Annotated in this window: 92 protein-coding genes, 1 pseudogene and 1 riboswitch (2 of these 94 only partly in view); of the genes and pseudogenes, 55 read left to right on the forward strand and 38 right to left on the reverse strand. The window is 74.1% G+C overall.

Translation table 11 applies throughout. The features are described from left to right. The 5 genes from LIX60_RS28895 to LIX60_RS28915 all read left to right on the forward strand — a co-directional run. A protein-coding gene (locus tag LIX60_RS28895; protein WP_227962080.1) for a cytochrome P450 crosses the window boundary here: on the forward strand, positions 1–943 show its 3' portion. It extends 419 nt beyond the left edge of the window; 943 of the gene's 1,362 nt are visible here — the last part of the coding sequence; its start codon lies off the left edge, out of view; it ends in the stop codon at positions 941–943. A gap of 258 nt (positions 944–1,201) precedes the next feature. Further along, entirely contained in the window at positions 1,202–2,095 is an 894-nt protein-coding gene (locus LIX60_RS31850; protein WP_227962081.1) for a PaaX family transcriptional regulator C-terminal domain-containing protein, read from the forward strand. 463 nt (positions 2,096–2,558) lie between these two features. After that, the gene (locus LIX60_RS28905) at positions 2,559–3,494 is read left to right on the forward strand and encodes a PHB depolymerase family esterase (RefSeq protein ID WP_227962082.1); all 936 of its coding nucleotides are present in this window, start codon (positions 2,559–2,561) and stop codon (positions 3,492–3,494) included. 217 nt (positions 3,495–3,711) lie between these two features. Beyond that, positions 3,712–4,377 carry a cellulose binding domain-containing protein gene (locus tag LIX60_RS28910; RefSeq protein WP_227962083.1) on the forward strand — a complete coding sequence of 222 codons (666 nt, stop codon included), beginning with the start codon at positions 3,712–3,714 and terminating at the stop codon, positions 4,375–4,377. Between the two features lie 891 nt (positions 4,378–5,268). Next, complete coding sequence (locus LIX60_RS28915) at positions 5,269–6,621, forward strand: HNH endonuclease signature motif containing protein (protein WP_227962084.1); 1,353 nt, start codon at positions 5,269–5,271, stop codon at positions 6,619–6,621. A 1,030-nt stretch (positions 6,622–7,651) separates the two neighbouring features. Here LIX60_RS28915 and bla read toward each other — a convergent pair. Next, positions 7,652–8,593: a class A beta-lactamase gene (gene bla / locus LIX60_RS28920; protein WP_374117997.1), complete on the reverse strand. Its 942-nt coding sequence runs from the start codon at positions 8,591–8,593 to the stop codon at positions 7,652–7,654. Positions 8,594–9,053: 460 nt separating this feature from the next. Here bla and LIX60_RS28925 point away from each other — a divergent pair, with 460 nt between their 5' ends. Beyond that, positions 9,054–10,424, forward strand: a complete 1,371-nt coding sequence (locus LIX60_RS28925; protein WP_227962095.1) for an NnrS family protein — start codon at positions 9,054–9,056, stop codon at positions 10,422–10,424. Positions 10,425–10,616: 192 nt separating this feature from the next. On the opposite strand, the gene LIX60_RS28930 is transcribed toward LIX60_RS28925, so the two are convergent. From LIX60_RS28930 to LIX60_RS28965, 8 genes are all read right to left on the reverse strand, one after another. Beyond that, on the reverse strand, positions 10,617–10,832 hold the full coding sequence (locus LIX60_RS28930; RefSeq protein ID WP_227962097.1) for a hypothetical protein: 216 nt from the start codon (positions 10,830–10,832) through the stop codon (positions 10,617–10,619). 217 nt (positions 10,833–11,049) lie between these two features. Further along, a complete protein-coding gene (locus LIX60_RS28935; RefSeq protein ID WP_227962099.1) occupies positions 11,050–13,620 on the reverse strand; it encodes a glycoside hydrolase family 3 protein in 2,571 nt (856 codons plus the stop codon). Positions 13,621–13,722: 102 nt separating this feature from the next. Beyond that, positions 13,723–15,363: a PIG-L family deacetylase gene (locus LIX60_RS28940; RefSeq protein ID WP_227962102.1), complete on the reverse strand. Its 1,641-nt coding sequence runs from the start codon at positions 15,361–15,363 to the stop codon at positions 13,723–13,725. After that, positions 15,356–16,663 (reverse strand): MFS transporter, encoded by a 1,308-nt coding sequence (locus LIX60_RS28945; protein ID WP_227962104.1) that lies wholly within the window; start codon positions 16,661–16,663, stop codon positions 15,356–15,358. The genes LIX60_RS28940 and LIX60_RS28945 overlap by 8 nt, the downstream gene beginning before the upstream one ends. 55 nt (positions 16,664–16,718) lie before the next feature. Next, complete coding sequence (locus tag LIX60_RS28950) at positions 16,719–18,350, reverse strand: NAD(P)/FAD-dependent oxidoreductase (protein ID WP_227962107.1); 1,632 nt, start codon at positions 18,348–18,350, stop codon at positions 16,719–16,721. A gap of 24 nt (positions 18,351–18,374) precedes the next feature. Then, a complete protein-coding gene (locus LIX60_RS28955; RefSeq protein WP_227962109.1) occupies positions 18,375–19,538 on the reverse strand; it encodes a radical SAM protein in 1,164 nt (387 codons plus the stop codon). 42 nt (positions 19,539–19,580) lie between these two features. Further along, complete coding sequence (locus LIX60_RS28960; protein ID WP_227962111.1) at positions 19,581–21,008, reverse strand: GH1 family beta-glucosidase; 1,428 nt, start codon at positions 21,006–21,008, stop codon at positions 19,581–19,583. A gap of 728 nt (positions 21,009–21,736) precedes the next feature. Then, positions 21,737–22,765, reverse strand: coding sequence for a LacI family DNA-binding transcriptional regulator (locus LIX60_RS28965; protein ID WP_227962113.1), 1,029 nt, complete (start codon positions 22,763–22,765; stop codon positions 21,737–21,739). A 932-nt stretch (positions 22,766–23,697) separates the two neighbouring features. Between LIX60_RS28965 and LIX60_RS28970 the strand changes: the two genes are divergently transcribed. The 5 genes from LIX60_RS28970 to LIX60_RS28990 all read left to right on the forward strand — a co-directional run bounded on the left by LIX60_RS28970 (position 23,698) and on the right by LIX60_RS28990 (position 30,531). Continuing rightward, a complete protein-coding gene (locus LIX60_RS28970) occupies positions 23,698–25,038 on the forward strand; it encodes an ABC transporter substrate-binding protein (protein WP_227962115.1) in 1,341 nt (446 codons plus the stop codon). Positions 25,039–25,132: 94 nt separating this feature from the next. Further along, the gene (locus LIX60_RS28975; protein WP_227962117.1) at positions 25,133–26,137 is read left to right on the forward strand and encodes a carbohydrate ABC transporter permease; all 1,005 of its coding nucleotides are present in this window, start codon (positions 25,133–25,135) and stop codon (positions 26,135–26,137) included. Next, a complete protein-coding gene (locus LIX60_RS28980) occupies positions 26,134–27,051 on the forward strand; it encodes a carbohydrate ABC transporter permease (RefSeq protein ID WP_227962119.1) in 918 nt (305 codons plus the stop codon). Before LIX60_RS28975 ends, LIX60_RS28980 begins: the two co-directional genes overlap by 4 nt. Positions 27,052–27,484: 433 nt before the next feature. Further along, entirely contained in the window at positions 27,485–29,062 is a 1,578-nt protein-coding gene (locus tag LIX60_RS28985) for a GH1 family beta-glucosidase (RefSeq protein ID WP_227962121.1), read from the forward strand. Between the two features lie 47 nt (positions 29,063–29,109). Next, positions 29,110–30,531 (forward strand): GH1 family beta-glucosidase, encoded by a 1,422-nt coding sequence (locus tag LIX60_RS28990; protein ID WP_227962123.1) that lies wholly within the window; start codon positions 29,110–29,112, stop codon positions 30,529–30,531. A 64-nt stretch (positions 30,532–30,595) separates the two neighbouring features. Here LIX60_RS28990 and LIX60_RS28995 read toward each other — a convergent pair whose 3' ends face one another. Beyond that, entirely contained in the window at positions 30,596–31,057 is a 462-nt protein-coding gene (locus tag LIX60_RS28995; protein ID WP_227962125.1) for a Crp/Fnr family transcriptional regulator, read from the reverse strand. Between the two features lie 186 nt (positions 31,058–31,243). Between LIX60_RS28995 and LIX60_RS29000 the strand changes: the two genes are divergently transcribed. From LIX60_RS29000 to LIX60_RS29015, 4 genes are all read left to right on the forward strand, one after another. Then, positions 31,244–32,116 (forward strand): universal stress protein, encoded by an 873-nt coding sequence (locus LIX60_RS29000; RefSeq protein WP_227962127.1) that lies wholly within the window; start codon positions 31,244–31,246, stop codon positions 32,114–32,116. Positions 32,117–32,285: 169 nt separating this feature from the next. Next, a complete protein-coding gene (locus tag LIX60_RS29005; RefSeq protein WP_227962961.1) occupies positions 32,286–33,107 on the forward strand; it encodes an HAD family phosphatase in 822 nt (273 codons plus the stop codon). Further along, positions 33,104–35,512: a glycoside hydrolase family 65 protein gene (locus LIX60_RS29010; RefSeq protein WP_227962129.1), complete on the forward strand. Its 2,409-nt coding sequence runs from the start codon at positions 33,104–33,106 to the stop codon at positions 35,510–35,512. Before LIX60_RS29005 ends, LIX60_RS29010 begins: the two co-directional genes overlap by 4 nt. 147 nt (positions 35,513–35,659) lie before the next feature. Further along, positions 35,660–36,535, forward strand: coding sequence for a universal stress protein (locus LIX60_RS29015; protein WP_227962131.1), 876 nt, complete (start codon positions 35,660–35,662; stop codon positions 36,533–36,535). A gap of 113 nt (positions 36,536–36,648) precedes the next feature. On the opposite strand, the gene LIX60_RS29020 is transcribed toward LIX60_RS29015, so the two are convergent. Beyond that, complete coding sequence (locus LIX60_RS29020; protein WP_227962132.1) at positions 36,649–37,530, reverse strand: SDR family oxidoreductase; 882 nt, start codon at positions 37,528–37,530, stop codon at positions 36,649–36,651. Between the two features lie 209 nt (positions 37,531–37,739). Here LIX60_RS29020 and LIX60_RS29025 point away from each other — a divergent pair, with 209 nt between their 5' ends. From LIX60_RS29025 to LIX60_RS29035, 3 genes are all read left to right on the forward strand, one after another. Then, positions 37,740–38,756 carry a lytic polysaccharide monooxygenase gene (locus LIX60_RS29025; protein WP_227962134.1) on the forward strand — a complete coding sequence of 339 codons (1,017 nt, stop codon included), beginning with the start codon at positions 37,740–37,742 and terminating at the stop codon, positions 38,754–38,756. 121 nt (positions 38,757–38,877) lie between these two features. Further along, positions 38,878–40,254 (forward strand): histidinol-phosphate transaminase, encoded by a 1,377-nt coding sequence (locus LIX60_RS29030; RefSeq protein WP_374117937.1) that lies wholly within the window; start codon positions 38,878–38,880, stop codon positions 40,252–40,254. Between the two features lie 273 nt (positions 40,255–40,527). Further along, positions 40,528–41,223 (forward strand): transcriptional regulator, encoded by a 696-nt coding sequence (locus LIX60_RS29035; protein WP_308101919.1) that lies wholly within the window; start codon positions 40,528–40,530, stop codon positions 41,221–41,223. 57 nt (positions 41,224–41,280) lie between these two features. Here the strand turns inward: LIX60_RS29035 and LIX60_RS29040 are convergent, their stop codons facing one another. Further along, positions 41,281–41,685, reverse strand: coding sequence for a ChaB family protein (locus LIX60_RS29040; RefSeq protein WP_227962139.1), 405 nt, complete (start codon positions 41,683–41,685; stop codon positions 41,281–41,283). Between the two features lie 278 nt (positions 41,686–41,963). Between LIX60_RS29040 and LIX60_RS29045 the strand changes: the two genes are divergently transcribed. From LIX60_RS29045 to LIX60_RS29055, 3 genes are all read left to right on the forward strand, one after another. Next, a complete protein-coding gene (locus tag LIX60_RS29045; protein WP_227962140.1) occupies positions 41,964–43,103 on the forward strand; it encodes an FAD-dependent monooxygenase in 1,140 nt (379 codons plus the stop codon). 146 nt (positions 43,104–43,249) lie between these two features. Continuing rightward, positions 43,250–43,663, forward strand: a complete 414-nt coding sequence (locus tag LIX60_RS29050; protein WP_039821079.1) for a four-helix bundle copper-binding protein — start codon at positions 43,250–43,252, stop codon at positions 43,661–43,663. Positions 43,664–43,841: 178 nt separating this feature from the next. Continuing rightward, positions 43,842–44,450 carry a hypothetical protein gene (locus tag LIX60_RS29055; RefSeq protein ID WP_227962141.1) on the forward strand — a complete coding sequence of 203 codons (609 nt, stop codon included), beginning with the start codon at positions 43,842–43,844 and terminating at the stop codon, positions 44,448–44,450. Between the two features lie 31 nt (positions 44,451–44,481). On the opposite strand, the gene LIX60_RS29060 is transcribed toward LIX60_RS29055, so the two are convergent. The 5 genes from LIX60_RS29060 to LIX60_RS29080 all read right to left on the reverse strand — a co-directional run bounded on the left by LIX60_RS29060 (position 44,482) and on the right by LIX60_RS29080 (position 50,051). After that, positions 44,482–45,099 (reverse strand): dihydrofolate reductase family protein, encoded by a 618-nt coding sequence (locus tag LIX60_RS29060; RefSeq protein WP_227962150.1) that lies wholly within the window; start codon positions 45,097–45,099, stop codon positions 44,482–44,484. Between the two features lie 124 nt (positions 45,100–45,223). After that, positions 45,224–45,835, reverse strand: a complete 612-nt coding sequence (locus tag LIX60_RS29065; protein WP_227962152.1) for a TetR/AcrR family transcriptional regulator — start codon at positions 45,833–45,835, stop codon at positions 45,224–45,226. A gap of 243 nt (positions 45,836–46,078) precedes the next feature. Further along, positions 46,079–48,361, reverse strand: a complete 2,283-nt coding sequence (locus tag LIX60_RS29070; RefSeq protein WP_227962153.1) for a xanthine dehydrogenase family protein molybdopterin-binding subunit — start codon at positions 48,359–48,361, stop codon at positions 46,079–46,081. Next, positions 48,358–49,386 carry a xanthine dehydrogenase family protein subunit M gene (locus LIX60_RS29075; protein ID WP_227962154.1) on the reverse strand — a complete coding sequence of 343 codons (1,029 nt, stop codon included), beginning with the start codon at positions 49,384–49,386 and terminating at the stop codon, positions 48,358–48,360. Before LIX60_RS29075 ends, LIX60_RS29070 begins: the two co-directional genes overlap by 4 nt. After that, a complete protein-coding gene (locus LIX60_RS29080) occupies positions 49,383–50,051 on the reverse strand; it encodes a 2Fe-2S iron-sulfur cluster-binding protein (RefSeq protein WP_227962155.1) in 669 nt (222 codons plus the stop codon). Before LIX60_RS29080 ends, LIX60_RS29075 begins: the two co-directional genes overlap by 4 nt. A 67-nt stretch (positions 50,052–50,118) precedes the next feature. On the opposite strand from LIX60_RS29080, the gene LIX60_RS29085 reads away from it, so the two are divergent. From LIX60_RS29085 to LIX60_RS29115, 7 genes are all read left to right on the forward strand, one after another. After that, positions 50,119–51,417 (forward strand): XdhC/CoxI family protein, encoded by a 1,299-nt coding sequence (locus LIX60_RS29085; protein ID WP_227962156.1) that lies wholly within the window; start codon positions 50,119–50,121, stop codon positions 51,415–51,417. A gap of 396 nt (positions 51,418–51,813) precedes the next feature. Beyond that, positions 51,814–53,262 carry an ATP-binding protein gene (locus tag LIX60_RS29090; RefSeq protein ID WP_227962157.1) on the forward strand — a complete coding sequence of 483 codons (1,449 nt, stop codon included), beginning with the start codon at positions 51,814–51,816 and terminating at the stop codon, positions 53,260–53,262. Then, positions 53,255–53,701 (forward strand): roadblock/LC7 domain-containing protein, encoded by a 447-nt coding sequence (locus LIX60_RS29095; RefSeq protein WP_227962159.1) that lies wholly within the window; start codon positions 53,255–53,257, stop codon positions 53,699–53,701. The genes LIX60_RS29090 and LIX60_RS29095 overlap by 8 nt, the downstream gene beginning before the upstream one ends. Before the next feature lie 26 nt (positions 53,702–53,727). Beyond that, entirely contained in the window at positions 53,728–54,054 is a 327-nt protein-coding gene (locus LIX60_RS29100) for a DUF742 domain-containing protein (RefSeq protein ID WP_095758239.1), read from the forward strand. Further along, positions 54,035–54,628, forward strand: a complete 594-nt coding sequence (locus LIX60_RS29105; protein WP_125623820.1) for an ATP/GTP-binding protein — start codon at positions 54,035–54,037, stop codon at positions 54,626–54,628. The genes LIX60_RS29100 and LIX60_RS29105 overlap by 20 nt, the downstream gene beginning before the upstream one ends. Next, a complete protein-coding gene (locus LIX60_RS29110) occupies positions 54,625–55,860 on the forward strand; it encodes a cytochrome P450 (protein WP_227962160.1) in 1,236 nt (411 codons plus the stop codon). Before LIX60_RS29105 ends, LIX60_RS29110 begins: the two co-directional genes overlap by 4 nt. Continuing rightward, the gene (locus LIX60_RS29115) at positions 55,857–57,161 is read left to right on the forward strand and encodes a cytochrome P450 (RefSeq protein ID WP_227962162.1); all 1,305 of its coding nucleotides are present in this window, start codon (positions 55,857–55,859) and stop codon (positions 57,159–57,161) included. Before LIX60_RS29110 ends, LIX60_RS29115 begins: the two co-directional genes overlap by 4 nt. Before the next feature lie 78 nt (positions 57,162–57,239). Here LIX60_RS29115 and LIX60_RS29120 read toward each other — a convergent pair whose 3' ends face one another. Next, the gene (locus LIX60_RS29120) at positions 57,240–58,238 is read right to left on the reverse strand and encodes a multicopper oxidase domain-containing protein (RefSeq protein ID WP_227962164.1); all 999 of its coding nucleotides are present in this window, start codon (positions 58,236–58,238) and stop codon (positions 57,240–57,242) included. A gap of 274 nt (positions 58,239–58,512) precedes the next feature. Between LIX60_RS29120 and LIX60_RS29125 the strand changes: the two genes are divergently transcribed. Together LIX60_RS29125 and LIX60_RS29130 are read left to right on the forward strand one after the other, a co-directional pair. Next, positions 58,513–61,086 carry a ThuA domain-containing protein gene (locus LIX60_RS29125; protein ID WP_374117938.1) on the forward strand — a complete coding sequence of 858 codons (2,574 nt, stop codon included), beginning with the start codon at positions 58,513–58,515 and terminating at the stop codon, positions 61,084–61,086. After that, a complete protein-coding gene (locus LIX60_RS29130) occupies positions 61,083–63,338 on the forward strand; it encodes an OmpL47-type beta-barrel domain-containing protein (RefSeq protein ID WP_227962172.1) in 2,256 nt (751 codons plus the stop codon). Before LIX60_RS29125 ends, LIX60_RS29130 begins: the two co-directional genes overlap by 4 nt. Before the next feature lie 116 nt (positions 63,339–63,454). On the opposite strand, the gene LIX60_RS29135 is transcribed toward LIX60_RS29130, so the two are convergent. Next, a complete protein-coding gene (locus LIX60_RS29135) occupies positions 63,455–64,414 on the reverse strand; it encodes an alpha/beta hydrolase (RefSeq protein WP_227962173.1) in 960 nt (319 codons plus the stop codon). A 254-nt stretch (positions 64,415–64,668) separates the two neighbouring features. On the opposite strand from LIX60_RS29135, the gene LIX60_RS29140 reads away from it, so the two are divergent. Continuing rightward, entirely contained in the window at positions 64,669–66,537 is a 1,869-nt protein-coding gene (locus LIX60_RS29140; protein WP_227962962.1) for an NAD(P)-binding protein, read from the forward strand. A 121-nt stretch (positions 66,538–66,658) separates the two neighbouring features. On the opposite strand, the gene LIX60_RS29145 is transcribed toward LIX60_RS29140, so the two are convergent. Both LIX60_RS29145 and LIX60_RS29150 read right to left on the reverse strand, forming a co-directional pair. Further along, entirely contained in the window at positions 66,659–68,206 is a 1,548-nt protein-coding gene (locus tag LIX60_RS29145) for a sodium:alanine symporter family protein (RefSeq protein ID WP_227962178.1), read from the reverse strand. Between the two features lie 367 nt (positions 68,207–68,573). Beyond that, a complete protein-coding gene (locus tag LIX60_RS29150; RefSeq protein WP_043467962.1) occupies positions 68,574–70,232 on the reverse strand; it encodes a catalase in 1,659 nt (552 codons plus the stop codon). A gap of 234 nt (positions 70,233–70,466) precedes the next feature. On the opposite strand from LIX60_RS29150, the gene LIX60_RS29155 reads away from it, so the two are divergent. The 3 genes from LIX60_RS29155 (at position 70,467) to LIX60_RS29165 (ending at position 73,472) form a co-directional block, all read left to right on the forward strand. Continuing rightward, positions 70,467–70,733 carry a hypothetical protein gene (locus LIX60_RS29155; RefSeq protein ID WP_227962179.1) on the forward strand — a complete coding sequence of 89 codons (267 nt, stop codon included), beginning with the start codon at positions 70,467–70,469 and terminating at the stop codon, positions 70,731–70,733. A 197-nt stretch (positions 70,734–70,930) separates the two neighbouring features. After that, positions 70,931–72,355 carry an NADP-dependent succinic semialdehyde dehydrogenase gene (locus LIX60_RS29160; RefSeq protein ID WP_227962181.1) on the forward strand — a complete coding sequence of 475 codons (1,425 nt, stop codon included), beginning with the start codon at positions 70,931–70,933 and terminating at the stop codon, positions 72,353–72,355. A 553-nt stretch (positions 72,356–72,908) separates the two neighbouring features. Continuing rightward, positions 72,909–73,472, forward strand: coding sequence for a TIGR03086 family metal-binding protein (locus LIX60_RS29165; RefSeq protein WP_227962183.1), 564 nt, complete (start codon positions 72,909–72,911; stop codon positions 73,470–73,472). Between the two features lie 95 nt (positions 73,473–73,567). On the opposite strand, the gene LIX60_RS29170 is transcribed toward LIX60_RS29165, so the two are convergent. Further along, the gene (locus LIX60_RS29170; RefSeq protein WP_227962185.1) at positions 73,568–74,842 is read right to left on the reverse strand and encodes a D-alanyl-D-alanine carboxypeptidase family protein; all 1,275 of its coding nucleotides are present in this window, start codon (positions 74,840–74,842) and stop codon (positions 73,568–73,570) included. 264 nt (positions 74,843–75,106) lie between these two features. Further along, entirely contained in the window at positions 75,107–75,511 is a 405-nt protein-coding gene (locus LIX60_RS29175; RefSeq protein ID WP_227962187.1) for a hypothetical protein, read from the reverse strand. Positions 75,512–75,778: 267 nt separating this feature from the next. Between LIX60_RS29175 and LIX60_RS29180 the strand changes: the two genes are divergently transcribed. After that, entirely contained in the window at positions 75,779–76,753 is a 975-nt protein-coding gene (locus tag LIX60_RS29180) for an SCO0930 family lipoprotein (protein WP_227962189.1), read from the forward strand. Positions 76,754–76,969: 216 nt separating this feature from the next. After that, entirely contained in the window at positions 76,970–79,051 is a 2,082-nt protein-coding gene (locus tag LIX60_RS29185) for a SpoIIE family protein phosphatase (protein ID WP_227962191.1), read from the forward strand. Between the two features lie 36 nt (positions 79,052–79,087). On the opposite strand, the gene LIX60_RS31855 is transcribed toward LIX60_RS29185, so the two are convergent. The 3 genes and pseudogenes from LIX60_RS31855 to LIX60_RS29200 form a co-directional block, all read right to left on the reverse strand. After that, positions 79,088–79,480, reverse strand: coding sequence for a PTS-dependent dihydroxyacetone kinase phosphotransferase subunit DhaM (locus LIX60_RS31855; protein WP_227962963.1), 393 nt, complete (start codon positions 79,478–79,480; stop codon positions 79,088–79,090). Between the two features lie 201 nt (positions 79,481–79,681). Then, positions 79,682–80,308, reverse strand: a pseudogene (gene dhaL, locus LIX60_RS29195) (dihydroxyacetone kinase subunit DhaL); the annotation flags it as partial. Between the two features lie 389 nt (positions 80,309–80,697). After that, positions 80,698–81,141, reverse strand: coding sequence for a hypothetical protein (locus LIX60_RS29200; protein ID WP_227962193.1), 444 nt, complete (start codon positions 81,139–81,141; stop codon positions 80,698–80,700). Between the two features lie 400 nt (positions 81,142–81,541). Here LIX60_RS29200 and LIX60_RS29205 point away from each other — a divergent pair, with 400 nt between their 5' ends. From LIX60_RS29205 to LIX60_RS29225, 5 genes are all read left to right on the forward strand, one after another. Further along, positions 81,542–81,982 (forward strand): Lrp/AsnC family transcriptional regulator, encoded by a 441-nt coding sequence (locus LIX60_RS29205; RefSeq protein WP_227962195.1) that lies wholly within the window; start codon positions 81,542–81,544, stop codon positions 81,980–81,982. Positions 81,983–82,160: 178 nt separating this feature from the next. After that, positions 82,161–83,708 carry an amidohydrolase gene (locus tag LIX60_RS29210; protein ID WP_227962964.1) on the forward strand — a complete coding sequence of 516 codons (1,548 nt, stop codon included), beginning with the start codon at positions 82,161–82,163 and terminating at the stop codon, positions 83,706–83,708. A 773-nt stretch (positions 83,709–84,481) separates the two neighbouring features. Beyond that, the gene (gene lnt / locus LIX60_RS29215; protein WP_374117940.1) at positions 84,482–86,323 is read left to right on the forward strand and encodes an apolipoprotein N-acyltransferase; all 1,842 of its coding nucleotides are present in this window, start codon (positions 84,482–84,484) and stop codon (positions 86,321–86,323) included. A 2-nt stretch (positions 86,324–86,325) separates the two neighbouring features. Beyond that, a complete protein-coding gene (locus LIX60_RS29220; protein WP_227962198.1) occupies positions 86,326–87,114 on the forward strand; it encodes a polyprenol monophosphomannose synthase in 789 nt (262 codons plus the stop codon). Positions 87,115–87,260: 146 nt separating this feature from the next. Then, positions 87,261–88,229, forward strand: a complete 969-nt coding sequence (locus tag LIX60_RS29225; protein WP_227962200.1) for an LLM class F420-dependent oxidoreductase — start codon at positions 87,261–87,263, stop codon at positions 88,227–88,229. Positions 88,230–88,423: 194 nt separating this feature from the next. Here the strand turns inward: LIX60_RS29225 and LIX60_RS29230 are convergent, their stop codons facing one another. Both LIX60_RS29230 and LIX60_RS29235 read right to left on the reverse strand, forming a co-directional pair. After that, complete coding sequence (locus LIX60_RS29230) at positions 88,424–88,663, reverse strand: hypothetical protein (protein WP_227962202.1); 240 nt, start codon at positions 88,661–88,663, stop codon at positions 88,424–88,426. Between the two features lie 124 nt (positions 88,664–88,787). Next, a complete protein-coding gene (locus LIX60_RS29235; protein ID WP_043468850.1) occupies positions 88,788–89,048 on the reverse strand; it encodes a WhiB family transcriptional regulator in 261 nt (86 codons plus the stop codon). A gap of 139 nt (positions 89,049–89,187) precedes the next feature. On the opposite strand from LIX60_RS29235, the gene fxsA reads away from it, so the two are divergent. Then, positions 89,188–89,820, forward strand: coding sequence for an FxsA family membrane protein (gene fxsA, locus LIX60_RS29240; RefSeq protein WP_227962204.1), 633 nt, complete (start codon positions 89,188–89,190; stop codon positions 89,818–89,820). 176 nt (positions 89,821–89,996) lie between these two features. On the opposite strand, the gene LIX60_RS29245 is transcribed toward fxsA, so the two are convergent. From LIX60_RS29245 to LIX60_RS29260, 4 genes are all read right to left on the reverse strand, one after another. Beyond that, complete coding sequence (locus LIX60_RS29245) at positions 89,997–90,371, reverse strand: RNA polymerase-binding protein RbpA (RefSeq protein ID WP_030548181.1); 375 nt, start codon at positions 90,369–90,371, stop codon at positions 89,997–89,999. Positions 90,372–90,625: 254 nt separating this feature from the next. Further along, positions 90,626–92,122 carry an MFS transporter gene (locus LIX60_RS29250; RefSeq protein WP_227962206.1) on the reverse strand — a complete coding sequence of 499 codons (1,497 nt, stop codon included), beginning with the start codon at positions 92,120–92,122 and terminating at the stop codon, positions 90,626–90,628. Between the two features lie 56 nt (positions 92,123–92,178). Next, positions 92,179–92,952: a glycerophosphodiester phosphodiesterase family protein gene (locus LIX60_RS29255; protein WP_227962208.1), complete on the reverse strand. Its 774-nt coding sequence runs from the start codon at positions 92,950–92,952 to the stop codon at positions 92,179–92,181. A 159-nt stretch (positions 92,953–93,111) separates the two neighbouring features. Then, positions 93,112–93,831: a YitT family protein gene (locus tag LIX60_RS29260; protein ID WP_227962210.1), complete on the reverse strand. Its 720-nt coding sequence runs from the start codon at positions 93,829–93,831 to the stop codon at positions 93,112–93,114. Positions 93,832–93,943: 112 nt separating this feature from the next. Here LIX60_RS29260 and LIX60_RS29265 point away from each other — a divergent pair, with 112 nt between their 5' ends. Further along, positions 93,944–95,458 carry a PLP-dependent aminotransferase family protein gene (locus LIX60_RS29265; protein WP_227962211.1) on the forward strand — a complete coding sequence of 505 codons (1,515 nt, stop codon included), beginning with the start codon at positions 93,944–93,946 and terminating at the stop codon, positions 95,456–95,458. 90 nt (positions 95,459–95,548) lie between these two features. Here LIX60_RS29265 and LIX60_RS29270 read toward each other — a convergent pair whose 3' ends face one another. After that, a complete protein-coding gene (locus tag LIX60_RS29270) occupies positions 95,549–97,009 on the reverse strand; it encodes a hypothetical protein (RefSeq protein WP_374117941.1) in 1,461 nt (486 codons plus the stop codon). Positions 97,010–97,186: 177 nt separating this feature from the next. After that, positions 97,187–97,381, reverse strand: coding sequence for a hypothetical protein (locus LIX60_RS29275; protein ID WP_019708524.1), 195 nt, complete (start codon positions 97,379–97,381; stop codon positions 97,187–97,189). A gap of 242 nt (positions 97,382–97,623) precedes the next feature. Here LIX60_RS29275 and LIX60_RS29280 point away from each other — a divergent pair, with 242 nt between their 5' ends. The 4 genes from LIX60_RS29280 (at position 97,624) to LIX60_RS29295 (ending at position 100,741) form a co-directional block, all read left to right on the forward strand. Beyond that, complete coding sequence (locus tag LIX60_RS29280; protein WP_227962213.1) at positions 97,624–98,055, forward strand: ankyrin repeat domain-containing protein; 432 nt, start codon at positions 97,624–97,626, stop codon at positions 98,053–98,055. A gap of 226 nt (positions 98,056–98,281) precedes the next feature. Then, a complete protein-coding gene (locus LIX60_RS29285) occupies positions 98,282–99,127 on the forward strand; it encodes a HipA family kinase (protein WP_227962214.1) in 846 nt (281 codons plus the stop codon). Between the two features lie 142 nt (positions 99,128–99,269). After that, positions 99,270–100,247 carry an acetylxylan esterase gene (locus LIX60_RS29290; protein ID WP_227962216.1) on the forward strand — a complete coding sequence of 326 codons (978 nt, stop codon included), beginning with the start codon at positions 99,270–99,272 and terminating at the stop codon, positions 100,245–100,247. Positions 100,248–100,345: 98 nt separating this feature from the next. After that, positions 100,346–100,741, forward strand: coding sequence for a VOC family protein (locus LIX60_RS29295; RefSeq protein ID WP_227962218.1), 396 nt, complete (start codon positions 100,346–100,348; stop codon positions 100,739–100,741). 33 nt (positions 100,742–100,774) lie between these two features. On the opposite strand, the gene LIX60_RS29300 is transcribed toward LIX60_RS29295, so the two are convergent. Next, entirely contained in the window at positions 100,775–101,443 is a 669-nt protein-coding gene (locus LIX60_RS29300; RefSeq protein ID WP_308101931.1) for a helix-turn-helix domain-containing protein, read from the reverse strand. A 292-nt stretch (positions 101,444–101,735) separates the two neighbouring features. Here LIX60_RS29300 and LIX60_RS29305 point away from each other — a divergent pair, with 292 nt between their 5' ends. Both LIX60_RS29305 and LIX60_RS29310 read left to right on the forward strand, forming a co-directional pair. Then, complete coding sequence (locus LIX60_RS29305) at positions 101,736–102,239, forward strand: hypothetical protein (protein ID WP_095757750.1); 504 nt, start codon at positions 101,736–101,738, stop codon at positions 102,237–102,239. A gap of 174 nt (positions 102,240–102,413) precedes the next feature. Beyond that, positions 102,414–103,172, forward strand: coding sequence for a M23 family metallopeptidase (locus LIX60_RS29310; protein ID WP_227962222.1), 759 nt, complete (start codon positions 102,414–102,416; stop codon positions 103,170–103,172). A gap of 66 nt (positions 103,173–103,238) precedes the next feature. Here the strand turns inward: LIX60_RS29310 and LIX60_RS29315 are convergent, their stop codons facing one another. Both LIX60_RS29315 and LIX60_RS29320 read right to left on the reverse strand, forming a co-directional pair. Beyond that, on the reverse strand, positions 103,239–103,664 hold the full coding sequence (locus LIX60_RS29315; RefSeq protein WP_227962223.1) for an OsmC family protein: 426 nt from the start codon (positions 103,662–103,664) through the stop codon (positions 103,239–103,241). A 346-nt stretch (positions 103,665–104,010) separates the two neighbouring features. Further along, positions 104,011–104,388 (reverse strand): ATP-binding protein, encoded by a 378-nt coding sequence (locus LIX60_RS29320; RefSeq protein ID WP_227962225.1) that lies wholly within the window; start codon positions 104,386–104,388, stop codon positions 104,011–104,013. A 271-nt stretch (positions 104,389–104,659) separates the two neighbouring features. Between LIX60_RS29320 and LIX60_RS29325 the strand changes: the two genes are divergently transcribed. The 5 genes from LIX60_RS29325 to LIX60_RS29345 all read left to right on the forward strand — a co-directional run bounded on the left by LIX60_RS29325 (position 104,660) and on the right by LIX60_RS29345 (position 112,737). After that, positions 104,660–106,237, forward strand: coding sequence for an LCP family protein (locus LIX60_RS29325; protein ID WP_227962227.1), 1,578 nt, complete (start codon positions 104,660–104,662; stop codon positions 106,235–106,237). A 153-nt stretch (positions 106,238–106,390) separates the two neighbouring features. After that, the gene (locus LIX60_RS29330) at positions 106,391–107,437 is read left to right on the forward strand and encodes a cation diffusion facilitator family transporter (protein ID WP_227962229.1); all 1,047 of its coding nucleotides are present in this window, start codon (positions 106,391–106,393) and stop codon (positions 107,435–107,437) included. A 172-nt stretch (positions 107,438–107,609) separates the two neighbouring features. Next, on the forward strand, positions 107,610–109,979 hold the full coding sequence (locus tag LIX60_RS29335) for a phosphoketolase (RefSeq protein WP_227962231.1): 2,370 nt from the start codon (positions 107,610–107,612) through the stop codon (positions 109,977–109,979). Between the two features lie 114 nt (positions 109,980–110,093). Beyond that, entirely contained in the window at positions 110,094–111,542 is a 1,449-nt protein-coding gene (gene gndA / locus LIX60_RS29340; RefSeq protein WP_227962232.1) for an NADP-dependent phosphogluconate dehydrogenase, read from the forward strand. 163 nt (positions 111,543–111,705) lie between these two features. Beyond that, on the forward strand, positions 111,706–112,737 hold the full coding sequence (locus LIX60_RS29345; RefSeq protein ID WP_227962233.1) for a rod shape-determining protein: 1,032 nt from the start codon (positions 111,706–111,708) through the stop codon (positions 112,735–112,737). A 41-nt stretch (positions 112,738–112,778) separates the two neighbouring features. Here the strand turns inward: LIX60_RS29345 and LIX60_RS29350 are convergent, their stop codons facing one another. Next, positions 112,779–113,543, reverse strand: coding sequence for an adenosylcobinamide amidohydrolase (locus LIX60_RS29350; protein WP_374117942.1), 765 nt, complete (start codon positions 113,541–113,543; stop codon positions 112,779–112,781). Between the two features lie 437 nt (positions 113,544–113,980). Then, positions 113,981–114,199, forward strand: a riboswitch (cyclic di-AMP (ydaO/yuaA leader). A 4-nt stretch (positions 114,200–114,203) separates the two neighbouring features. Between LIX60_RS29350 and LIX60_RS29355 the strand changes: the two genes are divergently transcribed. Then, positions 114,204–115,343, forward strand: the 5' portion of a protein-coding gene (locus LIX60_RS29355) for a transglycosylase family protein (RefSeq protein WP_227962236.1). It continues 75 nt past the right edge of the window; only the first 1,140 of its 1,215 coding nucleotides appear in the window; its start codon is at positions 114,204–114,206; its stop codon lies off the right edge, out of view.

The following is a 115,343-nucleotide window of genomic DNA, read 5'->3' on the forward strand; positions in this document are numbered from 1 at the left end:
GGCGCTGGAGACCGACCGGCCGCTGCACCACCTCGCCCCGGCCGTCGCCGGCACGGTGCGCGAGGAGGCCCGCCTGCTCGCCGACCGGGGTGCCGTCACCGGGCAACTGGCCTGGGACGATTTCGCCGCGAGCTGGTGGAGGACCGTCCGGCGCACCGTCCTCGGTGACGCCGCGCGCGACGACCACCGGCTCACCGGAGAGCTGGGACGGCTCCGCGAGGCGGCCAACTGGTCCGTCCTGCTGCCGCGGCGGCGTGCCCTGCGCGCCCGCTTCCTGCAGCATCTGCGCCGGCGGGCGGAGGAGGCCGGCCCGGACACCCTCGCGGCCGCGGCCATGTCCCGCGCGGAGGAGACCGGCGCCGACCCCGTCAGCCAGATCGCGCACTGGCTGTTCGCCTTCGACGCGGCGGGCATGACGGTCTTCCGCACCCTCGCGCTGCTCACCACCCATCCCGAGGACGGCAGACGCGCCCGGGACGAGATCGCCGGTGCCGGCACCGGCCCCGGCACCCCGCGGACGCTGCCGTTCCTGCGGGCCTGCGTACTGGACACCGTACGGCTCTGGCCGACGACCCCCGCCCTGCTGCGGCAGACCACCGAGGACGTCGAGTGGGACGGCCGGACCGTGCCGGCCCGCACCACCGTCCTCGCCTACGCCCCGTACTTCCACCGCGGTGACCCGCACGCCCCGTACGCCGACCGGTTCACCCCCGGCATGTGGCTCGACGGCCGTGCCCGGTCCGACCCGGCGCTCGTCCCGTTCAGCGGCGGTCCGGGCGTCTGCCCGGGGGAGAACATCGTGCTGCTGCACACCAGCACCTGGCTGGCGGCGATGCTGGAGGAGAGGTTGACGTACCGCCTCGCCTCCCGCGTCCGTCCGAGGCCGGGCCGCCCGCTTCCGGCGACGTTCGACCCGTTCGGCGTGCGGTTCACCGTCCACTGAGCGGCGGAGGGCGCTCGGTGCGCCGCCCCCCGCCTCGGCCCCGCCCCCGCCCCGCCGTCCTGTCCCGCGAGTCCGGCACCGGGGTGGGCAACGGCAGGCGGGGCAACGGCAGGCGGGCTGCCGGGCCGGGCCGCGCCGCAGCACGGTATGGACCGCCCGCCCGACGGCGGTACCCCGGGTGCCGGCATCGGTGGCGCCCGGGCCGGGTAGCTTGGACGCGTCCCGGGCCGGACCGGGCGGAAGGCGGGGACGGGGAACGTGCCGGGAGGAGAAGCCGCGGGGGACGACGCCGGGGACGACGCGGCCGGGGCCCGGACCGCGGCGGAAGCCGGCGCCCCAGCCGCAGCCGGGGCAGGGCGGTCACCCCGTCCCGAGAGCTTCCTGCTCGCCCTTTTCGGCGACCATGTGCTCGACCGCGGGGTCGCCGTGTCGACGGGCAGCGTCATCGCCGTACTGCGGCAGCTCGGCGTCGGCGAGCACGCCACCCGGGCCGCCGCCGCCCGCATGGCCCGCCGCGGCCTGCTGCGCTCGGTGCGGCGGGGCCGCCGGGCGTATCTCGGCCTGACGCCGCACGGAACGGCGGTGCTGCGGGACGGCCGGGACAAACTGGAGGCGGAGGTCGTCGACCGGCACTGGGACGGCCGGTGGACGCTGCTGGCGTTCTCGGTACCGGAAAGCCGGCGCGCGGACCGGCACGCACTGCGCACCCGCCTCGGCTGGGCCGGATTCGGGCCGCTGCGCAGCGGCCTGTGGGTCTCGACGCGGGAGGCGGACCTCTCGGACACGCTCGCCCGGCTGGACCTGCTGGACCACGCCGAGGTGTTCCGGGCCGAGGCGGCCCTGTGGACCGACCCGGCGAGGATCGTCCGGGAGGCCTGGGACCTGTCCGCGCTGGCCGCGGGATACCGCCGCTTCACCGACCGCTGGTCGGGCACCGAGCTCGGCGAGGGCGACGGCCTGGCGCTCCGGACCCGGCTGACGGCCGAGTGGCTGCTGCTGATCCGTCACGATCCCCGGCTGCCGCGGGATCTGCTCACCGAGGAATGGCCGGGCGTGCGGGCGCAGGAACTCTTCCGGACCTCGCAGCGCCAACTCCTGCCCGCGGCAGACACCTTGGCGGCGGAACTGCTTGACACCACGGCGGCCGGATAGCGCGAGCCGCTGCCGTCCGGTGCGGACGGTGCGGACGGCGCAGACGGACCGGGGCCCGTCCGGATCCGTGCGGGTGCCTGCCGGCGCACGGGGACGGATACGCCCCCCGCCGGGGGTCCGAGCGCGCCACCCCGGGCAGCGCGCCCCGGGCCGTGGGCGTCCGGAACCGGCGGCACGGGAACCGGCACAGGAACCGGTACAGAACCGGAACAGCAAAACCGGCACGGGAACCGGCCGGAGCGGCTCCGGGGCGGGCGGCCGGGCGATCTCCGGAATCCCGCAGACCGGCCTCGGGACCGTATCCGTCTCCCGGGTCAGGTACCCGGCCGGGGCCGGCCCGCCCCGATCATGACGAGAATCCGGCGGCCGCGGAACACCCTTCGGCCAACCTTCGGCGAATCCTTGTTGATCGCCATGGAAATGTCTAACGTCGGGTCACCAACTCCCCCCACAGGAGGCCCACATGACGCGTCTCAGATCTCTCTTGGCGGCTGTGGCCGGCAGCCTGCTGCTCTTCCTCACGGGCATTTCCGCCCCCTCACCGGCGTTCGCCGCGTCGCTGGTGGAGGTGACCGACTTCGGCAGCAACCCCGGCAATCTGCGGATGCACCTGTATGTGCCGGACTCCCGTCCCGAACGGCCGGCGATCGTGGTGGCCATGCACGGCTGCGGCGGTTCCGGGCCGGGCTTCCACCAGTCCGGCGGCTTCGGGCAACTGGCCGACCGGCACGGCTTCATCGTCGTCTACCCGACCGCGACCAAGCAGACGGCTATGTCCAACTGCTTCGACGTGTGGTCCGACGCGTCCAAGCGCCGCGGCGGCGGCAGTGATCCCGCCTCGATCGTCTCGATGGTCGACTACGCGAAGGAGCGCTACAACGGCGACCCGGAGCGGATCTTCGCCACCGGCAGTTCCTCCGGCGGCATGGAGACCAACGCCCTCCTCGCCCTCTACCCGGACGTGTTCGAGGCCGGAACGGTGTTCATGGGCGTCCCCTTCACCTGTTTCGCCAACGAGGCCGATTTCCCGCCCTGGACCAGCAAGTGTGTCAACGGCTCCATGGACCGGACCCCGGAGGACTGGGGCAACGCCGTCCGGCAGGCGTACCCCGAGCACACTGGTACCCGTCCCCGCGTCCAGCTGTGGCACGGCACCAACGACACCCTCATCCCGTTCCAGCTTCTGCGGGAGGAGACGGAGCAGTGGACGAACGTCTTCGGCCTGAGCCAGACGCCGACTTCCACGGACCAGCCGCAGCCCACCTGGTCGCGGCAGCGCTACGCCGACCAGGCCGGTGAGGTGAAGGTGGAATCCATCAGCGTCCAGGGCGCCGGGCACAGCCTGCCGATGAGCGGCATGGCCGCCTCGGCCGTCGAATTCTTCGGCCTGTCCGGTTGAGGGACCGGGTGGTGGGAACGGCTGCCCGCCCCGCTCGGCGGGAGCGGAGGCGGGCAGCCGGCCGGGGTGGTCGCACCGCAGCGTCTTCCGCCCCGGGCATTTCCCTGAGCGGGCTGGGCGGTTACCTTTCTGGGAGCGCTCCCACAGCTCTGGTCCGGCGGCATTCCTTCCCCCACGCGCGCCGGATCTCCACCCCCCGAAGGGAGAGGCACCACCCATGAAGCGATCCCTGAGACCCTCGCGCGCGCAAGACGACGGCGGCTCCGGAACCGGAATCCGGAGCGGCCTGTGGCGCAGGCTCTCACTGTTCGGCCTGCTGGTCGCCCTTCCCGTCCTCCTCCTGGCGGTGTTCACGGGCGGCTCCGGCGACTCCGGCGGCTCCCGCGATGCCGGGGAGCGAACCGCGGCAGAGGGCACGCAGTCCGGGGCCGGGACGCGGACCGAAACCCGCGAGCAGACCGGCGACGGCGAACACGGCGACAGCCACGGTGGGCACCCCGAAGCCGCAGCCGCGGACAAGGAGGGTAAGGAGGGCAGCGGAGACCAGGACGCCGCCCACCAGGGCCATTCCGCGAGCGCGGGCGGCAAATGCGGCGCGGAGGTGAAGATCACGACCAAGGGCGACGACTACCGCGCCAAGGTGACGGTGACGAACTCCGGCGAGACCGAGATCGGCAACTGGATGGTGCACTCGTCCATCTCGCCCGACGCGAACATCGAGAAGCACTGGCGCACGGTGCTCAGCGGCTACGGCCTCGCCGTCGCCTTCGGCAACACCGACAAGAACGGGACGCTGGAGCCCGGCGAGTCGACCACGTTCGGCTTCTTCGTCAAGAACGGCACCCCACCGCCGTCAGAGGCCAACGTCTGCTACGTGCACTGAAGTTGCGCCCGAACGTGGCGGGGCGGTACCGGCAGCACGGTACCGCCCCGCCGTCGGTTCGGTTCTCCCGGCGACTCACCCGTCGGCGGCGAACCGTATCGCCGCCGCCGAGTGCAGCACTGCGGACGTGCGGACACTGGTACGACTACGGCCGTCGTGGCGGCTGCCTGTTGGGCGTGGCGCTGCTGCGTTGAGAGGGCTGTCGGCCGTTGTGCCTGGTTGGGGTTGGGGTTACGGCGCCGGGTGGGCGGCGCGATGGTGGTGACCGGTGCGTCGCGGGCTGCCCGTTGTTGTTTTGGTGGGGGTTACGGCATCCGTGCCGGGGGTGGGCCGGTGGTCGGTCGTCTATCCGGTGCCGTGCGCACCCGGGGTCGTCTTTGAAAAGCGATGGCGTGGCTGGTGCCGGTGGGTGGTTGCGGGGGCACACGCGCGCCTGGGCTTGTCGGCTTTCCCGTTCGTCGTGGCGGGCTGTCGGTGGTGGCGGTGGTGTCCGGCTGTCGTGGCTGCTGCTGGGGTGTCGGCTGCCGCTGGGGTTGGGGCCAGCGGGGTTCTTCCGGCGGGGTGGTCCGGTGGTGGGGGACGGTTCGGAGTGGATCATCAGCGATGGCCGGGTGCCTGAACGGGGGTTCGCGGAAGCCGGAGGCAGGCGCGCTCCGGTTCTCGGGCTGCTCCGCCGCCGCGGCGGGCTGTGGCAGTCCCGTGGCCATGGCCGCGCTATCGGTGCTTGGTGTGGGCCATGGGTGGAGTTCCCGGGTCCGTTTTCGCTCACTCGTTCGGGTGGTTCCAGGCTCTGGACCTGGATTCATCACCGTATGTGACGGAAAATAGGGGGTAGGAACTCGCTGCGTGAGGGTGGGAGTTCACGCGCGGGATCAGGACGGGGGGAATGTCATGCAGGCCACGTTGCTCGACCTCGACGACACGGTCACGACCGGGGACACGGCCGGGGTGCCGGGGGAGCCGGTGACGGCGGATGAGTGGGCGGCGCATCTGGCGTCGGCTGTGCCGGGTCCGCAGACGGCGGCGATGCTCGCTCTGCTGGAACGCGAGCAACTCTCCACCACGGGGCGGATCGACGCGCTGAAGGCCTGGGAGCGGCACACCTCCTGGATCCAGGCTCAGCAGGTTGGTCTGCTGGCCGATATCGAGGCCGATGCACTGGACGCGACGCCGAATGAGATCGGCTGGGCGGACTACGACTGGAACTTCGCCTGTGAGGATGTCGCCTGCGCGTTGAAGCTGTCGGGAAACACAGCCGCGGACCGCCTGGCCGTCGCCACCGCCCTGGAGGGACGCTTCCCCACCACGGTCAGCCTGTTGGAGCGCGGGGAGATCTGCTATCTGCAGGCGAAGGCGGTGGCGGAGGTCACCGGCACCCTCGACCCCGAAGCCGCCGGGCGGGTGGAGGCGATGGTGCTGCCCAAGATGCCGGGCCAGTCCGTCGGTCAGACCCGGCGGGCGTTGAACCGTGCGGTGCTCAAGGCGGATCCGCTGGGGGCGGAGGTGCGGCATCGTCGGCGGCGGGAGGACCGCACGATCTGGCACCGGGCCACCGAGGACGGCATGGCCACCTGGACCGCCTTCCTGCCCGTCCCGCAGGCCGCGCAGCTCGACGCGGCCGTCGACGCCCACGCCGCCACCTTCGCCGATGACGGGCGCACGCTGAACCAGAAGCGGGTGGATGCCCTGTTTGACCTGGTCGTCAACCACCCTGCCGGAGAGGCGACTGCGGGTGGCCGGTCGGCGGCGGTGGTGCAGGTGACGGTGTCCCTCGACACCCTGATGGGGGTGGATGAGGAGCCCGGACAGCTCAAGGGCTATGGGCCGGTCAGTGCGACCGCGGCGCGGGAGGTGGCTTTCGCTCCGGGCACGATCTGGCGGCGTCTGATCACCCACCCGAAGACCGGCCTGCTGATCAAGACCGACCCCACCACCTACAAGCCCACCGCCGAAACCCAACGCCACGTCACCGCCCGCGACATGACGTGCACCTTCCCTTCCTGCCAGATGCCCGCCCACCGCTGCGACCTGGACCACATCCAGCCCTTCGACCACCAGGACCCGACAGCGGGCGGGGCGACGGAGCCGGACAATTTGATGCCGCTGTGCCGACGCCACCACCTGTTGAAACACCGCACCGACTGGCAGGCCGAACGCAACCCCGACACCGGCGAAGTCACCTGGACCGCACCGACGGGCCACACCTACACCAACCCACCCCACACCCACACCCACATCACGTAGCCCCCGCCGCCGGCAGCTACCGGCACCAGCCCCTCCGCCACCGCGCGGAGGGGCCCACACCCCTGCCTGAAACCCGGAACCTTGCTCCGGACAACTACCGGGCGGGCAGCAGCTGGCAGGGGGCACGCCCCTCGGCGTTGATGCGTACCAGCGACGGCAGGCACCTCGGCCTCCACGGGCACGAGCTGCCCCAGCCACCACCGACCGGCAACCGGCGACCGGCGACCGGCAACCGTCAAGAGGAGAGAACCGAGCCCGCCACGCCGTCGCCCGCCACGACCGTTACCACCGACAGCCCGCCACGACGGCGGGAAAGCCGACAAGCCCAGGCGCGCGTGTGCCCCCGCAACCACCCACCGGCACCAGCCACGCCATCGCTTTTCAAAGACGACCCCGGGTGCGCACGGCACCGGATAGACGACCGACCACCGGCCCACCCCCAGCACGGATGCCGTAACCCCCACCGAAACAACAACGGGCAGCCCGCGACGCACCGGTCACCACCATCGCGCCGCCCACCCGGCGCCGTAAGCCCAAGCACCACGCCACCGGACAGCCCGCGACGCATCCGCCACCACCATCGCGCCGCCCACCCGGCGCCGTAACCCCCACCAGAACGACACGGACAGTCTGCGACGCCCCCGGGGGCCACTACCACCGCCCCGCCCACCAGGCGCTGTAGCCTCGACCGCCGACCGCCGACCGCCGACCGCCGACCGCCGACCGCCGACCGCCGACCGCCGACCGCCGACCGCCGATGCCGCAGTTGGCGCCCCAGAGGCTGAATTGGGCTGGGGCTTGCTGACCGTCTCGCTCCGCCCCTCTCGCCGTGATCGGCTCCGCCCTCGCGGACCGCTGGAGCGTCGACCCGACCCGTTCGCGGCTCAAGACGGTGTGGGTAAAGAGCTCTCTCCCGCCCGGAGTTCGCCGACCGGGCTCCGGGTGAGGCCGACCGGAGGTAGTCCGCCACGGTCCCGGCCCGGGCGTGGCCGGCGCGGGCCGGGATCGCGGGATGCCCGGGGCGCCCGGGTCAGCCCAGGGCGGACGCGAGGAGTTCGGCGGTCTCGGCGATCAGCTCGTTGTCCGGTGCGGCGTCGGGGGCGGGCTTGGTGGTGAGGACGGCCAGCACGATCGGGGTGCGGTCCGGGGTCCAGGCGACGCCGGCGTTGTTGTTGGTGCCGTAATGGCCTCCGCCGGTCTTGTCCGCGAGGTTCCAGCCGGCGGGCAGGCCGGCGCGGAAGCGCTCGTCGCTGGTGGTGTTGGCCAGCATCCACCCGGTGAGCCGCTCGCGGTCGGCGGGCGAGAGCGCGTCGCCGACGACGAGCCGGGTGTAGGTGCGGGCGATGGCGCGAGGGCTGGTGGTGTCCTCCACCCGCCACGGTTCCGCCGAGTTGAGCTCCGTCTCCCACCGGTCCAGGCGGGTGGTGCGGTCGCCGACCGAGCGGCAGAACCGGGTGACGGCGCGCGGGCCGCCGAGTTCGCGGAGGAGGAGGTTGGCGGCGGTGTTGTCGCTGTAGCGGATGGCGGCGTCGCAGAGTTCCCCGACGGTCATGCCCTGCGTCACGTGGTCTTCCGTGACGGGGGAGTGGTCGACGAGGTCGGTGTCGCTGTAGCGGATGCGCCGGGCCAGGAACTCGCCCCGCCGGTCGTGGTCGCGGAGGATCGCGGCGGCGGCGACGGGCTTGAACAGCGAGCACATCGGGAACCGCTCGTCGGCGCGGCGGACGACGGTCTCACCGGTGTCGAGATTCCGGGCGAACACCCCCAGCCGGGCGCCGTGTTCGGATTCGAGGGCCCGGAGCCGCCGGGAGACCTCCCGCGCGCGCCCGGAGGGCGGCGGCGACGCCGTGGGCGAAGCCGGTGACTCCGGGCCTGCCGTCGAGGCCGCCGAGGCGGCTCCGCCCGAGGGGACGCAGGCGGCCAGCGCCGCTCCGGCGCCCAGGACGAACAGCGCGCGGCGGGCCGGATGGATTCCGTGTGCCGTGTTCAAGACCGTGACTCCTGACGGATGAGGGGGTGGTCACTGACCGGGCCCGGTCCGGGTGGACCAGACCAATTCCCAAGACGCACCCGGGCCGCGTCCGGTTCTGGGATGCGCGGAACCCGTAATGTCCGCGGACCCCGTGGAGCCCGTGGAGCCCGTACTGCCCGTAGGACCCGCGTAACGCGTCGGCGTCCGCCGCGGATGGGGCCGAAAGACCTGGCCCGGCCCCCGGAGGACCCATACGCCCCGCCGCCGCACCGCCCTACGGTCGCGCAGCGGACCCGGCGGTGGCTCGCTCCGCCGCCGGCGCCGATGGACCCCCCCGCGCCACGCCTGCCCGTGGCCGGCCCGCGTTCGCACCGTGAGGACAACCGTGCACCGTCCCCGTCCCCGTTTCCGCCCGCACCTCCGCCCCTGTCCCGAGCCGGCGTCCGGCCGGGCGGCCGCCGTGCCCGTCGAGCTGTCCACCGTCCGGCCGGAGGCCCCGCCCGGGGGCCGGGGCACCGTTCACGTCCCGTTCTTCACCGCCGCCGTGGTGTCCGTCCTCACCGTCGGGGCGTCGTGGGGCGTCCTCATCCTGTGGCGGATCGGCTTCGGGGAACGCTTCACCGGGGTGTCCGTCCACGAGATCAACGCGCACGGCTACGCGCAGATCACCGGATGGGTCGGGCTGTTCATCATGGGCTTCGGCTACCAGGCGTTCCCGCGGCTGTGGCGCACCGCCCTCGCCGCACCGCGCCTGGTACCGGCCGTCCTGGCGGCGACCCTCTCCGGGCTGGTGATGGCCGTCACCGGCATGGGCGCCACCGGCTACCGGGCCGAGGGCGCGTGGGCCGTGACGGCGGCCCTGGCCGGCAACGCCCTCGTGCTCACCGCGTCCCTCGTCTTCGCCGCGCAGCTCCTCGTGACGTACCTGCGGAGCGGGGACCCGATGCGCCCGGTGACGGGGTTCATCGGCTCTGCGCTGTTCTGGCTCGTCGCGCAGGCCGCCTTCGGGCTCTGGCACACCTGGATGACCATGACGGCCGCCGACCGCGCCGACCTGCTGTGGTACATCGCCACCTACCAGGCCCCGCTGCGGGACATGCAGATTCACGGGATGGCGCTGCTGATGGTCCTCGGGTTGTCGAGCCATCTCCTGCCGCAGATGTTCGGGGTGCCGAGGACGCCGGAGCGCCGCGCCTGGACCGCCCTGCTGCTGATCAACGCGGGCGTCGTCATCGAGGTCGTCGTCTTCATCGCCTACCGCTGGGCGGACGACCACCGGCTCGCCGCCCTCCTGATGCCGCCCTGGCTGATGATCGCCGGCGGGGTGGCGGCCATGGTGCTGCCGTGGCGCCTGTGGCGGCGGCTGCCCCGGACCGACCACCGGTCCGGCAAGTTCGTCCGGGCCGCCTACGGATGGCTGGCGCTCTCGCTCGTCATGCTGCTGCTGATGCCCGTGTACCAGCTGGTCAGCGGCCTCGCGTTCAGCCACGCCTACTACGGGGCGATCCGGCACGCGATCACCGTCGGATTCGTCTCAATGATGATCATGGGGATCGCGGCCCGCGTGGCGCCCGCCCTGCGCGGCGTCCACCCCGGCACCCTCGGCTCGCTCACGGGCCCGTTCGTCCTGATCAACGTGGGCTGCGCGCTGCGGGTGTCGCTGCAGACCCTCACCGACTGGCATCCGTTCTTCTTCGCCGTCGTCGGGGTCAGCGGACTGCTGGAACTCGCCGCCCTCGTCTGGTGGGGCACCGGTCTGCTGCGCATCCTCCACGGATCTCCCGCGTCGGGACCCGGTGCGTCCCGGCCGGTCGTGCTGCGCCCGGTCTGATCCGGTGCGGGTCCGGGCTCTCTCTCCGCGGGGAGGGCGCGGGACTCCCGGCCCGGGCCCGCGCGCCAGCGGGCACGGCCGGTCAGTGTGCCCGGAGGTGCGGGCCGGTGCGCCGGGATTGGTCCCCGCGCACCGGCCCGCGGACCCGGGCCGCCCGGCGGGGGCGGAAGAGCGGCCCGGGCTGTCGCGGGGCTAACCGGTGTAGTGGCCGGTCAGCGGGCCGAGGGCGGTGGTGAGGTCCCGCCCGCGGACGGGCGGTCGGTGCGGCGGGGCCGGGCGGTCCGCCGCCGTTCCGTACCGGGGTGCCGTGTCGCAGACGGCCGGATCCGTGCCGTCGGCCGGCGGGGAGGCCGGGCGGACCTCGCCCGCCAGGGTCAGCACCGCCACCGCCGCCGCGGCGGTCGTCACCGAGCTGAACACGCGCTCGTAGCGGTCCGGGACACGTGTGCCCCGGCGCCGCCGCCGGTGGGACGCGCGAGCCCGGTGTCCGGGGGACGACGGTGGCGGCGCGGGCGGCTCGCCGCTAACGGCCCAGGACGGGACCGGCGGCGGCCCCGGCGGCCCGGAATACGGCGACGGGGAGGGCGACGGGGGCGGGGCGGGGGAGCGGAAGGGCATCGGCGGCTCACCCCTCCCCGCCGGGCAGCCAGCGCACCTCGGCGACGGAGACGACCGCCGTTCCCTCGGTGTAGAGCATGAACGGGACGTCGACATGGCGCAGATCCATGCCCAGCTCCGCCAACGCGGCCAGGGGGACGGCCAGTTCGTGCCACCGGCCCGGTGCGAGGCCCGCCAGCCGCTCCGTCAGGTCCAGGCCCGGCTGGGCCGGGTAGTCGTCGTGGCAGGCCAGCAGGAGCGGCCGGGAGGGCGGTTCGCCGATCCGGACGCGGAAGGCCAGCCGCCCGCCGGCCTCCGCATAGCCGCGCAGGTCCAGCGGCTGCGCGTCCGGCTCCGGCCGCTCGGCGTAGACGAAGGCGACCGGATAGCCCTTGAAGGCGAAGGTGAGGGTGCCCGGGGGATCGTCCGGGCCGCCCGGTTCGGAGCGGACGATCAGGCAGTCCACCGGCTCCTCCGGTGAGACGTCCACCCGCGACCAGGTGTTGTGGCCGCCGATCCGGAAGCGGTAGCCGGAGCCCGCGCCCAGCACCGGCAGCGGCCCGGCCGCCGGGGGCGGGGGAGTGGTGTCCTCGAAGGTGTCGAGCGGCAGCGGGTGGCGGTGCGGGTCCGTGTCGTCCAGCGACAGGCCGTAGCCGTACGGGAAGAGCGGGGCGTGCTCGCCCGCCGGCTCCTGCTCCTCCGGCGGGACCCGGTAGCCGGGGATGTGCGGCGGGATCCGGTTGGCGGCCGACGCGCGGCGGCTGCCCGGCCAGGTGAAGCCGAGCCGGCCGCGGAAGTCGTGGGCCCGCTCCCCGTCCGGGCCGGCGAAGAGGACGTCCGTGATGCCCCCGGCCTCGGTGCCGGGCAGCCAGGCGACCGCGAAGGCGTCGGAGAGGTTGATCTCCTCGGTGGTGTAGAGGGGGCGGCCGGTGAGCATCACCGTCACCACCCGCAGCCCCGCCGCCCGCAGCCGCCGCAGGGTCTCCAGATCGCGGGCGTAGGACGCCTTGAGCTCGGAGTAGGCCAGCGAGCGCCACGGCTTGACGGTGCCGCGCATCTCCGCGTACGAGTCCTCGCCAATGACGACCAGCGCCACGTCGTACGCCGTCGGGTCCACCGTGCCCGGGAACGGGTCCACGGTGCAGCGCTCCTCGCCGGTGATCCGCCGCACGGCCCCCGCGACCGTCATGGCGCCCGGCAGGTCCGGCAGTTCGACGTCATTGCCCTGCCAGGTGAGGGTCCAGCCGCCGGTCTGCTTCTGGATGGCGTCCGCGCCGCTTCCCGCCACCAGCACCCGGGAGGAGCGCGGCAGCGGCAGCACCCCTCCGGTGTGCTTGAGGAGGACGACCGACTTGCGCACCGCCTCCCGCGCCAGCGCCCGGTGCTCCGCGCAGCCCAGGACGGCGGTGTCGTGCGTCAGGGCCCGCTCGCGGGGGCGCGGGCGGTCCCACAGGCCGGCGCGCATCTTCACCCGCAGCACCCGCGTCACCGCGTCGTCGATCCGGGAGGCCGGGATCTCCCCGTCGCGGAGCCCGGCGAGGGCGTTGCGGTACACCGACTGCCACGCCTCCCGCCCGGCGACCATCAGGACGTCCAGCCCGGCGTTGAGCGCGTAGTTGGCGTTGCCGACGGAGCAGCCGGAGACCTCCGCGTGGGCGTCCCAGTCGCTGATGACGATGCCGTCGAAGCCCATCGCGCGCTTGAGCACATCGGTGAGCAGATAGCGGCTGCCGTGCACCTTGGCGTTGTACGGCGGGCCGTGGTGCGGGGAGTGGTCGTAGTTGGCCGGGTTCTCCCAGCTGCTGAAGGAGGCCATCACCGACTGGGCGCCCGCGGCCAGCCCGGCGACGAAACCGGCGGCGTGCAGGTTGCGCACCAGGTCCTCGGAGGTGAAGCAGGTGCCGCGGTCGCCGCCCTCGGCGGTGCCGCCGTCGGCCACCCAGTGCTTGACGCAGGAGATCACCCGCGCCGCGGCGGTCAGGCCGTCCGGGCCGCCGCCGCCCTGGAGGCCGGCCACCATCTCGCCCGCGTAGGCGTGCACCAGCTCCGGGTCCTCGGACCAGCCCTCGTAGTAGCGGCCCCAGCGGCGGTCGCGCGGGACGGTGACGGTGGGCGCGAACGTCCAGTCCATCCCCGTCGCGGCGATCTCGCGGGCCGTGGCTGCGCCGATCCGGCGCAGCAGCTCCGGGTCGCGGGCGGCGCCCAGGCCGATGTTGTGCGGGAAAATCGTCGCGCCGTACACGTTGTTGTGGCCGTGCACCGCGTCGGTGGCCCACATGAACGGGACCCGGAACGGCCGGTCCGCGTAGGCCGCCTCGGCGGCCTCCCAGTAGAGGTCGACCGTCTTCACCCAGTCCGCCGGATCGGCGTGCCGGTTGCCGCCCGGCCAGATCCCCGCACCGTTGAGCGCCGAGCCGATCCGGTACGCGCGGACGTCCTCGGGCGTCAGCTCGGCCAGCTCGGGCTGGATCAGCTGCCCGATCTTCTCCTCGGGCGTCATCCGCGCCAGGATCGAGCGGACGCGCTCCTCGACGGCCGGGTCGGCCGGCACGGCGGACTCGACGCGCGGCCACGCGGGCCAGTGGGCGAAGGGTGGCACCGATCCTCCTCGGGTGTGGACGGCGACTGCGGGGGCGGCTGCGGGCGGGGACGGGGCGGGAACGGGACGGGGCGGGGACCGGCCGTCGGGCCGGCACCGCCGTCAGGCCGGCACCCAGAACTGCTCGACCTCCCGGGCGCGGACGCGGGCGGCGAAGACGTCCGGCACGACCGGCCGGTCCTGGGCGGGGCAGTAGAGCGTCACCTGGGTGCGGTGCTCGGCCAGCGCGGCCCGCTTGGTGTCCAGGTGTTCGCGGATGTCGAGGGAGAGCAGCCGCTCGCCGCCCTCGGGGACGGTGCGGTCCGGTTCGCTGCGGTTGGTGAAGCCGAACTCGGCCTCCGTCTGCTCGTCCCAGACCACGAACTTCCGCAGCCGGGGCGTGAGTCCGAGCTCACGGAGGCAGTCGAGGACCACCTCGCCCGTCAGCCGGTGGTCGGCGTTCAGTTCCCGGATCTCGTGCGGCAGGAAGACCTCCTCGACCTCCGGGTGGGCCTCCAGCACCGCGCGGACGCGGGCCCGGAACTCCGGCAGCGCCTCGGCGAGCGCGGTGTCGGTGAAGCCGAGGAACTGCACCCCGTCCGGTCCCAGGCCCAGCGCCCGGGCCGCCGCCTCCGCCTCCTTCTGCCGGATGCCGGCCAGCTCCTCCGGGGTGGGGTCGCTGTCGATGCCCAGCACGGCCTGGTGGGAGCGGGAGCCGTCGGTGGAGAAGACGATCTGCACTCGGGCGCCCTCGGCGGCACGGCGGGCGAGGGTGCCGCCGCAGGCGATCACCTCGTCGTCCTGGTGCGGGGAGAAGACCAGCACCTGGCGGGGCGGCCCGTCCGGGCCGTCGGCGAGCGCGCGTTCGGCGGCGAGGTGCTCCGCGCATCCGGGCAGCCCTCGCTCGCGGATGATGTCGTTGATGGCGAAGAAGTGGTGGCCGTCGACGAGCGAGGTGACGGGTGTGCCGTACTTGGAGGCGAAGTAGCGGTAGTTGGCCGCGACCGATCGCATGTTCTCGGTGTAGCTCTTGCTGTGCGGCACGTGCACGGCACAGGCGTCGCGGTTCATGACAAAGACGGCGCCGTCGCGGTGCAGCCGGTAGGAGAGGTCGACGTCCTCGGCGCCCCAGGCGCGGTACGCGTCGTCGAAGAGGCCGACGGAGCGCAGCTGTTCGGTACGGGCGGAGACGTTGCAGGTCCACCAGACCAGCCAGGGCGCGGGGAGGGAGGCGAAGTCCTCGCCGTACTTCTCGTAGAACTCCTCGCGGATGTCCAGCCAGCGTTCCTCGCGCCGCAGCCCCGCCATGAAGGAGTCCGGGTCCGCGTAGTCGATGGCGCGTTCGATCTCGGCGCCGTCCTCGTTGTCCTCGTTGAAGCAGAAGACGTAGCCGCAGACGGCGACGGGCCGCTCGGAGGCGGCGTGGCAGTCCAGATGGGCGCGGAGCGCGCCGCTGTGCAGCAGCACGCCGGAGTCGACGAGGACGCAGATGCCGCCCCGGGCGTTCGTGATCCCGGTGTTGCGGGCGCGGGCGACGCGGTAGCCCTCGTCGGGGTGGGCGAAGTAGCGCAGGGCCAGGCGGTCCTCGTACTCCGTCACCAGCCGCGCGGTGTCGTCCGTGGAGCCGTCGTCGACGACCAGCACCTCGAACCGCCCGGCCGGCAGGGTCTGCCGGGTGAGCGAGTCCAGGGTGTGCCGCAGCAGGCCCGCGCGGTTGTAGGTGGGGACGACGACGCTGACGTCCGGTCCGGGAGTGCTACTCATCGGTTCCTCCGGTGACGAGCAGAAGGGCGGCCACCGCGCTCAGCACGGCGCAGGCCCAGAACACATGGGTGAAGCCGAGCCACTGGGCGACGGCGCCGGCGGTCATCCCGCCGAGGAAACTGCCCGCCTTGAAGGAGGCCCCGTAGAGGGCCGAGGCGGCGCCGATCCGGTCGGACATGGCGTTCTGCAGGATGATCACGGGGATGCTGAGCACGATCGCCGTCCACAGCGCGTTGGGCACCTGGAGCAGCAGCAGTGCCACCGGCGACTCGGTGAACGGCAGCGCGGCGAAGAATAGCGTGGCGCAGACGGCCGCGACGGTCACCAGACGCCATTTGCCGATACGTTCGGCCTTCGCCCCGGTGTAGATCATCAGGGGGATCTCCAGGGCGGCGGCCAGCCCGAGCAGCAACCCGGCGAAGCCCTTGCCCAGCCCCAGGTCCTTGGTGACGAACAGGGCGATGTTGATCTGGTAGATGCTGTTGACGGTCAGCATCAGCACGATGACGGCCATCAGGGACCGCACGCGCGGGGTGAGACCGGAGAAGGCGTTCCGGGGCGGGGCGGGTGCCGCGGGTGCCGCGGTCTTCTCGGGCGCCGACTTCTCCGGGCCGGCCGCGGCCTCCCCGGGCGCCTCCTCCGGCAGGCCCTCCGCCGCACCGTCCGCCGCATCCGCCCGGGCGGGCCGGGTCCTCCCCGTGTCCGGCAGGGCCAGCGCGCACAGCGCCGCCGACAGCAGATAGAACACGGCCGCCGCGAAGAACAGGCTGGAGAAGCCGCGGGAGGAGATCAGATAGAAACCGAACGGCGGGCCGACGATCCAGGCCACCGAGGTCACCGAGCGCAGCGCCGAGTTGAAGAACGCGGCGTCCGTGCCCCGGCTGTCCGCGAACTCGCGTGTATAGGCGAAGAGTTGCGAGAAGACGGCGCCGCCGATGCCGAAGAAGAGGGCGCCCGTCACCAGCAGCGCGTAGTAGTCGCGCAGCAGCAGATAGCCGACCGCGCCGGCGGCCGAGCAGGCCGCGCACAGCGCGAGCAGGGAGCGCCGGCTCGACATCCGGTCGGACAGCGCCCCGACGACCAGGTCGGAGAGGATCTCGGAGGCCGCCCTCGCGGCGAAGAACAGCCCGATCATCAGCGGCGAGACCCGCACCGCGTCGGACAGGAAGAGGCTGGTGGAGGTGACGACCATGGCCCCGGCGACACCGACCATGCCGGTGACGCCGATCAGGCTGTTGAGCGCGCCGTCCTTGAGGACGCCGGCGACGCGCGTCTTGGCGGTGGCGGTGGTGGTGTTCACACTTCTCCCTGGCGCGGAGCGGGTACGGGGCCGGGCTGCGGGACGCCTCGGGGCATCACCCGGGCACGGCCGTCGGCAGCCGCGAGCCGCGCCGCTGCCGGTAGGGCAGCCAGGGCGGGAGTTCCCGGCCGTCGGGGACGAGCAGCGCGGCCTCGTAGTCCGCCCGGCCGATCTCCCCGGCGGCCAGCAGGCCGTCCCGGTCGGCGAGGGGCAGGGAGGCGAGGACGCGGTGCCGGAGATGGTCCAGGTCGAACAGTCCGTCGTAGGTGGCGGGGCGCGGCAGGGCCGGGCCCTCCGGGCGGAGCCGCGACGGCGCCACGGTGCCGGACACCAGCCGCCAGTAGGCGGCGAAGGAGGTGCGCGGATCGGGGAGGGTGCCGGCGGCGAGCCCGATGCGGATGGTCTCCAGCCAGCAGTCGAGGTAACGGCGGCCGGCCGGCCGGCCCAGGTGCCGCTCGCACCAGGCGGCCGTCGCCCCCTCTTCCGGCAGCGTCGCCCGCCCCGCGAACACGGCCAGGGCCCAGGCGGCGATGGTCTCGAAGTAGGGGCAGGCGGTGCCGAACCCCTCGGTGTCCACCGGGGTGTTGATGACGGCGAGGGTCGGATCGTGCCGGAAGAAGTGGTGCTCGTAGAGGTCCTCGCGGCGGAAGCCCTCGATGAAGCCGTAGTCCGGCATCCCATAGCCCAGGCACAGAACCACGTCGTCGTACGAGCGTTCGCTGCCGTCGGCCAGCACCGCGGTGCCGTCGGGCGCGAACCGCTCGAACGCCGGGCGGACCGTGATCCGGCCCCGGTAGACCCGGGGGATCGCCTTCTCGTTCACGTGGACGGCGCCGTGGAAGCCGTCCGCCGGCAGCAGGCCCGTCCGCCGGTACATCGCCATGTACTCGGGCAGCAGTTCGCCCAGCCAGGCGAGATAGTCCCGGTAGGGCATCTCCTCCAGCGCCACCCGGCCGGCGTACGAGAAGAGCGCGTCGTTGTAGACGCCCGCGCAGTCGCGCGGCAGGAACAGGGCGCGCCCGCGCACCGACCAGTCCACCCGGGCGCTGGTGTCCGACAGCTCGGCGGCGATGTCCGCGCCGCTCACCCCGCCGCCGGCCACCAGCACCCGGCGGCCGGCGAAGTCCGCCGGGCCCCGGTAGGACTTGGCCGTCCACACCCGGACCGGGGCGGCGGGGCCCGGCAGGTGCTCCGGCAGCCGGGGCTCCCACAGCTCACCGCTCGCGACCATCACCGCGTCGAAGACCCCGGTGCTCTCGCCCCCCTCGTGCCGGGCGGTGACCCGCCATCCGTCCGCCTCCCGCGCCACCCGGACCACCCGGTGGCCGAAGCGGCAGACCGGCAGCACCCCGAACGCCTCGGCGTATGAGCGCAGATAGGCGTGCACCTGCGGCAGCGTGGGGAAGTCGTCCACGCCCCGGGGCGGGAAGTCGGAGAACGGGAAGCTCATCCGCGAGCTCTGCATCCGCACCCCGGGGTAGGCGCCGCCGGAGGCCGGGTCCCAGATCCCGCCGAGATCGGCGTTCTTCTCGTAGAGCACCACGTCATGGCCCTCGGCCAGCGCCTGCTTGGCGCTGGTGAGACCGGCCGGCCCCGCTCCGATGACTGCGATCCGCGAGCGACTCCTGGCGCGGGGGAGCGACGCGGAACGGGGCGGGGCCGGCCGGGGTTCGGGTAAGGGCGACATGGCGTGGGGGTCTCCGGTGTGCCGTCAGATGAAGGGGTCGAAGTCGTCGGCGGGCTCGGGCGGTTCGCGGTGCCGCAACCCGCCGATCTCGACGTTCACGGGGTGCCGCGCGCAGTGGAACCGGCAGTCCTCGCGGGGGTCGATGGCCGTGGTGTCGGCCCGGGCCCACATCTCCTCGAAGGACATCTCCGCGATGTCGCCCAGCTTCCCCTTCTCGTGGCCCCGGTGGTACGGGCAGATGTAGACGCCGGTGGGGGTGACCGTGGTGCGCAGCTCGGCGACCGGGCAGGCCGCGTACTCCTTCGTCTGCACCGGATCCGAACCGGACCGGACGGCCAGCCAGTTGGAGGACCGGAGCAGCCGGAACGACTCGTCCTCCAGCTTGCGCAGCCGGCTCCACTGCTCCTCGACCAGCTCCGTGTGCTCGGCGGCCTGGTTGACGGTGAAGTGGTCGGCGTCGAGCATCGCCTTCAGCTCGAAGTAGTCGCAGCCGATGTCCTTGGCGAGTTCCCCCGCCTGCTGCACCTCGGGGTAGTTGGTGGCCGTGAGCCGGCCCTCGCCGTCGAACCGCTGCATCAGCAGGAACGAGTAGCCGAGCCGCCCGGCCTTGCGCTCGGCCAGCCGCCGCATGTCCGCGATGATCTGCGGAAACACGCTGGACTTGCGGCGGCTGGGCCGGAAGACGTCGTACGTCCCGGGGGTGGCCGCGTCCAGGGAGACGCGGACCCAGGAGAGCATGGACGCCAGCTCGTCGAGATAGCGGCCGATCAGGGTGCCGTTGGTGACCAGCCCGATGCGGATGCCCGCGCCGTGCAGCACCTCGATGACGGTCCCGATGGAGCGGTGCATCAGCGGCTCGCCGCCGCCGATCAGGATCACCGCCCGCACTCCCGAACCGGCCAGCTCGTGCGCCAGGTCGGTGATCCGGTCCCGGGAGAACTGCCCCTGGTTGAGCACCCCCGAGCTGATGCACTCGGGGCAGGCGAGATCGCACAGGGTCGTCGGGTCCAGATCGACGACCAGCGGCCACTTCAGCCGCCGTCCCTGCGCGACCTCGCGCACCGCCGGCAGTACCGAGCGCTGGTACAGCTTGCCGACGAGGTCGAGCTTCCGCCCCACGTCGGCCGCGCCCAGCTCTCCCGGTAACTCCGGTTGTTCGTCCGCTCCGTACACGAGTCCCCCGTTCACTTGCCGTTCGCTGTGCCGTGCCGGCGATGTGCTGCCGGTGTGTCAGCCGTTCCCGCCGTCGGAGAGGCCGTTGCGCAGGGCCACCCCGCCGTACCACAAGGCGCTGTCCTTGGGGGTGCGCAGCTGGCTGTCGAAGTCGACGTGGACGATGCCGAAGCGCTTGGCGTAGCCCTCGGCCCACTCGAAGTTGTCGAGCAGCGACCAGAGGAAGTAGCCGCGCACGTCCACACCGTTCGCGATGGCCTCGTGCGTGGCCCGCAGATGCGCGTCCACATAGGCGATCCGGTCCCCGTCGTGGACCTTGCCGTCGGGTGTGATCGGATCGTCGTAGGCGGCACCGTTCTCGGTGATCATGATCTTGATGCCGGGGTAGTCGCTGTTGATCCGCTCCAGCATGGTGCGGAGCCCCTGGGCGTCGATCTCCCAGCCGATGTCCGTCAGCGGCCGGCCGCAGGAAAGGAACCGTACGTCCTCCGCGCCGGGCCAGCAGGAGCCGGGGCCCTCGGCGGGCTCGCCGCCCCCCGCCACGTGGTACGAGGTGTAGTAGTTGACGCCGAGGAAGTCGATCGGCGCCCCGATCAGGGCCTCGTCGCCGTCCAGGATGTGCTCCGTGCCGCAGACCCGCTCCAGGTGCGCGCGGATGTCGGCCGGGTAGCCGCCCTGCATGACCGGGTCGAGGAAGAGGCGGTTCTGCAGGATGTCGATGCGGTGGGCCGCGTCCAGGTCAGCCGGGGCGTCCGAGGCGGACGACACCGGATAGAAGTTGAGCGTGGTGCCGATCTCCACCGGTCCGGGCGCCGCGGCGCGCAGCGCCGGCACGGCCAGCCCGTGGGCGAGCAGCAGGTGGTGGGCGGCGCGCAGGGAGGCCGGCGGGTCCTGGACGCCCGGGGCGTGCTTGCCCTCCCCGTACCCGAGGAAGGCAGCGCACCAGGGCTCGTTGAGCGTGGTCCACAGCTTGACGCGGTCGCCGAGCGCCTCGCGCATGATCCCGGCGTACTCGGCGAACCGGTAGGCCGTGTCCCGGTTCAGCCAGCCGCCCTTGTCCTCCAGGGCCTGCGGGAGGTCCCAGTGGTAGAGGGTGACCGCCGGCTCGATGCCGCGCTCCAGGAGCGAGTCCACCAGGCGCTGGTAGAAGTCGAGCCCCCGGGCGTTCGCCGGGCCGGAGCCGTCCGCCTGGATGCGGGGCCACGAAACCGAGAACCGGTAGGCACCCAGCCCGAGTTCGGACATGAGGGCGACGTCCTCGGGGTAGCGATGATAGTGGTCCGCGGCCACGTCGCCGGTGTCACCGGCGACGACCCGTCCGGGAGTATGCGCGAAGGTGTCCCAGATGGACTGTCCGCGGCCGTCCGCGTCCGCGGCGCCCTCGATCTGGTAGGCGGAAGTGGCCACACCCCAGAGGAAGCCGGTCGGGAAGGCGGCGACCCGAGGCTCTGCCTCCGGTGCCACAGCGGTCTGTTCATCCTGCATTGTCACGTCCGGACCTCGTCATCAACAACTGTCGAATACGGCTCGCAGCGCACCTGCGAAGCGAGTGGGAGCGCTCCCAAATCGGGGTGGAATGCGACCACCAGGTCAACCGGGGTCACAGCGGGCGGGTGGTGACGGAAAAACCACTGGGAGCGCTCCCATAAATGTGGCGGAGCCGACAGCCGGTGTCAAGATTTCAACGCGCTCCGCTCTACCGCGCCGGGGGCGTGCGGACGCAACCCGCACCGCCGGTCGCACGCCGGTGACCTGGCCTTTTCCCCGCCCGCCGGTGTGTGCGGGCCATAATCCACCGGAAAGAAAACCCCAGCCGCCGCTGCCCGCCACACCCGGCGCCGCCGTATCTCCGGCCCCGCCCGGCCCAGAAGTGCCCGGTGCTCCGGCGGCGGGCGCGGTGCTTCTCCGGCCATGGGCGTCCCGGTCATTGCATTCAACAAATGAATCACCGCTTCCGGCCCCCAACCACTGGCTTTGCCAACGGTTTTCCCCGCGCCGGGGGTGGCGCCGGGCCGGGGGTGGCGCCGGGCCGCGGGGCGCGCCGGGCCGGGGGCTCCGGCGCTCCGTGCGGCGCCGGGACCGGCTGGGCCGCCCCCGGCGCGCGGCGCGCCCGCGCGCACGCGCCCCTGCGCCCGCGCCCCGCGCGCCCGGAGGCCATGAGGCGGCGAGGCGACGAGGCGGTGAGGCGGTGAGGCGGTGAGGCAGTGAGGCGGTTACGCCGAGGCCCGGTGCACCAGCCGCGTCCCCAGCACCACATGGCGCTTCGCCGTCGTCCGCGAGCCGATCTCCTCCACCAGCACCCGTGCCATCGCCCGCCCCATCTCCTCGATCGGCTGCCGCACCGTCGTCAGCGGCGGATCCGTGTGGCGGGCGATCGCCGAGTCGTCGAACCCCACCAGGGCGACGTCCTCCGGCACCCGGCGCCCGGCCGCCCGCAGGGCGCCCAGCGCGCCGGCGGCCATCACGTCGGAGGCCGCGAACACGGCGTCCAGCCGCGGTTCCCGCTCCAGCAGTTCGGCCATCGCCCGGCGCCCCCCGCTCTCGGTGAAGTCGGACTCCGCCACCAGGTGCCGGCCGTCCCCCACCCCCGCGGCCTCCAGCGCCTGGCGGTACCCGTCCAGCCGGCACTGGGCCACGTACATGTCGAGCGCGCCCGTGATGGTGGCGATCCGCCGCCGTCCGCCGGCCAGCAGATGCGCGACGGCGGACCGCGCGCCGCCCACGTTGTCGGAGTCCACGTACGACACCGACTCCAGATCGGAACGCCGCCCGCTGAGCACGGCCGGCAGCCCCAGGTCCTCCAGCAGGTCCGGCAGCGGATCGTGCTCGTGCACCGAGACGACGAGCACGCCGTCCACCCGCGCCGCCCGCAGATACTGTGCGAACCGCTGCCGCTCCTTCGTCGTGCGGATCAGCGTCAGCAGCAACTGCATGTCGGTCTCGGCGAGTTCCGCTCCGACTCCCCGCACGATGTCCGAGAAGTACGGTTCGGCGAAGAGCTTGGTCTCCGCCTCCGGGACGACCAGGGCGATCGCGTCGGTCCGGTGCCCCGCGAGGGCCCGTGCCGCCCGGTTCGGTACGTAGCCGAGCTCGGCCACGGCCTGTTCGACCGCGGCTTTGGTCTGGTCGCTGACCCGCAGCGAGCCGTTGATCACCCGGGACACCGTCCCCCGGCCGACCCCCGCTCGCGCGGCCACTTCCTCCAGTGTCGGTTGCCGGCTCCGCCGTCCGTTCACCGCCATCAGGTCTCCCCACCGTCGGCCCCGTCCGGGCCGCCCCGATGGGTTCCGCGGGGAGCCCGGCCGTGCCGGTTCGGGCCGTCTCCGGCCACTCGTTCGGACCGGCGCCCGGCCCGATCCCGCCCCATTTTTGGGAGCGCTCCCATGCTATCCGAGCCGCTGAAGTGAACACGCGTCGCCCCAGACCCTCCCGTCACACGGGCCGGGCCCGGCCCGCGATACGGCGGGGGAGCGGCCCGCCGGTGTACGGTGCCGTGTCCCCGGGCCGCCGGGGGCGGGGGCGGCCGGTTCGTCCCCTGCCGGTGGCGGCCGGGGGTGCCGCCACGGCGCCATGGGCCGGCCCCGCCCGCTGTCCGTCCCGGCTCCTGCCCGCTGCCCGCCCCGGCGTCCGGCCGGGCCCCGGAGCGGCGGGCCGGGCGCCCCGTCCCGGGTAACGAACCGCGAACACGTGCGCGCCGCGGCATCCGCCCCCGGCCTCCGCGCCGCCGTGCCCTCCCTTCGGGAAGTGATGGGCCCTCATCGGGCAATCCCGCCGGTCCGTGCGGTGGTTGACGTGGTGTCGCGGCCCGGCCACCCCTTCCGGCCTGCCCCGACGTGCATCCTGTCGCAGCTCCGGGTGGCCGTTAGGACACATGCGCGCAACGAAACCGTATTCACGTCTTGACACTTTCCCCTTGAGGCGAAAACCTTCGGGCATGGCGCGAGTGGGAGCGCTCCCACCCCTCGCCAGGCGGAGTCGGGCCTTCCGGGGGGAGGCCTGCACTCAACAGCGTCCAGCACGACGAGGCCGCCGGTCCGAGGGGACCCGGACCGGCCGGTCAAGCCCCCTCGAGGTCCGAACCGGCCGGCGCCCCGCGGCACAGCGCCGCAGCCGCCCCCGGAACGGACCGTCCCGTGGCACCAGCCCAGAGATCCACCTGGACAAGGAGAGTGGAATGCGCACTTCCAGCAGGACCCGCGGCCGTAGCCGCAGAACCGCGACAGCGGCGGTGGCCGGGCTCGCGACCTGCGCAGTCTTGATCACCGGATGCAGCAGCGACTCCGAGGGCGGGGCCGGCAGCGACGGCAAGATCGAGCTGCGCGTCGGCACCTTCGGATCGTTCGGCTACGACAACAAGACGGGCGCCAAGCTCTACGCCGAGTACGAGAAGCTGAATCCGAACATCAAGATCGTCGAGAACAACGTGTCCGACGGTCAGAAGTACTGGGACACCCTGAAGCTCCGGCTCTCCCAGGGCAGCGGTCTCTCCGACATCCAGGCGATCGAGGTGGGCTACATCGCCGAGGCGACGAGCCCGGCCATGGCCAGCAAGTTCGTCGACCTCTCCTCCGCCGAGGGCGTCTCCACCGCCGACTTCCTGGACTGGAAGATCAAGCAGGCGACCACGCCCGACAACAAGGTCGTCGGCCTCGGCACGGACATCGGCCCGATGGCGATCTGCTACCGCAAGGACCTCTTCGAGAAGGCCGGTCTGCCGACCGACCGTGAAGAGGTCGGCAAGCTGTGGGAGGGCGACTGGGGCAAGTTCATCGAGCAGGGCAAGGAATACCAGGCCAACGCGCCCAAGGGCACGGCCTTCCACGACTCCGCCAGCGGCCTCTTCAACGCCGTGATCTCCAGCTCGCCGGAGCAGTACTCCAACTCCCGCGGCCAGCTCGACTGGGAGAACAGCTCCGGGGTCAAGCAGGCCTGGGACCTGGCCGTCGAGGCGGCGGAGGCGGACCTCACCGCCGAGCTGCGCCAGTTCGACGAGAAGGGCAGCTGGAACGCGGCGTTCAAGAACTCCAAGTTCGCCACGGTGGTCTGCCCGAGCTGGATGACCAACATCATCAAGGACCAGGCGGGCCCCGAGAACCAGGGCAAGTGGGACATCGCCGCTCCGCCGGTGGCCGCCAACTGGGGCGGTTCCTTCCTGTCCGTGCCGAAGGCCGGCAAGAACACCAAGGAGGCCGCCAAGCTCGCCGCCTGGCTGACCGCCCCGGAGCAGCAGGCCAAGGTCTTCGCCAAGGCCGGTCTGATGCCGTCCACCACCAAGGCCATGCAGTCGGAAGAGGTGAAGACGGCCAAGATCGACTACTTCGGTGACACCCCGGTCGGCGAGATCTACTCCGCCGCCGCCCAGAAGATCGAGCCGGCGCCCATCGGCCGCTACGACGGCCAGGTGAAGACCTTCCTCACCGACAACGGCATCCTCGACATCGAGCAGCGCGGGACGGACCCGGACGAAGCCTGGAAGAACGTGAAGAACCTGATCGAGGACAAGATCGATCAGTAACGGGACGGCGGGCCGCCCGCCCGGCATCGCGCCGGCGGGCGGCCCGTACGCCTGAGTCACCGTCAGAACCGATCCCCGTGGAAGGACGCCACTCGTGGCTACCTCCGTACGGGCGGCCGCGGACGGCAGTCCGCCTCCCGCGCCGCCCGCCCCCCGACCGGCACGGCGCCGCAAGGCCCCCAGCGCCTGGCGCAGCAAGCTGTACCGGCTGGACGTGAAGGCGACCCCCTACACGTTCATCGCCCCGTTCTTTCTCACCTTCGCCGCCTTCGGGCTCTTCCCGCTGATCTACACCGGCTGGCTCTCCCTGCACCGGGTGGAGCTCGGCGGGGACGCGGAGTGGCGCGGCCTGGAGAACTACACCGGGCTCGCCGACAGCGACTTCTTCTGGAACGCGCTGGCCAACACCTTCACCATCGGCGTCATCTCCACCGTGCCGCAGCTGCTGATGGCGCTCGGTCTGGCGCATCTGCTCAACTACAAGCTCCGCGGCCGCGGTTTCTACCGGGTCGCGATCCTCGCGCCGTACGCCACCTCGATCGCCGCCGCGACGCTCGTCTTCGCGCAGCTGTTCAACACCGACTACGGCATGATCAACGGCTTCCTCGGCCTCTTCGGGGTCGACCCGGTCAACTGGGAGACCGAGAAGTGGCCGGCGCAGATCGCCATCTCCACCATCGTCACCTGGCGCTGGACCGGCTACAACGCCCTGATCTACCTGGCCGCGATGCAGGCTGTGCCGAACGACCTCTACGAGGCCGCGGCGCTCGACGGCGCCTCCCGCTGGCGGCAGTTCATCAGCGTCACCATCCCGTCGATCCGGCCGACGATCCTCTTCACCATCGTCGTCTCGACGATCGGCGCCACCCAGCTCTTCGGTGAACCGCTGATCTTCGGCGGCAGTCTCGGCATCGGCGGCGGCAGCGCCAACCAGTACCAGACGCTGAGCCTGCTGATGTACGAGAAGGGCTGGGTCACCGGCTCCCTCGGCCAGGCCTCGGCCATCGCCTGGGTGATGCTGCTGCTCCTGCTGTTCGTCGGCGGGGCGCAGGCCCTCATCTCCCGCAGGAACCGCAAGAAGACGGGGGCCCCCTCATGACCCACGCCCTGACCAAGGTCCCGCCGGCCCCGGCCGGCCGCCGGAGGGCGCAGACCCTGCGCCGCGGGGGGAAGGCGGGCCGGGCAGGCGGCCACAACCACGCCGGTCCGGTCACCTACATCGTGCTCGCGCTGGCGGCGTTCTTCTCGCTGTTCCCGCTGTACTGGAACGTCGTCGCCGCCTCGCACACCGGCGAGCGCGTCGTCCAGGCGCCGTCGCCGCTCCTGCCGGGCGACCAGCTCTTCACCAATCTGGAGATCGCCTGGAACCAGGTCCACATGGGCCAGGCGCTGATCAACACCACCATCGTGGCGGGCACGGTGGCGATGAGCACGGTGCTCTTCGCCACCCTGGCCGGATTCGCCTTCGCCAAGCTGCAGTTCCGCGGCCGCAACATCCTGCTGGCGGTCGTCATCGCGACGATGACCGTGCCGCCGCAGCTCAGTGTGATCCCGCTCTACCAGATCATCACCGAGCTGGGCTGGGTCGACCAGCTGCAGTCGGTCATCCTGCCCACCCTGGTGGCCGCGTTCGGCGTCTTCTTCATGCGCCAGTTCCTGCTGGAGGCGCTGCCGGTGGAGCTCGTCGAGGCGGCCCGGATGGACGGCGCGAACAGCATGCGCATCATCTGGCACGTGGTGTTCCCCGTCGCCCGGCCGGCGATGGCGGTCCTGGGGATGCTCATCTTCGTCCAGTCGTGGAACGACTTCTTCTGGCCGTTCATCGCGCTGACCCCGGACGGGAACCCGACGCTGCAGGTGGCCCTCGCGGGTCTCGGCGCCGGCAACCACACCGTCAACCACGCGGTCGTCCTGACCGGTGCGCTGATCGCGACGATTCCGCTGCTGGCGGTCTTCGCCCTGCTGGGCAAGCACGTGGTCGGCGGCATCACCGCGGGAGCCGTCAAGAGCTGACCCGCGCCGGCCCGCAGACCGGAGCGCCGGAGCCCCCGCGGAGCGACCAACCGCGGTGGCTCCGGCGCTGACGCGGTGACGAGGACCGCGCCGCGACGGCGCCCGGCGGCGGGCTCCGCCCCGGCGGTGGTGGTCCGGACCACCGCACGCACCACGGGCGCCACTAGCACCACCGGCACCACCAGTACCACCGGCACTGCACGTGCCACCGGAACCGCCCGCACCGCCCCGAACCGTCCCGCACCGCCGCGTGCGATACCGCACCACCCGGCAGTACCCCTGCGATCCCCGTGCCGCGTCCCCTTCGTCCGCGACCGCCCTCATGACTCACAGCCCCGCCCCGCGCCCCCGCTCCGCCCGACCCCGGCGTCACCCCCCACCGGTCCCCGGGCCTCTCCCCGTCGTCCGTACCGAGCCAAGGAGTGCTCTCCCCATGACCGCGCACGAAGTCCGGTCCGCCGCCTCGGCCCGCTCCTTCCCGCCGGGCTTCGTGTGGGGGGCGGCCACCGCCGCGTACCAGGTCGAGGGCGCCGCGACCGAGGACGGCCGCACCCCCTCCATCTGGGACACCTTCAGCCACACCCCCGGCAACGTCTTCCGCGACCACACCGGCGACGTGGCCGCCGACCACTACCACCGGATGCCGGAGGACGTCCGCCTGATGCGCGAACTCGGCATCGGCGCCTACCGGTTCTCCGTCTCCTGGCCCCGGGTCCAGCCCACCGGCCGCGGCCCGGCCGTCCAGCGCGGCCTCGACTTCTACCGGCGGCTCTGCGACGAGCTGCTCGCCAACGGCATCCAGCCCGCGGTGACCCTCTACCACTGGGACCTGCCGCAGGACCTGGAGAACGTCGGCGGCTGGCCGCGGCGCGCCACCGCCGAGCGCTTCGGCGACTACGCGGCGATCGTCGCCGAGGCCCTCGGCGACCGGGTCTCCCTGTGGACCACCCTCAACGAGCCCTGGTGCAGCGCCTTCCTCGGCTACGGCTCCGGCACCCACGCCCCGGGCCGCGCCGACCCGGTCGCCGCGCTGCGCGCCGCCCACCACCTCAACCTGGGCCACGGCCGGGCCGTCGCCGTGCTCCGCGAGACCCTGCCGCCCGATGCGCAGATCGGCGTCACCCTCAACCCGCACCTGGTCCGGCCGCTCTCCGAGACGCCGGAGGACCTGGAGGCCGTCCGGCGCATCGACGCCGTCGGCAACCGGATCTTCACCGGCCCGATGCTGGCCGGCGCCTACCCGGACGACCTCTTCGCCGACACCGCCCGGCTGACCGACTGGTCCTTCGTCCGCGACGGCGATCCGGCCGCGATCCACCGGCCGCTGGACGCGCTGGGCATCAACTACTACACCTCCCGCGTCGTCTCCGCCTCCCGCCCCGACGGGCGGACCGCGCGCGGCACCGCGCGCCCGGCCTCGCCGTGGCCCGGGGCGGACGGGGTCGTCTTCCACCAGCCGTCCGGCGAACGGACCGCGATGGGCTGGCCCGTCGACCCCACCGGCCTCTACCACCTGCTGATGAGCTTCACCGCCGACTTCCCCGGCCTGCCGCTGGTGATCGCCGAGAACGGCGCGGCGTACGACGACCGCCCCGGCCCCGACGGCACGGTGCACGACCCGGAGCGCATCGCCTACCTCCACCGCCATCTGGACGCCGTCCTGCGGGCGCTGCAGAACAGCGCCGACGTGCGCGGCTACTTCCTCTGGTCGCTGCTCGACAACTTCGAGTGGACCTACGGCTACGGCAAGCGGGTCGGGGCGATCTACATCGACTACGAGACCCAGGCCCGCATCCCCAAGTCCAGCGCCCGCTGGTACGCCGGGGTCGCCCGCACCGGCCGCCTCCCGGACGAGGTCCCGCTGCCGCTGCCCGAACAGGCGTCCATGCCGTTCCCCGAGCAGAACTCCGCCCCGCTCACCGAACAGCTGCCCGAGCGGCGGGTCTCCGGGGCGCAGCAGGTTCCCGGGCAGGTCCCCGGAGACATCTCCGGACAGCTGTCCGAGCAGTAGGCCCGTTCGCGAGCCGCTTCCGTACGAGTGAGAGGGATCCCATCCCCATGACCGACACCGGCAGTCCCCGGGACCTCCCGCGGTTCCCCGCGCACTTCCGCTTCGGCGCCGCCACCGCCGCGTACCAGATCGAGGGCGCCCACGACGAGGACGGCCGCGCGCCATCCATCTGGGACACCTACTGCCGCACCCCCGGCAAGGTCGAGGGCGGCGCCACCGGGGACACCGCCTGCGATCACTACCACCGCTACCGCGAGGACATCGCCCTCCTGCGGGAGCTCGGCGTGGACAGCTACCGCTTCTCCATCGCCTGGCCCCGGGTCCGCCCCGGCGGCGACGGCGAGGTCAACAAGGCGGGCCTGGACTTCTACGACCGGCTCACCGACCTCCTGCTGGAGGCGGGCATCACCCCCTGCGCGACCCTCTACCACTGGGACCTGCCGCAGGCCCTGGAGGACCGCGGCGGCTGGCGGATACGGGAGACGGCGGAGCTCTTCGCCGAGTACACGGCCGTCGTCGCCGGGCGGCTCGGGGACCGCGTCGGCCGCTGGATGACCCTCAACGAGCCGTTCTGCAGCGCTTTCCTCGGCTACGCCCGGGGCCGGCACGCGCCCGGCGCCCGCGAGGGCCGCGGGGCCCTGGCCGCTGCCCACCATCTGCTGGTCGGCCACGGCCTGGCCGTGCGGGCGCTGCGCGAGGCCGGGGCCCGGGAGGTCGGCGTCACGCTCAACCCGGAGCTGCTGGTCCCCGAGAGCGACACCGCCGCCGACCGGGCGGCGGTGCGGCGCGCGAAGACCGTGCACAACGACATCTGGCTGGACCCGCTGTTCGCCGGCCGCTACCCGCGGTACGAGCGGGAGACCTGGGGCGAGCTCGCCGCGGATCCCTCCTGGCGGCTCGACGGCGACCTGGAGCTGATCGGACAGCCGCTCGACTTCGCCGGTGTCAACTACTACCGCCCGATGACCGTGCGCGACGTCCCGCACACCGAGCCGGACCCCGCCGCGCGCACCGCCGTGGACACCGGGGCCGCCGAGCTCTGGCGCGAGGACGTCCGGCGGACCACCATGGGCTGGCCCGTCGTCCCGGAGGCCCTGGGCGAGCTCCTCACCGGGCTCACCCGGGAGTACCCGTCCCTGCCGCCCCTCCTCATCACGGAGAACGGTTCCGCGGAGGCCGACACCGTGGCGGACGACGGCTCCGTCCACGACGCGGACCGGGTCGCGTACCTCCGCGACCATCTGCGGGTGCTGGCGGACACGATCGCCGCGGGCGTGGACGTCCGCGGCTACTTCGTCTGGTCCCTGCTCGACAATTTCGAATGGGCCTTCGGTTATGACCGGAGGTTCGGGATCGTCCGGGTCGACTACGACACGCTGGAGCGCACCCCGAAGGACAGCTACCACTGGTACCGGTCGCTGATCGCGGACCACCGCGCCCGGCACGGCGGCACCCCCGCCACCGGCTGACCGGACGGCCCACGTCCCGCCGCGGGTGGCTGCGGCGGGACGTGGACGAGGGGGACGGCGCGGCTCAGCTCGCGGCCGCGCCGCTGCCGTAGGGCGCGTACAGATCCAGCAGCCGGGTGCGGGCGGCCGTCAGCCGGTGTGCGACGACCCCCGCGACCGCGGTGGACATCGCCCGGCCCAGCACCGGGTCCTTCTCCAGCAGCGCCAGCACCTCCGCCGCCTCGAACTGGTAGGCCCGTACGGGGCTGAGCGCCTCCGCGCCGAAGTTCCAGCGCCGCGGCGGAATGAGCCAGGACCAGCCGAGCAGATCACCCGTGCCGAGCGTCTCCACGGTGGGGGAGCGGCGGCCGGGCACGTGCACGTCGACCGTGACGCTCCCGGACTTGATCAGCCAGAAGCGGTCGGCCGTCCGGCCCTCCTCGAAGATCCGCGTCCCGGCCGGGAAGACGACCTCCCGGGCCAGCTCCATCAGCCTCTCGCGCTGCTCCTGCGTCAGCGCGGCGAGTACGCCGTTCCTGTTGGTCATCATCCGCTCCCTTCACGCACTTCAGGTGTCCCCTGTCGATGATCCGCCTGCGGGGGCGCCTCCGTACGGGGCCGAAAGTCCCCGAATGGGGGTGCCGTACCGCCCTGCCGGGGAACAGGGGAGGGTGCGACGGTGGAGCCGCGAGGCCGGCGAGAGGGCCGGCGGGAGAGAGGAGACGGTGGACCGATGGAACTGCCCGTGGTCGTGGGTGTCGACGGTTCGGAACACAGCCTGGCCGCACTGGACTGGGCGGTGGACGAGGCCGCCCGCCACGGGGCGGCCCTGAGGATCGTGCACGCCTCCCTGTGGGGCGCGTACGAGGGTTCCGAGTCCGCCGCGGGCACCGCCCGCTTCGCCGAGCCGCTGCCGGTCGAGAAGATCCTCGGGGCCGCCGAGGAACGCGCCCGCGAGCGGGAACCCCGGCTGGCGGTCACCACCGAGGCCGTCCCCGACGACCCCGCGGCCGCCCTGGTCCGGGAGGGCCGCAACGCCTCGCTCCTCGTCACCGGCAGCCGGGGCCGGGGCGCCATCGGCGGTCTGCTGCTCGGCTCGGTCGGCCTGGCGGTGGCGGCCCGCTCCGACTGCCCGGTGGTCGTGGTCCGCGGTACGGATCACGGTCCGGCCGCGTCCGGCCGGCGGGTCGTGCTCGGCGCGGGCGACGAGACGGACGGCGCCACCGCCGCCCGCTTCGCCCTCCGCGAGGCCGAGGCCCGCGGGGCCGGACTGACCGCCGTACGGGCCTGGCGCCGCCCGCACGAGCCGATGCGGCACCCCCTGCTCACCGGGAGCCCCGGCCAGGCGGAGGAGGAGCAGGCCGAGTGGATCCTGGAGGAACTGCTGCGCGAACCGCGGCGCGACCACCCCGGGGTCGAGGTCACCCACGAGATCGTCGAGGGCCCGGCCCGCAAGGCCCTGCTGGACGCCTCCCGCACCGCCGCCCTGCTGGTCGTGGGCGCGCGCCGGCGCGAGGGGCACCTCGGCCTCCAGCTCGGCATCGTCAATCACGCCGTGCTGCACCACGCCGCATGCCCCGTGGCCGTCGTCCCCGAGCGGCACTGACCACGTCTCCCGCCCGGGCCGGACCACCGCCGGCCCGGGCGGCCGTCCGCAGCCGCACCGCACCGGAGAGGGAACGCCCGTGCACGAGGACCCCGCGACGGACGCCCCGGCCCCCGGACGGGGCCCGGACCCGCGGCAGCCGGCCCCGCATCGGGCGGCCGCGGCACCCGTGCCCGCCCCGCGGGCCTGGGTCCTGGACACCGACGGGGTCATCACCGACTCCGCCCGGGTGCACGCCGCGGCCTGGAAGACGGCCTTCGACGCCTGCCTGCGCGACAACCCGCCGCCCGACCCGGCCGCCCGCCGCCCCTTCGACCCCGGCGACGACTACCGTCGCCACGTCGACGGCAGGGCCCGTCTCGACGGTGCCGCCGCCTTCCTCATCTCCCGCGGACTGCGCCTGCCCGCCGGAGACCCCGGCGACCCGCCCGGCACCGGCACGGTGCGGGCCGTCGCCGCCCTCAAGGAACGCCTCTTCACCGAACGCCTCGGGGCCGGCGGCATCGAGGCCTACCCCGGCACCGTCCGGCTGCTGCGCGCGCTGAAGCGGGCCGGCGTGCCCCGCGCCGCCGCCTCCGCCTCCCGGCACGCGGGCGAACTGCTGGAGAGCGCGGGGGTACGGGACCTGTTCGACGCCCTCGTCGACGGCCGGGAGACGGCCCGGCTCGGGCTGCCCGGCAAACCCGACCCCGCGCTCTTCCTGGAGGCCGCCGCCCGGCTGGGCGTACCGGCCCGCGAGACCGCCGTCGTCGAGGACGCGCTGGCCGGCGTCGAGGCCGGCCGCCGCGGGGGATTCGGCCTGGTCGTGGGCGTGAGCCGGACGGCGGACGAGAGCGCCGCCGAGGATCTGCGCCGGCACGGCGCCGACCGCGTGGTCCGGGACCTCGCCGAACTCCTGTCCGGCCCCGGACCGGGCGTGATCCCCGGCGCGGTCCCCGGCCCCGGCGTGAGCCCCCGTCCCGGCCCCGAAACCGAGAAAGGCCCGGCATGAACGACTGGACCTGGAGGTACGAGGGCTACGACCCGGCCCGGGAACGCCTCCGCGAAGCCCTGTGCACCCTCGGCAACGGCTACTTCGCCACCCGCGGCGCCGCCCCCGAGTGCACCGCCGACGGCATGCACTACCCCGGCACCTATGCCGCCGGCTGCTACAACCGGCTCACCTCCACCGTCGCCGGACGCGAGGTCGAGAACGAGGACATGGTCAACCTGCCGAACTGGCTGCCGCTGCGCTTCCGCGCCCACAGCGACGGCACGGCGGACACCGCCCCGGAGACCGCCTGGTTCTCACCCGACGCCGGGGGCCTCCTCGCCCACGAGCAGACCCTCGACCTGCGCTCCGGCACGCTGACCCGCGCCTTCCGCTGCGAGGACGCGGCCGGCCGCCGCATCCGCGTCCAGCAGACCCGCTTCCTGCACATGGCCGACCCGCACCTCGCCGTACTGCGCACCGTCCTCGAACCGGAGAACTGGTCGGGTCTCCTGGACGTCGAGTCCGGACTCGACGGCGAGGTCACCAACTCCGGTGTGGCCCGCTACCGCGACCTCGCCGGGCGCCATCTCACCGGCGTCACCACCGGCATCCGGGAACCGGACACCGTCTGGCTCCACTGCCGCACCACCCGCTCCGACATCGGCATCGGCATGGCAGCGCGCACCACCACCACACCCCAACCCGCCTCCTCCCGGCTGGAACCGGGCACCGCGCACACCCGCCGGCTGCTGCTCCTGCCCGCCGCGCCCGGCAGGCCCGCCACCGTCGACAAGACCGTCGCCCTGCACACCTCCCGCGACCCGGCCGTCGGCGACCCGCTCCAGGCCGTCCTCGACCGGGCCGGGCAGGCGCCCCCTTACGCGGACCTGCTCGCCTCCCACCGCCGGGCCTGGCACGAACTGTGGGAGCGCGCCGAGCTGGACGTCCCCGGCGAGGCCGGCCGCATCCTGCGGTTCCACCTCTTCCACGTCCTGCAGACCCTCTCGCCGCACACCGCCGGACTCGATGTCGGCGTGCCCGCGCGGGGCCTGCACGGCGAGGCGTACCGGGGCCACGTCTTCTGGGACGAGCTGTTCGTGCTGCCGTATCTGAACCTGCACTTCCCCGAGGTGTCCCGCGCCCTGCTGGACTACCGGCACCGGCGGCTGCCCCGCGCCTGCCGCTCCGCGCGCGAGGCGGGCCGCCTCGGCGCCATGTACCCGTGGCAGAGCGCCGCCGACGGCCGCGAGGAGACCCAGGAGGTCCATCTCAACCCGCGTTCCGGCCGCTGGCTGCCCGACCACTCCCGGCTCCAGCACCATGTCGGCTCCGCGGTCGCGTACAACGTCTGGCACTACTGCGAGGCCACCGGGGACACCGGCTATCTGCAGACCAGGGGCGCCGAGATGCTGACGCAGATCGCGCGCTTCTGGGCGAGCGGCGCCGAGTTCGACCCGGCACTGGGCCGCTACCGCATCCGTGGGGTGGTCGGCCCCGACGAGTACCACGAGGGCTACCCGGACGCGTCCGCCCCCGGGCTCGACGACAACGCGTACACCAACGTCACCGCCGCCTGGGTGCTCACCCGCGCCCTGGAGGTCGTCCGCGCCCTGCCCGAGCCGCGCCGCCGGCAGCTCTTCGAGGAGACCGGCACGGACCCCGGCGAACCGGACCGCTGGGAGGAGGTGTCCCGCCGGCTGCACGTGCCCTTCCACCGGGGCGTCATCAGCCAGTTCGAGGGCTACGGCGAACTCGCCGAGCTGGACTGGGACGGGTACCGCCGCCGCTACGGCAACATCCGCCGGCTGGACCGCATCCTGGAGGCCGAGGGCGACAGCGCCAACCGCTACCAGGCGTCCAAGCAGGCCGACGCGCTGATGCTCGGCTATCTCTTCCCGCCCGCCGAACTCGCCGGGATCTTCCGGCACCTGGGCTACGAACTCGACGACGACACCTGGCGGCGGACCGTCGACTACTATCTGCGCCGCACCTCGCACGGCTCGACGCTCAGCGGCCTCGTGCACGGCTGGGTCCTGGCCCGGGTGCGGCGTGCCGAAGCGTGGGAGTTCTGCCTGGAGGCGCTGAAGGGCGATGTGGCCGACATCCAGGGCGGCACGACCGAGGAGGGCATCCACCTCGGCGCCATGGCCGGCACCCTCGACCTCGTACAGCGGGGCCTGACCGGGATGGACCCGCGCGCCGACGCGCTCGTCCTCGACCCCGCGCCGCTGCCGGAACTGTCCGAGTACTGCTTCACCGTCCGCTACCACAACCACTGGGGCCTGGCCATGCGGCTGAGCCCCGGTCAACTCCGCATTGATGTACCGGCGTCCGACGAACCGCCGGTCCGGCTGGTGCTCCCGGACCGGTCCGTCACGCTCGACCCCGGCGAGTCCTGCACGCTGGAGCTGACGGAGCCGTAGGCCGGGAGTCCGCGGCCCGGGGCCCCGCGGTGCGCGGCGGTCCGCCGGGTAGGGAAGACTCGGACCGGACACCCGGCGCGGCCACCGCCGGCGCGCCGGTGTCCCCACGACCGATCCGCCCGCACTCAGCACACGGAGGTAACTCCCATGCCCCGACCCGTCGTCGCCGGTCTGGACGGCACCCGGGCCAGTTTCGCGGCCGCCGACTGGGCGGCCCGGGAGGCACTCCGGCGGGAGCTGCCGATGACCCTGGTGCACGCCTGGAGCTGGGAACCGGTCGACCTGCCCGTCACCCGGGACGAGGAGACCCAGCGGGAGGCGGCGCGGCGGATGCTGCACGAGGCCGCGGCCGGGCTGGAGGAGCGGTACCCGGATCTGGACCTCACCGTCGAACAGCCCCCGGCGCCCGCCGTCGCGGCCCTGCTGGAGCGGAGCGAGGACGCCGAGATGCTCGTCCTCGGCACCCGCGGCTACGGCCCCCTGCTCGGCTTCCTGCTGGGCTCGGTCGGCCTCCAGGTGCTGGGCCGGGCCGGCGGCCCGGTGGTCATGGTGCGGGCGGCCGAGGACGAGAGCGACCGGCCGGAGCGGCGACGGGACGAGGTCGTGGCCGGCCTGCACCAGCTCACGGCCGGCGGTGAACCGGTCTTCGCGTTCGCCTTCGCCCACGCGGCGGCCCACGGCATGCGGCTCCGCGCCGTACGGGCCTGGAGCCTGCCCACGGTCTTCAACTACAGCCCGGCGGCCATGAAGCTCGCCGACGAGTCCGGCGGCATCGAGGCGCACGAGAAGAAGCTGCTCCACGACGCGCTGAAGCCCTGGCGGGAGCGGTACCCGGAGGTGGAGGTGGTCGAGCACGTGGACATCGGTGCCGCGGCGGAGGTGCTGCTGAGCGCCTCGGCCCGGGCCGGGCTCATGGTCGTCGGCCGCCGCGGGACCCCGGGCCGCGGCCGTCATCTGGGTCCGGTGGCCCACGCGACGCTGCACCACGCCGGCTGCCCCGTCGCGGTGGTGGCCCACGACTGAGACGGGGGCGGGGCCGCGGGCCGTGGCGCCGGCGCCCCTTCCCCGCCCCCGCGTTCCCCGCCTTTCCCGCGGTCCCGCGGTCCTCGTTCTGCGCTGGGGGCCTGCCCGCGCCGCTACGGCAGCGGGGTGCCGCCCGTCGCGTTCAGGATCTCCGCCGTGATGAAGCTCGCGTCCTGCGAGGCGAGGTAGACGAACGCCGGTGCCATCTCCGCCGGCTGGGCGGGGCGCCCGAGCGGTGCCTGCTTCCCGAACTTCTCCGTGTCGGGCATCGTCGCCGGGATCAGCGGGGTCCAGACCGGGCCGGGCGCCACCGCGTTGACGCGGATGCCCCGGTCGGCGAGGTACTGCGCCAGCCCCTGGGTGAAGGTGACGATGGCGCCCTTGGTGGTCGCGTAGTCCAGCAGATGCGGGCTCGCCTTGTACGCCTGTACGGACGTGGTGTTGATGATGCTGCCGCCCTCGGGGATGTGCGGCAGGGCCATCTTGGACAGCCAGAACATGCCGTACAGATTGGTCCGCATCGTCCGGTCGAACTGCTCGGTGGTGATGCCCTCGATGCTCTCCGGCTGCGCCATCTGGAACGCCGCGTTGTTCACCAGGACGTCGATCCGCCCGAACTCCTGGACCGCGCGGTCCACCAGCGCCCGGCACTCGGCCTCCTCGCGGATGTCGCAGGAGACGGCGACCGCCCGCCGCCCGGCGTCCTCGACGAGCCGGACGGTCTCCCGGGCGTCCTTCTCCTCTTCCTCCAGATAGGTGAAGAGGACGTCGGCGCCCTCGCGGGCGAAGGCCAGCGCCACGGCCCGTCCGATGCCCGAGTCGCCGCCGGTGACGAGGGTGCGGCGGCCCTCCAGCCTGCCGCTGCCCCGGTAGGACGACTCGCCGTGGTCGGGCTCGGGCCGCATCTCCTCCGTGTGGCCGGGGTGCGGCTGGTCCTGCTGCGGGAAGTCCGGCCGCGGGTGCCGTGTCACGGGATTCCGCTGGTTGTCGTTCATCCAAGCCGTCCTGATTCTTCCGTTTGCGGGTGTGCATCGGGTGCCCTGCCGCACGCCGGGAAAACCGCCGCACCGCCCGTACGGAGGGTGCGTGCGCGGCGGGGCGGCGGCGCGGAGGAATATGCCTCCGGCTGAACACACCGCCGCCCCCGCCCGTAAGAGAGGAGCAGGCGGGCTGGCCGCCGCACGGGCTGAGGAGGTTCCCTCGCATGACCGCGCATCGCACGGCTGGGCCGGCCGTAGTCGCCGGTGCCGCCGCTCTGCTGCTCCCCGCCCTGGCCGCGGCCCCGGCGGCCGCCCACGGGGCGCCGACCGGCCCGCTCAGCCGCGCCGCCGCCTGCGGGCCGGAGGGCGGCGCGTACGCGCGGTCCGCCGCCTGCCGCGCCGCCGTCGCCGCCAACAAGGGGCAGCCGCTGGGCGCCTGGGACAACCTCCGGCGGGCGGACACCGGGGGCCGGGAGCGCGAACGCCGGGTCATCCCGGACGGCCGGCTGTGCAGCGCGGGCCTCGACGCCCACCGCGGCCTGGACACCCCGCGCACCGACTGGCCGGTCACGGAGCTGTCCGCCGGCTCCCGGCTCACCCTCGGCTACGAGGGCACGATCCCGCACCCGGGCACCTTCGACCTGTATCTGACCCGGCCCGGATACGACCCGTCGTCCCCCCTGACCTGGTCCGATCTGGATTCCAAGCCGTTCGCGTCCGTCACCGGCCCGCAGCTCGCGGACGGCTCCTACCGCATCCGGGGCCGCCTCCCCGCCGACCGGACCGGACGCCATCTGCTCTACACGGTCTGGCGGACCACGGACTCCTCGGACACCTACTACTCCTGCTCCGACCTGCTCCTCGTACCGGCCGGGACGGCGGGCGGCGGTGCCGGGGACGCCGACGGCCCGCGGGACCGGCCCGCCCGGGACCGGGGCGAACGCGGCGGCGAGGCGGCGCCCGGCCCGGCCGGGAAGACCCCGCCCGCGAAGACCCCGGCCGCGGAGTCCGCCGGCCCGGACGCCTCCGGAACCCCGGAGGCTCCGGACGACGGCGAACCGGCGGAGGGGGTGGCGGGCGGGGCGGCGGACGCCGGGGAGGACACCCCGCGGCCGGACCCGCGGGCCGTGGCCTCCTCCTCCGCCACCGACTCCTGGCTGCTGCCGGCGGGCGCCGCGGCGCTCCTCGCGGGCGGCGCCGCCGTCGTGGTCACGCTTCTCCTCCGCCGCCGGCGCTCCTGACCTTCTCCCCGCCCCGGAACGGTCCGCATCCGCCCCGGGGTCCGGCAGGCGCCGGCACCGCCGATCCACCGCCGCCGCGGACTTGTCCGCGGCGCACCGAACCGACAAGGAGCTCCCCGCCGTGTCCCAACCGCTCGATACCGGCGTGCTGCGCAGCACCGCGCACAGCCCGTCCTGGGCCATGCTCAACCGCCTCTCGGGGAACGACACGTCCGGCGGCGCGGCGGGGGCCGTGCGGCAGGCCGAGGGCTCCGGGAGGGTGGCGGCCCCCGCGCCGCCGCCGGCGACCCCGCTGAACCCGGTGGCCCCGTACGGCAACGGCGCGGCCCCGCAGGCGCCGGGCGGCACACAGCAGCGGGTGGACTTCTGCATCCCCTGCAACCCGTACTTCCCGACCCCGCACATGTTCGGGCGGCTGCGGGACTCCCTGGAGACGATCCTCAAGTACTACCCGAGCGACGCCGACACCGTCACCGCCGAACTCTGCACCGTGCTCGGCCTCAACCCGCAGACCGTCGCCATGGGCAACGGCTCCACCGAGCTGATCACCTGGATCGACCACCTGCTGGTCGAGGAGAGCCTGGCCGTCCCGATCCCCACCTTCGGCCGCTGGACCGACCAGCCGCTGGAGACCGGCAAGCGGGTGGATATGTTCCCGCTGCGGGAGGAGCAGGACTTCGCGCTCGACCTCCAGGAGTACGTGCGGTTCATCCGGCGGCGCGGCTCCCGGGTGGCCGTGGTGTGCAACCCCAACAACCCCGACGGCGGCTATCTCCGCCGCAGCCAGATCGTCTGGCTGCTGGACGAACTCGCCGATCTCGACCTGGTGGTCATCGATGAGTCGTTCATCGACTTCGTCGACGCCGAGCGCGCCCCGTCCGTCGCCGAAGAGGCCACGATCCGGCCCAATGTGGTCGTCCTCAAGAGCCTCGGCAAGAACTTCGGCCTGCACGGCATCCGCTTCGGCTACTGCGTCGCCAACCCGGCCCTCGCGGCCACCATCCGCAACGCGCTGCCGAAGTGGAACCTCAACGCCTTCGCCGAGACCGTGGTCTTCATGCTCAAGGAGTACGGCGCCGAGTACCAGCAGAGCCTGAGCATGCTGGCGAGCGACCGCGCCAACATGGCCATGGCCCTGGCGGCGCTGCCGGAGCTGGTGGTCTTCCTCTCCCAGGGCAACTTTCTGCTCGTCAAGCTGCCGAACGGGGTGGACGGGGTCGCGCTGCGGGACCGGCTGCTGACCGAGCACGGCCTCTACGTCCGCGAGTGCGGCAACAAGCTCGGCAGCAGCAGCCGCTTCCTCCGGCTGGTCGTCAGGCCGTACGCGGACGTCGAGAGACTCGTGGCGGCCCTGCGCACCTGTCTGTACGGCACCCGGCCGTCACCGCAGCAACAACAGCAACAACAGCAGCCGCCGCCGGCGCAGCAGCCGCGACCGGCGCAGCAGCCACCGCATCAGGCGCTCGCGGCGCTGCCGGTGGGGGCCGCGGTCTCCTGACCCTCCCGGCCCGGTGCCCCGCCCGGTCCCCGGCACGCGCGGGGAGGCCGGTCCGGGGAGCGGACGGGGCCGGGTGGAAACGGAACCGGGGCGGGGCGGGCGGGGCGGAGCGGCCGGGTGGAGGACGGCGGGTGGAGGAGGGGCGAACGGGCGGGGGCGGGGCCTCCGGTGGCACGTCACCGACGGGTCCCGGCGGCGGCGTTCGTGAGAACGTTGGGGCACAGCGATACGACTGGTCCGGGAGGCGGCGCGATGGTGCTATCGGCGCGAGAGGTGTTGGACGAAGCGGTACGGGAACTCACCCCGGACTCCGGGGGCAACCGCTTCGTCGCCCGCGTCGCGGAGGGCACCGCGCCCCCGGAGGCGCTCGCGGTCTTCGCCCTCGAACAGCGGCACATCATCGGTTCCGACCGCCGCAGCTTCCTCCACCTGGCGGACCGGGCCGCCGCCGAGCCCGCCGTCGAGGCGTTCTTCACCGGCCTGGCGCAGGGCGAGACGCTGGCCCTGGACCGGCTCGCGGACCTGGAGGCGGCCTGCGGCCTCGACGCGGACACCGTCCGTGACTACGAGCCCCTGCCCGGCTGCCAGACCTACCCGGCGTACGTCTCCTGGCTCGCGCTCAACGCCGAGCCGGTCGAGGCCGTCATCGCCCTCACCGCCAACTTCGCGGCCTGGGGCAACTACTGCGCGGAGATGAGCCGCGGCCTGCGCCGCCACTACGGCTTCACGGACGCGGCCTGCGGCTTCGTCGACTTCTTCGCCACCCCCGCGCCGGAGGTCACCGAACAGGCACTGGACGCCGTGCAGTCCGGCCTGGACGCCGGACTGCCGTTCGGGCGCCGGGCGGTGCACCACTACGGACTGCTGCTGCAGACCTACGAACTCATGTTCTGGGACACGCTCGCCGAACCGGCCGCCGTCCGCCGCCCGGCGGAGTCCCGCCGGGGCGGCAGCCGCGCCGGCACCTGAACGGGCCGGCGGCGGCCCGCCCCGCGTACGCCGGGCCGGCCGCCGCACCGCGACCGCTCATCCCTCCCGGCTCCCGCGGGTCCGCGAGCGGTTCTCCTTGCGCACGGCCTCCAGCAGTTCCTGCCGCGACATCTTCGACCGGCCGGCGATGTCCATCCGCTGGGCCAGCTCGTACAGATGGGCCTTGGACGCCTGCTCGTCGACGCCCTCGCCGGTCGGCCCGCTCTGCGGCCGCGGCTGCGCCGCCCGCCGGTCGGACGGCCCCTTGCGGCCGCCCTCCTTGCGCTCCCAGTGGTCGCCCACCTTCTCGTACATGTGCTTGAGCGCGCCGAACGCCACCCGGTGCGCACGCTCGCCCTCGCCGTACTCCTCCACGGCCGAGTCGTGCGCCTTGATCCAGGTGCGCTGCGCCTTCTTGTCGGAGCGCTCCAGGGTCGAGGGGAGTTCCTTGCGTCCCGGCACCGGGACCACCTGCCTTCTCCGTCGGTCTCCGTCGGTCTCCGTTATCCGGTCCATCCGGTTCATTTGGTTCGTCCGGCCGGCCACCGGCCGGATCCCTCCCGGGTACCCGGCAGCGGCCCCCTGATGCCCGGCGCCCGGTGCCCGGCGCCCGCCGTCCCGGCCGCGGTGCGGATATGGGATCTTGTTCTGATCACCGGACCCGGTTGCCCCGCGGCCGGGTCCGGACGCCGTCGCACGGCGGTCTTCACCACCGGCCCCCGGGGGAGGAACTCCACACCATGAGCACCGTCGGATCCGTTCTCGTCATCGGCGGCGGCACGGCCGGAAACGGCCTCACCGTCCTGCTGCGCCGGGCCGGGATCGAGGTGGAACTGGTCGAGGCCGCGGAAGACTGGAACGCCCGGACGGGCTCCGGCCTCACCCTCCAGGGCAACGCCCTGCGCGTGCTGCGCGAGATCGGCGTGTGGGAACAGGTGCGCGACCGGGGTTTCGCCTTCGACACCCTCGGGATGACCGCCCCCGACGGCACGGTGCTCCGGGTGATGCGGGACCTGCGCACCGGTGGCGAGGACCTCCCCGCCACCCTGGGCATCGGCCGCCCCCGGCTCCAGCGCGTCCTGATGGAGGCCGTCCGGGCCTCCGGCGCCCGGGTCCGGCTCGGCACCACCGTCAGCTCGCTCGACCAGGAGCCGGACGGCGTCTCCGTACACTTCGCCGACGGCGGCTCCGGCCGCTACGACCTCGTCGTGGCCACCGACGGTCTGCGCTCACCGACCCGCGAGCTGATCGGGATACCGGACCGCCCGCAGCCCACCGGCATGGGCATCTGGCGGGCCACGGCGCCCCGCCCCGAGGGCGTCGGGCGCACCGACCTCACCTACGGCGGCCCGTGCTGGATCGCCGGCTACTGCCCCACCGGCGAGGACTCCCTCTACGCCTACCTCGTCGAGCCGGCCCGCGACCCGGCCGCCCTCGACCCGGCGCGCCACACGGAGGAGATGCGGGCCCTCGCGGCCGGCTACGGCGGTGTCTGGAAGACGATCGGCGAGCACCTCACCGACCCGGAACGGGTCCACTACACCTGGTTCCACCGGCTGCTGGTGGAGGGGCCGTGGCACCGGGGCCGCGTCGTCCTCGCCGGGGACGCCGCCCACGCCTGCCCGCCGACCCTCGCCCAGGGCGCCGCGATGTCCCTGGAGGACGTCTTCGTCCTGGCCGGTATCCTCACCGGCCCCGATGCGGCGGCATCCTCCCTCGACGCGCTGCTCACGGCCTACCGGGAGCGCCGGATGCCGCGCGTGCGCAGGGTCGTGGACGCCTCGGTGCAGCTGGGGGAGTGGCTGATGCGCGGCGACCGAGCCGCGGACGCCCCGGGCCTGATCGGCCGCACCATGGCCGCCCTGAGCGAGGAGCCGTAACGGGCGCCCCGCCGCCTCGCCGGCACACCGGTACGTCGACACATCGGCACACAGGGGGTTTGGGCAGGTGCGTTCCGTGTTAACCGGTGGCGGAGGCCGCGGGTGAGTGAGTGCGGAATGGCACCGGCCCCGGCCCGGACGGAGGCATGACTGTGAGCCCTGTGAAGGAGATGCTGAGGACCTACCCGGCCGATCTGGGCGGTGTCGACCGCGAGGCGATGGAACGCTGCATCGAGGAATGCCTCGCCTGCATGCAGGCGTGTACGGCGTGCGCCGACGCCTGCCTGTCGGAGGACGACCCCGGGTCGCTGCGCAAGTGCATCCGGACCAACACGGACTGCGCCGACGTCTGCGACACCACGGCCCGCGTGCTCTCCCGCCACACCGAGTACGACGCCAACATCACCCGTGCCGTCGTCCAGGCCTGCGCCACGGTCTGCAAGTCCTGCGGCGACGAGTGCGCCCGGCACGCGGACATGCACGAGCACTGCCGCGTCTGCGCCGAGGCCTGCCGCCGCTGCGAGGAGGCCTGCAACGCACTCCTGGCCACGCTCGGCTGACCGGCCGTTGCGCGCGGACCCGGCTCCCCGGCGGGACCGCCGCACCCGACGCGGCCCCGCGGGGGCGGCCGGACCACGCTCCCGGCCGACTCCCGTGCCGGCCGGGGCGTGCCACCGTGTTTCCGTGGTTCTCCGGGGGCGGCACAGTCTGTACGGACGCTGAAGGGAAGGGTGCTCGATGGAGGCTGCCCTGCGGTTCGACGGGTGGATCGCGGGGGTCGGGACCGCCTCCGGGACGCGCATGGTGGTGGGGCACTGGCCCCGGTCGCCGTTCGGGCCGTTCAGTGACGTCATGGTCGAACGGCCGGACGGGGAGCGGCTGTTGCTCGCACCCACCCGGCAGACCGCGGACTTCGTCGGCGGTGTCTACCGCTTCGACCGGGTGCTGGTCACCCCGGTGGCGGTCGGCACGGCCGGAGCGGTGTGGAACGTCACCGCCCGGCCGCTGAGCCTGCGGTTCACCACCGGGCGGCGCGGTCCGCTCGGATGGCTGCTGCGCTGCGTGCCCGCGCCGCTCGCCGCCCGTCCCGCCTGGGTGGCGCTGACCGACGTCCCCGCCCGGCTGCTGCCCGGGGTGCGGGCCAGGGGCAGCGCCGCCGGGGGGAGCCGCGAGTGGTACGGGGCGCGGGACCTGCTGCCCGTCGTCGGGGCCTCCGCCCGTTTCGACGGTGAGGACCTCGGCGCCCTGGCGCCGGTCGCGCCCCCGGTCCGGTTCGGTTTCGGTTCCACTCCGCGCAGGCCCGCCCTGGTGCGGGTGGTCACGACGGTGGTGCCGGCGCCCGGGTGACGGGTCCCGTCCGTCCCCGGTCCGCCGGGCCCTACGCGCCGGTCGTACGCGCGTACGTCAGGAAGGCCGCGCCACTGCCCAGGACCGTGTGGCCGGTGAGGTCCCAGCGGCGGGGGTCGAAGGCGGCGCGGGGGGAGAAGAGGGGGATGCCGTTGCCGACGGTCAGCGGGCTCAGTTTGACGATCAGTTCGTCGATCTCGCCGTAGAGCGCCCCGGCCAGTTCGCCGCCGCCGATCAGCCAGATGTCCTTGCGGTCACCGGAGTCCCCGCCGTCCTCCCGCTTGAGCTCCCGGACCTTCGCCACCGGGTCCCCGGATACGAGTTCGACCGCCGGATCCGGGCTCTCGCTCAGGGTGCGGGTGACGACCAAGTGCCGCAGGTGCGGGTAGGCGTCGGTGATGTCCGCCTTGAGGCCGATCTCGTAGGTGCGCCGGCCCTCGATGACGGTGTCGAAGCGCTTGGACTCCCCCGTGACGGACAGCGCGGCCCGCGCCGGGGCGGGCAGGGTCTCCGGGTACTCGGCCACGATGTGGGCGAGGTAGTCCTCCGGGATCGGCCAGAAGCCGCCGGGGCCGGTGGGGTCGGCCCCGTCCGGGCCCGCGATGAAACCGTCGAGGGTGGAGGCGATGTAGTAGACGAGCTTGCGCACGGGGGACCTTTCGTCGATCGGCCGGCGGCGGTGGCGGCTCCGGAGACCGGGCGCCGGGCGGGGCGGCCCGCGGTCGCCGGGACCTCCGCGATCTTCGCACGCGTACCCCGCGCCGCGGGGCCGATCAGCCGCAGAAGCCGCGGACCAGCGCCCTCGCCGTCGTCGTCGCCCGCGCGGCCACCCTCTCGGCGGCCTCACCCGGCTCGCCGAAGAGACCGCTGAGCAGCAGGGCCGCATAGCCGCGGGTCAGCGCGGCCAGGGCCTCCAGGAGCGTGGTGGCGAGCTCGTGGCCGCCGTCGGGGACCAGCGCGAACGCGTCCGGCAGCAGCATGTCGATGAACGCCCGCCCGCTGTCCCGGAGTTCGGGGTGAGCCGCGCGCAGATCGGCGTGGAAGAGGATGTCGAAGCCGCCCCGGAAACGGGCGGCCGCGCGGACGTAGACCTCGCCCACCGCCGCGAGCCGGTCCTCCGGGGTGACGATGTCCGCGACCGCCTCGACGTACATCTCGTTGACCCGCCGCGACACCTCCAGCGCGGCGGCCGCCAGCAGCGCGTCCCGGTCGGCGAAGTGGCGGTACGGGGCGCCCGGGCTGACGCCGGTGCGGCGCGCGGCCTCCGACACGGAGAAACCGCGCACCCCGGCCTCGTCGACGATCTCCAGCGTGGCACGGACCAGCGCGGCGCTCAGATCGCCGTGGTGGTACGTGTCGCGCCGTCCCTTCGCCCTGGTCACCATCCCGTAGAGCCTACTCAAAGTCCCCGGGGGCGCCGCGCCGGGTGAGGCCGCCGATTCCCGCGGTCCCGGTGATTCCGCCGGTACCGGCGGCCCGGCGGGCCGGGGCGCGCGAGGACGGCCCCGGCCCGCCGGCACCCCGGGCACGGGAAGGGGAACGGCACCCCCGGACCGGAGCCGGGGCCGGAGCCGGAGCCGGGGCCGGAGCCGGGGCCGGAGCCGGGGCCGGGGCCGCCGCTCCGCCGCTCATCCCCGCGCCGCTTCCCTCGCCGCCGTGAGGGCCCGGCGCGCGTCCTCAATGCGGATCGGCAGGTCGCGGGCCCGGCTCCCGGTCGCGTGGTGGAAGGCGTTGGCGACGGCCGCCGCCGCGCCGACGATGCCGAGCTCCCCGATGCCCTTGCCGCCGACCGGGTTCAGCCGGTCGTCGCGTTCGTCCAGGAAGACCGCCTCGATGCCGCGCACGTCCGCGTGGGACGCGATGTGGTAGCCGGCCAGGTCCGGGTTCGCGAAGTCCCCGAACTCCTGGTCGACCTCTGCGCCCTCCAGCAGCGCCATCGACTGGCCCATCAGCATCCCGCCGACCAGCTGCGAGCGCGCCGTGAGGGGGTTGAGGATCCGCCCGGCCGCGAAGACGCCCAGCAACCGGTCCACCCGGATCTCCCCGGTGTCCGTGTCGACCCGCACCTGCGCGAACTGGGCGCCGAAGCAGTGCCGGGACAGCTCCGCCCGGCCCGCGATGTCCTCCGTCGTGTCGGCGTGCACCTCCAGCCCGCCCGGCGGTACACCACCACCGGCCGCCGCCAGTTCGGCCGTCAGCGCCCGGCACGCCTTGTCCACCGCCCAGCCCCAGGACGCGGTGCCCATCGAGCCGCCCGCGAACGCCAACGAGCCCATCGAGGCCCGGCCGATCTCCAGCCGGACCCGGCCGGGCGTGGTCCCGAGGGCGTCCGCCGCCACCTGCGTCAGCACCGTACGGGCGCCCGTGCCGAGGTCGGCCGCGCCCACCCGCACCCGGTAGGTGCCGTCGGCCTCGGCCCGGGCCAACGCCGACGAGGGGAAGACGTAGTCCGGGTGGTGCGAGGCGGCGACGCCGGTGCCGACCAGCCAGCGCCCCTCGCGGCGAGCCGCCGGTGCCGGGTCGCGGTCCGCCCAGCCGAAGCGGGCCGCGCCCTCCCGCAGACACGCCACCAGGCCGCGGCTGCTGAACGGCAGCCCGTTCTCCGGGTCGGTCTCCGGCTCGTTGACGATCCGCAGTTCGACCGGGTCCATCCGCAGCTCGGACGCCAGTTCGTCCATCGCCGACTCCAGGGCGAACATGCCCGGGGTGTGGCCGGGGGCGCGGAACCAGACGGGCGTCATGACGTCCAGCCGGGCCAGCCGCAGCGTCGCCCGGGCGTGCGGCGCCGCGTACATCATCCGGGTCGAGGAGACGACCTGCTCGACGAACTCGGTCGACCGCGAACTCTGGATCACGGCCTCGTGGTCGACGGCGGTCAGCCGCCCGTCGCGGCCGGCGCCGAGCCGCACCCGCTGGATCGTCGGCGTCCGGTAGCCCGTCAGCGAGGGCATCTGGCGCCGGGGAACGGCGATCTTCACCGGCCGTCCGACCGCCCGCGCGGCCAGGGCCGCCAGCACCACAGCGGCCCGCGGAGAGCCCTTGGAGCCGAAACCGCCGCCCACGTGCTCGGAGACGATCTCCACCGCGCCCGGGTCCAGCCCGAACAGCGCCGCCAGCGTCAGGGAACTCATGAACGGGGCCTGGTCGGCGTTGTGCAGCACCAGCCGCCCGTCGCCGTCCCAGGCGGCGATGGTGGCGTGCGGCTCCATCGGGCTGGGGAACTGGGCGGGGGTGGTGTAGCGGGCCTCGACCCGGACCGGCGCCGCGGCCAGCGCCCCGTCCGGGTCACCGCGCTCCACGAACCCCGGGGTGCCGTCGTTCGTGGAGACCTCGGGTGTGTACAGCCCGTCGTCGTCCTCCCGGAGCACCACGTGGTGCGGCTCCCGCTCGTAGGTCACGGCCACCGCCGCCGCGGCCTCCCGCGCCGCCTCCAGGGTCTCCGCCACGGCCGCCGCCACGATCTGGCCGTGGTGCGCCACCTCGGGGGACTGCAGGACGAGCATGTGGCCGCCCGCGCCCAGGAGCTCCCCGGAATCGGCGAAGTCCGCGCGCAGCCGGGGCGCGTTGGTGTGGTCGAGCACCGCCAGGGCTCCGGGGACGGCGAGCGCCGCCTCCGCGTCGACGCCGGTGACCCGGCCCCGGCCGACGGTGGCTCCGACCGGCCAGACGTACGCGGCGCCGGACACCGGGAACTCGTAGGCGTACCGGGCCGCGCCGGTGACCTTGTCCAGGCCGTCCACCCGCACCAGGGGGGAGCCGATCGCCGGGGCGTGCGCCGCCGGGGCGCGGTCCGCGCGGGGTGCGGCCGGTGCGGCCGGTGTGGTCGTCCGTGCGCCGACGGCCGGTGTTCCGGCCGGTGCGGTGGTGCCGGTCCCGGCGGTCCCGGTCCCGGCGGCGGTGTCCGTCCTCATGACTGCTCCTCCCCGTGGCCGCCGGCGGCGGGATCCGCGCCGGTGACGAGATCGCGCACCGTGGCCGCGACCAGATCGGTGATCAGGCCGAGTTTGAAGGCGTTGCCGGGCAGCGGGCGGGCGTCCGTGAGTTCGGCTCCGGCGGCGGCGCGCAGCAGCGCGTCCTCCGGGCGGTGCCCGAGCAGCCGTTCCTCGGCCGCCCTCGCGCGCCAGGGCCGCGGGGCCACGCCGCCGAGGGCGATCGCCACCCGGTCCAGCGTCCCGTCGTCCGCCTGCCGCACCGAGACCCCCACGCTCACCAGGGCGAAGGCGTACGACCAGCGGTCGCGCACCTTGCGGTAGCGCATCAGGGCGCCGGGCGGCGGGGCGGGCAGTTCCACGGCGGTGATCAGCTCGCCGGGCGCCAGCACGGTCTCCCGGTGCGGGGTCCGGCCCGGTGGCAGATACAGCTCCTCCACCGGCACCGTGCGCTCCGCGCCGCCGGGGGAGCGCAGATGGACGGTCGCGTCGAGCGCGGCCAGCGCCACCGCCATGTCGGAGGGATGGCTCGCCACGCAGTGCTCGGAGGTGCCGAGGACCGCCGTCTCGCGGTGCGCGCCCGCGGCCGCCGGGCAACCGGAGCCGGGCTCCCGCTTGTTGCACGGCTTGGTGACGTCCTGGAAGTAGCCGCACCGGGTGCGCTGCAGCAGGTTCCCGGCCACCGTGGCGGCCGTCCGCAGCTGCCCGGAGGCGCCCGCGAGCAGCGCCTGCGACAGCAGCGGGAAGCGCCACCGGATGCCCGCGTCCCCGGCCAGGACGCTGTTGCGCACCGCCCCGCCGATCAGCACGGAGCCGTCGGAGCGGTGTTCGACGCGGTCGTAGGGCAGCCGGGAGACGTCGACGACGAGGCCGGGCCGGGCGACGCCGAGCTTCATCAGATCGACGAGATTGGTGCCGCCGCCCAGATAGACGGCGTCGGGCCGGTCGGCCACCAGGGCCGCGGCCTCGTCGGCGTCGGATGCCCGTACGTAGGCGAACTCCTTCATCGCGGGCTCCTCCCGGACGGCACGGCGGATCCGGCGGATCCGGCCGGTGCGGCGGGGCCGTGCTCGCCGGGGTCCGCCCCCGCGGCCTCCAGGACGGCGGCCACGATGCCCGGATGGGCGCCGCAGCGGCAGAGGTTGCCGCTCATGCGCTCGCGGACCTCATCGGGCGTCAGCCCGGTGGTGCCGGTCACGCCCGCCACCAGGTCCTCGGTCACCCGGCTGGGCCAGCCGCGGGCGGCCTCGCCGAGGGCGCCGATCGCGGAGCAGATCTGGCCGGGGGTGCAGTAGCCGCACTGGAGGCCGTCGTGGGTGAGGAAGGCCCGCTGGACGGGGTGGAGGCCGTCCGCGGTCCCGGCCGCCGTCTCCGGCGTCTCCGTGCCGGCCGCCGCTCCGCCGGCGAGACCGGACACCCCTTCGATCGAGACGATGTCGCGGCCCTCGGCGGTCACGGTGAGCGTCAGGCAGCTGTTGACCCGCTCGCCGTCCACCAGAACCGTGCAGGCGCCGCACTGTCCGTGGTCGCAGCCCTTCTTGGCGCCGGTCAGGCGCAGTTGTTCGCGCAGCGTGTCGAGCAGCGTGGAACGGTTGTCCACGGTCAGATGATGCTCCTCCCCGTTGACGCGCAGCGTGATCTCGCTGGTCGAGGCGGTATGTAAGAGGCTCATACATGCAATGTATCATCCTCTTACATTGCGGGAGTCGTGAGGCGGCCAAACGGATCGGAGATCGCCCGTGCGGGATGTGGTGGAGGACCTGGAGCGCTGGTGGCGGGACGGGGAGACGGTCGGGATGGCCACCGTCGTGGCCACCTGGCGCTCGTCGCCCCGGCAGCCGGGCGCGACCATGCTGGTCGGCCCCGGGGGCGCGGCGGTCGGCAGTGTGTCGGGCGGGTGTGTGGAGGCCGCGGTCCACGAGCTGGCGTCGGACGTGGCGGCCGGGGCGCCGCCGCTGCTCCAGTCCTACGGAGTCGCGGACGACGACGCCTTCGCCATCGGGCTGACCTGCGGCGGCACCGTCGAACTCTTCGTCGAGCGCGTGGACCGGACGACGTTCCCAGAGCTCGGCGAGGCGGCCGAGGCGATCCGGGCGGGGGAGCCGGTGGCCGTGGTGACCTGCGTGGCGGCGGACCGCGCCGTCGGCGACGACAGTGGCGGCGCCGGCACCGGCACGGGCACCAGCACCGGAGGCGGCACCGGCGGCGGCACCGCGCGTCCGGCCGCGAGCCCGGGAGACGGCCCGGACCCCGAGGGCCGCCTCGGCCGGCATCTGGTGGTCGGGCCCGGCCGCGTGACCGGCTCCCTCGGCAGCCCCGGGCTGGACGCCGCCGTCACCGCCGACGTCCGCGCGATGCTCGCCGCCGGGCGCGGCGGCACGCTGCGGTACGGGTACGACGGGCGGTGCCCCGGCGAGGAGCTGCGGCTCTTCGTGGCCGTCCACGCCGCGCCTCCCCGGCTGATCGTCTTCGGCGCGGTCGACTTCGCCGCCGCCCTGTCCCGGATCGGGGCCTTTCTCGGCCACCGCGTCACCGTGTGCGACGCCCGCCCGGTCTTCGCCACCCGCCGCCGCTTCCCCGAGGCGGACGAGGTGGTGGTCGACTGGCCGGACCGCTATCTGCGCGCCGAGGCGGCGGCCGGGCGGGTCGACGCCCGCACGGCCGTCTGCGTCCTCACCCACGACCCCAAGTTCGACGTCCCGGTGCTCGAGACCGCGCTCCGCCTGCCGCTGGCGTACGTCGGCGCGATGGGCTCCCGCCGCACCCACCGGGACCGCCTGGACCGGCTGCGGGCGGCCGGTCTCACCGGGTCCGAACTCGCCCGGCTGGCCTCGCCCGTCGGCCTCGACCTGGGTGCGCGCACCCCGGAGGAGACCGCCGTGAGCATCGCCGCCGAGATCATCGCCGACCGCACGGGCGCCACCGGCAGTCGCCTCTCCGGCTTGACGGGCAGCATCCACGCCGCCGGACCCGACCCCGTGCCCGCGGCGGCCCCGGCCGTCCCGGCTCCCGTTTCCGCGGCCGGGCCGGAGGGCTGACCGGGGGTCCGCCGGCCCGGGCGGCCCGGCCGTCCGCCGCGTGACACCCACGAATTCCGGACATCCACGGGTTCCGGACACCCACGGGTTCCGGTCCGAATCCGTTCGCACACCATGTGACGACCGTGTGTGCGCGGGCAACATCTTGGTGCTACCTCCCGGCCGGGTCCAGACGTTCGATAGGGTCGGCGCCGCCGACTCTCCGAAGGTCCACTTTTGCCTCGGAGCGTCGTCAACTTGCCTTCTTGGGGGCAATGTTGACGTTTTTCTTCCGAAAACCGGACCGGGGAGCAGGGGAAGCGTGGGGAACGTGACCGCCATGCCAGAGCACCTGCCGCCGTCTCCGGCCGCCGGGGTTCCGTGTCCGCCGTCTCGTTCACCAGTTCAAGGACGTCCATGATCGAATCCCATCTCTTACCGGAGCTCTTCCTGGGGGGCGGGCTGGCCGCCACCCTGGTGGCACTGGTGCTGCAGACCCGTGGCACACACCGTCTGAAACAGGCCAAGGCCGCCGTGGAAGAGCAGAGCGAACGGGCGCGGCAGCGGGCCGAGCTGGAGCGGTACGCCAACCGGGCGGCGGAGTCGGAGGCCCGGCACCTCGTCGAACGGCGGCTGCCCGCCGTGGTCGACGTCGAGGCACGGGGCCATCCGGGTGTCGTCGTCCCCGGACTGCTGGAGCCCGACCTCAAGGGCACCCCGGTCGACACCGCGTACAGCGCGGCGGAAGACCTCGTGCGGGAGGCCGTGGCGATCACCCGGGAGAGCATCGGCCGGGACGCGCGCGCCGGGGTGCGGGGGATCGCCGACGAGGCGCAGACCTACCTCGTCCGGCTGCAGATGAAGATCGACGAGGAGCTGGACAAGTACCCGTCGGCCGGCGCCTACCACCAGAGCCTCACGGACATCGACCACTTCGCGACCCGCGCCCTGCACACCCTGCAGCGGCTGCGGATCCTCGCCGGCTCCTGGCCCGGCGTCCAGCGCGCCAACTGCACGTTCCGCGAGATCGTCGAGAGCGCCCGGGGCCGCATCGACGCCTACGACCGGGTCTCCTTCACCTATCTCCCGCGCACCGCCGAGCTGTTCGTCGAAGGCCGGGTGGTGGAGCCCGTCACCGTCGCCCTCACCGAACTGCTGAACAACGCCACCTCCTACTCCAGCGACCGGGTGACGGTCTACGTCCAGGAGGTGCAGAGCGGCTTCAGCATCGTCGTCGAGGACACCGGCCTCGGCATGAACGTCTTCCAGCGGGAGGAGGCGGAGCGGCTGCTGCGCCGGAGCACCGTCATGGACGTCACGAACCTGCGCGACGAGCGGCAGCTCGGCTTCGCGATCGTGGGCCGCCTCGCCGGCGACTACGGGTTCCGCGCCGACGTCGGCGCCCCCTCCGCGGGCGGCGGGGTCAAGGCCGTGATCCTGGTGCCCAACGCGCTGATGGGGGACGCCCCGGAGGACACCGGAGCGGTGCACATCGGCCGGGACACCCCGGCCGCCGGGACCGCCGTCCGCCCGGAGCCGGCCGTCCGCCCGGAGCCGGCCGTCCGCCCGGAGACCGCGGGACACCCCCGGACCGGCGGCGCGCCGCCGGCCGACGAGGCGCCGGCACCCGCCCCCGGCCCCGCGGGCAACCCGGGCATCCCCGCCGAGCCTCCGCTGTCCACCGAGTCCGGCCTGCCGAAACGGCGCCGCCGCGGCCGCACCCGGACCCCGGAGAGCCCCTCCCAGGAGGCGGCCTCCGACACCACCGACCCCGACACCCTCGCTGCCGGCTTCGACCAGATGCGACGCGCACTCAGCGCCGGATACGCCGCGCCCGACACCGGAGGAACCCCCGCCGATGACTGAGCACACCGCCGACACCGTGGACATGACCTGGGCCCTCAACGAACTCGCCAAGGAGCGCGGGGTCGTGAACGTCCTGCTGTTCACCTCCGACGGCCTGCTGCTGGCCGCCTCCGACGGCCTCTCCCGGGAGGACGCCGAGCGCGCCTGCGCCGCCTTCTCCGGCATGAAGGCGCTCAACCAGGACCTCTCCGGCTTCTGCGGCCAGTCCGACGGCGACGGCGACGGACGGCTGACGTGGCGGCACATCGTCAGCGACATGAAGGACCACACCGTCCTCGTCTTCGCCGCCGGCCGGCGCACCGGCGTCGGCGTCTCGGTGCGGGGCGACTCCATGAGCCAGGAGGTGGCGGTGGCCATCACCGCCACCATGAAGATGATCAGAGGCTTGCGTCCGGTGCTGGAAGCCCGGGAACGGCCGGCCCCGGCCGGCACCTCATGACGCCGCCCGCGCACCGCCGCCGGGGGATGGTGCGGTCCTACACCGTCACCGGCGGCCGCGCCACCCCCTCCCGTACCAGCCTCGACGAGGCGACCCTGCTCATCGCCGACCACAAGATGCCCCTGACCGGTCTGAACCCCCACGCGCACCGGGTGATGGACCTCTGTCTGCCGGGAGTGCTCTCCGTGGCGGAGGTCGGCCACCACCTGCAACTCCCGGGCGCGGTCACCAAGGTGATCGTCTCCGGGCTGGTGGACAGCGGCCACCTGGTCGCCCGCTCACCCGTTCCCGCCGCTCAGCAGCACGACATGGCACTGCTGGAGAGGATCCTGGATGCACTCCACGCGCTCTGACCGCTATCTGCCCGCCGGTGCCCGGTCGGTGAAGATCATCGTTCTCGGGCCCTTCGCCGTCGGCAAGACCACCTACGTCGGCTCGGTGTCGGAGATCCGGCCGATGCGCACCGAGGAGCGGATGACCCGGGCCGGTGAACTCGTGGACGACCTGCGGGGGATGGAGGGCAAGGACACCACCACCGTCGCCATGGACTTCGGCCGGCTCACCCTCACCGAGGACATCGTCCTCTACCTCTTCGGCGCCCCCGGCCAGCCCCGCTTCCAGTCCATGGTGCGCTCGCTGATGGAGGGCGCACTCGGCGGACTCGTGCTGGCCGACACCCGGCGGCTCGACCAGAGCTTCGACTCCATCGACCTGCTGGAGGACACCGGACTGCCCTACACCGTCGCCGTCAACGAGTTCGACGGCGCCCCGGTGTACAGCGACGCCGAACTGCGCGACGCCCTGAGCATGGACGAGGACACGCCGCTGGTCCGGCTGGACGCCCGCCTCCGCGACTCCGCCAAGCAGGGCCTCATCTCCCTGGTCACCCAGATCCTCCGCCGCCCCAGCCTGGAGCCCGCCCGATGAACCGGTCCGCAACCCCCCGCTGCCCCGTGCTGCACGGCGAGGACTTCGCGGCCCGCCCGCAGGACGCCTACGCCGCCCTGCGGGAGACCGCGCCGGTCGCCTGGGCGGAGATCGCCGACGGGGTGCACGCCCTGGTCGTCACCGGCCACCGCGCCGCGATCGACCTGCTCAACGACACCGAGACCTACGCCAAGGACTCCCGCGCCTGGGCGGCCCTGCAGCAGGGGCAGGTCCCGCCGGACAGCCCCGTCCTCGCCCTGATGGCCTGGCGCCCCAGCCTGCTCTACGCGGACGGGGAGCGCCACGAACGCCTCCGCCGGGCCATGGACGACTGCCTCGCCCGGATCAGCCCGCACCAGCTCCGGGAGACCACCCGAGCCCACTCCGCCGCGCTGGTGGCCCGCTTCGCCCCGGACGGGCGGGCGGACCTGATGACCGGGTTCGCGGACATGGTGCCGCTGCTGGTCTTCGCCGACCTCCTCGGCTGCCCGCCGGAGTTCTCCAACCGGATGGTCACCGCCTGCCAGGGCATGATCAACGCCGGCCCGGAGGCGGGCCCCGCCGCGGCCGACCTGGCCGCCTGCCTGGCGGAACTCCGGGAGCTCAAGAAGGCCCGCCCGGGGCAGGACTTCACCTCCTGGCTGCTCGCCCACCCCAGCGGCCTCACCGACGACGAGATCCTGCACCAGCTCGTCGTGGCCGTCGGCGCGGGCACCATCCCCACCGCCGCCTGGATCGCCCACGGCCTGCGGCTCCTGCTCAGCGACGACCGCTACGCCGGTGACCTCACCGGTGGCGCCGTCACCGTCGGCCGCGCCCTGGAGAAGGCGCTGTGGACCCACTCGCCCATGGCCAACTTCTCGGCGCACTTCGCCCGGTACCCCACCCAGCTGCACGGGGTGCCGATCCCGCCGGGCGTGCCCATCCTCATCAGCCACGCCGCCGCCAACACGGACCCGGCCCTCGCCGGCCTCGGCTACGAGAACCGCTCCCACCTGGCATGGTCCGCCGGACCGCACCGCTGCCCGGCCACCGGCCAGGCCACGGTCGTCGCGCGGACCGCCATCGAGACCGTCCTCGACCGGCTCTGGGACCTGGAGCTGGCCGAGGGCCCCGTGCCCAACCGGCACGGGCCGTTCCACCAGTGCCCCGCCTCGATGCACGTCACCTTCCGGCCGCAGCCGGAAGACGTACCGCTGCCTGCCGCCACGTCCTCAGGAGGTACCGCGTGACCAGCACCCCCGTCAGCACCCCGCCCGACGGCGCCGCGTCCGCCGGCCCCGCCGCGTCCGCCCCCGTCACCCTCGACACCAGCGGCAGCCGGCTCTACGCCCAGACCGACGGCCTCCGCGAGGCCGGGCCCGCCACCCGGGTCCGGCTGCCCGGCGACCTCACCGCCTGGTCCGTGACCCGCGGGGAGGTGGCCAAGCAGCTGCTGACCCACCCGCACATATCCAAGGACGCCCGCAAGAGCTGGCCCGGGTACCGGCCCGGCTCCCATCCGTGGCTGACCTCCTGGGTGGACGTCGTCTCCATGTTCACCAGCGACGGCGACGACCACAAACGGCTCCGCTCCCTCGTCGGCAAGGCGTTCACCCCGCGCCGGATCGAGGCCATGCGCCCGGCGGTCGAGGCCGTCGTCACCGGCCTCCTCGACGAACTGGAGGCGGCGGCCCCCGGCGGGGACACCGTGGTGGACCTCCGCGCCCGCTTCTCCTACCCGGTGCCCACCCGCGTGATCTGCGACCTGTTCGGTGTGCCCGCCGGGCAGCGCCCCGAGATGCTCCGCGTCATCGACGCCGTGCTCGACACCAGCGCCACCGCCGAGCAGGCCATGGCCACCCGCCGCGACCTGTTCGCCGCGATGCACCACCTCATCGCCGCCAAGCGCAACGGGCCCGCCGAGGACATGACCGGCCTCCTCCTCGCGGCCCACGAGGAGGACGGCGACCAGCTCAGCGAGGAGGAGCTGGTCTCCACCCTGATCCTGATGATCGGCGCCGGCAGCGAGACCGCCGTCTCCCTCATCGACCACGCCGTCGAGGCGATGCTCACCCACCCCGACCAGCTCGCCACCGTGCTCGCCGATCCCGGACGCTGGGACGACGTGATCGAGGAGAGCCTGCGCCTGCACCCCCCGATCATGCATCTGCCGCTGCGCTACGCCACCGCGGACATCGACCTCGGCGAGGGCGTCACCCTCCGCGCCGGCGACCTCGTCCTCATCGCGTTCGGCGCCCACGGCCGCGACCCGGAACTCCACGACCGGCGGGACGCGTTCGACATCGACCGCGAGGACAAGCAGCACCTGGCCTTCGGCCACGGCGTCCACTTCTGCCTCGGCGCGCCCCTGGCCCGGCTGGAGGGCCGGATCGCCCTGCCCGCCCTCTTCGAGCGCTTCCCCGGGCTGAGCCTCGCCTGCGAGCCGGGGGACCTGCGTCCGCAGCCCTCCTTCATCGGCAACGACTACCGGGAACTCCCGGTCCGCCTGCGCGGAGCCGGGGATCCGGCTCCGGAGGCCGCCGCGGGCTGAACCCGCCCGCCGGTTCGCCCTCCGCGCCCTCCGCGCCCCGGCCCCCGGTTCCCGGTTCCGCCGGGGGCCGGGGGCCGGTCAGTGCCCGTGCCCCGGATCGTGGCCGGGGATCGAGCCGTCCTCCTCCGTCACCAGGAAGAGTCCCGCCATCCCCATGTCCGCGTGGCTCTGGACGTGGCAGTGGTACATCCACGCCCCGGCGCCCACGCCCTCGCCCGCGATCACCTGGAAGCCGAAGGAGTCCGCCGGGCCCGTGATCTTGTTGTCGATGACGGGGGTGTGGTCGTCGGGGCCGGTGAGCAGCCCCGTGCGGTTGTCGGCCCAGCGGTGCCCGTGCAGATGGAACGTGTGGTAGTACTCGCCGTGCGTGATCGAGACGAACTCGACCCGCTCGCCGATCTTCGCGGTGATGTCGTACGGGTCGTCGGCGGCGCGGTTGTTGACCGTCATGTCGTTGAAGACGATGGTGAACTGCTTGTCCGGCAGGACGTCCCCCGCGCGGCGCACGATCAGCGGGCCGTAGAGGCCCTTGCGGATGCCGGCCGTGCCGTGGACGGTGCCGACCGCGTGGTCGTGGTAGTGCCAGTAGCCGGCGCTGCCCGGGTTCCAGGTGCCGTCCGCGCGGCGGCCGGGTTCATGGGTGCGCCAGGTGTACGTGCGCCGCTCGCCCGGCGCCACGGTGCTTCTGCTCAGCGGGGAGCCGTCGCTGCCGAACGCGTAGTCCACGCCGTGCGGGTGGAGGCTGAGGGTGACGTCCGCCAGGTTCACCAGCTCGATGTGCAGGGTGTCGCCCTCGGTCATCTCCAGCAGCGGGCCGGGAACCGTCGCCTTGCCCGGCTTGAGGCCGTAGCCCAGCCGCCCGCCGGGGAGGTTCTCCGCGTAGAGGGTCAGATGACGGACCTCGCCGCCGGCCTTCGCGGTGGCCGCGTTCCGTAACGCCGGCCTGCCCGGCTGCGCGGCCGCGGCCGCGGTGGGGGTGAGGGCCGCCGGGGCGGCCAGCGCGGCCGCGGCGACGCCGCCGGTGAACGACCGCCGTGAGAAGAAGCGCCGCGCCGTGGGGCCGCCTGCCTCGGTCATCTGGTCTCCCATTCCCCCGCGGGCCGTCGCCCCCGGGTCGTCTGCGGTCGTCTGCGGGTCGTCCGGGGTTCGTCCGGTGGTCGTCGCGTCCGTCCGGGAAGGACCGTCCGGCCCCGGTGTTCCGAGGGCTGGGACGGCATCAAGGTAACGGCCGCCGGGGAGTTCTTCTAGTGTCAGGACAAAGTTTGTTGATGTGCGGTCATTGCTATTGGCGGACCGTCAAAAGCCCTCTAGCTTCGAGGCATTGCTGCGATCGCAGAGGGGTGAGAGAGCTATGCGGGCCACCAAACCGCAGCCAGGGCCCTCGGCACGACGAGGGCGCATCAGGGGCCGCGCGTGGACGACAGCCGCGCTGGCCGCCGGAATGACCGTGACCATGCTGGGAGGGCCGCCGGGGGCGGCGGCCGCTCCCGCCGACCCGCGGCCCGGCGCGGCGACGCCGCTGCCACCGGCCGTCACCGCGGCGGCGGACTCCGCCACCGGGACGGCCGCGGCGCCGTTACCCGGGGGCTCGGCCGCCGGGGACGTCCGGGTGCTCGTCTTCCACGACTCCGGCGGGCAGCCGTCGGCCAGGACCGCGGCCGGTATCGAGGCCCTGGAGGAGATCGGCCACCAGGGCCCGGCCGAGGAGCGGTTCGCCGTCGACGCCACCGACGACCCGACGGTCTTCACCACGCAGAAACTGCGCCAGTACAACGCGGTCGTCTTCCTCTCCACCCCCGGCGACATCCTCGACAACGCCCAGGAGGACGGCTTCCGGGCCTACGTCGAGTCCGGCGGCGGCTTCCTCGGCGTCCACGACGCCGCCCGCACCGAGCCGGACTCCTCCTGGTTCACCGGCCTCATCGGCACCCGCCCCGCCGGCGACGGGTCCGCCGGGGTGCAGCGCGCCACCGTCGAGACCGGCGACCGCGACCACCCGGCCACCGCCGGCCTGCCCCAGGAGTGGTCCCGCAAGGACCACTGGCTCAGCTGGCAGCCCAACCCCTCCGGCGAGGTGCACACCGTCGCCCGGGTCCGCGAGCGCACCTACGACCCCGGCGCCGGCGCCCTCGGCTGGGACCACCCCGTCTCCTGGTGCCGCGACTACCGCGGCGGCCGCTCCTTCTACACCGGCATGGGCGGCACCGCCGCCGCCTTCGCCGAGGAGCGGCTGCGCACCCATCTGCGCGGCGCCCTGCTGTGGACCACCCGCCTCGCCCGCGCCGACTGCCGGGCCACCATCACCGCGAACTACGAGGCCACCCGCGTCACCGAGCCCAACACCCCCGGGCAGGCCGACCGGATCGGCGAACCGCACGGCCTGGTCACCGCCGAGGACGGCCGCGTCTTCCACATCGGCCGCGGCGGCGGGAGGGGCAGCGATCCCGTCGTCACCGACTGGAACGACCCGGACGTCGGCCTCGGCATGGGTACCGTCCACGTCTGGGACCCGCGCACCGGGGAGAGCCGGCTCGCGGGCGTCGTCGAGGTCTTCGGCAACAAGGGCGGCGGCGGGGAACTCGTCAAGAACGAGGAGGGCCTGCTCGGGATCGAACTCGACCCGGACTTCGCCGAGAACGGCTGGATCTACCTCCACTACACCCCGCACTCCGAGATCGACCGGGAGAACCACCTCGCGCAACGCCGGGTCTCCCGCTTCACCCTGGACCACGCCACCAACCGCTTCGACCCCGCCACCGAGAAGGTCCTCCTCTCCTGGGAGGTGCAGATCCACAGCTGCTGCCACGCGGGCGGCGGCATGGCCTGGGACTCCGCGGAGAACCTCTACATCGCCACCGGCGACACCAACTCCTCGCAGTTCAGCGGCGGTTACTCCGGCAACAACCCGGAACCGGCCTTCCGCGGCGTCTCCTTCGCCGACGCCCGCCGCACCTCCGGCAACACCAACAACCTCAACGGCAAGATCCTCCGCATCCACCCCGAGGACGACGGCACCCACACCATCCCCGAGGGCAACCTCTTCACCGGTGAGGAGGAGGGCGGCGGCAAGACCCGCCCCGAGATCTACGTGATGGGCGTGCGGAACCCGTCCCGCATCTCCGTCGACCGGGAGACGGACACCCTCTACGCGGGCTGGGTCGGCCCCGACGCCGGCGCGCCGAGCCCCGTCTGGGGCCCGGCCAAGTACGACACCTTCGCCGCCATCACCGAGGCCGGCAACCAGGGCTGGCCGTACTGCATGGGCAACAAGCAGCCCTACCGCGACCGCAACCTCCCCGACCCCTCCCAGCCGCTCGGCTGGTACGACTGCGACAACCTCAGGAACGAGTCACCCCACAACGACGGCCTGGTGGACATCCCGCCGGCCCGCTCCAACACCATCTGGTACTCACCCCAGGGCGGCGCCCCGGACTTCCCGCGCGACGGCGACGGCATCCCCAGCTACAAGGTGGAGGAGTCCCGCTATCTGCTGCCCTGGCTCAAGGGCGGCTCCCAGGCCGCCATGAACGGCCCCGTCTACCGGCACGACGCCGGCGGCGACAGCGCCGTCAAGTGGCCGGAGTACTGGGACGGCAAGTGGTTCGTGGGCGACTTCTACGACGGCGAGCAGCCGCGCCACGCCGTCGCCCTGGACCCCGACACCGCGGACAAGGGCGGCCTGCCCGTCCACGCCGAGAGCCTGGACGGCATCATCCCCACCGGCCGGGACGGCATCCGCAACCTCATGGACTGGAAGTTCGGCCCGGACGGCGCCCTCTACGTCCTCGACTACGGCCGGGGGTTCTTCACCTCCACCGACGAGTCGGCGCTGTGGCGCGTCACCTACCGGGGCGGCCCGCCCACACCCCTCCCCGGCGACCTGGTGACCCGGGACGCCGCGGCCGGCGACGGGAGCGACCGGTGAACGGAACGAGAGGAACCGCGGCCCCCCGGAGGCTCAGCCGCTCCCGCGGCCTGCTCACCGCCCTGGTGGTGGCCCTGCTGGCGGCCCTCGGCCTGACCGCGCCGCCCGCCGCGTACGGGCAGGGGAGCGCGGACGGGACGGGCGGCGGGCGCCCGGCGACGGCCGCCGACCAGACGCTCACCTGGACCGCCGGCAACGCCACCGACCGCTACCTCACCGCGCCGGCCGAGGCGGTGGCCGGCCCGGCGACCATCGTCTTCGAGAACAGCGAGGCCACCGGCAACACCACCGGCATGCCGCACACCCTGACCTTCGACACCTCCGACCCCTCGCGCTACAACGCCGACGTCGACCTCAACATCCTGGCCAACCCGGCCGACGACAACGGCGGCCGGCACACCGCCGAGGTCACCCTCAGCCCCGGCACGTACCGCTACTACTGCACCATCCCCGGGCACGGTGCCATGCAGGGCACCCTCGTCGTCACCGATCCGGGCGGCGGCGAGGACACCACGGCCCCCGAGACCTCCCACGAGATCAGCGGGCAGCGGGACGCCGACGGCGCGTACATCGGCGGCGCCACCGTGGCCCTCTCCGCGACCGACCCCGGCTCCGGTGTGGAGAAGATCGAGTACGCCCTGGACGGCGGGGAGTTCGCCGAGTACGCGGCGCCGGTGGCGGTCGATGCGGTGGGTGAGCACCGGCTGGTGTACCGGGCGGTGGACCGGGCGGGGAACGTCTCGGCGGAGAAGGCGGTGGAGTTCACGGTGGTGGCGCCGCCGGAGGAGGACACGACGGCGCCGGAGACCTCGGCGGTGGTGAGCGGTGAGCGGGACGACGGCGGCGCCTACCTCGGCTCCGCCACCGTCACCGTCTCCGCCTCGGACTCCGGCTCCGGTGTGGAGAAGATCGAGTACGCGCTGGACGGGGGCGGGTTCGCCGAGTACGCGGCGCCGGTGGCGGTCGATGCGGTGGGTGAGCACCGGCTGGTGTACCGGGCGGTGGACCGGGCGGGGAACGTCTCGGCGGAGAAGGCGGTGGAGTTCACGGTGGTGGCGCCGCCGGAGGAGGACACGACGGCGCCGGAGACCTCGGCGGTGGTGAGCGGTGAGCGGGACGACGGCGGCGCCTACCTCGGCTCCGCCACCGTGACGATCACCGCCACCGACGCGGAGTCGGGCGTGGAGCGCGTGCAGTACTCCCTCAACGGCGGCCCGTATCTCGCCTACACCGCGCCGTTGACCGTCGCCCGGGCCGGCCCGCACCTCCTGCGCCACCGCGCCACCGACAAGGCCGGCAACACCTCGGCCGCGAAGACGGTGGACTTCACGGTCGCCGAGGAGGACACCACCGAACCGGACTGCCCCGAAAGCGACAACCGGCGCACCGTCATCATCGGCACCGTCGACACCGGTGTTCCCAACCGCGTGACCGGCGACGGCTGCACCGTCAACGAGCTGATCGAGGACGAACGGGCGTGGGACGGCGAGAACGACTTCCTCCGCCATGTCGCCGCCGTCGCCGACCGTCTCCGCGAGGAGGGCGTCGTCGACGAGCGCGAGCACGGCCTCCTCATCCGGGCCGCCCGCGAGTCCGCCATCGGCACCCCCGGTCACACCGGCGGCTACCGCACCCTGTTCGACGGCTCGGCGGAGTCCTTCGCCGACTGGGAGCACGTCGGCGGCGGCGCCTTCGGGCTGACCGGCGGCGGTGCGATGACCAGCAGCACCACCCGCGGCGGCCTCGGCATGCTCTGGTACCCGGACCGGCAGTTCGGGGACTTCTCCCTGAAGCTGCAGTTCCGCGACGACGCGCCGGGCTCCGGCCGCGCCAACAGCGGGGTGTTCGTCCGCTTCCCGGACCCGCACTGGCATCCGGGCGAGTCCCGCCCCGAGTGGGTCGCCATCAAGTACGGCCACGAGAACCAGATCCTGGACCGCGCCGACGGCGACATGTACAAGACGGGGTCCGTCTACGGCTTCGACAAGGTGAACCTCGACGGCGCCGGCGTGGAGGAGAAGGGGGTCTGGAACGACTACGAGATCCGGGTCGTGGACCAGCGCTACTGGATCTTCCGCAACGGTGTGCTGCTCAACGTCTTCGACAACGACCCGGGGCTGGTCTTCAACCCGCCCCGCGGGGACGACCCCGGCACCGCCGGCCGGCAGTACGCGGACGGCTTCATCGGCCTGCAGACCCACGGCACCGAAGATGTGATCTCGTTCCGCAACATCCGGATCCAGGAACTGTAGGGACCCGGCGGCAGGCGGAAGCACACCGGGCCGCCCCGGCACGGAAGTCCGTGCCGGGGCGGCCGCCTCATCCCTGCCCGGCGCCCCGCCGGAGAGACCGGGGGCCGTGGCGCGGATCAGGAGTGGGGGCAGTTGCCGCGGAACTCCTCGATCTGCAGGCTCGGCCGGGGGATCGGGCAGAGGAACTGCTCGTAGCGGGTGTCGTTGTCGACGAACCGCTTCAGCCAGGAGATCGAGTACTTCGCGATCTCCGTGTCCGAGGTGTTCGGGGTGAAGTGCGTGGCGTTGTTCAGCTCCATGTACGCCCGGTTGGTGGAGGACGGCAGGCTCTCGTAGAACGGCTCGGCGTGCGAGGCCGTCGAGGCGATGGTGTCGCCGTCCGCGCCGACGATGAACGTCGGAACGGTGATCTCGCGCCAGGTCTTGTCGAGGTTCCACGGGGTCAGCGGGATCGACGCCTTGAGGGAGGGCCGGTCCTTCGCGGCCTCCAGCGCGCCGCCGCCGCCCATGGAGTGGCCCATGACGGCGAGCCGGCCGCGGTCGATCCGGCCGCGGACCGAGCTGTCCTCGGTCAGGTAGTCCAGCGCGGCGAGGAGCTGGTCGCCGCGGCTGGCCGGCTGGTCCATCGTGGTGTTGGTGTCGATGGTGAAGACGACGAAGCCCTGGGAGGCCAGCCGCTCGCCGTACCAGGACATGCTCGACTGGTAGGCGGTGAAGCCGGGGGAGATGGCCACGGCGCCGAAGGTGCCGTCCGCCGTGCTGGTCGGGTAGTAGATCGTGCCACCGCCGAATCCGCGGACGGAGAGCGAGGACACCCGGGTCTCGGAGACCCGGTAACTGCCGGTCCGGGCCTCGATGCTGTCCTCGGTCGGGTCCGGGCCCCGCTCGTACGGGTTCTCCGCGGCGGCCTGGACGGCGGTCTCCGGGGCGGCCTGCGCGGCCGGCATCAGGGCGACGCCGGTCCCGGTGAGGGCCAGCGCCAGTCCGGCCAGGCTCAGCCGGACGGTGCGGGAACGGGGCTTGCGACGGTGCCGGCCGGCCTCGGGGGTGGAGGTGTCGTGGTGCAGCGGCTCCATGAGCGTGTACTCCCTGAAGTCAAGGGGGATGTGGGGGAACGTGGGTCATCGTTCAACCGACACACGCCCGTCACATCGGTGAAATCACCGGCCTTCGCCGCGTGTTGGCGCCGTGACCACCGAAATGCCAGGTCAGGGAGGCGGATTGACGGGTCTCCTTCGCCGGGACGATGCGTGACCGCCCGGTGAACCGCGATCATGGAGGGGTGTCCTCACTGCAGAATCGCCGGCGGAACGCCCCCCGGGAGCCCCAGATGGTGGTGTGCGGCGACGACGCGCTCGCCCACCGGCTCGCCGCCGAACTCTCCGGGATGTACCAGGAGCCCGTGACGCTCGTCCTGCCGCCCACCGGGGAGGGCCGCCGCCCACTGGACGGCATCCCGGGCCGCCGGGAACCCGTGGTGCCGGTACGGGTCATCGAGGCCCGAGCCCTGGACGACGAGGTGCTGGCCGAGGCCGGGGTCGCCACCGCGCAGGCGCTGGCCCTCGTCCACGACGACGACGAGACCAACATCCACGCCGCCCTCCGCGCCCGCCGGCTCAACCCCCGGGTGCGGCTGGTCATCCGCCTCTTCAACCGCAAACTGGGCCGCCACCTGGAGGAGCTGCTCGACCGCTCCGTGGAGATCGCCGCCCCCGACCTGGACCCGGTCGCCGTGGACGCCTCCACCACGGTGCTCTCCGACGCCGACACCGCTGCGCCCGCCCTCGCCGCCGCCGCCATCGTCGGCACCAGCAAGGTCGTCCACGCCGACGGCCTGATCCTCCGCGCCGCCGAGCGTCCGCCCGCGGCGTCCGGGGAGCCGGACACCCGGCCCTCCCTCTGCACCCTCGCGCTGTTCTCGGCCGCGGACAGCCCGGACGCGGGGGAGGGCTCCGAGGACAGCGGCGACGAGGGCCCGCGGCTGCTGCCCGACGACGAACTGGCGGCGCGGTCTCCCGAGCGGGGCCGGGTGGTGCTGGAGACGGTCACCCACGACGGCGCCCCGGCCCCGCCGCGCCGCCTGAGCCGGACCCCGCCGCTGAGCACCCTGTTCTCCCGCCGGATGCGGATGTCGCTGCTCGGCCTGGTGACCGCGGTCGGGGCGCTGGCCGTGGCGTCCGTCCTGCTCACCGGCGACGACCCGCTGCACGCCGCCTATCTCTCCCTGCTCGACCTCATCGCCATCGGCGACCCCGCCGAGGGGGAGGAACCCGCCCGGCAGATCCTCCAGCTCCTCTCCGGCATGGTGGGCCTGCTGCTGCTCCCCGTCCTGGTGGCCGCCGTGCTGGAAGGGCTCGGCACCTTCCGGTCGGCGAGCTCGCTGCGCCGGCCGCCGCGCGGGCTCTCCGGGCACGTGGTGCTGCTCGGGCTGGGCAAGGTCGGCACCCGGGTGCTGTCCCGGCTCCACGAGATGGGCGTCCCCGTGGTCTGCGTGGAGCACGACCCGGACGCCCGGGGCGTGGCGCTCGCCCGGCGGTACCGGGTGCCGACGGTGATCGGGGACGTCACGGAGGAGGGCGTGCTGGAGGCCGCCAAGGTGCACCGCAGCAGCGCCCTGCTGGCCCTCACCAGCCACGACAGCACCAATCTGGAGGCGGTGCTGTACGCCCGCGGGGTCTCGGACCGGCTGCGGGTGGTGCTGCGGCTGTACGACGACCGGTTCGCCGCGGCGGTCTACCGCACCCTCCGCGACTCCCACCCCGGGGCGACGACCCGCAGCCGCAGCGTGTCCTCGCTGGCGGCGCCGGCCTTCGCCGGGGCGATGATGGGCCGCCAGGTGCTGGGGGCGATCCCGGTGGAACGGCGGGTCCTGCTGTTCGCGGCGGTGGAGGTGAAGGACTGCCCGGCCCTGGAGGGCCGCACGGTCCGGGAGGCGTTCCGGCCCGGCAGCCGGCGGGTGCTCGCCCTGGACGTGGCCGCGCCGGCCCAACGCCGTCCCGATCTCGCGGCCCTGCCGCCGGGCTGGCAGACCGTGGAGCGGGAGCTGCTGTGGCAGCCGCACCCCGGTTATGTGCTGCGGCCGGAGGACCGGGTGGTGCTGGCCGCCACCCGGCAGGGCCTGGCCGAGCTGCTGGGCCGGCATCCGCGGCCCGGCCGGGACGGCCCGGAGGACGACGGCCCGGCGCCGGCCCGGAACTGAGCGGTCCCGGGGGCCCGGGCCGGGGGAAAGGCGGCCTCTCCACGCCCGAGGGCCCGTCCGCGCCACCGGGTGGTGGTGCGGACGGGCCCTCGTCCGGTACGGCCGCGGGCGCCGGCCCGGGTCAGTACTTGGCGGCCGGCTCGCTCACGCCGTCCCCGCCGGGACCGGAGGCCCCGGCCCGGCGGTCACGGAGATGCTGCAGATAGGAGGAGAGCTCCCGCTTGACGACGGGCGCCAGCAGGTAGAGGCCGATGATGTTGATGACGGCGGCCAGGAAGAGCATCGCGTCCGCCATGTTGATCAGCGCGCCGAGGGTGAGCAGCGAGCCCGCCGCGACGATCACGCTGAAGAGCACCTTGTAGATGTTCTCGCTGGTGCGGCTCCGGCCGAAGAGGTACGTCCAGCACTTCAGGCCGTAGTAGCTCCAGGTGATGATCGTGGAGAAGGCGAAGAGCAGCACCGCGATGGTCAGGACGTACGGGAACCACGGCAGGACGGTCTCGAAGGCGTCGGACGTCAGCGTCACGCCGTCGCCGGGGCCCTCGCCGGCGGCGGCCGCCTCGCGGGCGCTCTCCCAGCTCGGGGTGGAGGCGATGACGATGGTCAGCGCGGTCATCGTGCAGATGACGACGGTGTCGATGAACGGCTCCAGCAGCGCGACCAGGCCCTCGGTCACCGGGTGCCGGGTCTTCACGGCGGAGTGCGCGATCGGCGCGGAGCCGATGCCGGCCTCGTTGGAGAACGCGGCCCGCTGGAAGCCGACGATCAGCACGCCGATCGCACCGCCCGCGACGCCCTCGGGGTTGAAGGCACCGTTGATGATCTCGCTCACGGCGTCCGGCAGGGCCGGGATGTTGACGCCGATGACGATGAGACACGCGGTGACGTAGAGGCCCGCCATGGCCGGGACCAGCCGGCTGGTGACGTTGGCGATGGACTTGATGCCGCCGAGGAGGACCAGGGCGACCAGGGCGGCGAGCAGCACACCGAAGAGGAGGGCCCCCGTGGAGTTGCCGAAGATGCCGTCCTCGCCGCCGGTGACGGACTTGAGCTGGGTGAAGCTCTGGTTGGCCTGGAAGAGGTTGCCGCCGAAGAAGGTGAAGAAGAGCAGGGAGACCGCGACACCCACGGCGAGGACCTTGCCGACGCCGCTCATGCCGCGCTCGGCGAGGCCCTTGCGCAGATAGTGCATCGGGCCGCCGGAGACGGTGCCGTCCTCGTGGATGTCCCGGTACTTCACGCCCAGGGTGCACTCGACGAACTTGGTCGCCATGCCGAGGAGGCCGGCGACGATCATCCAGAAGGTGGCGCCGGGGCCACCGATGGTGACGGCGACGGCCACACCGGCGATATTGCCGAGGCCGACGGTGCCGGAGACCGCGGCGGTGAGCGCCTGGAAGTGGCTCACCTCACCGGGGTCGTCCTTGTCCTCGTACTTGCCGCGCACCAGGTCCACCGCGAGCTTGGCGCGGCGGGCCTGGACGAAGCCGAAGTAGAGGGAGAAGACGACGCCCGCGACGACCAGCCAGCCCACGATCCAGGGGAAGGGGGTGGGGAAGACGCCGAAGTCGGTCTCGTAGAAGACCCACTTGGTGAGGAACTCGGCTACGGGGTCGAAGACGCCGTTGACGGCTTCCTCGATCGTCGAGGTGACGGAATTGCTTGCCATGAACGGAACCTCTGGCTGGTGTGGTGCTGAGGACGAGGGCCCACCATCCGGCGGTTGGCCGATGGTGCGCTGATAAGACGGATTGGGAGTTCCTATCACGGAGAGCAATCGCACCGGTGTGACATGGGTCACTTCCTCGCGCGGTCATGACAGTCTTTATTGCTCTGTAACCGGACAAAAGCGCGGGATAGATTCGCTATACAGGAACACCGGCCCGGTGAGCGGTGCGCGATCGAGCACACACCGTTACGTGATCGCAACGCGCGGCCCGGCCTCCGCCGCCCCGTCCGGACGGCGGAGGCCGGGCCGCGCCCGCCGGTGCCGCTCCCGTTCCCAGCGGGCCACGGCTCCCGGCGGGCCATGACGCTCAGCGGGTCACGACATGCCGTTCGTCCGGGACGCAGTGCGTCATGGTCAGCCCCGAGACGTCGCGCGGCGGGTTCTTGCCGAGGTTCGCCAGCCGCCGCCGGTCCTCCTCGGTCAGCTGCTGGCCCGGCAGCGGTTCGAGATGCGCCACCTCGGGGGTGTCGATGCCCAGCCCCTCGCCGACCCGCAGCCCCAGGTCGTTCTCCACCAGCAGGAAGTGCCAGAGCATGCGCTCCTGCACCGGGCGGTCGCACTGGGAGAGCAGGGTGACGAAGTTCCGCACCAGGTCGTCGCGCTCCCACTCCTCCAGCAGCAGATAGCGCTGCCCGGCCTGGAGGTAGTCGTTGGTGCGGGGGATGCGCTTGCGGGTCAGCTTGCCGCGGATCTCCGGACCCTGGTCGTCGTGGGTGGGGAAGGCGGCCTCCTGCAGCCCGCCCAGCACCGACGGCTCGTAGTTGATGTGCGTGTTCTCCGCGCCGCCGTCGATGTGGTACGTCATCTGGCCGTCGCGCTGGTTGGTGCGCACCGGGGCGTTCTTCGCCTGGTTCACCGGCACCTGGAGGTAGTTGGGGCCCACCCGGTAGCGCTGGGTGTCGCTGTAGGAGAAGGTCCGGCCGACCAGCATCTTGTCGTCCGAGAAGTCCAGCCCGTCGACGAGCACACCGGTGCCGAACGAGATCTGCTCGTTCTCGGCGAAGTAGTTGGCCGGCATCCGGTTGAGCACCATCCGGCCCACCGGCTTGGGCGGGAACTCCTGCTCCGGCCACGTCTTGGTGTCGTCCAGCGGGTCGAAGTCCAGCTCCGGGTGCTCGTGGTCGTCCATCATCTGGACGAGCAGCTCCCACTCCGGGTGGTCGCCGCGGGCCACGGCCTCGTAGAGGTCCTTCGTCGCGTGGCCGGTGGCCTCCGCCTGCACGTTGGCGGCGTCCTCCTCGGTCATGCTGCGCACGCCCTGCTTGGGCATCCAGGTGTACTTCACCAGCTTGGTGCCGCCGTGGGCGTCCACCCACTTGTAGGTGTTGACGCCGAAGCCCTGCATGTGGCGGTAGTCCGCGGGGATGCCGCGCGGGCTGAAGAGATTGACCAGCATGTGCATCGATTCCGCTGTCTGGCTCATGAAATCGAAGATGCGGTTCGGCTGCTGCTCGAAGGTGATCGGGTCGGGCTTGAGCGCGTGGATCACGTCCGGGAACTTGATCGCGTCGCGGATGAAGAAGACGGCGAGGTTGTTGCCCACCAGGTCCCAGTTGCCGTCCTCGGTGTAGAACTTCACCGCGAAGCCGCGCGGGTCCCGGGCGCACTCCGAGGAGTCCCGGCCGCCGATGACGGTGGAGAAGCGCACCGCGACATCGGTGCGCTTGCCGCGCTCCTGGAAGAGCTTGGCGCGGGTGTAGCGGTCGATCGGCTCGTCGCCCCAGGCGCCGTACGCCTCGAAGTAGCCGTAGGCGGTGACGCCGCGGGCGTGGACGACGCGCTCCGGGATGCGCTCCCGGTCGAAGTGGCTGATCTTCTCCAGGAACTGGTAGTTCTCCAGGGTGGCCGGTCCGCGCGCACCGACGGTGCGCTGGTTCTGGTTGTCGTAGACCGGGTGCCCTTGCCGGTTGGTGAGTACGGGCCGTTCGTCTCCCCGGCCGGCGCCCTTCTTCTCCACGTCCGTCACGGTGCTGGGCTCCTTCGCTCGTCGGTGCGCCGCGCCGCCGGATGCCGCGAGCGGCTGCGTGTGCGTACCCCGGGGAGCGGGGGGCCTAACAGAAGAAGGGACCGCAGTGCTCCGGTTCAACCGTAAGGATTCGCCGTAATTGCAGATGTACTTGCAGTGACGGATGGTCCGGGGCGAGGATGGTTCCCCGGGCGTCCCGCCCCTCAACCGCCCCTCGACGCTGCGGAGCGCGCGATGACAGCTCATCAGGCACGGCGGGGCGGCGGCCCGGACCCCACCGGCCCATCACGCGCCGGCCGGGGCCGCGCCGATGTGCGGTCCGGACTCCCGGCCCCCGCCGATCCGCCGCCGGTCACGGCGGGCACGGCAGCGGCCGCCCCGGGCCGGGCCGCCGCCGAGGCCGAGCGCGAATGGGACCCCTTCACCCGTCTGCTCCTGCTGCTGGAGCTCTCCGGCCGGCGCTCCTGGCTGGAGGACCTCACCTCCCCCGACCGCAACTGACCGGCGGCCGGGGACCCTCCCGGCGTCCCCCCACCCACCTCCGCGCCCCGGCCGGCCGCCGGCGGTGCGGCTCCTTCGCCCACGCGCGGGCCCGGCGGTGGAGTAAGCCGGGGAGACGGGGTACCTGGCACAGAAGCGCACCGGCGGGCCCCACCCACCGGTGCGCCGTCCGCCGCGTACCAGGAGGAGTCACCACCATGGCCATCGCCACCGTCAACCCGGCCACCGGCGAGACGCTGAAGACCTTCGATCCCCTCGGCGACGCGGAGATCGACGAGCGGATCGAGCGGGCCGTCCGGGCCTTCCGCACCCACCGCCTCACCGGCTTCGGCGGGCGCGCCGAGCTGATGAACCGCGCGGCCGACCTGCTGGAGGCGGAGCAGGAGGACATCGCCCGGACCATGACCACCGAGATGGGCAAGACCCTGGCCGCCTCCCGCGCCGAGGCCGCCAAGTGCGTCAAGGCGATGCGCTGGTACGCCCGCAACGCCGAGGCGCTGCTGGCGGACGAGGAGCCGGCGGCCGCCGACATCGAGGACTCGGGGGCCGTCCGCGCGTACGTCCGCTACCGCCCGCTCGGGGTCGTCCTCGCCGTCATGCCGTGGAACTTCCCGCTCTGGCAGGTGATCCGCTTCGCGGCACCCGCCCTGATGGCGGGCAACACCGGGCTGCTCAAGCACGCCTCCAACGTGCCGCAGACCGCGCTCTTCCTGGAGGACCTCTTCCGCCGGGCGGGCTTCCCGGAGGGCTGCTTCCAGACGCTGCTGGTCGGGTCCGGCGCCGTGGAGGGCATTCTGCGCGATCCCCGGGTGTCCGCCGCGACCCTCACCGGCAGTGAGCCCGCGGGCCGTTCCGTGGCCGCGATCGCGGGGGACACCGTGAAGAAGACGGTGCTGGAGCTGGGCGGCAGCGACCCGTTCATCGTCATGTCCTCCGCGGGCATCCCCGAAGCGGCGCGGACCGCCGTGACCGCGCGGGTGCAGAACAACGGCCAGTCCTGCATCGCGGCCAAGCGCTGCATCGTGCACACGGACGTCTACGACGAATTCGTGGACCGCTTCACCGCCGCGATGAGGGACCTGACGGTGGGTGACCCGATGGACGGGGCCACCGACGTCGGGCCGCTCGCGAGCGAGAGCGGCCGCGCCGGTCTGGAGGAGCTGGTCGAGGACGCGCGGGCGCGCGGGGCGACCGTGCTCTGCGGCGGCCGGCGGCCGGAGGGGCTGCCGGACGGCTGGTTCTACGAGCCGACGGTGCTGGCGGACGTCACCCCGGAGATGCGCGTCCACCGCGAGGAGGCGTTCGGGCCGGTGGCCTCCGTCTACCGGGTCTCCGGCACGGACCAGGCGATCCAGCTCGCCAACGACACCCCGTTCGGGCTCAGCTCCAACGTGTGGACCCGGAACCCGGAGGAACAGCGGCGCTTCATCCGCGACCTGGAGGCGGGATCCGTCTACCTCAACGGCATGACGGCCTCGCACCCCGCCCTTCCCTTCGGGGGCGTCAAGCGTTCCGGGTACGGGCGCGAGCTGTCCGGGCACGGCATCCGCGAGTTCTGCAACCCCACCACGGTCTGGTACGGGCCGTCGCACGCCGAGACGGGGGCCGGGGCCGCGGAGTGACACCCCGGAAGGGGAACGGAGGCGCCGGGGCCCGGCCCCGCCCGGCCCCGGTCCGCGGGGCCGCGGCCCGCACGGTCACCGGCGCCCGCGCGGCCGTCCGGGCCGTCTCCGGGCCGGGCGCCGAGGCCACCGCCGGGGGCCGGTGATGCGCCCGAATGGGGGCGGCGGCCGGGGTGAACGGCGTCCGGCCGGGTACGCGTCCCCCGTTCCCCGGTGGCGGGCCGCCACCGGGGCCGTCCGCCGGACCACGAACTGGGAGACCTCGATGACGAGTCCGAACCCCGACCCCGTACCCCCGGCTCCGACCCCGCCGCCCGGGCCCGGCCCCAACCCCGTACCGGATCCGGTGCCGCCGGCCCCGACCCCGCCGCCCGGCCCCGGTCCCGGACCAGGCCCCGGCCCCGGGCCGAGGCCGGGGCCGAACCCGGGGCCCACGCCGGTCCCGGAGCCGGACCCGATCCCGCCGGCCCCGCCCGGTCCGAACCACCCCGATCCCACACCGGAGCCGCAGCCCGGCCCCAGCCCGGTCGGCGGAACGGCGGAGAACTGACCGATGGATCTGCTCGATGCCTTCGACACCGCCTGGCTGGAGTTCGACCGCCGGGTGCACCGGGTCCGCGAGGACCAGTGGGGCGAACTCACGCCCTGCACCGCGTGGACGGTGCGCGACCTGGTGAACCACCTGGTCGGTGAACACCTCTGGGCTCCCTGGCTGCTGCGTGGGGCCACCCTCGCCGAGGTCGGGGACCGCTTCGACGGCGACGTGCTCGGCGACGACCCGATCGCGGCCTGGGAGCGGGCCGCCGCGGAGTCGCACGCCGCCTTCCACCGGCCCGGCGCCCTGGACGGCCACGTCGACACCAGCGGCGGGGAGAGCCCCACCACCGACTACGGATGGCAGATGACCACGGATCTCACCGTGCACGCCTGGGACCTGGCCCGGGGCATCGGTGACGACGACACCCTCGGCGACGAACTCGCCGCGGCGGTGTACGAGCGGGTCGAACCGGAGGCCGCCGGCTGGCAGGGCTCCGGGCTCTTCGCCGCGCCGGTGCCGGTGCCCGAGGGGGCCCGGGCGCAGGACCGGCTCGTCGCCCTGCTCGGCCGGGAGCCGTAGCCGGGCCCGTGGCGGGGGCCGCCCGTGCGGGGGCGGCCCCCGCACGGGCGGTGGTGGGGGACCGGCGCCGCCGTGCCCGTGGCCGGGCCCGGGGCTCACCAGGGTCCGCCGCCGTCCGGGCCGCGCCCCCGCGGGCCCCGGTACCCGTGCGCGAACGCCGCCCGCCGGGCCCGCCGCCGGCGCAGCAGCGGCCGCAGGGCCCAGGCCAGCGCGGCGCAGAGGACGGCCGCCGCCCCGGCGTACGGGAGCAGCCGCCCGGCGGCGGAGGCGTCGCCCTCCGGCGCGGTGGCGGTACCGGCGCTCCGTACGGCCGCCGGGGGACCGTGCAGCGGCTCGGCGGCCCGGGCCGGCGCCGGGTTGAGGGTGCCGACCGACGGGGCGTCGTCGGCGATGGAGAAGCCCCAGTCGAGCAGGGACCGGGTCTCCTCGTAGACGGCGTGGGGGCGGCCTGAGCGGGGGTTCATGACGGTGACCACCAGCGTGCGGCCGTCCCGTCGCGCGGCCGCCGCCAGGGTGTTCCCGGCGTGGGTGGTGTAACCGTTCTTCACCCCGACGAGGCCCGGATACGGCTCCACCCCCGGCCCGCCGCCGAGCAGCCGGTTGGTGTTCTGGACCGCGTAGGTGCCCAGCGCCCGCCCCCGCTCGTCCCGCCCGGTGGGGAAGCGGGTGGTGGCGAGGCCGGCGTAGCGCGCGAAGTACGGCTGGGCGAGCCCGGCCCGGGCGAAGAGGCTCAGGTCGTACGCCGAGGAGACCTGCCCCGGGGCGTCGTAGCCGTCGGGGGAGACCACCCGGGTGTCGTGTGCGCCGAGCATCCGTGCCCTGGCCCGCATCTGCCGGACGGTGTTCTCCACCGAGCCGTTCATCGCGGCCAGGACGTGCACCGCGTCGTTGCCGGAGGCGAGGAAGACGCCGCGCCAGAGGTCGGCGACCGTGTACCGGTGGCCCGGCCGGAGCCCGACCATGCTGCTGCCGGCGCCCACCGCCCGGAGGTCCGCCGGCCGCACGGTGCGCAGCCCGTCCTGCGGGAACCTGGGCAGCAGGGTGAGGGCGAACAGCATCTTGAGGGTGCTGGCGGGCGGCAGTCTGAGGTGGGCGTTCCGGGCGGCCAGCACCCGGCCGGTCCGGGCGTCGGAGACCATCCACGACCGGGCGGACACATCCCGGGGCAAGGTCTGCGCCGCCCGGCCGCGCGGCACATGGAGGCCGGGGGCGGACAGGGGGCGTGCGTCGCGGACCGCGGAGCGGGGGCCGTGCCGGCCGTCCTGCCGCTCGTCCGCGTGGGCCGTGGGCACGGTGCAGCAGGCGAGGAGGGCGAGAAGGGCGGTGGCCGCCACACCGGCCCGCTGGGTGATTCCGGGGGGCTTGTCCATATCTGCACCGTAGGAACGGTTCGCCGGGCCTGCCGCGTGTTCCTGCTCCATCCGGGCAGCGGCCCCGACGCGGCGCCAGAACCGCTGCCGCGCCGGGTGATTGACGTTCCGTCAGCTCTGCCGGTCCGAGGCGTCGCGGACCGCGCGGCGGCCGGCCGTCCGGCGGTCCCGGAACGCCGGGCGGCCGGGCGGCGGGCCTCGCGAGGACCCGTGGCGGGAAGGGGCGGGCGGTGCCGGTGAGGGCCGGTGCGGGGCCGCCGGGCCTCAGCCGGTCTGCCCCGCGGGGACGACGAAGACGACACCGCGGCCGGCGGCGGTCCCGGTGCGCTGCTCGCCCGGGGACATCAGGACGCCCGGCTCGCCCCCGCAGTCGGCCGCCGGGTAGAGCTGGGCGGCCAGCTCGGTGCTGTTGCGGAACGCGGTGGGCACCACGCCGTCGAAGGGGTAGCAGATGCCGACCCGGGGGGTGTCGATCTGCTGTTCCGGTTGCTTCTCCCCGTAGGCGAAGGACAGGGGGGCGGGCAGTTCGGAGGGTACGGAGGCGGACGGCTTGTCGCTCCCCTTGCCGGCCGAAGTGTCCTCGGACGACGCCATTTTGGCGCCCACGAGCACCGCCGCGATGATTCCCGCCGCCGCGGCGACGGACAGATATCTGGTCAACACGCGCATGGGGTCCTCCAGGGCCGGTTCAACACGTTCTCGTGATGCACCTTGGCCCCCGGTGAACCGCCGGTATGTCAGGCATACCGCTAAGTAACCCGATAAGCCTATTAATTGGTTCCGGGGGTCCGCCCCCGCTGCGCCGCCCGGGGGAGCGGAGGCCCCCGCCGAAGTTTCTGCCGCCTGCGTTGAACACACGGGCGGTCACCGTCCGTACCTCCTGCCGTCAGAGGCGCACACCCGCGCCGGACGGGAATGCGGATCGCAGGAGTAAAGATGAGGAAGTGGCAGAGCGCCTCGATCGCGGTGACGGCGGCAGCGGTGATGCTGTTGACGGCCTGTGGCCAGGAGCCGGGCGGCGCCGGTGCGAACGCGGCGCAGCCGGCGGGACAGGCGGAGGCCGCCGTCCCGCAGGACCCGGGAGGTGGTTACGGAGAGAGCGGCAGCACCGGCGCGGCCCGCAAGGCCAAGCCCGCGGGGCAGCTGACCATCGGCGACAGCGAGGAGCTCGGCCCGGTTCTGACCGACAGCGCGGGGTTCACCCTCTACCGCTTCGACAAGGACACCGCGAACCCGCCGAAGTCCGCCTGCGAGGGCGAATGCGTCAAGGCGTGGCCTCCGGTCCCGGCCGCCGACGTCTCGTCGACCAGCGGCATCGACGCCGCCCTGCTGGGCGAGGTCACCCGGTCGGACGGCACCAAGCAGCTGACCGTGGACGGCTGGCCGATGTACCGCTACGCCAAGGACACCGAGCCCTGGCAGACCAACGGCCAGGGCGTGGGCGGCACCTGGCACGCCGCGGCGCCGGACGGCAAGAAGGCGCAGCCGGGCAGCGAGACGGGCGGCGAGCCCGCGGGGAGCGCGCCGGCCGGCGGATCCGGGGCCGGTGCGGACCTGCCCGCCATCTCGGCGGTCAAGGACGCCGAGCTCGGCGAGATCCTGCGCGACGCCGAGGGCCGCACGCTCTACCGGTTCACCAAGGACAGCGCCTGGCCGATGAAGTCCAACTGCGTCGGCAAGTGCGAGAAGCTGTGGAAGCCGGCCCGGCCGGTCGACCTGAAGGACGTCGAGGACATCGACCCCAAGCTGCTGACCACCTTCAAGCGCCCGGACGGCAGCAAGCAGCTGACCGTCGACTGCTGGCCGCTGTACTGGTACACCGGTGACGAGAAGCCGGGCGACACCAACGGCCAGGGCGTCGGCGGCACCTGGTTCGCCGTCGCGCCCAGCGGAAAGCTGATCAAGAGCTGACCACCCGTGCCGGGCCCGCCGGCCGCCCGGACCCCGAAGCACGGAGCCGCTCCCGCCCCCGCCGGATTTCCCGGCGGGGGCGGGAGCGGTCGCGGGCCGTCACGCCCGGGCACCGTACCGGTCGTGAATCCGGACAAGAAGTGACACAGTGGCCTTGGAGGTCTACCTGCGAAGCCGGCGCACCGCCGACGGCGGTCGACCGCCTCGGGAGGTCACATGGCGGAACCTGACGCGGCCCCACGGACGGGACCGCCGGGCGGCAGCAGCCGCCTGCCCCCCGACGCGGCCAGGAACCTGGCCCTCAACCGCATCGGCCTCTTCGAATGGGACCTGGAGAGCGGCCGCATGCAGATGGACCGGGTGGCCCTGGACATCTTCGACCTCCAGCCGGAGGAGTACCCCGGCGACGCCGACGCGCTCATCAGCCGGCTCAGCCAGGAGGAGTCCGACCGCATCGACGCCGTCGTGGACGACGCCCTGGCGAAGGGCCGGGAGGCCCACGGCACCTACTTCCGCGTCCGCCGGCGGGACGGCTCGCTGCGCTGGGCCCACGGCCAGGGCCACTTCCTGCCGCACGGCACCGGACGGCCGCGGCGCATCGTCGGCATCGTCCGCGACGCCACCCAGGAGCTGACCAGCGCCGTCGAGCGGGGCGCCGTGGAGGTCGGGCACCGCCCGCCCGGCATCGGGATCGAGACGACCGCCGCCGCCCTCAGCCGCGCCCTGACCGTCCGGGACGTGATCGAGGTCCTGGAGAGCATCGGCGGGGGCCCCGGCGCCGGCGCCGAAAGGCCCGTCACCCTGATGCTGGGGCTGGTGGAGGGCGGCCGGCTCCATCTGATCACCCGGGGCCGGATCCGTGTCGAGACCGCGCCGGAGTACTCGGCGCTCGACGACGAGAACCCCATGTGCGAGGTGGTGCGCACGGGGGAGCTCCGGCTGATCGGCTCCCGCCAGGAGTTCGCCGAACGCTATCCGCGGCTGTGGCCGTACCTGGAGCCGGTGGAGTTCGGTTCGGCCGCCTATCTGCCGCTGGTCGCCCAGTCGCGGACCCTGGGCGTGATCGGCATCCTCTTCCGCGAGGAGGTGCCCTTCACCCCCGAGGACCGCGGCAGCTACGTCGGTTTCAGCACCACCCTCGCCCAGAGCCTCCAGCGGGCCATGCTCTTCGACCACGAGCACGAGGTCGCCGAGGGCCTGCAGCAGACCATGCTGCCGCGCATCCCGGCCGTCCCCGGGGCCGAGGTGGCCGTCCGCTACCGCGCGGCCCGCCACCGCCGCGAACTCGGCGGCGACTGGTACGACCTGATCCCGCTGCCCGGCGGAAAGGTCGGCGCGGTCGTCGGGGACGTCACCGGGCACGACATCAAGGCGGCCGCCGTCATGGGCCAGCTGCGCATCGCCCTCCGGGCCTACGCGGCCGAGGGGCACTCGGCCGCCACGGTCATGGCCCGGGCCTCCGTCTTCCTCGGCGAGCTGGGCAGCGACCGCTTCGCCACCTGCCTCTACGCCGAGGCCGACCCGCTCGCGGGCGAGCTGCGGATCGTCCGGGCCGGCCATCTCGACCCGCTGCTGCGGCAGGCCGACGGGACCTGCCGCCCGCTCCCGGTGGCCGGCGGGCTGCCGCTCGGGCTGTCGGCCGAGTTCGACGCTCTGGAGTACCCGGTGACGCCGGTGGAACTGGGCGCGGACGAGACCCTGGTGCTGTACACCGACGGCCTCATCGAGCAGCCCGGCACCGACCTGGACGAGGGCCGCAGCGAACTCGTCAAGGCCCTGACCAACGGGCCGTACGACCTGGAGGAGCTCGCCGACCACCTGCCCCGCGCCCTCGGCGACCGGATCGGCGACGACGACACGGCCCTGCTGCTGCTCCGGCGGGTGGGGCACCCGGAACCACACCTCCGGCGGCGGCTCCACCAGCACGTCGCCCCCGCCGACCCGGAATCGCTGGCCACCGCCCGCCACATGCTCCGCGAGGCGGTCCGCGCCTGGGGCGTCACCGAACGGGCGGACGACATCGAACTCGTCGCCGACGAGCTGATCACCAACTCCCTGCTGCACACGGACGGTGGTGCCGTGGTCACCGTCCTCATGCTGCCCGGCTCGGAGCGCCGGCTCCGCCTGGAGGTGCAGGACCGCTCCAGCGGCTGGCCGCGCCGCCGCGAGCCCGGCGACGCGAGCACCTCCGGGCGCGGACTGCTGCTGGTCGACATGCTGACCGACGTCTGGGGTGTGGAGTCACGCGGGCCGGGCAAGGCGGTCTGGGGCGAGTTCGGCCAGGCCGCGGGGCGCTGACGGCCGGACCGGGACGGGCCGGACGGGAGGACGTGGTCAGAGTTTCCGGAAGGTGCGGGCGTCATCGGCCGCCGACAGCACCATGCCGAGGTCGGCCCCGGCGGACGCCGTGACCACGGTCGCGACGGCGCCCTCGACGAACGGCGCGTCCGCGATCCGTACGCCCTCCGGCAGCGCCTCCGGGCCCGTGCCGGCCAGCAGCGTCTTGACGGTGAGCACCGCGCTGCCCATGTCGCAGAGCACCACGACGCCCGCCCCCTCGTCGGCCCGCGCGACCGCCTGCCGGACCAGCTCGGAGCTGGTGCCGATCCCCCCGGCCTCCGCGCCGCCCGCGGCGACGACCGGCGAGGGGTCTCCGGTGCCCACCAGGTCCCGGGCCAACCGGGCGGTGGATTCGGCCACTTCACGACTGTGCGAGACGAGCACCACCCCGACACGGGCCGGGGCGCCGCCGGGCCCGGCGGACGCCGGAGCGGTTCCGGTTTCCGTTCCGGTTTCCGTCCCGGCCCCCGTTCCGCTCCCGGCCGCCGTCCCGCCGCCGGCCGGTGCGGGTACGTCCTTCCCGGCGGCCCCCGCGCCGGCGGTGCCCCCGGCCCGCGTCCCGGTCTCCCCGCCGGAATCCGGGGCGGGGCCCGCCGCCGCCTCGTGGAGGGCGGTGAACAGCAGGGCCGTGGAGGTGGCGCCCGGATCCTGGTGGCCGACGCTCCGTTCGCCGAGATAGCTGGCCCGGCCGCGGCGGGCCCGCAGGGGGATCGTCGCCTCGGCCCCCTCCCGGGCGGCGCGGGCCGCCGCCGCCAGCGCCCCGGTCAGCGGCGCGCCCTCCCCGAGCGCCCGCTGGTACGCCTCGGCCGCCGGGGCGAGGGCGTCGACCATGGTCTTGTCCCCGGGCCCGGAGTCGCCGAGCCTGCGCACCCCGGCCACCGCAGCCGCCAGGGCCTCGCCCAGGGCCTGCGGCGACACGGTCCCGTCCTCGCCGAGCGCCTTCGCGGCGCGGCGCAGCACCGTTCCGTAGAGCGGGCCGGACGCTCCGCCCACCTTGCCGATCAGATGGGTGCCGAACCCCTTGAGCAGGGCGCCCGGTGTGGTGGCCGCCGCGTATGCCTCGGAGGCGGAGGCCGAGTCGAAACCGCGCCGCATGTTGGAGCCGTGGTCGGCGTCTCCGATGGCCGAGTCGAGATCGGTGAGATGGTCCGCCTCCCGCCGGATCGCGGCGGCGGCGAGGTCCAGCCAGCGGCGGAAGAAGTCGGTGTCGAGCACGGGGGCGGGCGAGTCCGGGAACGCGGTCATGGGAGGGAACTCCTGGGTTCGCGGCGGCTGGTACGCGGGGCCGGGGGCCGGCCCGTACGGAACCCGTCCAGTCTGGGGGCCGCGACCCCGCCCGTCGACGCCGTTGATCGGCTTGTCGGTGCGCGTGTCGCGGCGCACGCCGCCGTCGCGCGCCGTCCGGGCCCGCGCGCACGCCGCGACGGGGCCCCGCGCGCCGGGCGGGGTCTTCCGGTTCCGGCGCGTGCGTGCGGGTCCCGGCGGGAAGGCGGTCGGAGGCGGTCGGCCGGCCACGCGCCGGGGTGACCGGCGCGTGCGGTGACGTGCGGTGATGTGGAGCCCACGGCGCGGGCGTCGCGGCCCGGGCGGTGGGCCCGGTGCGGTCAGGCCCGGCGACGCATCGGGGGCAGACGGAACGGACGCGAGGCGGGTCCGCCGATGTGCGAGAAGGGCTGGGTCCGCCAGTCCAGGCTCTGAGGGAGCGTCAGCAGGAGGGCCGCGTCCTGCTCCTGGGCGTCCAGCGAGTCGTCGGCCGGGGAGGTCTCGGCGATGTTCCGGCCGGTGCCCGGGCAGACGGTGAGACCGAAGGGATTCCACGGGCTCGGGCAGAGCGCGTGTTCGGGCAGGACGTCCTCGTCGGCGAGGAGCGCGATGGGACGCGCGCAGTCCGGGCAGGTCACCCGGAACATCTCGTAGGTCTCGTGGGTCTCGTGGGTACTGTCCTCGTCGCCGTCGTCGGCCGCTTCGACGTCCTGCGGCTCGAAATCGGCGGCGACGGCGGCTGTTCGATCGCGGTTGCCGCGACCCGGGCGCTTCAGGCTGCGCATATGTTCGTCTCTCCCCCTCGATGGGACGGTGAGGCGCTGTGGCCTCGACCACAGCAGACTTTTCCCGCGCCCCGGCACGGGTAATCGCGGCACTTTCGCGGACCCGTCGCCAGCGGTGTGGTCTTCGTCACACGGGGCGGGTGAAGGGGTGCTGACCTGCGGTTCAGCGGCCCTGTGCGCAGGGCGGGCGGGGGCGGCGGCGGATGCGGGCGGAGGGCCGCGGGCGCACGCCGGGGCACCGGGCCGGCGCCCGGCCGGCCCGGCCGGATGCCGAGCCCGGTGGCCCGCGCGCCCGGGCGCGGCGCGGGAGCGCGGACCGGTGCCGGCCGTGCGCGGTGGCGTGCGCGTGCCCGAAAGCCGTGTGTCTCACGGGGGCGGTGACGCTGTAGGTTCTAGCGCTGTGGAGGCACTGGACCGGCAGATCGTGGAACTGCTCGTCAAGGACGGGCGCATGAGCTACACCGACCTGGGCAAGGCCACCGGCCTGTCCACCTCGGCGGTGCACCAGCGCGTCCGCAGGCTGGAGCAGCGGGGTGTGATCCGCGGCTACCGGGCCGTCGTCGACCCCGAGGCCGTCGGGCTGCCGCTCACCGCGTTCATCTCCGTGAAGCCCTTCGACCCCAGCGCGCCCGACGACATCGCCGACCGGCTCGCGGGCGTCCCGGAGCTGGAGGCCTGCCACAGCGTGGCGGGGGACGAGAACTACATCCTCAAGGTCCGTGTCGCGACGCCCCTGGAGCTCGAACACCTGCTCAGCCGGATCCGTTCGCTGGCCGGGGTGTCCACCCGCACCACGGTCGTCCTCTCCACCCCGTACGAGGCGCGCCCGCCCCGGATCTGACCCCGGGGCGCGTCCGGCGCCGCCGTGGGGCGACACTGGGAGCCGATTCCGCCCCGACGCGACGCTCCGTGAGGCAGCCCCAGTGAACGACCGCTCCCCCCTCCAGGCCGACGACGACCGCACCGTGCTGCTGCGCGGAGGGACGGTCCACAGCCCCGCCGATCCGTTCGCGACCGCGATGGTCGTCGAGCGCGGCCGGGTCGCCTGGGTCGGCTCCGAGGGGGCCGCGGACGCCTTCGCCGACGGCGTCGACGAGGTCGTCCAACTCGACGGGGCCCTCGTCACCCCGGCCTTCACCGACGCGCACGTGCACCTCACCGCCACCGGCCTCGCCCTGACCGGCCTCGACCTCTCCGGCGCCCGCAGCCTCGACGCGGCACTGGACCTGGTACGCGCCCACGCCGCCGCCCGCCCCGGCGACCGGGTGCTGCTCGGCCACGGCTGGGACGCCGGCGACTGGCCCGGTGGCCGGCCGCCGTCCCGCGCCGAACTGGACGCGGCCACCGGTGGCCGGCCGCTCTACCTCAGCCGCGTCGACGCCCACTCGGCCGTCGTCACCGGAGCCCTGCTCGACCGCGTGCCCGGGGTCACCGCCCTCGCCGGCTTCCGGGACGACGCGCCGCTCACCGAGGACGCGCACCACGCCGTACGGCGGGCCGCCCTCGCCGCCGTCACCCCCGGTTCCCGGGCCGACGCCCAGCGCGCCGCCCGGGCCCACGCGGCCTCCCGGGGCATCGGCTCGCTCCACGAGTGCGCCGGGCCCGACATCTCCGGCGAGGACGACTTCACCGCGCTGCTCGCCCTCGCCGCCGCCGAGCCCGGCCCGCACGTCGTCGGCTACTGGGCCGAACCCGTCGCGAACGCGAAGGGAGCGGAGAGGATCCGGAGCCTCGGCGCCGTCGGCGCGGCCGGTGACCTCTTCGTCGACGGCTCCCTCGGCTCCCACACCGCGCATCTGCACGAGCCGTACGCGGACGCCCCGCACACCGGAGCCGCGCACCTCGGGGCGGACGATGTCGCCGCCCATGTCACGGCCTGCACGGAGGCCGGACTCCAGGCCGGTTTCCACGCCATCGGCGACGCCGCGCTGAGCACCGTGGTCGCGGGTTTCCGGGCCGCCGCCGCCAAGCTCGGCCTCGACCGGGTACGGGCCGCGCGGCACCGCGTGGAGCACGCCGAGATGCTCACCCCCGAGACCATCGCCGCCTTCGCCGAGCTGGCCCTCACGGCCTCCGTACAGCCCGCGTTCGACGCGGCCTGGGGTGGCGAGGAGGGCATGTACGCCCAGCGGCTCGGTGCCGAGCGGGCCCGGACCCTCAATCCGTACGCCGCTCTGCTGCGCGCCGGTGTGCCGCTCGCGTTCGGTTCCGACAGCCCGGTCACCCCGTTCGACCCGTGGGGCACCGTGCGCGCGGCCGCCTTCCACCGCACCCCCGGGCACCGCATCACCGTGCGCGGCGCCTTCACCGCCCACACCCGGGGCGGCCGGCGGGCCGCCGGCCGGGACGACGCCGGTGTCCTGGTCCCCGGCGCCCCCGCCGACTACGCGGTGTGGGAGAGCGGCGACCTCGTCGTCCAGACCCCGGACGAGCGGGTGGCGGCCTGGTCCACCGACCCCCGCTCCGGCACCCCGGGCCTGCCCGAACTCCTGCCCGGCGGACCGCTGCCGGTCTGCCTGCGGACGGTGGTGGGCGGCCGCACCGTCCACACCCGCCCGAACGAGTGATGTGCCGGAGTGCCGTCCGGGTGCCGCGCGACGGGGCGGACCCGCCCGGCCTTTCCGCCGCTACCTGCGCATCTTCATCCCTGACCTGCTGGGTTGCCGGAACGACGCAGGTCGGACGAGTGTTGACAGAAAGCGGTTGGCGGCCGGTAGGTTCGGCCGCGTCCACCACAGGACGTCCGACCGGGGAATCTCCGCGCAGTCGTCGAGCGCCGCTGGGCCACGGGTGGTGCGCCGGCACGGTGTGCCGCCACTGGGAGCCAGGTCCAGCCACCGCGCCACGGGACGGGGGAGGATTCCGGCCGGTCGGCAGGTGCGACCCGGGTGGGGCCCGGACGCTCAGTAGACAACGGCTTCGGTCGGCCCGCAGCCAGCGGGTCCCGGGTCGGCCCGAAGGGCACCGGGCCCCGCCGTAGCGCTTTCCGCTGGGGCACCCCGTCGTTCCCGGGCCCGGCTTCTCCCGTTCTCCCGACATCCCCGCCCCTGAGGGCGCGGTGGGTGCCTGCCCTCCGCCGCGCCCCCGCGGCCCGCCGCGCGACGCCCCCGCGGCCCTGTGGTTCCGCGCCGCGCTTCCGGCGCTCCCGTGCGCCTCCCGCTCCGTCCGCCCCTTTCCGTCCCCCCTTTCCGTCCACCCGGCTCTCCCCGCGCGAGTGCCCCCGCGCGATGCCCGCGAGCCCCGGGTGACGGCTGAGGAGTACCGGCAGGACTCCGCCTTTCGGGGGGCGGCGGGGTACCGTCACCTCATCAGCGCACGACCTGCAGGAAGGCACGCCACCGTGCATTCGGGCCCCGCCACAGACACGGACCGCCCCTCCGGGGACCGCCCGCCCGCCGAGGGGGCCGCGGAACCCGGCCGGTCCGCCGCCGGGCCGGCGGCGCCGGGCGCCGGACCCGCCGCCGAGCCCGCAGCCGGGCCCGGTGCGGCCGCCGTTCCGGCCCGGACGGGGCGGCTGCGCCGGACGGGGCGGCTGGTACGGCGCGAGGCGCCCCGGAGCGCGCTCGCCGCCGTGAGCGGGCTCGGCCTGGCCCTCGCCTTCCCGCCGTACGACCTGTGGCCGCTCGCCCTGCTCGCCGTCGCCGCGCTCAGCCTGCTGACGCGCGGCCGCACCGCGCGCCAGGGCGCCTGGACCGGGTTCGCCTTCGGGCTGCCGTTCTTCTTCGTCCTGCTGCGCTGGCTCCACGTCATCGGCTACGACGCCGTGTTCGGGCTGTCCGTCATCGAGGCGCTGTTCCTGAGCGCGCTCGGCGCGGGGCTCGCGCTGACCTCCCGGCTGCCGCTGTGGCCGCTGTGGGCCGCCTGCCTGTGGGTCGCCGAGGAGTGGGCCCGGGACCGGCTGCCGCTCGGCGGCTTTCCGTGGGGACGGCTGGCGTTCGGCGTCACCGGCTCGCCCTATCTGCCGCTCGCCGCGCTCGGCGGCGCGGTGCTCGTGACCTTCGCCGTCGCGCTGAGCGGCGCCCTGCTCGGTTCCGCGGCCCTCGCGGCGGCGCGGCTGCGACCCGGCGCGCGCACCGGCCCGGAGGACCGGGACAGCCCGGACGCCGCGGACGGCCCGCACCGCCCGGACGGCGCGGAGGAGGCGCCGCACACCGGCAGCCCCTCCCGTCCCCGCGCCGTCCCGGTCCGCCCCGTGCTCCGGCGTGCCGTCCCGCCCGCCGTGCTGGCCCTCGCCGTGGCGCTGGCCGGGTACGCCGTCCCGGTGCCCACGGAGGCCGACGACACCGCCCGGATCGCCGTCGTCCAGGGGAACGTGCAGCAGCCCGGGATGGACTTCCTGGGCCGCCCCATGCTGATCCTCAACAACCATGTCGAGGCCACCCTCGACCTGGCCCGGGACGTCGAGGCCGGCCGGGAGCAGCGTCCGGACCTGGTCATCTGGCCGGAGAACGCCTCCGATCTCGATCCCTTCCGCTACCCGGAGGCGGGCGCCCGGATGGACGAGGCGGCCCGCGCCGTCGGGGTGCCGATCCTCGTCGGGGCCCTCGTCGACCACCCCACCAAGGAGGGCTATGTCGAGAACCAGGGCATCGTCTGGGACCCGGAGACCGGCCCCGGGGCCTCGTACACCAAGCAGCACCCGGTGCCGTTCGGCGAGTACGTGCCCTTCCGCGAGCAGCTCAGCAAGGTCATCACCCGGCTCCAGCGGGTGCCGCGCGACTTCTACCCCGGCGACACCACCGGCGTGCTGCAGACCGGACCGGCGCGGCTCGGCGATGTGATCTGCTTCGAGGTCGCCTACGACGAGATCGTCCGCGACACGGTCAACGCCGGTGCCCGCGCGCTCGTCATCCAGACCAACAACGCCACCTACGGCCGCACCGGCCAGCCCGAGCAGCAACTCGTGATGTCCCGGCTGCGTGCCGTCGAGCACGGCCGCGCCGTCGTCACCGCCGCCACCAGCGGCATCAGTGCCGTGGTCCGGCCGGACGGCGTGATCGACAAGCGCACCGAGGAGTTCACCCGCGACGTGATCACCGCGGACCTTCCGCTGCGCGACGACACGACCGTGGCCGACCGAATGGGAGCGGCGCCCGAATGGGTGCTCGCTATCGTGGGCCTCCTGTCCTGCGCCGCCGCGATCGCACTCGGCCGGCGGGGACGTACGGACCGGAGGGGATAGCAGTGGCAGACGGCGGACAGCGGCGATACGGCCCGCTCGGCACGGTTCTGGTGATCATTCCGACCTACAACGAGGCCGGCAACATCAAGCCGATCGTGGGCCGGGTGCGGTCCGCCGTCCCCGCGGCCCATGTCCTCGTCGCCGACGACAACAGCCCCGACGGCACCGGCAAGCTCGCCGACGAACTCGCCGCCGGGGACGAGCAGGTCCATGTGCTGCACCGGAGGGGCAAGGAGGGCCTGGGCGCCGCCTATCTCGCGGGCTTCCGCTGGGGCATCGAACAGGGATACGACGTCCTGGTCGAGATGGACGCCGACGGCTCGCACCAGCCCGAGGAACTGCCCCGGCTGCTCACCGCGCTCAAGGGAGCCGATCTGGTGCTCGGCTCCCGCTGGGTGGCGGGCGGACGGATCGTCAACTGGCCCCGGTCCCGGCAGCTGATCTCCCGCGGCGGCAGCGTCTACTCCCGGCTGCTGCTGGACGTCCCGGTGCACGACGTCACCGGCGGCTACCGCGCGTTCCGCGCCGAGACGCTCACCGGGCTCGGCATGGACGACGTGGCCTCGCAGGGCTACTGCTTCCAGGTCGACCTGGCCTGGCGCGCGGTGAAGGCCGGGTTCCACGTCGTCGAGGTGCCCATCACCTTCGTGGAGCGGGAGATCGGCGACAGCAAGATGAGCCGCGACATCTTCGTCGAGGCGCTGTGGCGGGTCACCGCCTGGGGCGTCGGCTCCCGGGCGCAGCGCGTGCTGGACCGCGTGAACCGCGCCACCGCCCGCCGGGAGGGCTAGGGCCTCTCGTCCGGGGTCTCCGGTCCGGAGCAGGCGGGGCTCGCGGGGGACCGCGGCCGGGCCCCGTGCGGAGTCCCGGCTTCCGGGCGGCTCCGTGCCAGGTTTCTGCCAGGTTTTCACCGGGGCCGCATGGGCATTCGGGGTGCATGGTACAAATCGGCTACACCATGCTGACCGAGCAGGCCGGCCCCCGTGAGCTCGTCGGACACGTGGTCCGCGCCGAGGAGGCCGGATTCGACTTCTCCGTCACCTCCGACCACTACTTCCCCTGGCTCCGGAGCCAGGGCCACTCCCCGCACGCGTGGACGGTCCTCGGCGCCGCCGCCCAGGCGACCTCCCGCATCCCGCTGATGACGTACGTCACCTGCCCCACGATGCGCTACCACCCTGCGGTCGTGGCCCAGAAGGCGGCGACCCTGCACCTTCTCTCCGAGGGCAGGTTCCGGCTGGGCCTGGGAGCGGGGGAGAACCTCAACGAGCACATCACCGGCGGCGGCTGGCCCGCGGCCGACGTGCGGCACGAGATGCTCGAAGAGGCCGTGGACATCATCCGCGCGCTCTTCGGGGGCGGTTACGTCAACCACCACGGTGCCCACTTCGACGTGGAGTCCGCCAAGGTGTGGGACCTCCCGGACGAGCCCCCGCCCATCGGCATCGCCGTCTCCGGCGACCAGTCCTGCGAACTCGCGGGCCGCCTGGCGGACTTGGTGATCGCCGTCGAACCGAGGCCCGAACTCCTCGACGCCTTCGACCGGTACGGCGGCGCCGGTAAGCCCCGGGTGGGGCAGGTGCCGGTCTGCTACGACCCCGACCGGGAGACGGCGGTGCGCCGCGCCCATGAGCAGTTCCGCTGGTTCGCCGGCGGCTGGAAGGTCAACGCCGAACTGCCCGGGCCCGCCTCGTTCGAGGCGGCCACCCAGTTCGTCCGCCCGGAAGACGTGGCGGAGTCCATTCCGTGCGGCGACGACGTCTCCGCCTTCGTGGAGGCCGTACGGCCCTTCGCCGCGGCCGGGTTCACCGAGGTGGCCCTGGTGCAGGTCGGCGGAGAGAGCCAGCACGCCTTCCTCGACTGGTCGGAGAAGACCCTGCTGCCCGCACTGCGCGAGGCTTTCTGAGGGCGGGACACCCGCCCTCGAGACACCTGGAGACCACCGAAGCGGTGCGACCGCCTCCGCCCGTCCACCCGGAGCCGGAAGCGGTCGCACCGCCGCACAGGACACCGCACAGAACGGAGCTCCCGGACGGGCCTGCCGCCCGTCCGGGAGCTCCGCTTCCGCTGGTCCGTTCCGTTGTGGTCCGTTGTGGTCCGTCAGCCCGACGGTTCCTCGGGTTCGCCCCGGTCGTCGTCCGCGGGGCGTTCGTCGCGCCGCCGCGCACCCGCTTCGTCCGGGTCCGGCAGATTCTCCCGCGAGGAGTCGGCCGCTTCGGCCGGAATCTTTCCCTCCCACTTGTCGGCCGCCTTGTCGTGGCCGCCGACCTGCTGGTCGGGCAGGTCCCGGGGGACGGCGTGGCCGCCCGCCCCGGGTTGCTCGGAGCGTCGTTCCGCCATGTCCGGGTCCTCTCTCTGGTGCTGGATGGTGCTGGACCGTGTGGAGCGCGGGTACCCGCGCCGGTACCGGTCATGCGGTGACGGCCGCCCGGCCGCCCTCGTTCGCGCGGCCCCGTCCCGCCGTTCAGGCCGCGGTACGGGCGCGGCGGCGCTCCCGCTCACGGCGCCGGTGCATCGGCCGCCGTTCGTCCTCGGAGGTGCCGCCCCAGACCCCCGAGGTCTGGCCGGTCTCCAGGGCCCAGTCGAGGCACGCGTCGATGACGGGGCAGCTCTCGCACACCGCCTTCGCCGCCTGCTCCTGGCGCAGGGCCGGGCCGGAGCTGCCAACGGGGAAGAACAGGTCTGGGTCGGTATCGCGGCAAGCCGCGTTCAGACGCCAGTCCATGGATGCCACTCCGTTCGGTTCGTATCGGTTTCTGATCGGATGCGCTCTGTGCCGGTTCTTCTCCGCGTACCCGGTGCCGGACAGCCAACTCGTCCGTCCCACCGCCCGGATCGGGGCGGTCACCAGGCACACTGGAGACATGACGACCGGCGTACCGCACCGACAGGAACCGCCCCCGGGCCGTGGCCCCGGATCGACCGCCGCCCGGACCGGGCGCTCGCGGCGCCGGAGCCTGGTGCCCCTGGCCGTGGCCGCCTGGGTGGTGCTGGAGATCTGGCTGCTGACCCTGGTCGCCGACGCCTTCGGGGGCCTGACCGTTCTGCTGCTTCTGCTCGCGGGCCTGGCGCTCGGCGCGTATGCCGTGAAGCGGGCCGGCCGGCGCGCGTGGCAGGGGCTCACGGAGAACCTCCAGCGCGGCACCGCGCCGGGCGCACCGCCCGCCGAGGGGAGCAGGGCGAGCGGCAACACCCTGCCCATGCTGGGCGGGTTGCTGCTGATGATGCCGGGGCTGGTCTCCGACGCGGCGGGCCTGCTCTGCCTCTTCCCGCCCACCCGGGCGCTGCTGCGCCGCTCGGCCGAGCGCTCACTGAGCCGGCGGATGTCCGCGGCGGGGCGGGGCGGTCTCGGCGAGGCCTTCCAGCAGGCCCGGATGCACCGGCCCGACGGCAAGGTCGTTCAGGGCGAGGTCATTCACCGCGACGGCGAGGACGGTCACGGTGAGGACGGGGACGGGAAGAGCGGCCGGGGTGGCGAACCCCCGCTGCCCCGCTGAGCGGCGCCCCGGGTCCCCGACATGTGCCCCCGTGTGCCCCGGCCGCCGCGGGCCCGTGCGCTCGCCCTCGTCCGGGCACACGAAGGACCCGGACCACCATCCCATGGTGGTCCGGGTCCTTCGTCTCTCTGTGCTGCTGTGCCGCTGTGCCTCGTCCGGCGCGGGCCGTGCCCTTGTCAGGCGGACTTGCGGTTGTCCCGGGGATGCACCGCGATGTTCATCGCACCGGAGCGCAGGACCGCCAGCCGCTCGGCCAGCACCTCCTCCAACTCCTCGCGGGTGCGCCGCTCCATGAGCATGTCCCAGTGCGTCCGCGCGGGCTTGCCCTTCTTCTCCTCAGGGCCTTCGCCGTCCACGAGCAGGGCCTGGGCCCCGCACACCTTGCATTCCCACTCCTGCGGAATCTCCGCCTCTACCGAGAACGGCATCTCGAATCGATGGCCGTTCTGGCATGCGTACTCCACCGCCTGGCGCGGGGCCAGATCGATGCCGCGGTCGGTCTCGTAGCTGGTCACCACAAGTCGCGTGCCGCGGAGAGCTCGCTCACTCATGAATTGTGCCTCCCGGGCTTGTCGCCCACAGGACAGGTGTCGCTGTCGTCGTCATCCGGTCAACGTCCGGTCGGCGGTAAAGATTCCCGTTGCGGGACATGCGTCGCCCGTCGTGCCGCCCCTTGTTGTACCCACCGTGGCCCGGTTTGTCACATCTGGCAGGAGATGTCACCCAGTGCTTCTCCTGATTCAGCTTGCAGTAACGGTCCGCCCTGTGGTCAAAGGCGTACACTACCGCTCCACCGTCGTCCGCGTTAAATCCGGTCGGGCACCGGGTTCCCCGCGGCGGCCACCGCGCGCCGTACGGGCAGCCGCGCCAGCAGCAGGAAACCGAGCGCGAAGAAGACCACCAGCGAGATGATCGCGTCCCGGTAGCTTCCCGTCAGCTGATATGTCAGGCCGAACAGCAACGGGCCCAGCCAGCTTGTTCCCCGGTCGCTCATCTCGTACGCCGAGAAGTACTCCGCCTCCTTGCCGCGCGGCACCAGCTGCGAGAAGAGCGACCGCGACAGCGCCTGGCTGCCGCCCATCACCAGCCCGATCGCCGCCGCCAGCGCGAAGAACCACACCGGCGCGCCCGCGGGCAGGAAGTACCCGGCGGCGACGGTCAGGGTCCAGGCCGCGAGCGAGCCGAGGATGGTGCGCTTGGTGCCGTACCGGGCGGCCAGCCTCCCCAGGCCGAGCGCCCCGAAGACCGCGAGCACCTGCACCAGCAGGATGGCGAGGATCAGCGTCGTCTGGTCCAGGCCCAGCTCCTCCGATCCGTACACCGATGCCTGCGAGATCACCGTCTGCACACCGTCGTTGTAGAGGAGATACGCGACGAGGAAGAGCAGGGTCAGCGGATGCCGCCGCATGTCCCGCAGGGTGTCGCGGAGTTGGCGCCAGCTCTGTCCCACCGAGCCCGCCCGGGCGGGGCCGCCGGCCCCCGCGGCGGGGACATCGGCCGCCGGCGGCCGGTCGCGGAGCCGGCGCAGCGGGACGATCGCGAACAGGCCCCACCACAGCCCGGCCGAGGCCAGGCAGATCCGTACCGCCATGCCCTCGGAGATCCCGAGCGAGGCGTGACCCGTGTACAGCGCGAGATCGGCCAGCAGCACCAGCGCACCGGAGGCGTAGCCGAAGGCCCAGCCCCGCGAGGAGACGGCGTCCCGCTCCCCGGGCCCGGCGATCTGCGGCAGGAAGGCGTTGTAGACGACCATGGCCACCGAGAACGAGGCGTTGGCCACGACCAGCAGGAAGCCGCCCAGCAGATAGCGGTCGCCGGAGAGGAAGAACATGCCGGTGGTCGCCGCCGCGCCCAGGTAGGCGAAGAGGGCCAGCACCGGCTTCTTGCGGCCGGTCCGGTCCGCGACCGCCGCGGCCAGCGGCATCACCACCACCGAGACCAGCACCGACAGCGACACCGCGTACGCGAAGTAGGAGCCCGCCCGCACCGGTATGCCCAGCGGGTGCACATAGCCGCTCGCGTCGGCCGCGGCCCGGGCCACCGCCGTCAGATACGGACCGAGGAACACGGTGACGACGCTGGTGGAGAAGACCGAGACCGCCCAGTCGTAGACGTACCAGCCGCGCTGCTCCCGCCTGCGCTCGGCGGCCGCGGCCGGGCCGGACGCGTCCGCCGGACCGCCCGCTCCGCCCGCGGGCAGCGGGTCACCGCCGCCGGCCCCGGGGTCACCGCCGCCGCCCGCCGGGCCGGGGAGCGCGGTGGTGTCCGCGCCGCCGGTTCCGCCCGTGATCTCCGCGCCCATGCGGCCCCCTCGCCCGACCGTCGCCGCGGGGTCGCGCCGCCGGGGGCACGCCCGGGTCAGCCCCAGGCGCCTCGTTCGGTCAGCACCGTGCGCAGCGTCTCGATGTGATCGGTCATGATGCCATCCACTCCGAGGTCCAGAAGCGCCGCCATCCGCCCGGCGTCATTGACCGTCCACACATGCACCTGCAGGCCCAGGGCGTGCGCGGCCCGTACGAAGGCCCGGTCCACCACCCGCAGCCGCCCGTGCCGCTCCGGGACCTGGACGCAGACGGCGCTGCGGCGGGAACGCGCGGGGAGCCGGTACGCACGCAGCCGCAGGCCGAGGACGCCCCGGGTGCCGAGCGACGTCGCCAGGCGCGGGCCGCCCAGGTGCTGGGCCCGGGCCACCCGCGCCTCGGAGAAGGAGCCGACGCAGACCCGGTCCCAGGCGCCGGTCCGGTGCAGCAGCCCGATCAGCGGGCGCAGGGCCGCCTCGGCCTTCACATCCACGTTCCAGCGGGCCTCCGGGAACTCCTCCAGCAGCTCCTCGAACAGCGGCAGCGGCTCCGTTCCCGCCACCCGGGCCCGCCGCACCCGGGACCACGGCAGCTCCGCTATCGCGCCGCGGGCGTCGGTGACCCGGTCCAGGGTCGCGTCGTGGAAGGCGACCAGTGCGCCGTCCGAGGTGGCGTGCACATCCGTCTCCAGATAGCGGTAGCCCGCGGCGACCGCCCGCCGGAAGGCGGCCGCGGTGTTCTCCAGGCCGTCCGCCGCACCGCCGCGGTGGGCGAAGGCGAGCGTGGCCGGATGGTCGAGGAAGGGATGGCGCACGGCCGGGTTCGGTGTCACGGCGGCAGTATCGCCGCCCCCGTGCGCCTCGCGGACACCGGGCGGCCGCCGGACAGCGGGGCGGCTCGGCCCGTGCCCGTTCCGGCGTGCGCGAGCTGCGTTCCGGCGCAGGGCGCGCGCCCCGGGCACGGGTGTGCCGGCCCGGGGGAGTGGAGTGCTTCAGCCGGCCTCGCGGCAGCCGGTCTCCACACCACCGGTCGCCGGCGCGTTCTCCGTCCGTGCGCTGTCCGGCGCCGGGGCCCGGTCTTCCGTGCCCGGCGCCTCCCCGGGCGCCACAGCCTGGCCCGGGACCGTGAACACCCGCAGGAAGAACTGGGCCAGCGGGCCGATGGCCAGCGCGTACGCCACCGTGCCCGCGCCCACCGAGCCGCCGAGCGCGTAGCCCGTGGCCAGCACCGCCAGTTCGATACCGGTGCGGATCAGCCGCAGCGAGCGGCCGGTGCGCCGGTGCAGCCCCGTCATCAGCCCGTCTCGCGGACCGGGGCCGAAGCGGGCCGCGATGTAGAGACCCGTCGCCGCTCCGTTGAGGACGATCGCGGCGGCCAGCAGCGGGATCCGCACCGCCATCCCCCGGACGTCGGGTGCGAGGGCGAGGGTGGCGTCCATCGCCAGCCCGATCACCACCACGTTCGAGACGGTGCCCAGGCCCGGCCGCTGCCGCAGCGGCACCCAGAGCAGGAGCACCGCCGCGCCGGTGAGGATCAGGACCGTCCCGATCGACAGGCCGGTGCGCTCGGCGACGCCCTGGTGGAAGACGTCCCACGGGTCGAGGCCGAGCCCGGCGCGCACCATCAGTGCCACGCTCACCCCGTACAGCACCAGGCCGGCATAGAGCTGGACAAGCCGCCGTGTCAGCCGGCGGTCCCCCGTTGTGGGCACGTGGACTCCCTGATGGTGGTGGGCGAGTGGTGGTACTGGCCTGGCGCGTGGCAGTCTGTGGCCCGGGACCTCAGCGGTTCCATGGCCAATTTCGGGAAGGTGGACCGGGAAGATGAGTCAGTGGACCTCGGCGGTGGGGGCCGCGCAGCTCGCCCGGCTGCTCCGCTCGCAGAACCACGGAGGCAACGGCACCACGGCCCCGGCCGGCCGCCGGGCGCCGGTCTACCGCACCCTCGCCGACGGCGTGCGGCTCCTGATCCACGAGGGCCGGGTGCCCGTCGCCGCCCGGCTGCCCGCCGAACGGGAACTGGCCGCGGCGCTCTCCCTGAGCCGCACCACCGTCGCCTCCGCCTATGAGGCGCTGCGCGCCGAGGGCTTCCTGGAGTCACGGCGCGGCGCCGGAAGCTGGACGACCGTCCCGGCGGGCAGCCCGCTGCCCACCCGCGGTCTCGACCCCCTGCCGCCGGATGCCGCCGAGACGATGATCGACCTCGGCTGCGCGGCCCTGCCCGCGCCCGAGCCCTGGCTGACCCGCTCCGTCGAGGGCGCGCTCGGCGAACTGGCGCCCTACGCCCACACCCACGGCGACTACCCGGCCGGCCTCCCCGAACTGCGGCAGGTCCTCGCCGACCGCTACACCGCGCGCGGCATCCCGACCATGCCCGAGCAGATCATGGTCACCACCGGGGCCATGGGCGCCGTCGCCGCCATCTGCCATCTCTTCGCGGGGCGGGGCGAGCGGGTGGCCGTCGAATCGCCCAGCTACGCCAACGTGCTGCAGCTGATGCGCGAGGCCGGCGCCCGGCTCGTCCCCGTCGCGATGGCCGACGGGCTGGCGGGCTGGGACCTGCCCGCCTGGCGCGGGGTGCTGCGCGATGCCGCGCCGCGCATGGCCTATGTGGTGGCCGACTTCCACAACCCCACCGGGGCGGTGGCGAGCGAGGACCAGCGGCGGCACCTGGTGGCGGCGGCCCGCTCGGCGGGCACGGTGCTCGTGGTGGACGAGACCATGGCGGATCTGCGCCTGGACGCGGACTTCGAACTCCCGCGCCCCGTCGCCTCGTTCGACCCGGCGGGCAGCACGGTCGTCACCGTCGGCTCGGCCAGCAAGGCGTTCTGGGCCGGGATGCGCATCGGCTGGGTGCGCGCGGCACCGGAGATCATCCGTTCCCTGGTCGCCGCCCGCGCCTACGCCGACCTGGGCTCGCCGGTGCTGGAGCAGCTCTCCGTCAGCTGGCTGATGCGCGGCGGCGGCTGGGACGAGGCCGTGGCGATCCGCTGCCGGCAGGCGCGGGAGAACCGGGACGCGCTGGTCGCCGCGGTGCGGCGGCACCTGCCGGGCTGGGAGTTCTCCGTCCCGCACGGCGGGCTCACCCTCTGGGCGCGCACCGGCGGCCTCTCCGGCTCGCGGATCGCTGAGGCGGGGGTGCCGCTGGGGGTCAGGGTGCCGTCGGGGCCTCGCTTCGGAGTGGACGGGGCCTTCGAGGGCTATGTCCGGCTGCCGTTCACGGTGGGCGACGCGGTGGCCGACACGGCGGCGGCCCGCCTCGCGCAGGCGGCGCGGCTGGTCGAGACGGGGGCGACGGGCGCGGCGGCCGCGGCCGACTCACGGAGCCTGGTGGCCTGACGTTCTCGGCCGTCCGGCCGTGCCGGTCGTCTGCCGGCCGCCCGGGCCGGCGATCCGGCGCCGCGCTGCGCGGGCTTCCCGCCCGCCGCCTCAGTGGTCGGCCCGCGCCGGGGCGGTCATGCCTCCCGCCGCGGAGACCGGCTCCGGCAGCAGCGCCAGCACGGCCAGCCGGTCGCCCTCCGTGCACTCCTCGTCGTACGGATCCGGGGTGGCCGGCACCTGCAGCCGGTGCACCTGGCCGTGGCCCAGCCGTGCGTAGCCCCGCCCGGGCGGGATCTCCGGCGGCGGCGTGGTGTGCGGCGGGGCGCCGAGCACCCCCGCGATCTCCTCGGGCGTGGCCGGGCCGAGCACCACCCGGGCCCGGGTGTGCGTGCGGACCGCCTCGCCCAGGGAGTCCACGCCGTCGAGGTGGTCGGCCACCACCACCGTCACCTGCGCGGCCCGGCCGTGCCGCAGCGGCACCCGCAGCAGTTCCTGCGGGTCGGGCCGCCCCTCCGAGGCCGCCAGCTGGCTGAGCGCGGCCGGGCGGTCGACGACGATCCACAGCCGGCGCCGGACGTCCTCCGGGACCGGCCGGCCGGCCCGGCGGGCCTCGTGGACGGAGAGCAGCCGCCGCTCCGTCTCGTGCGCCGCCCACTCCAGGACGGCCAGGGCGCCGCCGAGACCGCACTCGACGGCCGGCACGCCGCGCCGTCCGGCCAGGCAGGCGTACTCACCGGTGCCGCTGCCGTCGACCACCAGGACATCGCCGTCGCGCAGTGCCTGCAGGGCGATCGAACGGAGCAGGGTCGTCGTGCCGCTGCCGGGCCTGCCGAGGGCGATCAGATGCGGCTCGGCGGAGCGCGGCCCGGTCCGCCACAGCACCGGGGGCACGTCGGCGGCGTCCTCCAGGGCGTCGCCGCGGACCGCCGGAAGGGTGCGCCGGACGCTCTCCGGACCGGTGAAGCCCAGCACGGTCTCGCCGGGGGCCGTGACGAAGCGCTGGGCGCGGATGTCGTCGGGGAGGGGCGGCAGGACGGTCAGGGTGAGGACGTTGCCCTCCTCGTCCCAGTCGAACAGGTACTCGCGCCCGCGTCCGCATTTCGCGTGCAGCACCTGTTCGATCCGGGCCCGGAACCCGGGCTCGCCGTCGGTGACGTACGGGGGGTAGCACAGTTCGAGCAGGACCGGGCGGCCCGTCTCGTCGAAGGCGTGGTCGAGGAAGACCGCCTCCCAGTCGCCGCCGTGCGTGTACAGCGGTTCGGGGTCGTCCTCCGCGCGGAAGTACGGCACCAGCGCCTCGTACAGGGCCCGGAGCCGCTCCGCCTCCGCCTCGCCCGGCCCCTCCTTTCCGGCGGCCCGGCCGCCGCGCCCGGCCCAGGCGGCCGCCGCCATCAGGGCCGCCACGGCGAGCAGCGGCCCGTGCGGGGCCAGGGCCACGGCCGTCACCGCGGCGGCGGCCAGCAGCAGGACCGGCCCGCGCCGGTCGGACGGGGCCCGCGTCCACCGCTGCCGGCCGGCGGCGGCCAGCCGGCGCAGTCCCCGGCCGATCACGATCAGGGGGTGCAGCACGTCCGCGGTGTGGTCGGCGGCTGTGCGGAGCAGCTCCCCACCGCGGCGGAACGGAGAGCTCCGGGGGCTCGCCACGGGGACGCGGGGAAGGGGGCGCCGGGCCACGTTCGCTCTCCTGGGGGTTGTGCCGCTGACACGGACGGGCCGCCGCGGCCGGAGCGGCCGCCCGTCCGCGTCTCAGAACCGGATGTTGTCCAGCAGGCTGGCGAGGCTGGCGCCGCCCGCCTTGATGCTCGGCGCGAGCGCCGTGCCGGCCAGATAGAAACCGAAGAGGGCGCAGACCACGGCATGGGAGATCTTGAGCCCGTCCTTCCGGGTGAAGAGGAAGACGATGACACCGAGCAGAACGACGCCCGAGATGGACAGAATCATGGTGTTCTCCTGGCTGTGGGGACGGTTACCACGAGTGGTTCCAGATTCACACCAAGTGTCCGGCCCGGCGAAGGCGCAAAGGAGTGAAGATGCCCCCACCGCCCCCGCCGGACCGGCCCGCCACAGGGGCCGGACCGGCCTCGTGCCGGGGCGGCCGTGTCCTCCGCGGCCGGTGCCGTGAGCAGGCCAGTAGGGTGGCGAATCACTCGTACGGGCGTGGGCCCGGGAAGGCGGAGCGACGGATGAACGACCCGGGAGCGGGCGAGCCGGCCGGCGAGGCGGGGCCGGGGCCGGTGGACGACGAGGTGATCGAGCTCGCGGGCAGGATCTTCGATCTGGCGCGCGCCGGTGACGCGGAGCGGCTCGCGGCCTACCTCGACGCGGGCGTGCCCGCGAACCTCACCAACGACAAGGGCGACACCCTCGTCATGCTCGCCGCCTACCACGGCCACACGGCCGTGGTGGAGGCCCTGCTCGCCCGCGGCGCGGACCCGGACCGCGCCAACGACCGGGGCCAGACCCCGCTGGCCGGCGCGGTGTTCAAGGGCGAGGACGGCGTGGTGCGCGCCCTGTTGGCGGGCGGTGCCGACCCGTCCCTCGGCACTCCCTCGGCGGTCGACACGGCCCGGATGTTCGCCAAGACCGAGCTGCTGAAGATGTTCGGCGCCGACTGACCGGAGCTGCCTGACCGGAGCCGGCCGGCCCGCCTGCCCCCGCGCCGGCCCACCGGCCCCGCGGCCCGGCACCAGCGTCCCCGCCGCCGACCCGCACCAGGCGCTCACGGCAAAAGCCCTGAGGGGAACGCCGCCGCCCTCGGTACCATTGACAGCTGGACCGGGAAGGACGGCCCGCGGACGGCCGGCGGCCCGCGGCCCGGGGGCACGGGGGAGGGGAGCGGCGGTGCTGGACGAGGTGACCGCGCTCCGGTACGTCATGCCGCTCCGCGCCGGCGGCTCCGTCCCCGGCGTCGTCGAGACCGACGACCTGGGCACGTACGTCGTCAAGTTCACCGGCGCCGCGCAGGGGCGCAGGGCGCTGGTCGCCGAAGTGCTCGTCGGTGAACTCGGCCGCCGCCTGGGCCTGCCGGTGCCGCGGCTCGTGCGGGTCCGTTTCGATCCGGCCGTCGCCGCCGGGGAGCCCGACCGGGAGATCCAGGACCTGCTGCGGTCCAGCGCCGGTCTCAACCTCGGCATGGACCTGCTGCCCGGCGCACGCGACTGGACCCCGGCCGAGCTGACCCCCGGCCCGGCCGAGGCCGGGCGGATCATCTGGTTCGACGCTCTCACCGGCAACGTCGACCGGACCTGGAACAGCCCGAATCTGATGGTCTGGCACGGCCGGCTGTGGCTCATCGACCACGGCGCGGCCCTCGTCTTCCACCACCGCTGGGACCGGGCCCCCGCCCATGTCGCCCAGCGCTACCCCCTCACGGGCCACGCGCTCGGCCCGTACGTCCCCGACGTGGCCGCGGCCCGCGCGGAGCTGGCGCCGCTGGTCACCGCGGACCTGCTGCGCGAGGTGGCCGCTCTCGTCCCCGACGCATGGCTGGCGGAGGAGCCCGGCTTCAGCTCGCCCGCCGAACTGCGCGAGGCCTATGTGACGCATCTCGCGGCCCGCGCCGCCCGCTCCGCGGAGTGGCTTCCCGGAGGCTTCGCCACCCCCGAAGAGCTGCGCCGCGCCGAGGCCGACCGCGCCGCCGCCACCCGCGCCGGCCGCCCCGCCTGGCTCCGGCACCTCCCGGGCTGAGCGCAACCGCGGACCCCGCCGGGGCATCCACGCCGTCCGATGGGGCAGGGCTCTGAGAGCGGGGCGCGCGGAACGATCACCGCTCCCCGGACACGGCCGAGCAGGACGCGCCCCGGCACGGGCGCGCCGGAGGAGGGGACCCATGCCGCTGACCGATCTGCCGCTGGACCAGCTGCGCACGTACCGCGCCGGGACACCCGAGCCCGCGGACTTCGACGCCTTCTGGGCCGGCACCGTCGCCGCGGCACGCGGCGCGGCGGGCGGCGGCACGGCCGGGTACCGGCCCGTGGAGGAGCCGCTGCTCGGCACCGTGGAGGTCTTCGACGTGCGGTTCCCCGGCTGGGGCGGCCAGCCGGTCGCCGCGTGGCTGCTGCTGCCGCGCGGGGCCCGGGAGCCGCTGCCCGCCGTCGTCCAGTACCTCGGGTACGGCGGCGGCCGCGGGCGGCCCCTCGAACACCTGGTGTACAGCGCCGCCGGCTACGCCCACCTCGTCGTGGACAGCCGCGGCCAGGGCCACGACACCCCCGACCCGGACCCCGTCCCCGGTACCCAGTACGTCGGCGGCTACATGACACGCGGTATCGACGACCCGGAACACCACTACTACCGGCGGCTGATGACGGACTGTGTCCGCGCCGTCGACGTCATCCGCGAGCACCCCGCCGTGGACCCCGACCGTGTCGTCGTCGCCGGGGCCAGCCAGGGCGGCGGGCTGGCGCTGGCCGCGGCGGCCCTCGCCGGGGACACGGTCGCCGCCGCCCTCGTGGACGTCCCGTTCCTCTGCCACTACCGGCGGGGCGCGGAACTCGCGGCCTTCGGCCCGTACCCGGAGCTGGCCGAGTACCTCGGCCGGCACAAGCGCGTCGACCCCGAGCGGGTCTTCACCACCCTCGACTACTTCGACGGCGTCCACTTCGCTCCCCGGGCCGGCGCGCCCGCGCTGTTCAGCGTCGGGCTGATGGACCCGGTCTGCCCGCCCTCCACCGTCTACGCCGCCCACAACGCGTACAAGGGTGACCGGGAGATGCGGGTGTGGCACTTCGCCGACCACTCCGGCGGCGGCGCCTCCCAGACGGAGGAGCAGCTGCGCTGGCTCGCCGACCGCGGACTGGCCCCCTGAGCGGCCGGGGTCGCGGGGGCCCGGGGCGCCGCGCACCCCGCCGCGCGGTGTCCGATCCGTACAAGACCCGGGCCGGGACCGGTGCCTACGGTGCCCCCATGACGCCTCGATTCGACGCCGTGGGCCTGGTCACGGCCGACCTGTCCGCCTCCCTCGCCTTCTACCGCCGGCTCGGCCTGGACATCCCCGGGGACGCCGGCGGCCCGCACGTGGAAGCGGCGCTGCCCGGTGGTCCGCGGCTGCTCTGGGACACCGCCGAGAGCGTCCGGTCCTCCGACCCGGACTGGACGCCCCCGAGCGGCGGCCCCGCGATCACCCTGGCCTTCGCCTGCGACTCCCCGGAGGACGTCGACGCGGTGTACGCCGCGTTCGCCGCCACCGGCCACGGCGGACGCGCGCCCTGGGATGCCGCCTGGGGGCAGCGCTACGCGATCCTCACCGACCCGGACGGCAACGCCGTCGACCTCTTCGCCCCGCTCCCGGACACGGACTGAACGGCCGGGCCCCGGGCGGGCGGTGCGCACCCGTCAGCCGGAGGGCGGCGGGGCCAGGAGCAGCGCCGGCGGCAGGCCCGCCAACGCCCGCACCTCGCGGGTGAGATGGGCCTGGTCGCAGTAGCCCGCGAGGGCCGCCGTCTCCGCGAGGGGGCGGCCCGCCCGGGCCAGGTCCAGCGCCCGGTTCATCCGCAGGATCCGCGCCAGCGTCTTCGGCCCGTAGCCGAACGCTGCCAGGGAGAGCCGGTGCAGCGCCCGCACGCCGAGCCCCGCCCGCTCGGCGACCTCCGCCACGGGCAGTCCCGCGCGCAGTCCCGCCACGACCGCCGCCCGGCGCGGATCGGCCGGGCCCGCGCCGCGCAACGCCTGCGCCGCGGCCCGCTCCAGCACCTCCGCCGGATCTGCCGCCCCGGCCACGCGTTCGGCCAGCCGCCGTACCTCCGCCTCCGGGCGGAGCGCGGCCAGCGGGAGCCGCCGGTCCCTCAACTCGTGGGCGGGTACGCCGAAGACGACCGGACCGGTGCCGGGCGGGAACCGCAGGGCGGTGTAGCGGGTGCCGGGCGGGGCGTCCGGCAGGTGCGCCCGGGTGTCGGGCCCGGCGACGAAGAGTTCCGTGCCGTCCCAGATCAGATCGGTGCAGCCGTCGGGCAGTACCCGCTGCTGCCGGGCCCCCGCCGTGCGGGACCACACGACGGCGGGCACGCGCGCGGAACGTCTCTCCTCGTACACCGGGCCAGGGTCGCACGCGGACGGCGGAGCCCGTCACCCGCTCGGCCGCGACCCGCCACGACGCGCCACGACGCGCCGCACCCGACCGGGCACCCCCCGTCACCTGCACCGATGCGGCAGACGCGGGACCCGGGGCTGCTCCATTGGCGGGACGGTGGACGCCGTTCCGCCGCGCGCGGTTGACGGCCCGTCGGGCTTGCATGGTGCCGATGGCGCGGAGCCCGAGCGGACGCCGGTCCGCCTCCCCGCCGGAAGGAGCACCCACATGCGCATCGTCTCCCGCGTTCTCGCCACCACCGCTCTGACCGCGATAGCCCTGGGGGGTGCCGCCACGGCGTCGCAGGCCGGCGGACACCCGGACTCCCGGATGAGGATCAGCCCGCACATGCCGAAGGCGGGGGCCCATGTGGTCATCAGTGTGAAGAGCGGCTGCGAGGACCGCCGGATGACCGCGAAGTCCTTCGGACTGGCCCGGGAGGTCACCCTCCACCGGCAGAGCCACCGCACCTTCGTCGGCGCCGCCAGGGTCAAGGACGACGCCAAGCCCGGCCGCACCTACTGGGTGCGGGCGCACTGCCGGAGCAGCGGAGACGCGGTGGTGGGCCACTTCACCGTGGGCCATCGTGCCTGGCGCGGGTCGCAGGCCGGTGAGGGCGGCGGGTCCGGCGGCATGAACGCCGGCACGGCCGCGGCCGGCACCGGGCTGGTGGCACTGGCCGCGGGCGGCTCCGTGCTGGCGTTGCGCCGCCGCCGCGACGACACGGGCTGAGGCCGTGCCACGCCGGCGCGGGCCGTGACCCGCCGGCGGGTCCCTCCGGTACGTCCCCGCCCCGCCGCGGGGACGTACCGCCCGGCCCGCCCCCGTCCACCCCTTTTCCCGTCCGCCTTTTCCCGTCCCGTCCATGACACCGGACAGCAGGAGACCGGTAGGAGAGGAACGTCCATGACCGCGGTACGCACATCCGGCGCGAACCGATCCGCCGACGGCGCCGTCGAGGGCCGCAGGCCCCGCGTGATGCCCCGGCTGCTGCGCGGGGGCGCCGCCGGGATAGCGGGAGTGCTGCTCACCGCCAGCCCGACCTGGGGCGCGGGTATGGACATCAGCCACCGGTACCTGGCCGAGCGCGACGACCGGGCCCGCACCCACGGCAGCCCGGGCCCGCGCGGTGGCAGCCCGTGGGAACCCGGGAGGCCGCCGGACACCGCCGCCGGCGCCGGTGGAACGCGGGAGGACACGGATGGCGCGGGCGCCCCGGCCCGCCGCGCCCCCCGGCCGGCCTCCGGGGCCGGCGCCGCGGACGGCTGGACCCGCCCCGTGGCCGGCGCCGAGGTGTCCGCCGCCTACGGCATCCCCGGCGGCTGGCTCGCCGGCCGCCACACGGGCGTCGACTTCGCCGTCCCCGTGGGCACCCCGGTGCGTTCGCCCGGTCCGGGCGAGGTCGTGACGGCCGGCTGGGGCGGGGCCTACGGCCATCTGGTGACCCTGCGGACCGAGGGCGGCCAGTACCTGCTCTTCGCCCACCTCTCCCGGATCGACGCGGCCCCGGGGCAGAGGGTGGGCCCGGGAGAGCTCCTCGGCCTCTCCGGCAACACCGGCCGGTCGAGCGGCCCGCACCTCCACTTCGAGGTGCGGCAGAGCACGGAGTACGGGTCCGACATCAACCCGCGGTCGTATCTCGCCTCCAAGGGCGTCCGGCTCTGACGCCCGTCCCCCGGGACGCGCCGCCGCCCGCGGGCCGGGCGGCGGCGCCCGGGCGCCGGGGCCGGGTCAGCCCAGCGAGGCGGTCAGAGTGATCGTCGTCCCGGTCATGGCCTGGCTCACCGGGCAGTTCACCTTGGCGTCCTCGGCCGCCGCGGTGAACGCCTCCTCGTCCATCCCGGGAACCTCGCCCGACACCGTCAGATGGATCCCGGTGATACCCGTGCCCGGCTGGAAGGTGACCTCGGCCCGGGTCGTCAGCCGGGCCGGCGGGGTCCCGGCCTTCGACAGGCCGTTGGAGAGGGCCATCGAGAAGCAGCTCGAATGCGCCGCGGCGATCAGCTCCTCCGGGCTCGTCCGGCCGTCGGGCTCCTCGGCGCGGGACGGCCACGAGACCGCGTACTCCCCGCATCCGGAGGAATCGAGGGTGACGGTGCCCCGGCCCTCGAGCAGATTGCCTTCCCAGACCGTGTGCGCGGTGCGTGTGGTGGCCACGATGTTCCCTCCTGTGATGCGGGTGGCGTCATGCCGATGGTCCGCCCCCGTACGGCCGCTCCGTCCGCGACGCGCCGTGCGAGGGCCGCCCGTTGCCGGAACCGGTGCGCGACATCCCCGCTGATACGGGACAGAGCGGGCCGATCCGTCCGCGGTGCCCGAGGGGGGAGCCGGGCCGGAAGGGCGGAGGGGGTTCGAGCCGGGCGGACGAGAGGGCCGGCCGGGGGGAAGCGCCGGCCGCCGGAGCGCCCCGTGGCGCGGCGGTCCGCCCGCGCGTGTGAACGGCGACCGCCTCACCGGCGGTGACCGGGGCGGGGCGGAGAGAAACGAAACGTCGGCGAACGGCTCAGGCCGGGGCCTTGGCGTAGAGGGGGAAACGGGCGCGGACCGTCTTGCCGCCGGGGCGCGGAAGGACCTCCAGCTCGTCGGAGAGCCGCTGGACCATGATCAGGCCGAGCCCGCCGCCGCCCGTGAGATCCGAGGTCGGACGGATGGCCGGGGGGACCTCGCTGCGGTCCTCCACATCGATGATCAGCGCGTCGTTGCGGGTGCCGAGCCGCAGCCGCCACCATCCCGGGGTGTGCCGGGCGGCGTTCGCCACCAATTCCGATACGACCAGCACGACCGCGTCGGCGTCCACCCCCGGACACGCGGAGGAGACGAACTCCGCGGCCGCGTGCCGGGCGTCAGCGGTGCTCGCCCGGCTGGACTCCACCACGACCATGCGGCTGCACCTCCTCCTTACCGTTCATTACACCCCTCTTGCCCAGCGGCCGCGCAATCATGGGACGTGATCGGCCGGCGGATGCGGGACGCCGTGAGAACACGACGCGATCCGGACACCCCTGCCCGTCCTGTCACCGAGGAAGACGCGTCATCGCGGCAACGCGTTCCGCCTTCCGGGTGGCCGCCTGCCGGGCGCGGCGTGCGCACCGCGCACCTCCCCGCGCGCCGTGCCTAGCCTGCGGAGGTCACCGTATCGCGGAGGTCTTCCCATGTTCCGTCCAGTCCTCCCCGTACGCACCCGGAGAGCCCGGTCCCGGGTGGCCGTCGTCCTCTGCGCGGCCCTGCTGGCCGGTGGCTGCGCCCCGTCCTCCGAGGCCCCGGAGCCCCCGGCGCGGCCCGGTCCGGAGGCCGGCGGACCCCGCCTCTCACCCTTCGAGGGGCTGACCGGCCGGCCGCGGCCGACGCCCGGCACGACCTTCCTCCTGGTGGGCCTGGACGGGCGCACCGGGCTCTCGCGGGCGGAGAAACGGCGGCTGTTCGTCGGCGGCGAGGGCTGCGACTGCACGGACGTGATGATGCTGCTGCATGTCTCGGCGGACCGGCGCCGGGTCGGCGTCATCAGCATCCCGCGGGACTCCTACGCCGAGTTCCCCCCGCACACCGAGCCTCCCGCCACCCGGACCCCGGCCCCGGGGAGCCCCGCCGGGGCCTCCGGCGCCGCGGCCCCGCCCGGCCCCGGGACCGCGGGGCCGGAACCGTCCCGGCCGGAAGCCGCCGGGTCCGCGTCCCCCGCGACCGGCACCGGGCCGGTGCGCCACTGGGGCAAGATCAACGCGGCGCACAAGCACGGCGGCCCCGCCCTCACCGTGGCCGCGGTCGAGCACGCGACCGGTATCCGGGTCGACCACTACCTGGAGACGGACTTCACCGGCTTCGTCCGCACGGTCGACCGGCTCGGCGGCGGCGAGGTCTGCACCGACAAGCCCCTCAAGGACGACAAGTCCGGCCTCGACCTCCCGCCCGGCACCCACCACGTCGACGGCACGGACGCGCTGAAGTACGTCCGCGCCCGCCGGCTGGATCCCCCCGGCGACCTCGGCCGGGTCCGGCGGCAGCAGCGCTTCCTCGTCTCGCTGATGGAGAACCTCTTCTCCGGCGACCGGACGCCCTCCGGCGGGGACGGGTTCTCCCGCAGCGCGCGGGCCCTGCTCCGCTCCGTACGCACCGACGAGGGCCTGACCCTGCCGAAGCTGGCCGGCCTCGGCCGGGCGCTGCGGAAGCTGCCGAGCTCCGCCGCCGAGTTCGCCACCGTTCCCATCAGGGATTTCGACCACCGGGTCCCCGGCTGGGGCTCCACCCTCGTCTGGGACGAGCCCCGCGCGGAGGCCCTCTTCGCGGCCGTCCGCGCCGACCGGCCGATCGTCCCGGAGACCCGGCCCGGCGAGATCCGCCCGGTCCCCGTCGCCGTCGCCCCCCGCAAACTGCGGGTCAGCGTGGCGGAGGGACCCGGGGCCGAGCCGGGCAGCGCCGCGCGGCTGGCCATGAAGCTGCGGGCGAACGGCTTCACCGTCGTGGGGGTCACGGCCGGGTCCGGCGGCGGCCCCGCCCAGGCGCGGCCGACCGAGATCGCCCACGACCCGAGGCTGCGGCGCGCCGCGCCCACCCTGGCCGCCGCACTGCCGAACGCCCGGGTGCGGGAGACCGAGGGGCTCGGCCGGGTCTTCCGGGTGACCGTCGGCCCCATCGCCGGCCGGGTGGTCCCCGTCGTCCACGACCGGAGCGGCGTCGAAGGGGCCCCCGTCACCGGGGACGAGCTGAGCTGCCGCGAGACCCCGCCCGGCGGGTAGCGCCCCGCGCCCCCGCGCCCCCTGGGCCCCCTGTGCGCCCTCCGCGTCCGGGCCCGCCCGACCGTGATCACGGGGCATGCGGTCACCGCGCGTCATGGACGCCACGCAGGGTAGGCGACCGGCCAGTCGAGGAACGGGGAGAGTGGCCCAACCATGAGCACCCTGCGGGACAAGCGCCGGAAGCTGGCCGACAAGCGGCGCAGAGAGGACAAGAGGACGCGGATGACCGTCCTCGTCGCGCTTGCCGCGAACCTCGTCATCGCGCTGGCCAAGGCGCTGGGCGGACTGTTCGCCGGTTCACCCGCCCTGCTGTCGGAGGCGGCGCACTCGGTGGCCGACAGCATGAACGAGGTCTTCCTGCTGGCATCCCTGCGGCGCAGCCGCAAGGAGCCCGACGCGGAGCACCCCTTCGGCTACGGCAAGGAGCGCTTCTTCTGGTCCCTGCTCGCGGCCGTCGGCATCTTCGTGATGGGCGGCTGCTTCTCCTTCTACCAGGGCATCAGCGCCCTGGGCTCCGGCTCCTCGGAGAGCCTCGACGGCTATGTGGCCGGGCTCGTCGTGCTCGGCATCGCCCTGCTCGCCGAGGGAACCTCCCTGCTCAAGGCGCTCCACCAGCTCCGCGGCCACGCCCGCCGCAACCGGCGCGGCATGATCGGCCAGCTGCGCGCCGGCACCGACCCCGCGCTGCGCACGGTCCTCGCCGAGGACGGCACGGCGTGCCTCGGCGTGCTGCTGGCCGCGGCCGGGATGGGTCTGCACATGGCCACCGGCGACATCGTGTACGAGGCGTGGGCCTCGATGCTGATCGGTGTCCTGCTGGTCTACGTCGCCTACCGGCTCGGCCGGGAGAACCGGGACCAGCTCATCGGTGTGGCGCTCGACCCGGCCCTGCGGCAGGAGATTCACACTTTCCTCGACGAGCAGCCGGAGATCGACACCGTCACCGTGCTGCTCACCATGCGGCTGGGCATGGACTCCACGCTCGTCGCGGCGCGCGTCGACCTGATCGGCGGGCTCGACAGCGAGGAGGTCGAGGAGGTGTCCGAGCGGATCAAGGACGCCATGGAGAGCGCCTGGCCCCTGGTCGACCAGATCTTCCTGGACATCACCGAGGCCACCGCGGAGGACCGCCGACGGGCCCGCCGGGAGCGGCGGGAACTCGACGAGGCGGTGGCGGCCGTGGCGGAGAACTCCGGCTGATCTCCGGTGACTTCGCGGCGGATCGGGGGAGTATGGGGTGGTGCGGCGGGACACCCGCCGAGCCGGGCGCGCGGCGCGGCCGCGGCCGTGCCCCGGCCCGCACGCACGGCCGGCCCCGTACCGCCGGCCACGCACCGCTGACCGCACACGGCTGATTCGAGAGGCGAACAGTATGGCCACGGCTCAGGCAGCACACCTGTCCGACGACGACCTCGCCACGCTGGACCGCTACTGGCGGGCCGCGAACTATCTGGCCGTGGGCCAGATCTACCTGCTCGCCAACCCGCTGCCGGCCGAGCCGCTCTCCGTGGAGCACATCAAGCCGCGGCTGCTGGGGCACTGGGGCACCACCCCCGGCCTCAACCTGATCTACGCCCACCTCAACCGGGTGATCAGGGCCCGGGACCTGGACGCCATCCACGTCACCGGCCCCGGGCACGGCGGCCCGGCGACCCTCGCCTGCTGCTGGCTGGACGGCAGCTACTCCGACGTCTACCCGGACGTCTCCCGCGACGCCGAGGGCATGGCCCGGCTGTTCCGGCAGTTCTCCTTCCCCGGCGGGGTGCCGAGCCACGTCGCCCCGGAGACCCCGGGCTCCATCCACGAGGGCGGCGAGCTGGGCTACGCGCTGAGCCACGCCTACGGCGCCGCGTTCGACAACCCGGGTCTGGTCGTCGCCGCGATCGTCGGCGACGGGGAGGCCGAGACGGGCCCGCTGGCCACCGGCTGGCACGGCAACAAGTTCCTCGACCCGGTGCACGACGGCGCCGTCCTGCCGATCCTCCACCTCAACGGGTACAAGATCGCCAACCCGGCGGTCCTCTCCCGCCTCCCGCACGAGGAGCTGGACCAGCTGCTCCGCGGCTACGGCCACGAACCAGTGTACGTCGAGGGCGACGACCCGGCCGCCGTGCACCACGCCATGGCCGCCGCCCTCGACCACTGCCTGGACCGGATCGCCGGGCACCAGCGGGCGGCCCGCGAGGACGGGGCGGCCGTGCGCCCCCGCTGGCCCATGATCGTCCTGCGGACGCCCAAGGGCTGGACGGGACCGGCCACCGTCGACGGCAAACCGGTGGAGGGCACCTGGCGCGCCCACCAGGTACCGCTGTCCGGCCTGCGGGAGAGCCCCGGGCATCTGCGGCAGCTGGAGGAGTGGATGCGCTCCTACCGGCCGGAGGAGCTCTTCGACGAGCAGGGCCGGCCGCTCCCCGAGGTGCTGGCCCACGTCCCCGCGGGGGACCGGCGGCTCGGCTCCAACCCGCACACCAACGGCGGCCGCCTGCTGCGCAGCCTGCCGGTGCCGGCCATCCGGGACTACGCGGTCAAGGTGCCCGAGCCGGGCGCCACCCTGCACGAGCCCACCCGGATCCTCGGCGGGCTGCTGCGCGACCTGATGCGGCGGACGGAGAAGAGCCGCGACTTCCGGCTGTTCGGCCCGGACGAGACCGCCTCCAACCGCCTCCAGGACGTCTACGACGCGACCGGCAAGGGCTGGCAGGACGAGATCCTGTCCACCGACGAGCATCTCGCCCGCGACGGCCGGGTGCTGGAGATGCTCTCCGAGCACAACTGCCAGGGCTGGCTGGAGGGCTATCTCCTGACCGGGCGGCACGGACTGTTCTCCTCCTACGAGGCGTTCATCCACATCGTGACGTCCATGGCGAACCAGCACGCCAAGTGGCTGAAGGTCTCCCGCCAACTGCCCTGGCGGATGCCGCTCTCCTCCCTGAACTACCTGCTCACCTCGCACGTCTGGCGGCAGGACCACAACGGCTTCTCGCACCAGGACCCCGGCTTCATCGACCACATGGTCAACAAGGACCCGCAGACCATCCGGGTCTATCTGCCGCCGGACGCCAACACCCTGCTGGCCGTCGCCGGGAAGACCCTCGACAGCCGGGATCTGATCAATATCGTCGCGGCCGGGAAGCAGCCCTGCTTCGACTGGCTCTCCCTCGACGACGCCGTCAACCACGTGGAGCGCGGCGTCAGCGTCTGGGACTGGGCCGGCAGCGACACCGGCCGGGAGCCGGACGTGGTCCTCGCCGCCGCGGGCGACGTGCCCACCCAGGAGGTCATGGCCGCGGCCTCGCTGCTCCGCGCGCATCTGCCCGATCTGGCCGTCCGGGTGGTCAATGTCGTCGACCTGATGCGGCTGCTGCCCCACACGGAACATCCCAGCGGGCTGAACGATCACGGGTTCGACGCCGTATTCACCGCCGACAAGCCCGTCATCTTCGCCTACCACGGCTATCCGTGGCTGATCCACCGGCTCACCTACCGGCGGAACGGCCACGCCAACATCCACGTCCGGGGCTACAAGGAGCAGGGCACCACCACGACACCGTTCGACATGGTCGTGCTGAACGACATGGACCGCTACCGGCTGGTGATGGACGTCATCGACCGGGTGCCCGGGCTGGCACTCCGGGCGATCGGGGTCCGCCAGCTGATGAAGGACAAGCGCAACGAACACCGTTCGTACATCCGGGAGCACGGCCAGGACATGCCCGAGATCCGCGAGTGGACCTGGGCCTAGCGGCCCGGTCACCCGCGGGCCGGCCCGCGGAGGTACGGCGGGCCGCCGGAAGCGCGGCGACCGCAGCAGACGCACAGACGCGGGGCCACCCCGCCACCGAGGGAGTCTTGAGATATGGCAGACACCGGGACGAAGGCGCAGATCGGGGTCACCGGGCTGGCGGTGATGGGCCGCAACCTGGCCCGCAATCTCGCCCGGCACGGCCACACCGTGGCGCTGCACAACCGCACCGCGACCCGGACCCGGGCCCTGGTCGAGGAGTTCGGCCACGAGGGCACCTTCCTCCCGTCCGACGACCCGGCCGCCTTCGTCGCCTCGCTGGAGCGGCCCCGCCGCGTGGTGATCATGGTGAAGGCGGGCATGTCCACCGATGCGGTGATCGACGAGTTCGCCCCGCTGCTCGAAGCCGGCGACATGATCATCGACGGCGGCAACGCCCACTTCGAGGACACCCGCCGCCGGGAGGCCGCGCTGCGCGAGCGCGGCCTCCACTTCGTCGGCACCGGGATCTCCGGCGGGGAGGAGGGCGCGCTCAACGGGCCCAGCATCATGCCCGGCGGCTCGCCCGAGGCCTACGCCGCGCTCGGCCCGCTGCTGGAGGACATCGCCGCCAAGGCCGCCGACGGCACGCCCTGCTGCACCCACATCGGTGCGGACGGCGCCGGGCACTTCGTCAAGATGGTGCACAACGGCATCGAGTACGCCGACATGCAGCTCATCGGCGAGGCCTACGACCTGCTGCGCCAGGTGGCCGGCTACCGGCCCGCCGAGATCGCGGAGATCTTCCGCACCTGGAACACCGGCCGCCTCGACTCGTATCTCATCGAGATCACCGCCGAGGTCCTGGCCCACACCGACGCCGCGACCGGCCGGCCGTTCGTGGACGTCGTCGCCGACAGCGCCGGCCAGAAGGGCACCGGCCGCTGGACGGTGCAGACGGCGCTCGACCTGGGTGTTCCCGTCTCCGGTATCGCCGAGGCGGTCTTCGCCCGCTCCGTCTCCGGCCACGCGGGGCTGCGGCAGGCCGCCGGGGGCCTGCCGGGCCCGCAGCGCGCGACGCTCGGGGCGGAGGACGCCCGGCACTTCGCGGACCAGGTGGAGCAGGCGCTCTACGCCTCGAAGGTCGTCTCCTACGCCCAGGGCTGGAACATGATCGACGCGGCCGCCGGCGAGTACGGCTGGACGATCGACCCGGGGGCGGTGGCCGCGATCTGGCGCGGCGGCTGCATCATCCGGGCCGCGTTCCTCGACCGCATCCGCGCCGCTTTCGACACCGACCCCAAGCTGCCCACGCTCCTGGCCGACCGCGAGTTCGCGGGGGAGATCGGCGCGGCGCAGCGGGACTGGCGCACGGTGGTCGGCACGGCCGTGGCGTACGGGGTGCCGACGCCCGGCTTCTCCGCCGCCCTCGCCTACTACGACGCGCTCCGCGCCGAGCGGCTGCCGGCCGCGCTCACCCAGGGCCAGCGCGACTACTTCGGGGCGCACACCTACCGGCGCGTGGACCGCGAGGGCAGCTTCCACACGCTCTGGGGCGGAGACCGCTCGGAAGTCGCCGGCTGACGCCGGGAGGGCGGCCCGCGGCGGGACGGGCGGCGGGGCCGTGCGGGCGGCCCCTGCGGGCCGATCATCACACTTTCGAGGGAGTGAGGGGAGCGCCTCGCCCGCCGCCGGCCCCGTCCGCGCGAGTCTGACCCGGAGAGCAGCCGTCCGGAAAGGACTCCCCATGCGCTGGTCCCGCACCTCCGGCGGACCCCCCGTAGCGGTGGACCTCGGCACCTCCCGCCTCCGCGTCCGCGGGCCGCGCGGAGGCCACCGCTACGACGGCGCGTCCGTCATCGCGGTGACCACCGGGTCCCGGCAGGTGGTCGCCGTCGGCGACCAGGCGGGCCGGATCCTCGGCCGCACCCCGCCGGACATCGAGGCGGTGGTGCCGCTCAGCCGCGGTGTCGTCACCGACTTCGACGCCGCCGCCCTGCTGCTCCGGCACGCGCTGGGCGACGGCGGCCCCTCCCGGCGCGGTCTGCTGCCGCCGGGGGTCGTGACGGGCGTCCCCGCGTCCGCCACCGAGGTGCAGCGGATCGCCGCCGAGGAGGTGCTGCTCCAGGCCGGTGCCCGCTGGGTGCGGCTGCTGCCCAAGGGGATGCTCGCGGCCCTGGGTGCCGGGCTGCCGCTCTGGGACTCCGGCGGCACCATGATCGTCGACATCGGCGCCGGGACCACGGAGATCTGCGCCTTCGCCTTCGGCACCCTGGTCTCCGCCGAGTCCTCGCCGGTCGCGGGCGACGCCGTGACGTCCGCCCTGGTCACCCACCTCCAGCGCGAGCACACCCTGGCGCTGAGCACCAGCGCGGCCGAGGCCGTCAAGACCGGTCTCGGCCGGGTGGCGGAGACCGCGCCCGGCACCCGGCTGCCGGTCCGGGGCCGGGACCGCGTCACCGATCTGCCCAAGACCGTCTCGGTCGCGGCGGGGGAGCTGCGGGACATCATCGAGCCGGAGATCCGGCGCATCGCCCGGCTGGTCGTCACGGCCATCGGCAACTGCCCCGGCGGCGTCGCGGACGACATCGTGGAGCGCGGGCTGGTGGTCACGGGCGGCGGGGCGCTCTTCGACGGCCTCCCGGACCGGCTGGGGCGGGCCATCGGCATGACCGTCCATCTCGCCGCGGCGCCGCGCTCCTCCGTACTCGACGGGGCCGCGCGCTGGATCGACGAGGTGGACCCGGCCGCCCGCCGGCAGATGCTGGCCCCGCTGTGACGGGCACCGCGGCCGCCGGCCGCCCCCGCGCCGGCGGCGGTTCAGACCTCCGCGCGGCAGCCCGGCAGGGAGCGGGGATGCGGCGCCGGCCCGCCGAGGCCCGCCGCCGTGCGTTCCCGCTCCCGCCGGGCGCCCTCCCGTACGGCGGTGTGGACGGCCCGTGCCAGCCGCGCGCCCCAGAGCGACCGCGGCCCGCCGAAGGCCTCAGGCTCCTCGCCGGGCCGGGCGGCGCGGGCCGCGACGCACACCGCGTCCGAGGGGGTGCCGGAGCAGTCGAAGCCCGCGTCGAGCAGGGCCTGGACCTTGGCCTCGGTCGCCGTGGCCACGGCGTTGACGAGTGCGGCGTCGCCGAGCGGGGCCGGTACGGCGACGACGATGTTGATCGTGCCCGGCGGCGGGGGTGCCGGGGAGCCCGGGTCGGGGGAGGCGGCCCAGCCGGAGACGCCGATGCCGGTGGTCACCAGCGCCTCCACACCGCCGTCGGCGGCGCGAGTGCACGCGTCCACCTCGGCGGCCGTCATCAGCCCCACACCGGGCCCGGCCAGCCCGGCGTCCCGGGCCAGCCCGGCCAGATGGCGGGCGGGATCGGTCCGGGTGTAGCCGGGGCGCACCTGGGCGTTGAGCACCCAGCCGCGTTCACCGAGGCCGCCGCCGAGTACGGCGCTGCTGGCCATCCGCCAGCCCGGCCCGGCGCGCCACAGCAGGGCGTGGCGGCAGGCTCCGTCCTCGGTGCGGGCGAGCCGCTCGGCCCGCAGCAGGACCGGTGCGGGCGCCGCCGCGGCGCGGGGCAGGGGGGTGGTGGTCACGGCGGCAGTCCTCCGTCGGCCGGGTCCGGGAGGCGGCCGGGGAGTGGCCCGGCGCCCGGTGGCCATGATCGTAGACGCCGGCCGCGGGAAGGGGGCGGGCAGCCCGGCGGCGACCCCGGCCGCCGCTCCACTCCCGCCCGAGAACACCTCAAAACGGACAAAACATTCACCGGTGACGCGCTTCACAGAATGCGGAGGGGAAAGGTGACGCAATGCATCCGAATGCCGCTGTTCCGTCGAGGATGTAACCCTCTGCTGTTTCCGGGCGGCGAACGGCGAGGATTTTCGTCGCTCTTTGCCGGGAGTTGTGCGCACCGCGTCACGCCATCCCCGCAAATACCGCCGGTAAACACCCGGCTGTCCGACTTCTCCTTGCTTTGGTGAAAACCGAGCGCTTACGTTTGCCGCTGCTCCGCCGAAAGCTTGGCGGGCATTCTTCCTCCGGAACGCCGAATCCTGCCGCCGGAGGAGGGAAACCACGACGCACCACGGCAGGAGCGGGGGACCCAAAGGTAAGTCGCCGGACCGTGTGACACACCACACGGTGCGGCTCGGGGTGAAGACGCGCAGGCCGGCCGAGCCGGCCGACCGAATGCGTCCGGGCAACTCCAGCCCGAACCCGACAGCTCACCTCGTAGGCGTAGGAGAGGAAATACCCCTATGTCTCGCGGACGTCATCGCCGTACTCGCACCAGCCGTCTTTCCATCGCCACGCTCGCCGTCACCACCGGTGGCGCGGGCCTCGTACTCCCCCTCGTCGGCGCCTCCGGCGCCAGCGCCGCTTCGGTCGGGACCTGGGACAAGGTCGCCCAGTGCGAGAGCACCGGTAACTGGAGCATCAACACGGGCAACGGCTTCTACGGTGGCCTGCAGTTCACGCAGAGCACCTGGGCCGCCTTCGGTGGTACCGAGTTCGCGCCGCGCGCGGACCTCGCCACCAAGGACCAGCAGATCGCGATCGCCGAGAAGGTGCTCGCGGGCCAGGGCCCGGGCGCCTGGCCGGTCTGCTCCGTCAAGGCCGGTCTCACCCGCGGTGGCGAGGCCCCCGCCGTCGACACCGGCGCCAAGCAGCAGGGCCAGGCCGCGGACACCCCCAAGGCCGAGGCTCCCGAGGCGGAGGCCCCCAAGGCCGCGCCGAAGGCCGAGAAGAAGGCCGCCAAGCCGTCTCCGTCGGACGCCGGCACCGCGAAGACCTCTTCGTACACCGTCGTCAGCGGTGACACCCTTGCCAAGATCGCCGAGGCCAAGGGCGTCGAGGGTGGCTGGGAGAGCATCTACGAGGGGAACCGCGAGGTCATAGGCGGTAACCCGAACCTGATCTTCCCGGGTCAGAAGTACTCGCTGGACGGCGAGCAGGCCGCTCCGAAGGCGGAGGCCCCCAAGGCCGCGCCGAAGGCCCAGAAGTCCGAGGCCAAGGCCCCGGCCAAGGCCGCCGAGAAGCCGGCCGTCCAGCAGGCCCAGGCCAACGCCGCGGGCTTCAGCGCCCCGGTCGCCGCTTCCCCGAGCACCCCGTACCGGGCCTCGGGCGGCAGCTGGTCCAGCGGTTACCACACCGGCGTCGACTTCTCCGTCGCCACCGGCACCTCGGTGAAGTCGATCGGCTCCGGCACGGTCGTCTCCGCGGGCTGGGCCGGCGCGTACGGCAACGAGGTCGTCGTCCGGCACGCCGACGGCAAGTTCAGCCAGTACGCCCACCTGTCCTCGCTGTCCGTCTCGGCCGGCCAGACCGTCCAGGGCGGCCAGCAGCTCGGGCTGTCCGGTTCCACCGGCAACAGCACCGGCCCGCACCTGCACTTCGAG

The sequence above is a fragment of the Streptomyces sp. S07_1.15 genome (assembly GCF_020739505.1).
In the GTDB taxonomy this organism is placed as follows: Bacteria; Actinomycetota; Actinomycetes; order Streptomycetales; family Streptomycetaceae; genus Streptomyces; species Streptomyces xinghaiensis.

Bases quoted from the DNA above. Each gene is read 5' to 3' on its own strand.
- LIX60_RS28905 (WP_227962082.1), top strand. From the start codon at position 2,559: ATGACGCGTCTCAGATCTCTCTTGGCGGCTGTGGCCGGCAGCCTGCTG.
- LIX60_RS28910 (WP_227962083.1), top strand. From the start codon at position 3,712: ATGAAGCGATCCCTGAGACCCTCGCGCGCGCAAGACGACGGCGGCTCC.
- LIX60_RS28915 (WP_227962084.1), top strand. From the start codon at position 5,269: ATGCAGGCCACGTTGCTCGACCTCGACGACACGGTCACGACCGGGGAC.
- LIX60_RS28940 (WP_227962102.1), bottom strand. From the start codon at position 15,363: ATGAGTAGCACTCCCGGACCGGACGTCAGCGTCGTCGTCCCCACCTAC.
- LIX60_RS28950 (WP_227962107.1), bottom strand. From the start codon at position 18,350: ATGTCGCCCTTACCCGAACCCCGGCCGGCCCCGCCCCGTTCCGCGTCG.
- LIX60_RS28960 (WP_227962111.1), bottom strand. From the start codon at position 21,008: ATGCAGGATGAACAGACCGCTGTGGCACCGGAGGCAGAGCCTCGGGTC.
- LIX60_RS28965 (WP_227962113.1), bottom strand. From the start codon at position 22,765: ATGGCGGTGAACGGACGGCGGAGCCGGCAACCGACACTGGAGGAAGTG.
- LIX60_RS28970 (WP_227962115.1), top strand. From the start codon at position 23,698: ATGCGCACTTCCAGCAGGACCCGCGGCCGTAGCCGCAGAACCGCGACA.
- LIX60_RS28980 (WP_227962119.1), top strand. From the start codon at position 26,134: ATGACCCACGCCCTGACCAAGGTCCCGCCGGCCCCGGCCGGCCGCCGG.
- LIX60_RS28985 (WP_227962121.1), top strand. From the start codon at position 27,485: ATGACCGCGCACGAAGTCCGGTCCGCCGCCTCGGCCCGCTCCTTCCCG.
- LIX60_RS28990 (WP_227962123.1), top strand. From the start codon at position 29,110: ATGACCGACACCGGCAGTCCCCGGGACCTCCCGCGGTTCCCCGCGCAC.
- LIX60_RS28995 (WP_227962125.1), bottom strand. From the start codon at position 31,057: ATGACCAACAGGAACGGCGTACTCGCCGCGCTGACGCAGGAGCAGCGC.
- LIX60_RS29000 (WP_227962127.1), top strand. From the start codon at position 31,244: ATGGAACTGCCCGTGGTCGTGGGTGTCGACGGTTCGGAACACAGCCTG.
- LIX60_RS29010 (WP_227962129.1), top strand. From the start codon at position 33,104: ATGAACGACTGGACCTGGAGGTACGAGGGCTACGACCCGGCCCGGGAA.
- LIX60_RS29015 (WP_227962131.1), top strand. From the start codon at position 35,660: ATGCCCCGACCCGTCGTCGCCGGTCTGGACGGCACCCGGGCCAGTTTC.
- LIX60_RS29020 (WP_227962132.1), bottom strand. From the start codon at position 37,530: ATGAACGACAACCAGCGGAATCCCGTGACACGGCACCCGCGGCCGGAC.
- LIX60_RS29025 (WP_227962134.1), top strand. From the start codon at position 37,740: ATGACCGCGCATCGCACGGCTGGGCCGGCCGTAGTCGCCGGTGCCGCC.
- LIX60_RS29045 (WP_227962140.1), top strand. From the start codon at position 41,964: ATGAGCACCGTCGGATCCGTTCTCGTCATCGGCGGCGGCACGGCCGGA.
- LIX60_RS29050 (WP_039821079.1), top strand. From the start codon at position 43,250: ATGACTGTGAGCCCTGTGAAGGAGATGCTGAGGACCTACCCGGCCGAT.
- LIX60_RS29055 (WP_227962141.1), top strand. From the start codon at position 43,842: ATGGAGGCTGCCCTGCGGTTCGACGGGTGGATCGCGGGGGTCGGGACC.
- LIX60_RS29065 (WP_227962152.1), bottom strand. From the start codon at position 45,835: ATGGTGACCAGGGCGAAGGGACGGCGCGACACGTACCACCACGGCGAT.
- LIX60_RS29070 (WP_227962153.1), bottom strand. From the start codon at position 48,361: ATGAGGACGGACACCGCCGCCGGGACCGGGACCGCCGGGACCGGCACC.
- LIX60_RS29075 (WP_227962154.1), bottom strand. From the start codon at position 49,386: ATGAAGGAGTTCGCCTACGTACGGGCATCCGACGCCGACGAGGCCGCG.
- LIX60_RS29080 (WP_227962155.1), bottom strand. From the start codon at position 50,051: ATGAGCCTCTTACATACCGCCTCGACCAGCGAGATCACGCTGCGCGTC.
- LIX60_RS29090 (WP_227962157.1), top strand. From the start codon at position 51,814: ATGATCGAATCCCATCTCTTACCGGAGCTCTTCCTGGGGGGCGGGCTG.
- LIX60_RS29095 (WP_227962159.1), top strand. From the start codon at position 53,255: ATGACTGAGCACACCGCCGACACCGTGGACATGACCTGGGCCCTCAAC.
- LIX60_RS29100 (WP_095758239.1), top strand. From the start codon at position 53,728: ATGGTGCGGTCCTACACCGTCACCGGCGGCCGCGCCACCCCCTCCCGT.
- LIX60_RS29105 (WP_125623820.1), top strand. From the start codon at position 54,035: ATGCACTCCACGCGCTCTGACCGCTATCTGCCCGCCGGTGCCCGGTCG.
- LIX60_RS29110 (WP_227962160.1), top strand. From the start codon at position 54,625: ATGAACCGGTCCGCAACCCCCCGCTGCCCCGTGCTGCACGGCGAGGAC.
- LIX60_RS29120 (WP_227962164.1), bottom strand. From the start codon at position 58,238: ATGACCGAGGCAGGCGGCCCCACGGCGCGGCGCTTCTTCTCACGGCGG.
- LIX60_RS29125 (WP_374117938.1), top strand. From the start codon at position 58,513: ATGCGGGCCACCAAACCGCAGCCAGGGCCCTCGGCACGACGAGGGCGC.
- LIX60_RS29135 (WP_227962173.1), bottom strand. From the start codon at position 64,414: ATGGAGCCGCTGCACCACGACACCTCCACCCCCGAGGCCGGCCGGCAC.
- LIX60_RS29140 (WP_227962962.1), top strand. From the start codon at position 64,669: ATGGTGGTGTGCGGCGACGACGCGCTCGCCCACCGGCTCGCCGCCGAA.
- LIX60_RS29145 (WP_227962178.1), bottom strand. From the start codon at position 68,206: ATGGCAAGCAATTCCGTCACCTCGACGATCGAGGAAGCCGTCAACGGC.
- LIX60_RS29155 (WP_227962179.1), top strand. From the start codon at position 70,467: ATGACAGCTCATCAGGCACGGCGGGGCGGCGGCCCGGACCCCACCGGC.
- LIX60_RS29160 (WP_227962181.1), top strand. From the start codon at position 70,931: ATGGCCATCGCCACCGTCAACCCGGCCACCGGCGAGACGCTGAAGACC.
- LIX60_RS29165 (WP_227962183.1), top strand. From the start codon at position 72,909: ATGGATCTGCTCGATGCCTTCGACACCGCCTGGCTGGAGTTCGACCGC.
- LIX60_RS29170 (WP_227962185.1), bottom strand. From the start codon at position 74,842: ATGGACAAGCCCCCCGGAATCACCCAGCGGGCCGGTGTGGCGGCCACC.
- LIX60_RS29175 (WP_227962187.1), bottom strand. From the start codon at position 75,511: ATGCGCGTGTTGACCAGATATCTGTCCGTCGCCGCGGCGGCGGGAATC.
- LIX60_RS29180 (WP_227962189.1), top strand. From the start codon at position 75,779: ATGAGGAAGTGGCAGAGCGCCTCGATCGCGGTGACGGCGGCAGCGGTG.
- LIX60_RS29185 (WP_227962191.1), top strand. From the start codon at position 76,970: ATGGCGGAACCTGACGCGGCCCCACGGACGGGACCGCCGGGCGGCAGC.
- LIX60_RS29200 (WP_227962193.1), bottom strand. From the start codon at position 81,141: ATGCGCAGCCTGAAGCGCCCGGGTCGCGGCAACCGCGATCGAACAGCC.
- LIX60_RS29210 (WP_227962964.1), top strand. From the start codon at position 82,161: ATGGTCGTCGAGCGCGGCCGGGTCGCCTGGGTCGGCTCCGAGGGGGCC.
- LIX60_RS29225 (WP_227962200.1), top strand. From the start codon at position 87,261: ATGGTACAAATCGGCTACACCATGCTGACCGAGCAGGCCGGCCCCCGT.
- LIX60_RS29230 (WP_227962202.1), bottom strand. From the start codon at position 88,663: ATGGCGGAACGACGCTCCGAGCAACCCGGGGCGGGCGGCCACGCCGTC.
- LIX60_RS29235 (WP_043468850.1), bottom strand. From the start codon at position 89,048: ATGGACTGGCGTCTGAACGCGGCTTGCCGCGATACCGACCCAGACCTG.
- fxsA (WP_227962204.1), top strand. From the start codon at position 89,188: ATGACGACCGGCGTACCGCACCGACAGGAACCGCCCCCGGGCCGTGGC.
- LIX60_RS29245 (WP_030548181.1), bottom strand. From the start codon at position 90,371: ATGAGTGAGCGAGCTCTCCGCGGCACGCGACTTGTGGTGACCAGCTAC.
- LIX60_RS29250 (WP_227962206.1), bottom strand. From the start codon at position 92,122: ATGGGCGCGGAGATCACGGGCGGAACCGGCGGCGCGGACACCACCGCG.
- LIX60_RS29265 (WP_227962211.1), top strand. From the start codon at position 93,944: ATGAGTCAGTGGACCTCGGCGGTGGGGGCCGCGCAGCTCGCCCGGCTG.
- LIX60_RS29275 (WP_019708524.1), bottom strand. From the start codon at position 97,381: ATGATTCTGTCCATCTCGGGCGTCGTTCTGCTCGGTGTCATCGTCTTC.
- LIX60_RS29280 (WP_227962213.1), top strand. From the start codon at position 97,624: ATGAACGACCCGGGAGCGGGCGAGCCGGCCGGCGAGGCGGGGCCGGGG.
- LIX60_RS29290 (WP_227962216.1), top strand. From the start codon at position 99,270: ATGCCGCTGACCGATCTGCCGCTGGACCAGCTGCGCACGTACCGCGCC.
- LIX60_RS29295 (WP_227962218.1), top strand. From the start codon at position 100,346: ATGACGCCTCGATTCGACGCCGTGGGCCTGGTCACGGCCGACCTGTCC.
- LIX60_RS29305 (WP_095757750.1), top strand. From the start codon at position 101,736: ATGCGCATCGTCTCCCGCGTTCTCGCCACCACCGCTCTGACCGCGATA.
- LIX60_RS29310 (WP_227962222.1), top strand. From the start codon at position 102,414: ATGACCGCGGTACGCACATCCGGCGCGAACCGATCCGCCGACGGCGCC.
- LIX60_RS29320 (WP_227962225.1), bottom strand. From the start codon at position 104,388: ATGGTCGTGGTGGAGTCCAGCCGGGCGAGCACCGCTGACGCCCGGCAC.
- LIX60_RS29325 (WP_227962227.1), top strand. From the start codon at position 104,660: ATGTTCCGTCCAGTCCTCCCCGTACGCACCCGGAGAGCCCGGTCCCGG.
- LIX60_RS29330 (WP_227962229.1), top strand. From the start codon at position 106,391: ATGAGCACCCTGCGGGACAAGCGCCGGAAGCTGGCCGACAAGCGGCGC.
- LIX60_RS29335 (WP_227962231.1), top strand. From the start codon at position 107,610: ATGGCCACGGCTCAGGCAGCACACCTGTCCGACGACGACCTCGCCACG.
- gndA (WP_227962232.1), top strand. From the start codon at position 110,094: ATGGCAGACACCGGGACGAAGGCGCAGATCGGGGTCACCGGGCTGGCG.
- LIX60_RS29345 (WP_227962233.1), top strand. From the start codon at position 111,706: ATGCGCTGGTCCCGCACCTCCGGCGGACCCCCCGTAGCGGTGGACCTC.